General features: G+C 67.5%; 109 protein-coding genes, 3 tRNA genes and 1 pseudogene (2 of these 113 cut by a window edge). 52 read left to right on the top strand and 61 right to left on the bottom strand.

The genetic code is table 11. The annotated features are described in order from the left end of the window. Positions 1 to 662 carry the end of a PAS domain-containing sensor histidine kinase gene (locus tag G578_RS28735; RefSeq protein WP_028795769.1) on the top strand. 994 nt of this gene lie to the left of the window's left edge, so only the last 662 of its 1656 coding nucleotides appear in the window; the start codon falls outside the window, past its left edge; it ends in the stop codon at positions 660 to 662. A 9-nt stretch (positions 663 to 671) separates the two neighbouring features. Here the strand turns inward: G578_RS28735 and G578_RS0120145 are convergent, their stop codons facing one another. Genes G578_RS0120145 through G578_RS0120130 form a run of 4 tightly spaced genes read right to left on the bottom strand, consistent with a single transcriptional unit; the run spans position 672 to position 4294 of the window. Further along, positions 672 to 1868, bottom strand: coding sequence for a mandelate racemase/muconate lactonizing enzyme family protein (locus G578_RS0120145; RefSeq protein WP_028795768.1), 1197 nt, complete (start codon positions 1866 to 1868; stop codon positions 672 to 674). A gap of 12 nt (positions 1869 to 1880) precedes the next feature. Beyond that, positions 1881 to 2294, bottom strand: a complete 414-nt coding sequence (locus G578_RS0120140; protein ID WP_028795767.1) for a VOC family protein — start codon at positions 2292 to 2294, stop codon at positions 1881 to 1883. A gap of 57 nt (positions 2295 to 2351) precedes the next feature. Further along, positions 2352 to 3197, bottom strand: a complete 846-nt coding sequence (locus G578_RS28730; protein ID WP_084619051.1) for a CAP domain-containing protein — start codon at positions 3195 to 3197, stop codon at positions 2352 to 2354. Between the two features lie 41 nt (positions 3198 to 3238). Then, positions 3239 to 4294, bottom strand: a complete 1056-nt coding sequence (locus G578_RS0120130; protein ID WP_028795766.1) for an SDR family oxidoreductase — start codon at positions 4292 to 4294, stop codon at positions 3239 to 3241. Positions 4295 to 4460: 166 nt separating this feature from the next. Between G578_RS0120130 and G578_RS0120125 the strand changes: the two genes are divergently transcribed. Continuing rightward, the gene (locus G578_RS0120125) at positions 4461 to 5171 is read left to right on the top strand and encodes a hypothetical protein (RefSeq protein ID WP_028795765.1); all 711 of its coding nucleotides are present in this window, start codon (positions 4461 to 4463) and stop codon (positions 5169 to 5171) included. Positions 5172 to 5258: 87 nt separating this feature from the next. On the opposite strand, the gene G578_RS0120120 is transcribed toward G578_RS0120125, so the two are convergent. From G578_RS0120120 to mtaB, 4 genes are read right to left on the bottom strand one after another with little or no spacing between them, the layout of a single operon-like run. Then, the gene (locus G578_RS0120120; RefSeq protein WP_028795764.1) at positions 5259 to 5789 is read right to left on the bottom strand and encodes a hypothetical protein; all 531 of its coding nucleotides are present in this window, start codon (positions 5787 to 5789) and stop codon (positions 5259 to 5261) included. A gap of 41 nt (positions 5790 to 5830) precedes the next feature. Then, positions 5831 to 6421, bottom strand: a complete 591-nt coding sequence (gene greB / locus G578_RS0120115) for a transcription elongation factor GreB (RefSeq protein ID WP_028795763.1) — start codon at positions 6419 to 6421, stop codon at positions 5831 to 5833. Positions 6422 to 6471: 50 nt separating this feature from the next. After that, entirely contained in the window at positions 6472 to 7428 is a 957-nt protein-coding gene (ftsY, locus tag G578_RS0120110) for a signal recognition particle-docking protein FtsY (RefSeq protein ID WP_028795762.1), read from the bottom strand. Positions 7429 to 7438: 10 nt separating this feature from the next. Further along, positions 7439 to 8734 carry a tRNA (N(6)-L-threonylcarbamoyladenosine(37)-C(2))-methylthiotransferase MtaB gene (gene mtaB / locus G578_RS0120105; RefSeq protein WP_028795761.1) on the bottom strand — a complete coding sequence of 432 codons (1296 nt, stop codon included), beginning with the start codon at positions 8732 to 8734 and terminating at the stop codon, positions 7439 to 7441. A gap of 127 nt (positions 8735 to 8861) precedes the next feature. On the opposite strand from mtaB, the gene G578_RS0120100 reads away from it, so the two are divergent. Next, positions 8862 to 9935 carry a tartrate dehydrogenase gene (locus G578_RS0120100; RefSeq protein ID WP_028795760.1) on the top strand — a complete coding sequence of 358 codons (1074 nt, stop codon included), beginning with the start codon at positions 8862 to 8864 and terminating at the stop codon, positions 9933 to 9935. A 153-nt stretch (positions 9936 to 10088) separates the two neighbouring features. Here the strand turns inward: G578_RS0120100 and G578_RS28725 are convergent, their stop codons facing one another. Next, on the bottom strand, positions 10089 to 10622 hold the full coding sequence (locus G578_RS28725; RefSeq protein WP_051245054.1) for a 2'-5' RNA ligase family protein: 534 nt from the start codon (positions 10620 to 10622) through the stop codon (positions 10089 to 10091). Positions 10623 to 10632: 10 nt separating this feature from the next. Then, entirely contained in the window at positions 10633 to 11475 is an 843-nt protein-coding gene (gene dapF / locus G578_RS0120090) for a diaminopimelate epimerase (protein ID WP_028795759.1), read from the bottom strand. Positions 11476 to 11575: 100 nt separating this feature from the next. Between dapF and G578_RS0120085 the strand changes: the two genes are divergently transcribed. The 3 genes from G578_RS0120085 to G578_RS0120075 all read left to right on the top strand — a co-directional run bounded on the left by G578_RS0120085 (position 11576) and on the right by G578_RS0120075 (position 14706). Further along, entirely contained in the window at positions 11576 to 12643 is a 1068-nt protein-coding gene (locus G578_RS0120085; protein ID WP_038015208.1) for a malate/lactate/ureidoglycolate dehydrogenase, read from the top strand. A 98-nt stretch (positions 12644 to 12741) separates the two neighbouring features. Continuing rightward, positions 12742 to 13851 (top strand): bifunctional DNA-binding transcriptional regulator/O6-methylguanine-DNA methyltransferase Ada, encoded by a 1110-nt coding sequence (gene ada / locus G578_RS0120080; RefSeq protein ID WP_211228966.1) that lies wholly within the window; start codon positions 12742 to 12744, stop codon positions 13849 to 13851. Between the two features lie 426 nt (positions 13852 to 14277). Continuing rightward, positions 14278 to 14706 (top strand): carboxymuconolactone decarboxylase family protein, encoded by a 429-nt coding sequence (locus tag G578_RS0120075; RefSeq protein WP_028795756.1) that lies wholly within the window; start codon positions 14278 to 14280, stop codon positions 14704 to 14706. 75 nt (positions 14707 to 14781) lie between these two features. Here G578_RS0120075 and G578_RS0120070 read toward each other — a convergent pair whose 3' ends face one another. From G578_RS0120070 to G578_RS28720, 3 genes are all read right to left on the bottom strand, one after another. Next, positions 14782 to 15633, bottom strand: coding sequence for a nitroreductase family protein (locus tag G578_RS0120070; protein WP_028795755.1), 852 nt, complete (start codon positions 15631 to 15633; stop codon positions 14782 to 14784). A 72-nt stretch (positions 15634 to 15705) separates the two neighbouring features. After that, positions 15706 to 17376, bottom strand: a complete 1671-nt coding sequence (locus tag G578_RS0120065) for a Rieske (2Fe-2S) protein (RefSeq protein WP_028795754.1) — start codon at positions 17374 to 17376, stop codon at positions 15706 to 15708. Between the two features lie 78 nt (positions 17377 to 17454). Next, positions 17455 to 17793 (bottom strand): hypothetical protein, encoded by a 339-nt coding sequence (locus G578_RS28720; protein ID WP_051245052.1) that lies wholly within the window; start codon positions 17791 to 17793, stop codon positions 17455 to 17457. Positions 17794 to 17964: 171 nt separating this feature from the next. Here G578_RS28720 and G578_RS0120055 point away from each other — a divergent pair. Both G578_RS0120055 and G578_RS0120050 read left to right on the top strand, forming a co-directional pair. Then, positions 17965 to 18054, top strand: a tRNA-Ser gene (locus G578_RS0120055). A gap of 115 nt (positions 18055 to 18169) precedes the next feature. Next, a complete protein-coding gene (locus G578_RS0120050; RefSeq protein WP_156907401.1) occupies positions 18170 to 18466 on the top strand; it encodes a hypothetical protein in 297 nt (98 codons plus the stop codon). A gap of 42 nt (positions 18467 to 18508) precedes the next feature. On the opposite strand, the gene G578_RS0120045 is transcribed toward G578_RS0120050, so the two are convergent. Genes G578_RS0120045 through G578_RS0120030 form a run of 4 tightly spaced genes read right to left on the bottom strand, consistent with a single transcriptional unit; the run spans position 18509 to position 22077 of the window. After that, entirely contained in the window at positions 18509 to 19231 is a 723-nt protein-coding gene (locus G578_RS0120045) for a GntR family transcriptional regulator (RefSeq protein ID WP_028795752.1), read from the bottom strand. Positions 19232 to 19270: 39 nt separating this feature from the next. Further along, positions 19271 to 20551 carry a TRAP transporter large permease gene (locus G578_RS0120040; protein ID WP_028795751.1) on the bottom strand — a complete coding sequence of 427 codons (1281 nt, stop codon included), beginning with the start codon at positions 20549 to 20551 and terminating at the stop codon, positions 19271 to 19273. After that, the gene (locus tag G578_RS0120035; protein ID WP_028795750.1) at positions 20545 to 21015 is read right to left on the bottom strand and encodes a TRAP transporter small permease; all 471 of its coding nucleotides are present in this window, start codon (positions 21013 to 21015) and stop codon (positions 20545 to 20547) included. Before G578_RS0120035 ends, G578_RS0120040 begins: the two co-directional genes overlap by 7 nt. 51 nt (positions 21016 to 21066) lie before the next feature. Beyond that, positions 21067 to 22077 (bottom strand): C4-dicarboxylate TRAP transporter substrate-binding protein, encoded by a 1011-nt coding sequence (locus G578_RS0120030; RefSeq protein WP_245565655.1) that lies wholly within the window; start codon positions 22075 to 22077, stop codon positions 21067 to 21069. Positions 22078 to 22226: 149 nt separating this feature from the next. Here G578_RS0120030 and G578_RS0120025 point away from each other — a divergent pair, with 149 nt between their 5' ends. The 7 genes from G578_RS0120025 to G578_RS0119995 all read left to right on the top strand — a co-directional run bounded on the left by G578_RS0120025 (position 22227) and on the right by G578_RS0119995 (position 29165). Then, positions 22227 to 23231: an aldo/keto reductase gene (locus tag G578_RS0120025; protein ID WP_084619050.1), complete on the top strand. Its 1005-nt coding sequence runs from the start codon at positions 22227 to 22229 to the stop codon at positions 23229 to 23231. Further along, positions 23231 to 23902 carry a DUF6064 family protein gene (locus G578_RS0120020; RefSeq protein WP_028795747.1) on the top strand — a complete coding sequence of 224 codons (672 nt, stop codon included), beginning with the start codon at positions 23231 to 23233 and terminating at the stop codon, positions 23900 to 23902. The genes G578_RS0120025 and G578_RS0120020 overlap by 1 nt, the downstream gene beginning before the upstream one ends. A gap of 129 nt (positions 23903 to 24031) precedes the next feature. After that, complete coding sequence (locus G578_RS0120015) at positions 24032 to 24805, top strand: DeoR/GlpR family DNA-binding transcription regulator (protein ID WP_211228965.1); 774 nt, start codon at positions 24032 to 24034, stop codon at positions 24803 to 24805. Then, entirely contained in the window at positions 24802 to 25908 is a 1107-nt protein-coding gene (locus tag G578_RS27320; RefSeq protein WP_156907400.1) for an ABC transporter ATP-binding protein, read from the top strand. Before G578_RS0120015 ends, G578_RS27320 begins: the two co-directional genes overlap by 4 nt. Positions 25909 to 25982: 74 nt before the next feature. After that, on the top strand, positions 25983 to 27269 hold the full coding sequence (locus G578_RS0120005) for an ABC transporter substrate-binding protein (protein WP_245565654.1): 1287 nt from the start codon (positions 25983 to 25985) through the stop codon (positions 27267 to 27269). 193 nt (positions 27270 to 27462) lie between these two features. Then, positions 27463 to 28353: a carbohydrate ABC transporter permease gene (locus tag G578_RS0120000; RefSeq protein ID WP_038015206.1), complete on the top strand. Its 891-nt coding sequence runs from the start codon at positions 27463 to 27465 to the stop codon at positions 28351 to 28353. After that, the gene (locus G578_RS0119995) at positions 28350 to 29165 is read left to right on the top strand and encodes a carbohydrate ABC transporter permease (protein WP_028795743.1); all 816 of its coding nucleotides are present in this window, start codon (positions 28350 to 28352) and stop codon (positions 29163 to 29165) included. Before G578_RS0120000 ends, G578_RS0119995 begins: the two co-directional genes overlap by 4 nt. Positions 29166 to 29171: 6 nt before the next feature. Here the strand turns inward: G578_RS0119995 and G578_RS0119990 are convergent, their stop codons facing one another. From G578_RS0119990 to G578_RS0119965, 6 genes are all read right to left on the bottom strand, one after another. Beyond that, a complete protein-coding gene (locus G578_RS0119990) occupies positions 29172 to 29957 on the bottom strand; it encodes an ABC transporter ATP-binding protein (protein WP_028795742.1) in 786 nt (261 codons plus the stop codon). Beyond that, a complete protein-coding gene (locus tag G578_RS0119985; RefSeq protein ID WP_028795741.1) occupies positions 29954 to 30991 on the bottom strand; it encodes a FecCD family ABC transporter permease in 1038 nt (345 codons plus the stop codon). The genes G578_RS0119990 and G578_RS0119985 overlap by 4 nt, the downstream gene beginning before the upstream one ends. 4 nt (positions 30992 to 30995) lie before the next feature. Beyond that, positions 30996 to 32126: an ABC transporter substrate-binding protein gene (locus G578_RS0119980; RefSeq protein ID WP_028795740.1), complete on the bottom strand. Its 1131-nt coding sequence runs from the start codon at positions 32124 to 32126 to the stop codon at positions 30996 to 30998. Then, on the bottom strand, positions 32127 to 34382 hold the full coding sequence (locus G578_RS27315) for a TonB-dependent receptor (RefSeq protein WP_169400888.1): 2256 nt from the start codon (positions 34380 to 34382) through the stop codon (positions 32127 to 32129). A gap of 157 nt (positions 34383 to 34539) precedes the next feature. Next, positions 34540 to 35490 carry a FecR family protein gene (locus G578_RS0119970; RefSeq protein WP_169400887.1) on the bottom strand — a complete coding sequence of 317 codons (951 nt, stop codon included), beginning with the start codon at positions 35488 to 35490 and terminating at the stop codon, positions 34540 to 34542. A gap of 101 nt (positions 35491 to 35591) precedes the next feature. Continuing rightward, a complete protein-coding gene (locus tag G578_RS0119965) occupies positions 35592 to 36107 on the bottom strand; it encodes a sigma-70 family RNA polymerase sigma factor (RefSeq protein ID WP_051245049.1) in 516 nt (171 codons plus the stop codon). 180 nt (positions 36108 to 36287) lie between these two features. On the opposite strand from G578_RS0119965, the gene G578_RS0119960 reads away from it, so the two are divergent. Next, positions 36288 to 36593, top strand: coding sequence for a DUF2218 domain-containing protein (locus tag G578_RS0119960; protein WP_028795737.1), 306 nt, complete (start codon positions 36288 to 36290; stop codon positions 36591 to 36593). 121 nt (positions 36594 to 36714) lie between these two features. On the opposite strand, the gene G578_RS27310 is transcribed toward G578_RS0119960, so the two are convergent. The 4 genes from G578_RS27310 to G578_RS0119940 form a co-directional block, all read right to left on the bottom strand. Further along, entirely contained in the window at positions 36715 to 38220 is a 1506-nt protein-coding gene (locus tag G578_RS27310; protein ID WP_038015205.1) for a tripartite tricarboxylate transporter permease, read from the bottom strand. A gap of 1 nt (position 38221) precedes the next feature. Continuing rightward, positions 38222 to 38713, bottom strand: coding sequence for a tripartite tricarboxylate transporter TctB family protein (locus tag G578_RS0119950; protein WP_028795736.1), 492 nt, complete (start codon positions 38711 to 38713; stop codon positions 38222 to 38224). 168 nt (positions 38714 to 38881) lie between these two features. Further along, complete coding sequence (locus tag G578_RS0119945) at positions 38882 to 39874, bottom strand: Bug family tripartite tricarboxylate transporter substrate binding protein (RefSeq protein WP_084619074.1); 993 nt, start codon at positions 39872 to 39874, stop codon at positions 38882 to 38884. Between the two features lie 279 nt (positions 39875 to 40153). Further along, positions 40154 to 40229 (bottom strand) — tRNA-Ala (locus G578_RS0119940). Positions 40230 to 40461: 232 nt separating this feature from the next. Between G578_RS0119940 and G578_RS0119935 the strand changes: the two genes are divergently transcribed. Beyond that, positions 40462 to 40746: a YggT family protein gene (locus tag G578_RS0119935; protein ID WP_028795734.1), complete on the top strand. Its 285-nt coding sequence runs from the start codon at positions 40462 to 40464 to the stop codon at positions 40744 to 40746. A gap of 48 nt (positions 40747 to 40794) precedes the next feature. Continuing rightward, complete coding sequence (locus tag G578_RS0119930; RefSeq protein ID WP_028795733.1) at positions 40795 to 41127, top strand: DUF167 domain-containing protein; 333 nt, start codon at positions 40795 to 40797, stop codon at positions 41125 to 41127. Positions 41128 to 41134: 7 nt separating this feature from the next. Here G578_RS0119930 and cobB read toward each other — a convergent pair whose 3' ends face one another. The 3 genes from cobB to G578_RS0119915 are packed head-to-tail and all read right to left on the bottom strand — an operon-like array spanning position 41135 to position 43590. Continuing rightward, entirely contained in the window at positions 41135 to 41872 is a 738-nt protein-coding gene (gene cobB / locus G578_RS0119925) for a Sir2 family NAD+-dependent deacetylase (protein ID WP_038015204.1), read from the bottom strand. Between the two features lie 33 nt (positions 41873 to 41905). Further along, positions 41906 to 42529, bottom strand: a complete 624-nt coding sequence (thpR, locus tag G578_RS27305) for an RNA 2',3'-cyclic phosphodiesterase (RefSeq protein WP_051245048.1) — start codon at positions 42527 to 42529, stop codon at positions 41906 to 41908. A gap of 17 nt (positions 42530 to 42546) precedes the next feature. Then, a complete protein-coding gene (locus tag G578_RS0119915) occupies positions 42547 to 43590 on the bottom strand; it encodes an NADP(H)-dependent aldo-keto reductase (protein WP_028795731.1) in 1044 nt (347 codons plus the stop codon). A 320-nt stretch (positions 43591 to 43910) separates the two neighbouring features. Here G578_RS0119915 and G578_RS0119905 point away from each other — a divergent pair, with 320 nt between their 5' ends. Then, positions 43911 to 45053: a 3-deoxy-7-phosphoheptulonate synthase gene (locus G578_RS0119905; protein WP_281169188.1), complete on the top strand. Its 1143-nt coding sequence runs from the start codon at positions 43911 to 43913 to the stop codon at positions 45051 to 45053. Positions 45054 to 45223: 170 nt separating this feature from the next. On the opposite strand, the gene G578_RS0119900 is transcribed toward G578_RS0119905, so the two are convergent. Further along, complete coding sequence (locus tag G578_RS0119900; protein ID WP_342664902.1) at positions 45224 to 45802, bottom strand: arylesterase; 579 nt, start codon at positions 45800 to 45802, stop codon at positions 45224 to 45226. Between the two features lie 139 nt (positions 45803 to 45941). Here G578_RS0119900 and G578_RS0119895 point away from each other — a divergent pair, with 139 nt between their 5' ends. From G578_RS0119895 to G578_RS0119870, 6 genes are all read left to right on the top strand, one after another. After that, positions 45942 to 46661 (top strand): ABC transporter ATP-binding protein, encoded by a 720-nt coding sequence (locus tag G578_RS0119895; RefSeq protein ID WP_028795728.1) that lies wholly within the window; start codon positions 45942 to 45944, stop codon positions 46659 to 46661. 4 nt (positions 46662 to 46665) lie between these two features. Further along, the gene (locus G578_RS0119890) at positions 46666 to 49191 is read left to right on the top strand and encodes an ABC transporter permease (RefSeq protein WP_028795727.1); all 2526 of its coding nucleotides are present in this window, start codon (positions 46666 to 46668) and stop codon (positions 49189 to 49191) included. Between the two features lie 173 nt (positions 49192 to 49364). Further along, positions 49365 to 51353: a PAS domain-containing sensor histidine kinase gene (locus tag G578_RS28715; RefSeq protein WP_051245047.1), complete on the top strand. Its 1989-nt coding sequence runs from the start codon at positions 49365 to 49367 to the stop codon at positions 51351 to 51353. A 179-nt stretch (positions 51354 to 51532) separates the two neighbouring features. After that, positions 51533 to 53380, top strand: coding sequence for a sensor histidine kinase (locus tag G578_RS28710; RefSeq protein ID WP_051245046.1), 1848 nt, complete (start codon positions 51533 to 51535; stop codon positions 53378 to 53380). Positions 53381 to 53515: 135 nt separating this feature from the next. Beyond that, a complete protein-coding gene (locus tag G578_RS0119875; RefSeq protein ID WP_028795726.1) occupies positions 53516 to 54736 on the top strand; it encodes an argininosuccinate synthase in 1221 nt (406 codons plus the stop codon). Between the two features lie 21 nt (positions 54737 to 54757). Further along, positions 54758 to 55519, top strand: a complete 762-nt coding sequence (locus G578_RS0119870; protein WP_028795725.1) for an SDR family oxidoreductase — start codon at positions 54758 to 54760, stop codon at positions 55517 to 55519. Positions 55520 to 55677: 158 nt separating this feature from the next. Here the strand turns inward: G578_RS0119870 and G578_RS0119865 are convergent, their stop codons facing one another. The 3 genes from G578_RS0119865 to G578_RS0119855 all read right to left on the bottom strand — a co-directional run bounded on the left by G578_RS0119865 (position 55678) and on the right by G578_RS0119855 (position 58731). Further along, a complete protein-coding gene (locus G578_RS0119865) occupies positions 55678 to 56847 on the bottom strand; it encodes an NADH:flavin oxidoreductase/NADH oxidase (protein ID WP_028795724.1) in 1170 nt (389 codons plus the stop codon). A gap of 37 nt (positions 56848 to 56884) precedes the next feature. Further along, positions 56885 to 57958, bottom strand: coding sequence for a dipeptidase (locus G578_RS0119860; RefSeq protein ID WP_028795723.1), 1074 nt, complete (start codon positions 57956 to 57958; stop codon positions 56885 to 56887). Positions 57959 to 58035: 77 nt separating this feature from the next. Next, positions 58036 to 58731, bottom strand: coding sequence for an NnrU family protein (locus tag G578_RS0119855; protein ID WP_028795722.1), 696 nt, complete (start codon positions 58729 to 58731; stop codon positions 58036 to 58038). Positions 58732 to 58770: 39 nt separating this feature from the next. Between G578_RS0119855 and G578_RS0119850 the strand changes: the two genes are divergently transcribed. The 4 genes from G578_RS0119850 to G578_RS0119835 all read left to right on the top strand — a co-directional run bounded on the left by G578_RS0119850 (position 58771) and on the right by G578_RS0119835 (position 61625). Further along, a complete protein-coding gene (locus G578_RS0119850; RefSeq protein WP_038015203.1) occupies positions 58771 to 59058 on the top strand; it encodes a DUF3253 domain-containing protein in 288 nt (95 codons plus the stop codon). 160 nt (positions 59059 to 59218) lie between these two features. Further along, positions 59219 to 60445 (top strand): APC family permease, encoded by a 1227-nt coding sequence (locus G578_RS0119845; protein ID WP_028795720.1) that lies wholly within the window; start codon positions 59219 to 59221, stop codon positions 60443 to 60445. Between the two features lie 66 nt (positions 60446 to 60511). After that, positions 60512 to 61204, top strand: a complete 693-nt coding sequence (locus tag G578_RS0119840; protein WP_028795719.1) for an ArsR/SmtB family transcription factor — start codon at positions 60512 to 60514, stop codon at positions 61202 to 61204. Beyond that, positions 61188 to 61625 (top strand): YqfO family protein, encoded by a 438-nt coding sequence (locus G578_RS0119835; RefSeq protein WP_038015202.1) that lies wholly within the window; start codon positions 61188 to 61190, stop codon positions 61623 to 61625. Before G578_RS0119840 ends, G578_RS0119835 begins: the two co-directional genes overlap by 17 nt. Before the next feature lie 13 nt (positions 61626 to 61638). Here G578_RS0119835 and G578_RS28705 read toward each other — a convergent pair whose 3' ends face one another. From G578_RS28705 to G578_RS0119805, 6 genes are all read right to left on the bottom strand, one after another. After that, positions 61639 to 63180 carry a sensor histidine kinase gene (locus G578_RS28705; RefSeq protein WP_028795717.1) on the bottom strand — a complete coding sequence of 514 codons (1542 nt, stop codon included), beginning with the start codon at positions 63178 to 63180 and terminating at the stop codon, positions 61639 to 61641. 185 nt (positions 63181 to 63365) lie between these two features. Next, positions 63366 to 64532, bottom strand: a complete 1167-nt coding sequence (locus tag G578_RS0119825; RefSeq protein ID WP_028795716.1) for an acyl-CoA dehydrogenase family protein — start codon at positions 64530 to 64532, stop codon at positions 63366 to 63368. A gap of 1 nt (position 64533) precedes the next feature. After that, on the bottom strand, positions 64534 to 65007 hold the full coding sequence (locus tag G578_RS0119820; protein ID WP_028795715.1) for a MaoC family dehydratase: 474 nt from the start codon (positions 65005 to 65007) through the stop codon (positions 64534 to 64536). Then, the gene (locus G578_RS27285) at positions 65004 to 66428 is read right to left on the bottom strand and encodes an MmgE/PrpD family protein (protein ID WP_038015201.1); all 1425 of its coding nucleotides are present in this window, start codon (positions 66426 to 66428) and stop codon (positions 65004 to 65006) included. Before G578_RS27285 ends, G578_RS0119820 begins: the two co-directional genes overlap by 4 nt. 82 nt (positions 66429 to 66510) lie before the next feature. Further along, a complete protein-coding gene (locus G578_RS27280; RefSeq protein WP_051245045.1) occupies positions 66511 to 67542 on the bottom strand; it encodes an AbrB family transcriptional regulator in 1032 nt (343 codons plus the stop codon). Positions 67543 to 67584: 42 nt separating this feature from the next. Next, on the bottom strand, positions 67585 to 68361 hold the full coding sequence (locus tag G578_RS0119805) for an SDR family oxidoreductase (protein ID WP_028795714.1): 777 nt from the start codon (positions 68359 to 68361) through the stop codon (positions 67585 to 67587). Positions 68362 to 68477: 116 nt separating this feature from the next. On the opposite strand from G578_RS0119805, the gene G578_RS0119800 reads away from it, so the two are divergent. The 11 genes from G578_RS0119800 to G578_RS0119750 all read left to right on the top strand — a co-directional run bounded on the left by G578_RS0119800 (position 68478) and on the right by G578_RS0119750 (position 80397). Continuing rightward, the gene (locus G578_RS0119800; RefSeq protein ID WP_038015200.1) at positions 68478 to 69527 is read left to right on the top strand and encodes a TauD/TfdA family dioxygenase; all 1050 of its coding nucleotides are present in this window, start codon (positions 68478 to 68480) and stop codon (positions 69525 to 69527) included. 341 nt (positions 69528 to 69868) lie between these two features. Beyond that, entirely contained in the window at positions 69869 to 70873 is a 1005-nt protein-coding gene (locus G578_RS0119795) for a hypothetical protein (RefSeq protein WP_156907398.1), read from the top strand. Then, positions 70839 to 71456 (top strand): nucleotidyltransferase family protein, encoded by a 618-nt coding sequence (locus G578_RS0119790; RefSeq protein ID WP_211228963.1) that lies wholly within the window; start codon positions 70839 to 70841, stop codon positions 71454 to 71456. The genes G578_RS0119795 and G578_RS0119790 overlap by 35 nt, the downstream gene beginning before the upstream one ends. 176 nt (positions 71457 to 71632) lie before the next feature. Then, positions 71633 to 72184 carry a F0F1 ATP synthase subunit delta gene (locus tag G578_RS0119785; protein ID WP_028795710.1) on the top strand — a complete coding sequence of 184 codons (552 nt, stop codon included), beginning with the start codon at positions 71633 to 71635 and terminating at the stop codon, positions 72182 to 72184. Further along, complete coding sequence (atpA, locus tag G578_RS0119780) at positions 72184 to 73719, top strand: F0F1 ATP synthase subunit alpha (RefSeq protein WP_028795709.1); 1536 nt, start codon at positions 72184 to 72186, stop codon at positions 73717 to 73719. Before G578_RS0119785 ends, atpA begins: the two co-directional genes overlap by 1 nt. A gap of 47 nt (positions 73720 to 73766) precedes the next feature. After that, positions 73767 to 74648 (top strand): F0F1 ATP synthase subunit gamma, encoded by an 882-nt coding sequence (locus tag G578_RS0119775; RefSeq protein ID WP_028795708.1) that lies wholly within the window; start codon positions 73767 to 73769, stop codon positions 74646 to 74648. A 45-nt stretch (positions 74649 to 74693) separates the two neighbouring features. Then, positions 74694 to 76118 carry a F0F1 ATP synthase subunit beta gene (gene atpD / locus G578_RS0119770; RefSeq protein WP_028795707.1) on the top strand — a complete coding sequence of 475 codons (1425 nt, stop codon included), beginning with the start codon at positions 74694 to 74696 and terminating at the stop codon, positions 76116 to 76118. Positions 76119 to 76172: 54 nt separating this feature from the next. Then, a complete protein-coding gene (locus G578_RS0119765; protein ID WP_028795706.1) occupies positions 76173 to 76580 on the top strand; it encodes a F0F1 ATP synthase subunit epsilon in 408 nt (135 codons plus the stop codon). 109 nt (positions 76581 to 76689) lie between these two features. Continuing rightward, positions 76690 to 79845 carry an intermembrane phospholipid transport protein YdbH family protein gene (locus G578_RS0119760; RefSeq protein ID WP_156907397.1) on the top strand — a complete coding sequence of 1052 codons (3156 nt, stop codon included), beginning with the start codon at positions 76690 to 76692 and terminating at the stop codon, positions 79843 to 79845. Further along, on the top strand, positions 79778 to 80041 hold the full coding sequence (locus G578_RS0119755; RefSeq protein WP_084619045.1) for a YnbE family lipoprotein: 264 nt from the start codon (positions 79778 to 79780) through the stop codon (positions 80039 to 80041). Before G578_RS0119760 ends, G578_RS0119755 begins: the two co-directional genes overlap by 68 nt. Then, the gene (locus G578_RS0119750) at positions 80038 to 80397 is read left to right on the top strand and encodes a YdbL family probable chaperone protein (RefSeq protein WP_028795703.1); all 360 of its coding nucleotides are present in this window, start codon (positions 80038 to 80040) and stop codon (positions 80395 to 80397) included. Before G578_RS0119755 ends, G578_RS0119750 begins: the two co-directional genes overlap by 4 nt. Before the next feature lie 26 nt (positions 80398 to 80423). Here G578_RS0119750 and G578_RS0119745 read toward each other — a convergent pair whose 3' ends face one another. The 15 genes from G578_RS0119745 to rplU all read right to left on the bottom strand — a co-directional run bounded on the left by G578_RS0119745 (position 80424) and on the right by rplU (position 94795). After that, positions 80424 to 81644: a hypothetical protein gene (locus G578_RS0119745; RefSeq protein ID WP_028795702.1), complete on the bottom strand. Its 1221-nt coding sequence runs from the start codon at positions 81642 to 81644 to the stop codon at positions 80424 to 80426. Positions 81645 to 81772: 128 nt separating this feature from the next. Next, entirely contained in the window at positions 81773 to 82264 is a 492-nt protein-coding gene (locus G578_RS0119740; RefSeq protein ID WP_038015199.1) for an RNA pyrophosphohydrolase, read from the bottom strand. 11 nt (positions 82265 to 82275) lie between these two features. Next, positions 82276 to 83604 (bottom strand): divergent polysaccharide deacetylase family protein, encoded by a 1329-nt coding sequence (locus G578_RS28700; protein ID WP_051245043.1) that lies wholly within the window; start codon positions 83602 to 83604, stop codon positions 82276 to 82278. Continuing rightward, positions 83601 to 84998 carry a S41 family peptidase gene (locus G578_RS0119730; RefSeq protein WP_084619044.1) on the bottom strand — a complete coding sequence of 466 codons (1398 nt, stop codon included), beginning with the start codon at positions 84996 to 84998 and terminating at the stop codon, positions 83601 to 83603. The genes G578_RS28700 and G578_RS0119730 overlap by 4 nt, the downstream gene beginning before the upstream one ends. Positions 84999 to 85003: 5 nt before the next feature. Next, positions 85004 to 86317 (bottom strand): murein hydrolase activator EnvC family protein, encoded by a 1314-nt coding sequence (locus G578_RS0119725; RefSeq protein WP_028795700.1) that lies wholly within the window; start codon positions 86315 to 86317, stop codon positions 85004 to 85006. 8 nt (positions 86318 to 86325) lie between these two features. Beyond that, positions 86326 to 87885, bottom strand: coding sequence for a 2,3-bisphosphoglycerate-independent phosphoglycerate mutase (gpmI, locus tag G578_RS0119720; protein WP_028795699.1), 1560 nt, complete (start codon positions 87883 to 87885; stop codon positions 86326 to 86328). Between the two features lie 63 nt (positions 87886 to 87948). After that, positions 87949 to 88545, bottom strand: a complete 597-nt coding sequence (locus tag G578_RS0119715) for a LysE family translocator (protein WP_028795698.1) — start codon at positions 88543 to 88545, stop codon at positions 87949 to 87951. A 129-nt stretch (positions 88546 to 88674) separates the two neighbouring features. Beyond that, positions 88675 to 89133: a 23S rRNA (pseudouridine(1915)-N(3))-methyltransferase RlmH gene (rlmH, locus tag G578_RS0119710; protein ID WP_028795697.1), complete on the bottom strand. Its 459-nt coding sequence runs from the start codon at positions 89131 to 89133 to the stop codon at positions 88675 to 88677. Positions 89134 to 89185: 52 nt separating this feature from the next. Continuing rightward, positions 89186 to 89662: a ribosome silencing factor gene (gene rsfS / locus G578_RS27270; protein ID WP_084619043.1), complete on the bottom strand. Its 477-nt coding sequence runs from the start codon at positions 89660 to 89662 to the stop codon at positions 89186 to 89188. Between the two features lie 39 nt (positions 89663 to 89701). Beyond that, positions 89702 to 90433 (bottom strand): nicotinate-nucleotide adenylyltransferase, encoded by a 732-nt coding sequence (locus tag G578_RS0119700; RefSeq protein WP_028795696.1) that lies wholly within the window; start codon positions 90431 to 90433, stop codon positions 89702 to 89704. 27 nt (positions 90434 to 90460) lie between these two features. Continuing rightward, entirely contained in the window at positions 90461 to 91768 is a 1308-nt protein-coding gene (locus G578_RS0119695; RefSeq protein ID WP_051245042.1) for a glutamate-5-semialdehyde dehydrogenase, read from the bottom strand. Beyond that, positions 91765 to 93024 carry a glutamate 5-kinase gene (proB, locus tag G578_RS27265; RefSeq protein WP_084619042.1) on the bottom strand — a complete coding sequence of 420 codons (1260 nt, stop codon included), beginning with the start codon at positions 93022 to 93024 and terminating at the stop codon, positions 91765 to 91767. Before proB ends, G578_RS0119695 begins: the two co-directional genes overlap by 4 nt. After that, positions 93012 to 94067 carry a GTPase ObgE gene (gene obgE, locus G578_RS0119685; RefSeq protein WP_028795694.1) on the bottom strand — a complete coding sequence of 352 codons (1056 nt, stop codon included), beginning with the start codon at positions 94065 to 94067 and terminating at the stop codon, positions 93012 to 93014. Before obgE ends, proB begins: the two co-directional genes overlap by 13 nt. A gap of 120 nt (positions 94068 to 94187) precedes the next feature. After that, positions 94188 to 94454, bottom strand: coding sequence for a 50S ribosomal protein L27 (gene rpmA / locus G578_RS0119680; protein WP_028795693.1), 267 nt, complete (start codon positions 94452 to 94454; stop codon positions 94188 to 94190). 23 nt (positions 94455 to 94477) lie between these two features. Beyond that, entirely contained in the window at positions 94478 to 94795 is a 318-nt protein-coding gene (rplU, locus tag G578_RS0119675; RefSeq protein WP_028795692.1) for a 50S ribosomal protein L21, read from the bottom strand. A 255-nt stretch (positions 94796 to 95050) separates the two neighbouring features. Between rplU and G578_RS0119670 the strand changes: the two genes are divergently transcribed. Further along, positions 95051 to 95140 (top strand) — tRNA-Ser (locus G578_RS0119670). Positions 95141 to 95481: 341 nt separating this feature from the next. Here the strand turns inward: G578_RS0119670 and G578_RS0119665 are convergent. Further along, complete coding sequence (locus tag G578_RS0119665) at positions 95482 to 96375, bottom strand: LysR family transcriptional regulator (protein WP_028795691.1); 894 nt, start codon at positions 96373 to 96375, stop codon at positions 95482 to 95484. Positions 96376 to 96477: 102 nt separating this feature from the next. Between G578_RS0119665 and G578_RS0119660 the strand changes: the two genes are divergently transcribed. Next, complete coding sequence (locus tag G578_RS0119660; RefSeq protein WP_028795690.1) at positions 96478 to 97341, top strand: SDR family oxidoreductase; 864 nt, start codon at positions 96478 to 96480, stop codon at positions 97339 to 97341. A gap of 29 nt (positions 97342 to 97370) precedes the next feature. Here G578_RS0119660 and G578_RS27260 read toward each other — a convergent pair whose 3' ends face one another. Continuing rightward, on the bottom strand, positions 97371 to 98738 hold the full coding sequence (locus G578_RS27260; protein ID WP_051245041.1) for a sensor histidine kinase: 1368 nt from the start codon (positions 98736 to 98738) through the stop codon (positions 97371 to 97373). A 32-nt stretch (positions 98739 to 98770) separates the two neighbouring features. Continuing rightward, on the bottom strand, positions 98771 to 99496 hold the full coding sequence (locus G578_RS0119650) for a response regulator (RefSeq protein ID WP_028795689.1): 726 nt from the start codon (positions 99494 to 99496) through the stop codon (positions 98771 to 98773). Positions 99497 to 100064: 568 nt separating this feature from the next. Between G578_RS0119650 and G578_RS0119645 the strand changes: the two genes are divergently transcribed. The 4 genes from G578_RS0119645 to G578_RS27255 all read left to right on the top strand — a co-directional run bounded on the left by G578_RS0119645 (position 100065) and on the right by G578_RS27255 (position 104021). Next, positions 100065 to 100889 (top strand): MipA/OmpV family protein, encoded by an 825-nt coding sequence (locus tag G578_RS0119645; RefSeq protein WP_028795688.1) that lies wholly within the window; start codon positions 100065 to 100067, stop codon positions 100887 to 100889. A 193-nt stretch (positions 100890 to 101082) separates the two neighbouring features. Further along, positions 101083 to 102225: an amidohydrolase family protein gene (locus G578_RS0119640; RefSeq protein ID WP_038015197.1), complete on the top strand. Its 1143-nt coding sequence runs from the start codon at positions 101083 to 101085 to the stop codon at positions 102223 to 102225. A 126-nt stretch (positions 102226 to 102351) separates the two neighbouring features. Continuing rightward, on the top strand, positions 102352 to 103032 hold the full coding sequence (locus tag G578_RS0119635; RefSeq protein ID WP_028795686.1) for a winged helix-turn-helix domain-containing protein: 681 nt from the start codon (positions 102352 to 102354) through the stop codon (positions 103030 to 103032). A 77-nt stretch (positions 103033 to 103109) separates the two neighbouring features. Then, a complete protein-coding gene (locus G578_RS27255; RefSeq protein ID WP_245565653.1) occupies positions 103110 to 104021 on the top strand; it encodes a sensor histidine kinase in 912 nt (303 codons plus the stop codon). 271 nt (positions 104022 to 104292) lie between these two features. Here G578_RS27255 and G578_RS30415 read toward each other — a convergent pair. From G578_RS30415 to G578_RS0119620, 3 genes and pseudogenes are all read right to left on the bottom strand, one after another. After that, positions 104293 to 104988: pseudogene (locus tag G578_RS30415) on the bottom strand (O-antigen ligase family protein); the annotation flags it as partial. 300 nt (positions 104989 to 105288) lie between these two features. Then, positions 105289 to 106809 (bottom strand): glycosyltransferase, encoded by a 1521-nt coding sequence (locus tag G578_RS27250; RefSeq protein WP_084619040.1) that lies wholly within the window; start codon positions 106807 to 106809, stop codon positions 105289 to 105291. A 674-nt stretch (positions 106810 to 107483) separates the two neighbouring features. Next, positions 107484 to 108182: a Crp/Fnr family transcriptional regulator gene (locus tag G578_RS0119620; protein ID WP_028795685.1), complete on the bottom strand. Its 699-nt coding sequence runs from the start codon at positions 108180 to 108182 to the stop codon at positions 107484 to 107486. Between the two features lie 158 nt (positions 108183 to 108340). Here G578_RS0119620 and G578_RS0119615 point away from each other — a divergent pair, with 158 nt between their 5' ends. The 6 genes in view from G578_RS0119615 to G578_RS0119590 are tightly spaced (at most 21 nt apart) and all read left to right on the top strand, a layout consistent with a single transcriptional unit that may run on beyond the window. Beyond that, entirely contained in the window at positions 108341 to 108529 is a 189-nt protein-coding gene (locus tag G578_RS0119615) for a periplasmic nitrate reductase, NapE protein (protein ID WP_028795684.1), read from the top strand. Continuing rightward, positions 108526 to 109074 (top strand): ferredoxin-type protein NapF, encoded by a 549-nt coding sequence (gene napF, locus G578_RS0119610; RefSeq protein ID WP_084619039.1) that lies wholly within the window; start codon positions 108526 to 108528, stop codon positions 109072 to 109074. The genes G578_RS0119615 and napF overlap by 4 nt, the downstream gene beginning before the upstream one ends. Beyond that, entirely contained in the window at positions 109071 to 109385 is a 315-nt protein-coding gene (locus G578_RS27245; RefSeq protein WP_051245038.1) for a chaperone NapD, read from the top strand. Before napF ends, G578_RS27245 begins: the two co-directional genes overlap by 4 nt. Then, on the top strand, positions 109372 to 111876 hold the full coding sequence (napA, locus tag G578_RS0119600) for a nitrate reductase catalytic subunit NapA (protein ID WP_028795682.1): 2505 nt from the start codon (positions 109372 to 109374) through the stop codon (positions 111874 to 111876). Before G578_RS27245 ends, napA begins: the two co-directional genes overlap by 14 nt. 21 nt (positions 111877 to 111897) lie before the next feature. Next, positions 111898 to 112365: a nitrate reductase cytochrome c-type subunit gene (locus G578_RS0119595; RefSeq protein ID WP_028795681.1), complete on the top strand. Its 468-nt coding sequence runs from the start codon at positions 111898 to 111900 to the stop codon at positions 112363 to 112365. A gap of 10 nt (positions 112366 to 112375) precedes the next feature. Further along, a protein-coding gene (locus tag G578_RS0119590) for a NapC/NirT family cytochrome c (protein WP_028795680.1) crosses the window boundary here: on the top strand, positions 112376 to 112444 show its start. Its footprint extends 531 nt past the window's final position; the window shows 69 of its 600 coding nt (coding positions 1-69); it begins with the start codon at positions 112376 to 112378; its stop codon lies beyond the right edge, outside the window.

Below are 112444 nucleotides of genomic sequence, written 5' to 3'. Positions count from 1 at the left end.
GGAACCGGGTGCTCGGCGACGCCATGGACACCTACATGCGCTATGCCGAGCACATCAACGAATCTGGGACCCACCTGCTGGCGCTGATCAACGACCTGCTCGACGTCTCGCGCATCGAGGCCGGGCGTCTGGAACTGGAGGAAAGCGGCTTCGGCATCAGTGAGCTGATGAACGAGTGCGCCCGGATGCTGCGGGTCCGCGCCGACGACAAGGATGTGGATCTTGCCGTCGAGGGCGGCGATCCGGCCGACGGCCTGCATGCGGACCGGCGGGCGGTGAAGCAGATCATCGTCAACCTGGTGTCCAACGCCATCAAGTTCACGCCGGCCGGCGGCAAGGTCCGGATGCGAGCGGTGATGGACGACCGGTCGCGGATCCAGATCATCATCGCCGACACCGGCATCGGCATCCCCGCCGACCGGCACGACGTCGTGTTCCGTCCCTTCGAACAGCTCGAGAACGCCCATTCCCGGCGCCATGACGGCACCGGTCTCGGCCTCTACATCACCCGCAACCTGGCCGAGGCCCATAAGGGCGCGATCCATCTGGAAAGCGTCGTCGGCGAAGGCACCACGGTGACGGTCACCTTTCCGACGGAGCGCACGATCGACCTGCCGAAGGATCCGCCGCTGTCCCTGGTCCGCGGACCGGAGACGAGCTGAGCCGGCGCGTCAAAGGGTGCTGCGGCGGACCTGCGCATCGGGGCGCTTCGTGATGTCGGGCAACAGTTCCAGGCCGAGCCCCGGTCCCTGCGGCGCCCGGATCCGGCCCTGTTCCACCGGCGGAAGTTGGGTCACAAGTTCGCCGTACCAGCCGTAATAGAACGCCCGCACCATCTCCTGGATGAAGCAGTTGCGGGCATGCAGCGCCAGGTGCGTCGAGGCGGTCAGCGCCACCGGGCCGGTGCAGTCGTGGAACGCCACCGGCACGTGCCAGGCGTCGCACAGGGTGGAAATCTTGCGCCCCTCGGTCAGCCCGCCGCACCAGGTCAGATCGGCGATGATCACGCTCAGGGCGTCGAGTTCCACCAGATAGCGGAAGTCCGCCTTGCCGCCCCGGGTCTCGCCGACGGCGATGGGGGATGTGGTGGCGCGGGCGACCTCGCCGAGCGAGCCGAGGTGGTCCATGAACACCGGATCCTCGACCCAGGTCGGCTCGATCTCCTCCAGCGCCCGGGCGATCTTCACCGCGCTGGGCCGGTTCCACATGGAGTGCAGCTCGCACATGATGTCCATGCGGTCGCCGACGGCGGCGCGGATCTTCTCGAACGGCTCCAGGCCCTTCTTCAGGTCGGATGCTGAGATGTAGTGGCCCTGGCTGGCCTCGGCGGCGTAGTCGAACGGCCAGATCTTCATGGCGTCGATGCCCATCTCCAGCAGGGAGTGGGCGAGCTCGTCGGCGTTGTTCAGGAAGGCGTCCAGGTCCTCATACGGACCCTCGGCGCCGCCGATGCCGAAATTCTTGGTGCCCTGGACCGGCCTCTGGCGGACGTACTGATACCCGGCGCAGGTGTTGTACACCCGGATGTCGTCGCGGCTGGAACCGCCGAGAAGCTGGTGGATCGGCTGGCCCGAGGCCTTGCCCCAGAGGTCCCAAAGCGCGATGTCCACGGCGGAGCGGCCACGCTGTTCCGCGCTGGCCCCGGAGAAGCCGACATAGCCGATCATATTGGCGTGGTGCCGCTCGATCTGCAGCGGATCCTGGCCCAGCAGGTAGGGGGCGATGATGGCGTGGACATGCGCCTCGGCGGACTGGGCGCCGTAGAAGGTCTCGCCCAGGCCCTTGAGGCCTTCATCGGTTTCGACATGAACCCAGAGCAGGTTCGGGAATTCATCCAGACGGATGGTCTCGATGCCGGTGACCTTCACGGTTTTCCTCCCTCATGCCGACACGCCGGTCAGCTCCACCCCGTTGCCGTCGGGGTCTTTCATGTAGATCGACGGCCCGTCGCCACGGGCGCCGAAACGCACCTTGGTTTCCTCGGGGCTTACGCCCTTGGAGACGAGGTAATCGCGGATCTCGGCTTCGTCGAAACTCGCCAGCTTGATCGCCACGTGATCGACATTGGGCGCGCCGTCCGGAGCCGGGCCGCCCGCCTGTCCCAGGGTGCCGTTGATGTCCACCAGGTCGATCATCGAGCCGCCGGCATCCAGGTGCCACAGGCCGAGCGGCGCGTTGTGCTTGGCAACCTTCAGGCCGAGCACGTCGCGGTAGAAGCCGAGCATCGCGTCGATGTCGCGGGCACGCAGCACCACATGGTCGAGACCGGCGAGGGCGAGGGGGCTATCGGTCATGGGAACCTCCCGAATTGGAGCTTGAGGCTACGACTGCGGCGACGGCCTGTCACGCCGTCACCTTCGGCCGAACACCGCGACCCAGAGATGGGGCAGCACCAGGGCACCCTTGGCGATCGGCCCATAGCGATAGGCGATGCCGACCTCGTCGAACTCGATGCCGTAGAGGGTCTTGGCGTGACCCGGGCTGGAGTCCCAGGCCTCCACCGCGAGCTGTGCCGAGCCCTGTCCGGCGGCGGTGTTCTCGGCCGCCCAGGTAAAGTCGTAGCCTACCGCCTTGACCCGGTCGATCAGGTCGGGACCGCCGGGGCTGCCATGGCCGATATAGCTGTTGGCGGCCATGTCCTCGGCCTGCATCTCGGCGGCGCGCATGAGCTTGTCGTTGATGCGCACCGGATCGATTCCCTTGCGGGCGCGGGCGGCGTTGATCTGACGCAGCAGCTCGGCCACCGCGTCGGTCACCGGCGCCGGCGTGTCCTGGGCGACGATGATCGACCACGCCTCCGCCGTCAGGCCGCCATCGGCGAGGCGAAACATCTTCTCGTGGAAACCCACGCCGATCTTCACCGGACCGGGCCACTGCAGCACATCGGCCATCGACTGGGTGCGCAGCACAGCCTTGGCGAGGTTCCAGTGCTCCGGCAGGTTGCTGACGGCGACGGCGCTGAACACCGGCGTCTGCACTCCGGCGCGCTGCAGCCAGATCCCGGCATCTGTGCCGTCGGGCGCATGGACGCCGACATAGCCGCGTTCCACCATGTCGCCGACATGGGCCTCCGCCGCCTGCATGAGGGCGGGCGCTTCGACGAGCGCAGGCAGGCCCCGGCTCTGCCGATCCTGGTTCAGCGCACCGATCAGCTCCGCCCGCGCATCGGCATGGGCCGGCAGGGCCGCCATCGTCATCAGCAGGACGACGAGGGCGGCGCAAAGCGACCGCGGGCCGTTCAGGGAACGACCTTCATGTCGCGGAACTCCTGGAAGATCCGCAGGAACATCTCGTCGGTGCGCAGGCAGTCGTGGAAGCCGTGCAGGCGCAGCTTGAGGGTGTCGGTCATCACGTCCCAGTCCGTGCCGAACACATAGTCGGCGAAGGGCCAGGCGGCGACGTCCTTGTAGGGGATCTTCTGAAGCCCGTATTTCTCGACGATGCTGTCCCACAGCGGTCCCTTGTCGGCCATGAAATCGGTCAGGGAGATGGTTTGCAGGTCTCCGACCTCCATGTCAAAGAACCGCGCGAACTGGCCCCACACGTTCTTCCAGCGGAAGAAGTCGCCGTTGGTGATGTTGAAGGTGTTGTTCGCCGCGTTCGGGTCGGTGCCGCACCAGACCATGGCGTTGGCCAGATGCTGGTTGTCGCAGACCTGATAGACCGCCTCGTAGGCGCCCGGCTTGCCCGGGAAGCGCAGCGGCAGGCCCAGCTCCTTGGAGATCGTGGCGTAGACCGCGATGCAGGTGGTGATGTTCATCGGGTTGCCCAGCGCGAAGCCGCAGACGGTCTGCGGGCGAAGCGCCGTCCAGGTCCATTTCTTGCCCTTCTGGGCGGCGCGCAGCCACATCTCCTGATCGTAGTAGAAGTTCGGCAGCATGTGCGGCGGGTCGTCCTCGCGGGCCGGCGTCTTGAACGGACCCAGATGCGAGCCGTACCACTTGTTCCCTTCGATCAGGTGGACGTGTTCGAGCCCTGCCGAGGCCTTCTCGATCGGTTCCACCGCGTTGACCAGCATGGCGAGGTTCGGCGCCGAATGCTCGGCCCAGGTCGGCCGGGCCTGGAAGGCGCAGTAGAAGATATGGGTGACGTCGGACAGGCCGCCGAGCTTGGCCTCGGCATCGGCCCGGTCGAGCAGGTCGACGGAGATGTAGGTGGCCGGGCTGTCGAAATCCGGCGACCGGCGGGACAGGCCGACGATCTCCCAGCCACCGCGCCGCCCGAGATCCTCGATCAGCTTGCGGCCGATCACGCCGAGCGCGCCGACCACCACCGCCTTTTTTCTGTCCGCCATTACCCACTCCCTGAAAATGCTTTTCTGATTGGCCGGCATGGTGGCCGTGCCGGGCGAGCAGGGTCAATCCATCCAGTTCGACGTCACAGTAATCCGTGGAGCGGGCCTGTGAATCGTGAGACGATCCGCGCCTCCGCCCTCCCGAAGGCTGCGTGACGCCCTGACGATGCTGAAGTTCGTCCTGTTGATTCTGCTGCTCCTGACCCCCCAGAATTCGATCCTGGCGGCGGCAGGAGCCAAGAGCGGGCAGGATGCGATGCGGGCGACCCTGAAGGAAATCATCGTCGAACTGTCGGACAATCAGGTCACCGACACGCGCTACTCCGACGCGTTACGGGCTGAGATCAAGCGCCAGCGCGACTTCATCGTTCCGACCCTGACGGCGGCGGGACCGCTCAAGAGCCTTACCTTCCTGGACTCGACCCAGCCGGCGCCGGATCGGCAGGTGGACCGGTTCCTGGCAGAACATGAGAAGACCAGTTTCGAGTGGACCATTTCCCAGGACGAGGAGGGGGTGGTCACGCTCCTCGTCCTGGCGCCTCCCCATGCTCCGGCGACGCCGGAAGAGAAGCGGACCGCCTTGGCGGGCGCGACCCTGACCGAGCTGATCGGCGAGCTGCGGGACGGCAGGATCGCCGAGACCCGGTATTCCAAGCCGCTGATCAAGGAGATGAAAAACCAGCGAGATTTCATCATCCCGACCCTGGCGGCGGCCGGCCCGCTCAAGACCCTGAAATTCCTCAACTCGACCCGCTCGGAGGCAGAGCAGCCGATCCACCAGTTCCTGGCGGAGCACGAGGCCGCCAAATTCATGTGGACCGTCTCGGTCAACGCCAAGGGCGTGGTCACCCTGCTGATCATGCAGCCGGGGAACTGAGTACGCACGCTGGGGTTTGTCTGGGTGGTCGCCAGTGCCGCTTCGACCGCCTCAGGTCGATGGTCCGGCCCCTAGAGGATCTGGCCCCTAAAACGCGATCTCGATGGTCCGGGGCTGCGGGGCCGCTTCGAGCGGCCAATAGAGATTCCAGGCCAGATCGTTGATCAGATAGAAGGACAGATCCGCCACCGCGCTGACCGCGGTAAACCCGGCTGCCGCCACCGGATCGGCGGTGAACAGCAACCCGAGACCATAGTTCTTCGCCGAGCTCACAACCCGGTAGCTCGCCGTCCGGAACGGGAGTGTCCAGCCGCCGAACGGTTGCGGATTGCCGAAGCCGAGGTCCCAGACCGTCTCGTGGGTGTAGTACGCCGCTGTCGATAGCGCCGCGTTGGTGAGGATGAAAGCCGGCGCGGCCGCCGCGGTCCCCCCGAGCAGCGTGCTGTAGAGGACGATGTCGAACCCGTTCGCCATCACTTCGTAGGTGAGGGTCTTGTAGAGGTTTCGCTCCCAGACCTCGGATCGGCCGGCATCGATCGCGGCACGGTCCTGCGCAATCCCCTCGGAGATGCTCGACAGCCAGATCCCCGCCGCCAGGGCCAGAGTTGCCGCCAGCATGCCGAGGCGCCTCCGTCGCAGGCATGGCATCGTCATCGGGCTCAGTCCGCGATGTAGCGGATCGCCACGACCTCGATCTCCTTCGGCCCCTGGGGGGTGTGCACGGTGACGGCGTCGCCGGTCTCCGCCTTCATCAGCGCCTTGGCGATCGGCGAGATCCAGCTCACGGCCCCGGCCTCGGTATTGGCCTCGTCGACGCCGACGATGCGGATCGTGTGCTCGCTCTCGCTGCCGTCGTCATGCAGTTCGGCATATGTCACGGTGGCGCCGAAGAACACCTTGTCCAGATGGGTCTGCAGGGCCGTGTCCACCGGCTCGGCGGTGTCGATCCGCTTGGAGAGGTAGCGCATCCGGCGGTCGATCTCACGCAGGCGCTTCTTGCCGTAGATGTAGTCGCCGTTCTCCGAGCGGTCGCCGTTGCCGGCGGCCCAGGAGACGACCTCGACCACCTTCGGCCGCTCCACGCTGCGCAGGTGCTTCAGCTCCGCCCGCAGCGCTTCCAGGCCCTTCGGGGTGATGAGGTTGCGGCCCATCTGCGCGTCGAGCGCGTCCTCGGCGTCGTCATGGACCTCGTCGGTCTCGTCCCAGCCGTCGAGTCCGCCGTCGTCTTCTTTCACGAATGCCTTGTTCATGGGGACAGTCTAGCGAGAGACCGGCCCCGAGGACAGGGCCGTGGCGGCTACTACTCGATCCCCATCAGGGAATTGGCGAAGGCCCGGGCCTCGAACGGGCGCAGGTCGTCGGCGCCCTCGCCGACACCGACCGCGTGCACCGGCAGGCCCACGCTCTGCGCCAGGGCGACGACCACGCCGCCGCGGGCGGAACCGTCGAGCTTGGTCACCACCAGACCGGTGATGTCGACCATCTCCTTGAACGCCTTCACCTGGGCATGGGCGTTCTGGCCGACCGTGCCGTCCAGCACCAGCACTGTGGCGTGGGGGGCGGCGGGGTCCTGCTTCTTGATGACCCGGACCACCTTGGCCAGCTCGTCCATGAGCTGGGTCTTGTTCTGCAGCCGGCCGGCGGTGTCGATCATCAGCACGTCGCTGCCGGCCGCCTTGGCCGCGGCCAGGGCATCGAAGGCCAGGGCGGCGGCATCGGAGCCGTGCGGCTTCTCGATCACCGGCACCTTGGCCCGCTCGCCCCAGACCTTGAGCTGTTCGATCGCGGCGGCCCGGAAGGTATCGCCGGCGGCGAGCATCACCGACTTACCCTCGCGGGACCACTGATGCGCCAGCTTGCCGATGGTGGTGGTCTTGCCGGAGCCGTTGACCCCGACCATCAGCAGGACGAAAGGCTTGTGGCCGGTGGGGTCCAGCGGCTTGGCGACAGGGGCCAGGATCTCCGCGATATCCTGCGCGAAGGCGGCGCGGACCTCGTCGCCGGTCACCTCCTTGTCGAACTTCTCGCGCGCCAGGTTGGCGGTCAGCTTCATCGCCGTCTCGACCCCGAGATCGGCGGTGATCAGCAGCTCCTCCAACTCCTCCAGGGTCGCGTCGTCGAGCTTGCGCTTGGTGAACAGCCCGCCGATGCCTTCCACGAGCCGCTTGGACGACTTCGACAGCCCCTTGCGCAGGCGGGCGAACCAGCCCTTTTTCGGCGCGCCGGTGTCGTCGGTCTCGGTATCCGTGTCGGTCATGCTGCCATGCTCATGCGGCGGCGCGGGCACGGCGCTCGCCGGTCAGTGTGGTGCCGTCGCGCCCGGTGAGGGTCACCTCGACGATCTCGCCCGCCGACGCACCGCCGACGACGCGGATCTCGGCGAAGCTCTCGCCATGGCCCAGGCCGTCGCGCTCGACCAGCACCCGGTCGGTGGTGCCGATACGGGTGTCGAGCCAGCGCGAGAGGTTTTCCACACCGATGGCCCGCAGCTCGGCGGCGCGGGCCTTGCGAGCGTCGCCGTGCACTTGCGGCATGCGCGCGGCCGGCGTGCCGGGACGCGGCGAATAGGGGAATATGTGCAGGTACTGCAGGCCGAGATTGCGGATCAACGCGGCGGTGTTCGCGTGCATTTCGTCGGTCTCGGTCGGGAAGCCGGCGATCACGTCGGCACCGAAGGCCATGTCCGGGCGCAGGGCGCGGGCGCGCTCGACCACGCGGATCGCGTCGTCGCGCAGGTGGCGGCGCTTCATGCGCTTCAGCACCATGTCGTCGCCGGCCTGCAGGCTGAGATGCAGGTGCGGCATGAACCGGGGCTCGCTCTCCAGCAGCCGCCAGATGTCGTCGTCCAGCTCCACCGGATCGACCGAGGACAGGCGCAGGCGCGGCAGCTCCGGCACCAGGGCGAGCAGGCGGCGCACCATCTGCCCCAGCGACGGCTTGCCCGGAAGGTCGCTTCCATAGGAGGTGATGTCGACCCCGCTCAGCACCATCTCGCGGTAGCCGGACGCGACCAGGGTGCGGACCTGCTCGACGATCACGCCCATGGGCACCGAGCGGCTGTTGCCGCGGCCGAACGGGATCACGCAGAAGGTGCAGCGGTGGTCGCAGCCCTGCTGGACCTGGACGATGGCCCGCTCGCGCCCTTGCGCCTCGGTGACCAGATGGGCGGCGGTCTCGCGCACGCTCATGATGTCGTTGACCAGGATCTTTGGCGCGTCGTCGGTGGCGGGCGCGTTCCAGGTCTCCGGCCGTAGCTTCTCCTCGTTGCCGACCACCCGGGCGACACCGGGAATGGCGGCGTAGCGGTCCGGGTCGATCTGGGCGGCACAGCCGGTGACGACCACGTTGGCGGTCGGGTTCTCGCGGATCAGCCGACGGATCGCCTGGCGCGACTGGCGCTCGGCCTCCGAGGTGACGGCGCAGGTATTGACCACGATGGTGTCGCCGGCACCGGACGCCGCCAGGTGCCCCTGGATCAGGTCGGACTCGTGCGCGTTCAGCCGGCAGCCGAAGGTCTCGACCCGGTGAGAGGGAGCTGTCTTGGTGTCAGCCGTGTGCGCCATAGGGCGGTAGATGCCTGCATGGGGGACGGAATGCAAGACTCCGGGGTAGATCCGGCAATTGTGAACCGGTCGCTCCGTCCCCTACATTGGCCGGATAATCAAAACGACCAAGCGTCAGGGAGCCCCCATGAAGACCTACAAGATCGCGGCCATTCCGGCCGACGGCATCGGCCCGGAAGTGATCGCCGCCGGCCTGCAGGCGCTGGAAGCGCTGGAGCGGCGCGACGGGTCGTTCAAGCTGGAGGTCGAGCATTTCGACTGGGGCTCGGACTACTACAAGAAGCACGGCGTGATGATGCCGGAGGACGGCCGCGACCAGCTCAAGCCGTTCGACGCGATCTTCTTCGGCGCGGTCGGCGCGCCGGACGTGCCGGACCACATCACCCTGTGGGGCCTGCGTCTGCCGATCTGCCAGGGCTTCGACCAGTACGCCAACGTGCGGCCGACCAAGATCCTGCCGGGCATCACCTCGCCGCTCGCCGGCGTCGGGCCGGGCGATCTGGACTGGGTGATCGTGCGCGAGAACTCCGAAGGCGAATATGCCGGCAATGGCGGGCGCACCCATCGCGGCATGCCCGAGGAGGTCGGCACCGAGGTGGCGATCTTCACCCGCGTCGGTGTGACCCGGATCATGCGTTATGCCTTCAAGCTGGCCCAGTCGCGGCCGCGCAAGCTGCTGACGGTGGTGACCAAGTCGAACGCCCAGCGCTTCGGCATGGTGATGTGGGACGAGATCGCCGCCGAGGTGGCGCAGGAGTTCCCGGACGTTACCTGGGACAAGATGCTGGTCGATGCCATGACCGTGCGCATGACCCTGAAGCCGAAGAGCCTGGACACCATCGTCGCCACCAACCTGCACGCCGACATCCTGTCCGATCTGGCCGGCGCGCTGGCCGGCAGCCTGGGCGTGGCGCCGACCGCGAATATCGATCCGGAGCGGCGCTACCCCTCCATGTTCGAGCCGATCCACGGCTCCGCCTTCGACATCACCGGCAAGGGCATCGCCAACCCGGTCGCCACCTTCTGGACGGCGGCGCAGATGCTGGAGCACCTGGGCGAGGCGAAGGCGGCGGCCCGATTGATGGAGGCGGTGGAGAAGGTGACGGCGGAGGGGATCATCACCCCGGATATCGGCGGCATGGCGACGACTCAGCAGGTGACCGACGCGGTCTGCGAGGCAATCCGGATGTCGAATATCTGACATTGGGAGGCCGCGTCCCCGACCGTCATCCTGACGAAAGTCAGGAACAATGCTCGGACGGCGCGACGCTGGGCTGCAGGAACTGATCCGACGCCGGCAACTTGGTCTTGAAACGAGTTCAGGACGACGGGGAGGGGCTGAAAGAAGGAGCCGCTATCCCCGCAGCGCCACGTCGGCCAGACGCCTCGGGGGCTCGCCCTCGCTCAGGCGGAACAGTTCCACCGTATCCAGGCGAGCGTGGATCTCGATGTCCTGGGCGTTCAGATCGTCGACCAGGGCCTTGGCGAGCTTCGCCTCGCCGAACCGGCCGAGCGTGATGTGCGGCACATAGGGCAGGTCGAGCCGCAGCACGTCGGAGAACGGACCGCTGTACAGGTAATCGTGCAGCCGGATCAGCGCGCCGTTGCCGGCATCGGGCACCAGGTAGACGTAGGTCTCGTCCGAATAGCGGTCTAGCCAGGGCATGGTCGCGCGGAAGCTGAGGTCGATCGGCGCGGTCTCGGCGGCGACGGTCGCCAGGTGGCTGGTGGCGGTGGTCGGGTCGGTGGCGTCGGTCGGGAAGATCAGGGTGACATGAGCACCGAGGCCGTCCTGGAAGATCGCGCCCCGGTGCCGCCCGCGCAGCGCATCCATCCAGGCCCGGTCGGCGGCCGCCATGGCAGGGCGGCCGAGCACCACGAGGCTCATCGCGCCCTCCTCAGGATCCGAGTGCGGAAAGGTCGAGGGTGCCGGAGAAGCTGGTCGCCACCGGTCCCGTCATCTCCACATGCCCGTCGGCGCGCCACGTAATGTCCAGCACGCCGCCGTCCAGCACCACGCTGGCCGAGCGGCCGGGGATCATCCCGCGCCGGGCGGCCGCGACCACCGTGGCGCAGGCGCCCGAGCCGCAGGCCTGGGTGATGCCGGCGCCGCGCTCCCACACCCGCATGCGCAGGCGGTCGCGCGCAAGCACGCTGACGAACTCGATATTGGCGCGTTCCGGGAAGATCGGGTTGGTCTCGATCGGCGGGCCGATGCGGGCGAGATCGAGCGCCTCGACGTCCTCCACGAAGAACACCGCGTGCGGGTTGCCCATGTTGACCATGGTCGCCGGGCCGTAGGCCTCGGCACCCGGCACGGTGACCTCCCGCGTGTCGGTCTCCACGGCGATCGGGATCTCGGTCCAGGCGAGGTTGGCCTTGCCCATATCGACGGTTACCCGGCCGTCGGCCGAACGCTTGCAGATCAGCCCGCCGACCACGGTCTCCAGCACGATCTCCTCGGCCCCGGCTTCGTCCATCAGCAGGGAGGCGACGCAGCGGGTGCCGTTGCCGCAGGCCTGGGCCTGGGAGCCGTCCGGGTTGTGGATCGCCATATAGGCCAGCCCGCCGTTCTTCGGCGGCAGGATGGTGAGGAACTGGTCGTAACCCACCCCGCGGCGACGGTCGCCCACGGCGCGGTACTGCGCCTCGCTCAGGGTGGCGTCGGCCGTGCGTCCGTCGACGACGACGAAGTCGTTGCCGAGGCCGTGCATCTTCAGGAAGGGCAAATTCGTGCTCATGACGCCTCATATAGAGACGGTGTAGGCTCGGCCGCAAGCGTACCTTGAACAGCCATCCAACATCGTCCAGCCAATCAAACAAAGAACACGAGGGAGTGAGATGCCGATCACCATCGGACACGAGCGCCTGACCGATATCGTCAGCGCCATGATGCAGGGGGCGAAGAGCTCCCCCGAGGAAGCCCGCGCCATCGCCGAGAACCTGGTGACGGCCAACCTGATGGGCCATGACAGCCACGGCGTCGGCCTCGCCCCGCGCTACATGAAGCACGCGGTCGCCGGCACCATGAACCCGGGTGCGCGCCCCTCGGTCGTGACCGACAACGGCGCCTATCTGCTGCTGGACGGCAACATGGGCTACGGCCAGACCGTCTGCCGCGAGGCGATGGAGATGGCGATCGAGCGGGCGAAGAAGACCGGCGTCTGCATCATGGGCCTGCGCCGCACCCACCACATGGGCCGGATCGGCGCCTGGGGCGAGATGGCGGCCAGGGCCGGGCTGATCTCGATCCACTACGTCAACACGACCGGCCACCGGCCCTACGTGTCGCCCTGGGGCGGCTACGAGGCGAAGTATTCGACCAACCCGTACTGTACGGCGATCCCCGCGACCGACGACCATCCGATGATCGTGCTCGACATGGCGACCTCGCGGGTCGCCCAGGGCAAGGTGCGCGTCGCCTATTACGCCGGCAAGAAGACCCCGGCCGACGCGCTGGTCGGCCCGGACGGCAAGCCGACCGACGATCCGACCGTGATCTTCGAGGAGCCGTTCGGCGCCATGCTCTCGTTCGGCCAGCACAAGGGCTACGGCCTCGCCATGATCTGCGAGATCCTGGCGGCCGGCCTGACCGGGGGCGGCACCGCGCGCGAGGAGCTGATGAGCCAGAACACGATCTGCAACAACATGCTGACGATCGTCATGGACCCGAAGGGCTTCGGCGCCGACATCCCGTTCAAGTCGGAGATCGACCAGCTCGTCGGCCATGTCTCCACCGCCAAGGTCGCGGTCGGCCACGACAAGATCCGCTTCCCCGGCGATCCGGAGCGCGAGACCTCGGCCGAGCGCACCGCCAACGGCATTCCGATCGACGACAACACATGGGCCGAGATGACCGAGGCCGGGGTCGAGGCCGGGATGGACAAGGCCGACTTCGCGGTGAACTGACGGTCCATCGATTGTTGGGATCGTCTCCGCAAGAAGCGGATGGAGGCGCCTCGGCCGCCGGTTCAGGGTAGGATCACTGCAAGCGATGGAGATCCGCGATGACCGTCCAGATGACCGCGACCACGGCACAGGCCCGTAACCCGATGGACGACGACGACCGCTACCGGGTCGTCGTCGCCCGCGACAAATCCTTCGACGGCGCCTTCATCGTGGCGGTGCGCACGACCGGCGTGTACTGCCGGCCCTACTGCCCGTCGCGCACGCCGAAGCGCGAGAACGTCTCGTTCTTCCAGACGCCGGAGCAGGCGCGCACCGCCGGCTATCGGGCCTGCCGCCGCTGCAAGCCGGACGAGTCCGCCGCCCCGGATCCGCGCCTGGACGCGGTGCGGGCCGCCTGTCGGGCGATCGAGAGTGCCGAGGACGAATGCCCGAGCCTGGAGGCGCTAGGTGCCGCGGCGGGTCTGAGCCCGTTCCACCTGCAGCGCAGCTTCAAGGCGGTGATGGGCATCAGCCCGCGCCAGTACTGGGACGCGCGCCGGCTCGGCAAGCTGAAACAGAACCTGAAGTCGGGAGAGGGCGTGGCCATGGCGCTGTACGGCGCCGGCTACGGCTCCTCCAGCCGGCTCTACGAGAAGGCGGGGGCGCAGTTGGGCATGACACCGGCTAGCTACGGCAAGGGCGGCGAGGGGGCGGTGATCGCCTATGCCTTCGCCGATACGGCGCTGGGACGGGTGATCGTCGGGGCGACCAAGACCGGAATCTGCTTCGTCGGTATCGGCGACAGCGACGAGTCGCTGGTCGGCGAACTACGCGGCGATTTTCCTAATGCGACACTTGCCGCCGATCCGGGCGGGCTGGGCGAGAGCCTGGGCGAGGTCGCCGGCATGCTGGAGGGGCGCGAGCCCCATGCCGATCTGCCGCTCGACATCCGTGGTACCGCCTTCCAGCGCCAGGTCTGGCAGGCGCTCACCGACATCCCCATGGGCGAGACCCGAACTTATGCGGACCTGGCGGCGGCCATCGGCAAGCCCAAGGCGATCCGGGCGGTCGGCAGCGCCTGCGCCAACAACCCGGTCTCGCTGATCGTGCCCTGCCACCGGGCGATCGGCACCGACGGTACCCTGCGCGGCTACCGCTGGGGGCTGGAGCGAAAACGAAAGCTCATCGACACGGAGGTCCGGGCGGCGGACCGGGCGGCGGAGAAATAGGCGCGCGGGCGCCGGCTCGGTCATCCTCCCCGTCTTCCCGCATCTTCCCGCACTCTTTCCGTCTTCCCGGCCTCGCGCCGGGACCGAGGGTGACGCTTGCCGGAGCGTTGCGGAATAATGCCCGGATGCTCCAGCGGTTCTTCTCCTGGATCCCGGCGCAAGGCCGGGAAGACGAAAAGGGCCCCCTGTTACCCGCCGACCTCTGGACCGCCTCCTCTCCTCTCTCTCTGTTTTCCCGTCGCGGATTAAATCCGGGATTGCACCAGGATCCAGGGTGACGCCTGCCGGGGCATTGCGGAATAATCGCCGGACGCTCCAGCGGCCCCCTTCCCTCGGTCCCGGCGCAATCCCGGATTTTATCCGGGACGGGAAGACGAAAAGAGGGAGCGAGCGGAAACCGCGAAACCCCAAGGGAAGGAACCGCCCATGTCCACCGAACCCGCCACCGTCGTCATGGTCGAATACGAGAACGCCTCGGACGAGGTCCGCGCGGTGTTCGACGACATCATGGCGACCAAGGGCATCGGCTTCGTGCCGAATGCCTGGAAGGTCTTCGCCTCCCATCCGCCGACCCTGAAGCGGCTGTGGTACGGGCTGAAGGAGGTGATGGCGCTGGGCGCGCTCGACCCGAAATTCAAGGAGATGATCGCCGTGGCGGTCTCCGTCACCAACGGCTGCGACTACTGCACCCGGAGCCATACGGGCGCCGCCCGTAAGCTCGGCATGTCCGACGCGGAGTATGGCGAACTGCTGGCCGTGGTCGGCATGTTCAACCAGACCAATGCTTTAGCGGAGGCGTACAAGATCCCGGTGGACGACGTGTTCCTACGCCCCTGGTCGGATCAGGACGGCTGAGGCGGCAACTCTCTATCACCCACGCCCGTCATCCCGAAACGAGTTCGGGATGACGGGGAGGGGGAACACTTCCCCTCAATCCAGATTGAACTTTTTCGACCTCAGGAACGCCGACAGGTTCTTGCGCTGGGGCACGGCGTATTGCCGGGCCTTGTCGTCGGACCAGCCGTAGAAGTCCGGCGCGCCGAACTCCTCGACCATCCGGTACTTCTCCTTGGGCGTGGAGAACTTCGCGTCGCGCCGCCGGTCGTAGGCGTCGATCTCCGCCAGCACGTCGCCGTCGTCGTAGCGGTCGGAATGCACGGTCACGCTCGGCGGCAGGCGCAGGCTGACCCAGCCCTCGCGCTCCGGGAAGCCCAGCCCCATGCCGACGAACGGAAACACGTAGTCCGGCAGTCCCAGGACCTCCGACGCCGCCTCGATCTTGTTGCGGATCACGCTGATCGGGCAGCAGCCGAGCCCGAGTGCTTCGGCGGCGCGGATGAAGGTCGCCATGACGATGGCGGCGTCTCCCGCGCAGTTCAGGAACGCGTCCAGGTGGTCGTTGGGATAGGGCGTGCCCTTGGCCTCGGCGATCTTGTGGATGCGCCGGTTGTCGCCGCAGAACACAAGCAGGCATGGGGCGGCGGTGACCCAGGGGTCGTTGATCTGCTCGTTCAGCGCCCGGCGGATCTCCGGATCCTTGACCACGATCACCGAGCATTGCTGCAGGTCGGACTTGGCGGGCGCGGAGAAGGCACCGGCGAGCGCGATGCGCAGCAGCTCGTCGGGAACCGGCTGGTCCGTGTAGCGGCGGTGGCTGCGGTGGTTCAGGATCGCGGCGATCTCGCCCTCGGCCGGCATGTCGCGCCCGTCCTCGGTCGGCAGGCCGAACCGGTCCTCGATCAGATCGCTGATCGTTTTCCCTGCGGTCTTGTTCTCGGTCATGCGGCCCCCGGCGTGCTGGTGAGGGGCGCATCATGGCCGAGGGAACGCACCCCCGGCCACTCCCTATCTGCCCTATTCGCTCTTCACCGTCTCGCGCGCCTGATAGGCGACCCGGCGGGTCAGCTTGCGCTTGAAGGGCTCGTTGAGGAACCGGTTCAGCGCGGCGGCCAGGTCCGGGACCCAGGACGCGTGCGGGGCGGCCTCGATCTCCTCGCGCACCGCGCAGGTCATCTTCACGAGGTGGGCGGATACGATGAATTCCGGGTTGCCGTGATCGATCACCGCGCGGGCACAGTCCTCGACGAAAGCCCGGGGGGCTGTGACACGCCAGCGCTCCACCGGATAGGCCGGGTCGACATAGCCGGCGTTGCGGCCCAGGAAACAGGCGGTTTGCAGCAGCACGTCGGGAGCGAGGGCCGGGTGCCGGGCCATGATCCGCCGCCCGGCATTGGCGAAGGTGATGGCATGGCTGAAGTCGAGCCGGCCGACATTGCGGCTGATCGGCTGTTCCGCCCGGGTGGCGTAGACCGGATCGGCATGGAGCAGCTGCCATGCCGCCGCAGCCATCACCGCGTCGTAGCAGCGCTGCGGATCGGCGCTGCCGTCCGATACCCGCGCCAGCGCCTTGGCGACCGACACGCGGCACAGGTCGGCCGGCTTCACCGGGCTGCGGCCGCGCCCGGTCCAGCCGTCGCGCGCCGGGCGGTAGGCCTTGAATTCCGGGATCAGGTCCTCGCGCCGGCCATAGATCAGGGCGCGGACCAGCAGCAGCGCCAGCGGCTCCGCCACCGACCCGCCATCGGCGTGCTCCGGCATGTCGTTGGCCCCGTCCAGCCGCCGCACCGCCTCGCGGGTCTTCTCCACATAGATCACCGAATGGCCGAAATCCTGGTAGTGCGCCAGGGCCGCCCGGCACAGGCCACGGTCGATCCGCGACCAGCCGCCCGCCGCCAGCCCGCCGCGCGCCAGCCGGATCGCCCGGCCCTCGTCCTCCGCCTCCACGGCGGCGACGAAGGCCTCCTCGTCCCAGGCCTCGGCGCCGTCGGCATAGGGATAGGAATCCTCGCGCAGGCTGTCGTCGACCAGATGGGCGACGATCTCGGTGACGCAGACCAGCCGGTCGACCGGATCGTCCTGTTCGTCGGCCAGGGCCAGCCAGTCGGCCAGCGCCGCATGGGCGTGGGTCATGCCCCACCGGAAGCGGTCATGGGTCCAGCGGATCGCCGCCCGCACCCCCAGGCGCGGATCGACCCCCGCCGCCTCGATCCGGGCGAGGTCGCGGGCGATGCGGTCGTCGCTCGGATCGCGGAACCCGTCGCGCAGGCCGGCCAGCGCCCGCGAGATCCGCTGCGAGGCGGGCGGGTCGGCGATGTCGATCCAGACGGTGCCGTCCCTGATCTCGCTGGGGAAGACCCGCACCGCGTCGCCGCCGCCGATCACCGCCCCGGTCGCCAGGTCGAATTTCCAGTTATGCCAGTTGCAGGTCAGCGTGCAGGGCGCGTCCCCGGTGCTCTCGGACAGCGTGCTCTCGGACAGCGTGCCCTCGGACAGCGGATAGCCCTGGTGCGGGCAGCGGTTGGCGATGGCGCGCACGCCGCCGGCCGTGTCGAACAGCGCGATCTGCCGGCCCTCCCGCTTCACCAGGGCGCGCCCCTTGCGCTGCAGATCGGCCAGCGGCAGGGCCTCGACCCAGATCGGCGCGGGGGCGGTTTCGGTCGGGCGGTCGTCAAAGGCAACGGACATGCGGGCCTCCTCCTTACGGCGACCCTTTCTGACAGGGCCGTTCCAGGATGATCGCGCTGTCGGTTTATTAAAGCAAGTCTAATCTTGTTTAAAATACTCGCCCGAGCGCGACCGGCTGGCGGGGCGCCCCGGTTTACGGCCGCCGAGGAAGAACAGCACGGCGAGCCCGCCGGTGACCGCGAAGGCCGGCCAGGTCAGGACCGTCGAGATCACCGGGTGCCACAGGAACTGGCTGACATGGCGCGAGATTCCGGCCTCGGCGAGCTGCAGGGAGGTCGGGTGCAGGGTGAACCAAACGAACCCGGTGGAGAGCGGCTGGAAGAGGCCCTGGTCGACCAGCTGGTAGAGGTCCCGGGTCAGGAAGGCTGCGGCGAGGGCGGCGAACAGCCAGCCGAGACAGCGCAGGAGGGTACGCATGAAGTCACCTGTGGTTTGGTGCCGCGGCCATCCGCAGTAGTCATTCGCAGTTCCGGGGGCCGCGCCTGCGCCGGGAACCCGGATCTTAACCCCTTACGGCATCAGGCGAAAGAACACCTGCATGAGGGCGTTGCAAAGCGGCGCAAGCTCTATTACGTTCCCGCCTCCTCAGGAGGGGTGGCCGAGTGGTTGAAGGCGCACGCCTGGAAAGTGTGTAGGGGCGAAAGTCTCTCGCGGGTTCGAATCCCGCTCCCTCCGCCATCATTTCCCAAATTTCTGATTTCAGAGCGAGCGCCCCGGTCGGACGCTCGGGGTTGAACGCGGGTTTCGCGTTTGCTAGCCCACCGGCATGCCGCTCTCCGCCACAGTGTTCTCGGTGTTGGCAGGGCTCTCGCTGCTCAGCGTCCTGATCGGCCGGCCGTGGACCACAATCGTCGCCCGCCGGCAGGCGCCCCGGGACGCCTGGGGGCATCCGCTGTTCAAGGAGACCAACACGGTCCTCACGCTGCTGTGGGCGCTGATCTTCGCGGCCACCGGGTTCTGTGCGTGGGCGACCGACGAAGGCCTGTTGTTCGTCGCGATGGCGCTGGGCAACACCGGCCTCGGCATGGCGTCGCCCTGGATCGGCAAGCGCTACGCCGCGTGGCGGGCGCCGTCCTACGGTGCGGAGTGACGAACGCGCTTCCACCGCCCGGTATGGCACCCCGCCCGGCCCTCAGCAGAACAGCTCGGCATGCTCCTCCACGATCTGCGGCATCCGCCGCAGGGAGCCGGAGAGGTGCTCGCGCATGGTGCGCACCGACAGGTCGCCGTCGCCGGTCTCGATCGCGTCCACCACAGCGCGATGGGCGTCCAGCACCGACGCCGTCTTGCCCGGGCTGGGCAGGTCCAGGGTCCGCAGGCGGGCCAGGTGCCCGCAGCGGGCCTGGATGTGCTGGTGCAGGCTCGACTGGTTCACGCTGGCGAACAGGGCCGCATGGAACGCATCGTCGAGCTGCTTGAACAGGTCGACCTGGTCCATGTCCTCGACCAGCGCCTCCTGCATCTTCAGGAAGCCGCGGGCCTTCTTCAGGGCGTCCGCGTCGCGCGCTTCGGCGAGCCGGCGGACCACCTCGCATTCGACGGCGGTACGCAGGAAATGCTCCTCGCGCACCCGGGCGGTGTCGATCCGCGTCACCATCGTGCGCGACTGCGGGTAGGAGATCACCAGACCGTCCTGCTCCAGGCGCAGGATCGCCTCGCGCACCGGCGACTGGCTGACGGTGAACCGATCGGCCAGCTCGCTGCGCACCAGGATGGTGTCCGGCGGCAGGTCCAGGGCGATGATCCGTTCGCGGATCTCGCCATATACCCGTGCCGAGGTCGTCAGGCGGGGCCCGCCCCGCATCGCGTCCTCGGAGGTGACGCTGCCGGCGATCGAGAAGGGATTCTTCGTCATCGTCGTGATCCTGGGCACCATGCCAAACGGTTGCGTCCTCTACATGAGTTGATTGGGAAGCCAAACGGTCAGACCGGAAAAAGCCACGAGCAGCGCGAAGAACAGCAGCATGGCGGCGAAGAAGGGCAAGGCCGCCCGGGTGAACGCGCCGGTCTTGCAGTCGAGAATGCCGCAGACCGTGAACATGATAACCCCGACCGGCGGCGTGAGACCCCCGAAATTGATCAGCGAGACGATCAGCACGCCCATATGCACCGGGTCGTATCCGGCCTCGATCAGCACCGGCATGACTATGGGGGTGACCAGCAGGATGTTCGCCGCCCCTTCCAGGAACATGCCGCTGACCACCAGCAGCCCCATGACCAGCAGCAGGATCAACAACGGATCGGCGGTCAGGGTGGTGACGAAGCCGGCGATGTCCTGGGGCGCCCGCTCGATGGTCATGGCATAGCCGAGCACACCCGCCGTCATGATCAGCAGCATGATCATGCCGAGGTCCGAGACCGTCTCCCGCGCCGCCTCAAGTAGTTTCGCCAGGGTCAGCTCGCGATAGACCCCGAAGCCGATGATCAGGGCGTAGAACACCAGGAACACGCCGGCCTCGGTGGCGGTGAAGATCCCGAAGCGGAAGCCGACCACCAGGACCACCGGGAACATCAGCGCCCAGATGCTTTCCAGAAAGCCGGCGCCGATCTCCCGCGCGGCGGGGATCCGCGGCAGGTCGGGCACGTAGCCCCGGCGCTTGGCCACCAGCCAGGTGGTGGCCATCAGCACCGCGGTCAGCACCACGCCGGGGACGACCCCGCCGAGGAACAGGCGGCCGATCGACACCTCGTTGATGTAGCCGAACAGGATCAGCCCGATGCTGGGCGGGATGGTGGCGGTGATGATCGAGCCGAAGGCCAGGATCGCGGCGGTGGAGGCCTTCGAATAGCCCTGCTTGAGCATGCTCGGGCCGAGCAGCCGCGCCTCCATGGAGGCGTCCGCCACCGCCGAGCCGGACACGCCGCCCATCATCAGGCTCAGCATGATCGAGACCTGGGCGAGGCCGCCGGCCATCCAGCCGGTCAGCAGCCGGGAGAACCGGACCAGCCGGTCGGTGATCCCGGTGGCGTTCATCAGGTTGCCGGCCAGGATGAAGAACGGCACGGCGAGCAGCGGGAAGCTCTGGGTCGCGGTCACCATCTTCTGGATCGCCACCGTCGGCGGCATGGTGCCGGTCAGGACGAAGACCGGGACGGACGCCAGGGCCAGGGCGAAGGCGACGGGAATCCCGCCGATCAGAAACACCGCGAACAGCGCGGCCACCAGCATCAGCATCTGTCGGTCTTTCCCGGAGGGGCCGTGTTACGCAGGTGGGCGACGAACTGCGCTACCGAGGTGCGCAGCAGCAGGAGCAGGCCGACCACCATGGAGGCGTGGATCAGCGACCCGTTCATCTGGGTGGCACCGATCAGCCGGGGGTGCATCAGCACCATGTTCCGCCAGGCGTAGATCCAGAGGAACACGAGCAGGGCGATGACAATCAGCAGGTTGACCGCCTCCAGCGCGTGTCGGCCGCGCGGGCCGAGGCTGTCGGGCAGCAACGACATGCAGAAATGCCGGCGCTGCTGCATCGCCAGGTCGGCGGCGAGCATGCACAGCCAGACGAACAGCAATTGGGCGACCTCGACCGACCAGATGATCGGGCTGCCCATGCTCCGGGCGACGGCGGCGATGCCGACGAGGATCACGATCCCCGTCAGCAGCGCCACGGCGCAGGCGGATTCCAGGTTACGCAACATTCAAGGCTCTCCGCTCCCGGGACTCTGCCTGTGCCGACATGAGGGCCCGGGTCAGCGGCCGAGGATGCCGTCGACGATCGCCTTTTCCTTCTCCAGCTTGAGCATGGCGTAGACCGGCTCCACCGCCGTCTTGAACGGCGCCAGATCGACCTCGCTGACGGTGATGCCGGCGGCGGCCACGTCCTTCATCGCCTTCTCGCCCAGCTCGATGGTCAGGCCGGAGGCGTAGCGGCCGTTCTCCACCGCCAGATCGCGGACGATCTTCTGATGCTCCGGCGAGATCTGATTCCAGGTCTCCGCTCCCACCACAAGCGCGGTGACGAGCTGGATATGGCCGGTCTTGGTGACGTGCTTGATGACCTCGTAGAGCTTCGCCCCCCAGATCGCGGTCGGCTGGGCTTCCGCGGCGTCGAGGGTGCCGAGCTGCAGGGCGGAGTAGACCTCGCCCCAGGCCATCGGCGTCGGCTCGGCTCCCATGGCGCGGATCGTCTCGATCCAGACCGGGGCGCCGATGGTGCGCATCTTCAACCCGTTCAGGTCCGTCGGACCGGAGACCGGAACCTGGGTCAGCGCGTGGCGGGCGCCCTGGTACCAGTTGGAGGCCAGCATCACGAGCCCGGCCTTCTCCGCCAACTCGTCGCCCCAGCCCAGATAGTCTTTCGACAGGGCGAACTTGTCGGCCTGATCGTAGGTGTCGAACAGGAACGGGGCGGACATGATCGCCAGGGACGGCACGAAGCTGGACAGGCGGGCGACGTCGGTCACCGTGCCCACATTGGCACCGGCCCGCGCCTGGTCGAGCATCTCGGTCGTGTCGCCAAGCTGGGAGTTGTGGAAGACGTCGATGACGACCTCCCCGCCGGTGGCGGCCTCCACGTCCTTCTTGAACTTCTCAAGCCCCTGACCCATCGGGTCGCCGGGGGCCAGCACGGTGCCGATGCGCAGCACCGTCTCGGCCTGGGCCGTTGCGGAAAATCCACCCACGGCCGTACCGATCGCCAGCCCGATCGCCAGCATTTTCATGGCGGGAAGCAGGCGCACTCGTCTTGTCGCGTTTCTCATGACGTTCCTCCAAACATGGCGCTGCGGCCATTTGTTATTTTTTTAACACTAAAATATTAGTTAGGGTCGATCGGAAGAGTCAATCGGGGTTCTACCGATGGTTACGGCCCCCGCTTGTCCCGCCGGGATCGCGGGCCAAGTAATGCGGCATGACCGATGCGAAACGGATCCACACCCGAACCGGCCGCCGCCGATTTCTGGCCGCCGGTGCTACCGCCCTGACCCTGTCCGGCCTGTTCCGCGCGGGCCTCGGGATCGGCGCTGGCCCGGCTGCTGCCCAGACCGGCGCACAGACCGGCGCACAGACCGGCGCCCCGACCGCCGGCCCCGTCCTGCGGCGCACGATCCCGTCGACCGGCGACACGCTGCCCGCCGTCGGGCTCGGCAGCTGGATCACCTTCAATGTGGGCGACGACCCGGTGCTGCGGGCCGACTGCGCGGAGGTGATGGCGGCCTTCCTCGACGCGGGCGGTTCGGTCATCGACTCCTCGCCGATGTACGGCTCGTCCCAGGCGGTGATCGGCGCCGGGCTGGCGCGGCTCGGGCGGCGGGACGCGGCGTTCTCCGCCGACAAGGTCTGGACCGGCGATTCCGATGCGGGGCGCGCCCAGATCGAGCGGTCGCGCGAGAACTGGCGCGTGCCCCGGTTCGATCTGGTCCAGGTCCACAATCTGGTGGAGTGGGAGGCGCATCTAGACACCCTGGCGGCCATGAAGGCGGCGGGGGAGGTGCGCTACGTCGGGATCACCACCTCCCACGGCCGGCGCCACGGCGATTTCGAGGCGATCATGCGCTCCCAGGATCTCGATTTCGTGCAGCTCACCTACAACCCGGTCGACCGGGAGGCGGAGGACCGTCTGTTGCCCCTGGCCCGCGAGCGCGGGATGGCGGTGCTGGTGAACCGGCCGTTCCGGCGCGACGCGCTGACCCGGCGGCTGGAGGGCGAGCCGCTGCCCGGCTGGGCGTCCGAGCTCGGTGCCGAGACCTGGGCGCAGCTCGTGCTGAAGTTCATCCTGTCGCACCCGGCGGCGACGATCCCGATCCCGGCCACCACGAAGCCCGAGCACGCTCGCGAAAACGTGCTGGCGGCCACCGGACCGCTGCCGGATGACGCGCTGCGCGAACGACTGGCCCGGCACATCCAAGACATCTGATGAAAACCTGGCTGACCTACAGCCCGCAGGATTTCCTGCTGTTCTCCGAGCGGGTCTACTGGCGGCTCTTCGAGCTGCACAACGCGGAACTCTGGCCGGCGCAGATCCCGGCGGTTCTGGCCGGGCTCGCCGTGCCGGCGCTTCTGGTCTGGCGCCCTTGGTGGGCGGGCCGTGCTATCGCCGGCATCCTCGGCGTGGCCTGGGCGGTCGCGGGTCTGGCCTTCCTGCCGCGCTATGCGACCGTCAACTGGATGGCCGGCGACCTGATCCCGATGTTCCTCGGCCAGGCGGTCCTGATCGCGGTGCTCGGCTTCGCCGCCAGGGCGCTGGTGCCATCGCCGGGCGGGGCGCGCCGATGGATCGGGGTAGCGCTCTGCCTCTACGGCCTGGCGGCGCCCCTGGCCGCCGCCCTTTATCTGGGGCGGGGGATGGCGGGTGCGGAGATCTTCGCCCTGACGCCGGATCCGACGGCGATCGTCACCCTCGGCGCCGTTCTCGCGGCGGAGCGGCGGTGGCCGGCCATGATCGTCGGCATCGTCGCGGCGCTGTGGTGCGTGGCGAGCTGGGCCACGCTGGCCACGCTGGGCACCCTCCAGGCCTGGCTCTTCGTGCCGGTCGCCTTGGCGCTCCTTGCCGCTGCCGCGGTCTCCCGGCTGCGTCGGAGCGGCTGACCGGGGTCGTCGCGCGCCATGTTCGAATGAATGTTCATTTGAGCGTCACACAAAGATGACGTGGCTGTCACACCCCGCGGATAGGTCAGAGCCCTGATCGATCGACGGGGGCGCCGCGTGACGACGCATGTGACATCCGAACGCCAGGCGGAAATCTCCGAACTGGTCCGGCAGAACGGGTTCCAGTCCGTCGCCGACCTCGCCCTGTATTTCGGCGTCACCACGCAGACCATCCGCCGCGACATCAACGAGTTGAGCGATGTGGGTGTGCTGCGCCGCCGGCACGGCGGCGTCGAGTTGCCGCTGCCGACCGAGAATATCGGCTTCGAGGAGCGCCAGACCCTCAACTTCGCCGCCAAGGAGCAGATCGCCCGGGTCGTGGAGGCCCATATTCCGGACGGGGCCAGCATCGCCATCAGCATCGGTACCACGCCGGCGCTGACCGTGCGGCATCTGGCGAGCCGGCGCGGCCTGACGATCGTGACCAACAACCTGGTCGCCGCCGTGAACGCCTGCGCGCTGCCGGCGGTCGAGGTGCACGTGCCGGGCGGCGCGGTCCGCCCCGGATCGCGCGATATTCTCGGCGCCGATGCCGAGGCGTTCTTCGAGGGCTTCAAGGTCGATATCGGCCTGTACGGCGTCGGCGGCGTCGATGCCAACGGCGAGCTGCTGGACTTCAACCGCCACGAGGTCCAGGTGCGCGAGACCATCCGGCGCAACGCGCGGCGCTCCTACCTGGTGCTGGATGCCACCAAGTTCGGCCGCGCCGCCCATGTGCGCGGCGGCTGGATCAGCGATGCCGATGTCGTGTTCTGTGACCGCGAACCGCCGGCCGCCATCCGCTCGCTGATCGCCGTCGCCGGCCACGACTTCGTTCTCTGCGCCGAGGGAGCGGGGTTGTGAGCGTCGCCATCGAAACGCGCGACCTGCGCAAGGCCTGGGGCGCCGCCGTCGCTGTCGACGGCATCAGCTTCACCGCCCCGGCCGGCGAGTTCACCGTGCTGCTCGGCCCGTCCGGCTGCGGCAAGTCGACGACGCTGCGGCTGATCGCCGGGCTGGAGGAGGCCACGGACGGCGCGGTGCTGATCGACGGCGCCGACGTCACCCGACGGCCGCCGAACGACCGCCAGATCTCCATGGTGTTCCAGTCCTACGCCCTGTTCCCGCATCTGAACGTGGCCGAGAACATCCTGTTCGGCCTGAAAGTCCGCCGGGTGCCCGCCGCGGAGCGGGCCGAACGGCTGGCCCGGGTTGCCGGATTGCTCGGCCTGGAGCGTCTGCTGGACCGGCGGCCGAGCCAGATCTCCGGCGGCCAGCAGCAGCGGGTGGCGCTGGGCCGGGCGATCATCGCCGAGAAGCCGATCTGCCTGATGGACGAGCCGCTCTCCAACCTGGACGCCAAGCTGCGCCACGAGATGCGGGTCGAGCTCAAGGCCCTGCAGCGCAAGCTCGGCATCACCATGGTCTACGTCACCCACGACCAAGTGGAAGCCATCGCCATGGCCGACCGGATCATCGTGCTGAACGGCGGCCGGATCGAGCAGAACGCGGATCCCCGAACCCTGTACGACAAGCCGGCCAGCACCTTCGTCGCCCGCTTCATCGGCACGCCGCCGATGAACATCCTGGATCTGGCGCCGGGTGACGGCGGCTGGTGCATCGCCGGGGACAGGACGGCGATCGCGCCGCCACACGCCGCTCTCCCGGACCGGGTGCAGCTCGGCGTGCGGCCGGAGGACATCGCGCTCGCCGATGCCGGCGGCGTGCCGGCCACGGTCGAGCAGGTCGAGTATCTCGGCGCCGATCTTCTGGTCGACTGCCGCATCGCCGGCCAGCCGCTCGTCGCCCGCGTGGCGACCCGTCACCCGGTCTCGGCCGGCGAGCGGGTCAACCTCGTCTGGCCGGCGGAGCATCAGCACCTGTTCGACGCCGCCACCGGCGCCCGGATCGAGGCGGCTCCCGGTTTCCCGAATCCAACCGTCACTTCCCGGTCCGCCGGGCCGTGACCCCAAGAGGGCCGCGCCGGACCGGCGAAGGCCCCCGAACACGACCAGACACCCGTAGTGAGGAGTGGACAGACATGACCCTGATGAAGACGATGACGACGACCCTGGGGGCGGCCGCGCTCCTGGCGTCGACGGCGACCACCGCGCTGGCGGTCGACCTGCAGTTCTTCTTCCCCGTGGCCGTCGGCGGCAAGGCGGCCGACACCATCCAGGCCCTGACCGACGAGTACGCCGCGGCCAATCCTGACGTGAAGATCGACGCGGTCTATGCCGGCAGCTACCAGGACACCATCACCAAGACCCTGACCGCCGTGCGCGGCGGCACCCCGCCGCAGCTCTCGGTGATCCTGTCGGTCGACATGTTCACCCTGATCGAGGAGGACGCGATCATCCCGTTCGACGGGCTGGCGAAGAGCGACGCCGACAAGGCCTGGCTGACCTCGTTCTATCCGGCGTTCATGGACAACTCCATGACCGGCGGCAAGACCTACGGCATCCCGTTCCAGCGCTCCACCCCGGTGCTGTACTGGAACAAGGAGGCGTTCAAGGAAGCCGGCCTCGACCCCGAGACGCCGCCGGCGACCTGGGAAGAGCAGATCGCGTTCGGCAAGAAGCTGACCAAGCGCGACGCCAACGGCAACGTCACCCAGTGGGGCATGCGGATTCCGAGCTCCGGCTTCCCGTACTGGCTGTTCCAGGGCCTGACCACCCAGAACGACGTGATCCTGGCCAACGATGCCGGCAACAAGACCAACTTCGACGATCCGAAGGTCGTGGAAGCCCTGCAGTACCTGGTCGACCTGTCGGCCAAGCATGAGGTCATGCAGCCGGGCATCATCGAGTGGGGCAGCACGCCGAAGGCCTTCTTCGAAGGTCAGACCGCGATGATGTGGACCACGACCGGCAACCTGACCAACGTCCGCGACAACGCGCCGTTCGACTTCGGCGTCGGCATGCTGCCGGCCAACAAGCGCCGGGGTGCGCCGACCGGCGGCGGCAATTTCTACATCTTCAAGGACTCCACCGACGAGCAGAAGGCGGCGTCCTTCGAGTTCATCAAGTGGATCACCGCGCCGGAGCAGGCCGCCAAATGGACGATCGCGACCGGGTACGTCGCGCCGCGTCCGGACGCCTGGGAGACCCCGGCGATGAAGCAGTATGTCGCCGACTTCCCGCCGGCGCTCGTCGCCCGCGACCAGCTCGAATATGCGGTGGCCGAGCTGTCGACCTACCAGAACCAGCGCATCACCACGATCCTGAACGACGCGCTGGAGGCGGCGATCACCGGCCAGAAGGCCCCGGCCGCCGCCCTCGAGGAGGCCCAGGCCGAGGCCGACCGCATCCTGGCGGACTACCGCTAAGCCGACCTGCCGGACGGCCCCCGGACTTGTCCCGGGGGCCGTTTCGGCTTTGAGGACACGACGCGATGACCCTTCTCCTCTCCCCCCGTCATCCTGACGCAGGTCAGGATCAACGCACGGACGCCCGCCGTCGCCGGAGCGCGGATCCTGACCTGCGTCAGGATGACGGCAAGGGTTGTGGAGAAACACACCCATGACCCGCTCCTCCCTCACCCTGCGGCGCGAGTGGATCCATGGCTGGCTGCTACTGACGCCGGCGCTGGTGCTGTTGTTCGCCTTCACCCATCTGCCGGCGGTCACCACGATCTGGGACAGCTTCTTCTCCACCCCCCGGGGCCGGCGCGAGGCGAAATTCGTCGGGCTGCGCAACTACGAGACCCTGCTGGCCGACGACACGTTCTGGCAGGTGCTGTCGAACAGCCTGTGGTACGCGGCGGTGACCATCCCCGTCTCCGTGGGACTGGCGCTGCTCATGGCGTTGTGGGTCGACGGCAGGCTGTCCGGCCGGGGCTTCGTGCGGCTGGCCTATTTCGCTCCGACCGTGCTGCCGCTGATCGCCGTCGCCAATATCTGGATGTTCTTCTACACGCCGGGCTTCGGTCTGATCGACCAGATCCGCGGCGCTTTCGGCCTGCCGGAGGTCAACTGGCTCGGTAACCCGGACCTGGCTCTGGGGTCGGTCATGGTGGTGGCGATCTGGAAGGAGGCCGGCTTCTTCATGATCTTCTACCTCGCCGCCCTGCAGTCGATCCCGCCTCAGCTGCGCGAGGCCGCCGCCATCGAGGGGGCGAGCCGGTGGACGTTCTTCCGTCGGGTCACCTTCCCGCTGCTGATGCCGACCACGCTGTTCGTTTCGGTCAACGCGGTGATCAACTCCTTCCGCATGGTCGACCACGTCTTCGTCATGACCGAGGGCGGGCCGGACAACGCCAGCTCGCTGCTGCTGTTCTACATCTACGAGACCGCCTTCAAGTACTGGGACACGGCCTATGCCTCCACGCTGACGGTGGTGCTGCTGGTGCTGCTGTCGGCCCTGGCGCTTGGCCAGTTCTTCCTTCTCGACAAGCGGGTGCACTACCGATGAGCCGGACCGCCCTCGACCGCTGGCTGAACACCACCGGCGCCTGGGCGCTGGCTCTGCTCTGGTTCCTGCCGCTGATCTTCGCCGTGTGGACGGCGGTGCATCCGGGCGAGTTCGCCACACGGTTCGCGCCGCTCGCGCCGCTGACGGGGGAGAACTTCGTCAACGCCTGGAACGCCGCACCCTTCGCCCGCTACTTCCTGAACAGCTTCCTGCTGGTCACCTTCATCCTGATCGGCCAGTTCGTGCTCTGCACTCTGGCCGCCTACGCCTTCGCCCGCTTCACCTTCCCTGGCAGCGGGGTGCTGTTCGCGCTGGTGCTGCTGCAGCTTCTGGTGATGCCCGACATCCTGATCGTGGAGAACTACGCGACCATGCGGATGCTCGGGCTGATCGACACCATCGCCGCGATCGGCCTGCCCTATATCGCGTCGGGTTTCGGCATCTTCCTGCTGCGCCAGACCTTCAAGACCGTGCCGAAGGAACTGGACGAGGCGGCGCGGGTCGAAGGCGCTGGCCCGCTGACGGTGCTGTGGAGGGTCTATATCCCGCTGGCGAAGCCGACCTATCTCGCCTACGGCCTGGTCTCGGTCAGCCACCACTGGAACAACTTCCTGTGGCCGCTGATCGTCACCAACTCGGTGGAAACCAGACCGGTGACGGTCGGCCTGTCGGTCTTCGCCTCGGTCGATCAGGGCATCGACTGGTCGATCATCAACGCCGCGACGCTGATGACCTCGGGCCCGCTGCTGATCGCCTTCATGCTGTTCCAGCGACAGTTCGTGCAGAGCTTCATGCGCGCCGGCATCCGCTGACGCCCGTCACTCAGGCGGATGCGCGACCCGGAGCACGCGGACGTCCGGGCGCCCCGCGGCATCGGTGGTGATCTCGCTGTCGACCGAATACACGGCGGCCAGGTTCTCTCGGGTCAGGACCTCGCCGGCGGTTCCCGCCGCGACCAGGCGGCCCCGGTGGATCAACGCCAGACGGTCGCAGTAGCGGGCGGCGATGTCGAGGTCGTGGACGGCGACCACACCGACCCCGCCGCGGGTCGCCAGCCGGTCGCGCACGATGTCCATCAACGACAGCCGCCAGTAAAGGTCCAGCGCCGAGGTCGGCTCGTCCAGCAGCAGCGCGTCGGGGTCGCGGACCATCGCCAGGGCGAAGCCGACGAGCTGGCGCTTGCCGCCCGACAGGGTCGCCAGCGGCGCCATGGCCAGGGCCTCCAGTCCGAGCGCGGCGAATAGCCCGTCGATCCGCGCGCCGAGCGCCCGGTCGGACAGGCCGAGATCGAGGGTGCGCGCCGTGCTCCACACCAACTCCACCGGCCGCAGCGCGCTGAGCGAGGGCGGCGCCTGGGGCATGGCGGCAACCGCGCGGTACCAGTCGGCGTGGCCGTAGTCCTGGATCGCCCGGCCGTCGAGCGCGATGCGGCCGGTCGCGGGATGCTCGCGCGACAGCGCGCGCAGCAGGGTCGACTTGCCGCTGGCATTGGGACCGAGCAGGCCGAGAAGCTGGCCGTCCTCCACCGTCGGGATCGTCACGTCGTGGATCACCCGGTGGCGGCCATAGGCGATCGACACCCCCTCCAGGCTCAGCCGGGTCATCGCATCCTCCGCTGTACCGCCAGCAGGGTCAGGAACACCGGCACGCCGATCACCGCGGTCAGGATGCCGACCGGCACGATCGCCCCCGGCAGCACCGACTTGGACAGGAAGGAGGCGGCCGACAGCATCAGCGCGCCACAGATCGCCGCCCCGGGCACCAGGGCCCGGTGGTCCTCGCCGAGCAGCAGCCGGGCGATATGCGGGCCGACCAGACCGACGAAGCCGATCGAGCCGACGAAGCACACCGCGAAAGCGGCCAGCACGGAGGTCCGCAGCACCACCCGGACCCGCAGCCGCGCCACGTCGAGCCCGGCGCTGCGGGCATAGGCCTCTCCACCCCGCAGCATGGTCATCCACCACACATGGCGCAGGCTGAACGGCGCGATCACGAGCAGGCAGGCGGTGACGATGGCCACCTCCCACCAGCCGGCCCGGGTCAGGTTGCCGATGGTCCAGAACACGATCTGCTGCAGGGCGTCGGCATCGGCGACGTAGTGCAGGGCCGAGGTCAGCGCGTTGCACAGGAACACCAGGGCGATGCCGAACAGCACCACGGTCTCGCGCGCCGCCCCGCCGAAGCGCACGACGGCCAGGATCACCGCGCCGGCGCCCAGGGCGAAGACCAGGGCGAGGGCCGGCAGGGTCGCGGTCTGCGGGATCAGCGGCATGGCAGGGCTCAGCACGATGGCGACGCTGGCGCCCAGCACCGCGGCGGAGGAGACCCCCAGGGTGAACGGGCTGGCCAGCGGGTTGTCCAGGATCGTCTGGGTCTCCACCCCGGCGAGCCCCAGCGCGGCGCCGACGACGACGGCGATCAGCGCGTCCGGCAGCCGCACCTGCCACAGGATCACCCGGTGGCGGATGTCCAGGCTCTCCGGGTCGACGAGGCCGCCCAGGATGTCGGCGATGCCGAGCCCGGCCGGGCCGGCCGAGAGGTCGAGCAGCAGGCTGACCAGCAGTCCGGCCGACAGCAGGGCCAGCGCGATGTAGCGCCGGCGGGTCAGCCCGGCATAGGCGTCCAGCGTCGAGGCCATGCGCTCAGTCCCGGCTCGCCGTGGCGAAATAGGTGCCGTCCAGCTCGAAGGGAAGGAAGTCGTCGAAGATGCGTTCCAGCGTCTGTTGTGGATCGGTATCGGCGAACAGGTCGGGATGCAGCCAGCCGGCCAGCGCCTCGAGCACCACGACGTTGAAGGGCGAGTTGTAGAAATTGTGCCAGAACACATGCGCCCGGCCGGTCCGCACGGCGGTCAGAGGGGCGAATTCCGGGGCCGCCAGGTAGCGGCGCAGGCTGTCGCGGGCGGCGTCCGGCGACATGCCCGGTCCCAGGGCCACCGGCGGGTCGCCGCGCGCGTCTTCCTCGGCCGTGCCCGAGGCCGTGCCGATCCAGACATCCGGGTCCTCGACGATCAGGAACTCGGCGGTGTGCTGTGTCGTCGGTCCCGGGGCGGCGGCGTCGGCGATGTTGATACCGCCCGCCTGGGCGACGAAGGGACCGAGCATGCCGTCGGCCATGCCCCAGCAGCACTCGCGGCGTCCGGGATGCACCTGCATGAAGACGGTCGGGCGTGTCGTGGCGGCCGCGACGCGGTCGAGCACCGCCCGGCGCCGCTCGCGGTAGAAATCGGAATAGGCCGCCGCCCGGTCCTCGGCCCCCAGCACCCGGCCGATCAGCGCGACGGAGGGGATCGTGTTGTTGAGCGGGTCCATACGGAAATCGATGAACAGCACGGCGATGCCGGCGGCTTCCAACTGGGCGATCAGCTCGGCGTTCTCCGCCCCCGGCCCGTGATCGCCGATGCCGAAGATCGCCACTTCGGGTTTCAGGTCGATGATGCGTTCGACCGAGACGCTGTCGGCGCTCCTGTGTCCGAACAGCGGGATGTCGCGGGCTTCGGGGAAACGCGCATAGAGCTGCGCCTCCAGCCCCGGCTGGGTCCAGCCCAGGGTGGTCATCATCCCGACCACGCCCGCGACCGGCGCCTCGGGACGCAAAAGCGCGAGGAGCGGAATGTACCGCCCCTCGCTGATCACGAACCGCTCGACCGGCCGCTCGATGCTGACCGTCCGGCCGACGATGTCGGTGACCTCGACGGTCTCCGCCATCGCCGGCGCGGCCAGCACACAGAGGGCCGCCGCCAGCGACCGCAAGGATTTGAGGGCTGCGACCACCTAGAACCGCACCTTGGCGCTGAGCAGGAAGGACCGGCCCGGCTCGTTGAGCACCTCGACGCCCGGGTATTCCTGGCCGTAGGTGGCGCGGTCGGCATAGGTCTCGTCGAAGATGTTCTTCACCGTCGCCCGCACCGTGATGAACTGGTGGCTCTCCGGCGTGTAGGAGACGAAGGCGTTCGCCACCTCGTAGGCCGGATAGGGCGAGCCCGGGGAGGAGGAGTAGATGTCGGTGCTGTCCTCCTCGAAGAACACCTGGGCGTCGGCGCCGATGGTCACGCCGGTGGACGGCAGGGTGTAGGCCGCCTCGGCCGACAGGACCTGGCCGATCGTGGTGCCGATATACTGGTACTCGGAGCTGCCGGAGTTGCCGTTGATCTCGGTGTCGATGTCGGCGTAGCTGACCCGCACGAACCCGTCCATCCACTCGTAGCCGGCGCCGATCTCGAAGCCGACGGATTCCAGGTCGCTGTAGACGTCCGGGCCGCCGCGGTATTCCTCGTCGCGGATGTCGTCGATGGTGGTGTTGAACACCTTACCGTAGACGGTGAAGCCCGCCAGGCTGGGGTCGATGCCGTCGCCCCGGAATTCCAGGCCGGCGAAGACGTTGTTGGCGGTCGACGGCTCAAGGCCGCCGCCCGGATAGGCCCAGTCGGGATTGACGATGAACGGCTCGGCCAGCTCCACGCCGCCGAAGACGTGGGAGGCGCCGGCGCTCGCCGTCAGAAAGGGCAGCAGGTCGTACTCGCCGGAGATGTTGCCCGACAGGCCGCTGTTCTCGGACTCCGACCCGTCGAGCCCCTCGAAGCGGTGGTGGTCGCCGCGCCCGCCGAAGGACAGGCGTAACCGGTCGGTCGGCTCCAGCCGGGCCTGGGCGAAGACGCCGACATTCCGCGACTCCTCAGTCAGGTTCATCCAGTCCGACCCGTAGTCGGGAAAATTGCCCTCGCTGGTGTCGGAATAGAAGTCGGCGCCGACATCCACCGTGCCGAGCGCGAATTCGGACGTGTTGGCCAGGGTGCCGTTCAGGCTCTCGTAGGTGCCGAAATTGTCGTTGCCGGTCTCCAGCGTATCCAGATGGGTGGTGCTGAAGGCGATCCGTGCATAGGGGTTGAACAGCCCTTCCGGCGTGGCGTTCTCGAACGAGGCGACCAGGTTCTCGCGCTTGATCCGGTAGTTCCGCGTCGCCGCCGTCGGACGGCCGCTGTCGGTGGAGATGAAGTTGGCGCGGTACGGCCGGTCGCCGTCATCCTCCACGTTCTCGTAGGAGAGTTCGGCCCGGTAGCCGCTGCCGTGCTGATAGGCGAGCTTGCCGAGGCCGCTGACGAAGTCGGTCTCCGACCCGGTCACCTGGGTGCCGTCGCCGTCCTCGAATTCGTCGCCGCGCGCCAGCTTGAAATAACCGAGCGCCTCGAAGCCGGAGTTGCGGCCGAACAGGGTCAGGTCGTTGGAGAGGGTGCCGCCGTTGGTGTTGTATTCGGTGCTGGCCGTGCCGCCGAAATTGTCGCCCGGCTGCAGCAGGTCGGCGACGTCCTTGGTCTCGTAGGCGATGGAGCCGCCGAGCGCGCCCGGTCCGGCATCGGCGGGTGCGACGCCCGGATTGACCCGCACCGCCTTCAGCAGGTCGGGGTCGATCAGCGTCGTGGTGTTGTGGTGGAACAGCTTGTTCTTCTGCCGCGACCCGTCGATCGTCACGGCCAGATTGGTCTCCTCAACGCCGTTCACATAGACCTTCTGGGAGACCGGCAGGGAGCTGCCGACCTGAACGCTCGGCGTGCTCCGGAAGACGTCCTGCAGGTCCTGCGGGTCGAGCCGCTCCAGGGTCTCCGTGCCGATCGAGACGCCGGTGGGACGGGCCGACGAGCCCGCACCGCCGCTGCCCGCCACCAGGATCGGGTCGAGGGTCACCGCCGAGGAACTGCCGGCGGCCGGGTCGAGGATCACCGCCCCGCCGTCGCCGAGCTCGTAGGCCAGGCCCGTGCCCGCCAGCAGGGCGCTCAGCGCTTCGCGCGGGGGCATGGAGCCCGCCAGCGCATTGGAGGTCTTGCCGCGTACCAGATCGCCATGGGCGGAAACCTGCATGCCGGCCTGCTGGCCGAACAAGGTAAGGGCGTCGGACAGGCTCTGCGCCGGAATGTCGAAGCGACGCTCCGCGCCGGCCTGGGCCACCGTCTGGATCCGGTTCTGGCCGTCCGCCAGCGCCGGCGTATCCGCCATCGCCGTACACGCCGCCAGGACCAGGGCTCCGCCCCGCACCCAGTGCCTCCGCGTTGCCGGTACAAACCTCGTCATCTTTCCCCCCGTCCCTCCGCCTCGCGCGGAAACGAAATCAAATGCAATTGCGACTTAGTCGCATGACTGCACTGAAGACGAACGGGAGAACCGGGCGTTCAAATTTTTTTCGTCGCTGCCGTCAGTCGCCGTCGAGCACCAGGATCCAGGGCGAGATCCGATAGAGCGCCGCGCCCTGGGAGGCGGCGAGCAGCGCGAGTGCCGCCGCCGGGTCGGACACGTCGAAGATGCCGCTCACCGGCTGTCCGGCCAGCCCGTCGCCGCGCAGGATGATGATGCCGTCGAAGTAGCGGCGGATCTCCGCCACCAGGTCGGCAACGGGCCGCTCGCGCGCCGTCACCAGCCTGTCGGCCCACAGTCCGATCTGACCGGGGATCACCGTGCCGCGCTGGACCGACCCGGCGGCCGAGACGCGGACCGCGTCGCCCGCCTGCAGCCGGGCGGGCTCGGCCGCCGCGGCGGTGGCCACGTCCACAACACCCTCGCGGACGGCGACCGCGTCGCCCGATGCGATGCGGCGCACCTCGAAGGCGGTGCCGATCGCCGTGGCGGTGGCCTGGGCCGCCGAAACCGAGAAGGGACGCGCCGGATCCGGCGCGACGTCGAAGACGGCGATGCCGTCCAGCAACTCCACCCGCCGTCCCTCCGACCCGAAATTGACGGCGATGGCGGTCTGCGGGGCCAGCCGTACCACGCTGCCATCGGCCAACTCGACGCGGCGGATCTCTGCTGTGCCGGAGGTGAAATCGGCCTGGAGCGACTGCAGCAGGGACGGCAGAGCCACCAATGCCAGGCAGGCCGCCATGGCGGCCCCGACGCAGGCGGCGACCCAGCCGCGTCTGCCCCGTCGGGACGGCAGGGGCGTCACCTCTGCCGGCCGACCCGTCTCCACGCTGGCACCGGCGTCGAGGGCGCGATACGCCCGCACGACCGCCTTCCACTGACCGGGGTTGTCCGGATCGGCGGCGAGCCAGTCGGCGAAGCGGGCGCGCAGAACGGGATCGTCCGGATCGTCCGTCAGCGCCACCAGCCAGTCGGCCGCCATCCATGCCTCGTGTCCGTCAGCCGTCACGCGTTCCTCGACCGTTGCGCCGGCCGGTCGGGCAGGAGGCCCGACCTTGGCGTCATGCTCCTTAGACGTTCGGCGGCCGCCGGCGTTCAATCTCCGCTCGGTCATCGCCGGTCCAGCCTTGCCCGGCAATGCTCCAGCGCCTGCGCGATCAGCCCGTGGGCCGTGCCGACGGAGACGCCGAGGTCCCGGGCGACCTGCTTAACCGTCAGCTCGTTGAAACGGTGCAGCTCCAGCGCCCGGCGCATCCGCTCGGGCAGCTCGGCCATCGCCTCCTGCAGGCGGCGCAGCTCCTGGCGGGAGAGGGCGGCGGCTTCCGGCGTCGGTCCGGCATCGCGCAATCCGTCCAGATCGCCCAGCGCGTCGGCCAGCAGCAGGTCGCGCCGGCGGTCCCGCTCGGCCCCGCGCTTGGTGTCGAGACAGAGGTTGCGGACGGTGCGGTAGAGATAGGCCAGCGGCTCGTCGATCACCGTGGTGTCGGCGGAGGCGGCGAAGCGGATGAAGGCCTCCTGCACGACCTCCTCCGCCCGCCCGACATCGCCCAGGATCCGCCCGGCATAGCCGACCAGTTCGCCGCGATGATCGGCGTACAGCGCCGCAAAGCCTGTGGTCCTGATCACCCAGAGCGTTCCTGCAGTCTCTCCGGCGACCCTCGGGTCCCTCGCCGCACTCGGCGCGTGCCGCCGAGGCCGGGCCTAACCTAAGAGCTATTGCGAGTTATTCGCAATAGGCATTACAAGGATCGACGAAACGGTGTGCGCCCCCGCGCCCCCGACCGGGATTCAGAAAAGGTATGGACCGTGGAAACATCGACCGCGCTGGTTCGAACGGACAAGGCGAGCCGCTATCTGGTGCAGCTCTGCAAGCATTTCGGCCACAAGGTGCCGGTCGAATGGACCGAGACCGACGGCGTCGTCCGGTTCGAGCCCGGCACCTGCCGGATGGCCGCCTCGCAGGACGGACTGACGCTGGCCTGCGAAAGCGAGACGCCCGAGGCTATCGCCGTGGTCCAGGACGTGATCGCCAGCCACCTTCAGAGGTTCGCCTGGAAGGAGGAACTCAGCGTTTCCTGGGCCGGGGGCACCGGGGGCACGGCGTCCCGCTGATCTCCCCGCTAGAGCAAGTCACGATCAGATGGAAACATCTGATCGTGTGAATTTGCTCTATTCTTAATGCGTTAGAGGACGATTCACGGGTCAGATCGATTCGATCTGACCCGATCGTGCTCTATCCGCGCGGTCTGAGCCGCGCGCGGAGCATCGGCCACAGCGGCGTCTGCGACAGCAGCATGGTCAGGAACCCGACGGTGAGAACGAGCGAGATCGGATGGGACACGAAGTCCCACAGGAAGACGCCGACATCCTGGCGCGCGCCGATCATCGCCCGGCGGTAGTTCGCGTCCATCATCGGCCCCAGGATCACGCCGAGGATCACCGGCCCGACCTGGAAGCCGTAGGTCTTCATGAAATAGCCGACCACGCCGAACAGCAGCATCCAGTAGATGTCGACCGGGTTGTTCTGGATCGCGTAGGTGCCGACCGCCGACAGCACGATGATCAGCGGGATCAGTACCGCCTTGGGGCATTCGACGATCTTGGTGAACACCCGGATGCCGGTCAGTCCGAAGATCAGCAGGAAGATGTTCGCCAGGGTCAGGCTGCCGACGGTGAACCAGAACAGGTGCGGGGTTTCGACCAGCAGCAGCGGCCCGGGCTTCAGCCCGTGGATGAACAGGGCGCCGATGATCACCGCCGTCACCGCGTCGCCGGGGATGCCGAGCGTGAGCATCGGGATGAAGGCGCCGCCGACCGCCGCGTTGTTCGCCGCTTCCGGGGCCACCAGTCCCTCCTTGGCGCCCTCGCCGAACGGCCGTTCGGGGTTCTTGGTCGAGCGCTTGGCATGGTCGTAGGCGAGCAGGGCGGCGATGTCGCCGCCGGTCCCGGGCAGGGCGCCGATGATCGTGCCGACCCCGGACGCGCGCATCGCCAGCCCGAAATACCGCCGCACGTCGGACAGGCGCGGGATGACCCGGTCGATCTTCTGCCGGATCGCCGGCATGCCTAGCGTGTGGAGCTGGACCAGCGCCTCGGCCACGCCGAAGAACCCGATCATGGCGGCGACATAGGGAATGCCGCCCATCAGGGTGATCGTGCCGAAGGTGAAACGTCCCTCCGCCGTCATCGGGTCGAGCCCGACCATGCCGATCAGCACGCCGAGCGCGCCGGCGAAGGCACCCTTGGCGAAGCTCTCGCCCGACAGGGTGCCGACCAGCAGGATGCCGATCATGCCGAGCAGCAGGTAGTCGCGGGACTGGAACATCAGCGCGAAGTCGGAGATCACCGGCGCGAAGATCGCCAGCGCCAGGATGCCGACGAAGCCGCCGAACACCGACATGACCGTGGTAAGGCCGATCGCCTCCCCCGCCTCGCCGCGCTTCGCCAGTGGATAGCCGTCCAGGGCGGTGGCGATCGCGCTCGGGGCGCCGGGGATGTTCAGCAGAATGGCGGTGCGCGACCCGCCATAGACGCCGCCGATGAAGATCCCGGCGATCAGGGCAAGCGCCTCGTCCACCGGCCATTTGAAGGTGAAGGAGATCAGGATCGAGGTCGCCATGGTGACCGAGAGACCCGGGATGGCGCCGACATAGATTCCCGCCAGTGTGCCGGAGGCGGTCAGGAACAGCAGCCAGGGATCGAGCCAGACGGTGGAGAAATTGGCCAGCGCGTCCATCATCTCACACCAGCCCCCGCATCAGGCTGCCCTCGGGCAGCACGACCTGGAACACGATCCGGAAAATGACGTAGACGGCGGCCAGCGCCCCCGCCGACAGCACCACAGTGACCAGCACGTGGCGCCGCCACAGGTACTGGAACGCCGCCAGCAGGAAGAGGGCGGAGCTGACGATGAAACCGAGCATCGGCAGCAGCAGCAGGTAGGCCAGCACGAGGCCGATCAGCACCATGTGGCGGATCGGCAGGATGTCGACAAAGAACCGCCGCGTGACGGCCTGCGTGTCCGCATCGGGACGCCGGCGCGCGGTGTCGGACAGGATGAACAGCGCGGCCACGATCATCGTCCCCGTCGCCAGCATCGGGAACACGCCAGGTTCGGTCAGCCCGTCGAATCCGGAGATCTCGTAGGCCTGCCAGAAGGCCGCCAGGCTGAACAGCAGGACGGCCACGGCGAACACGAGCTCGCCGGGCCTGCGGGCAGGCGTGGACTGCATGGGCGTGTCCCCCGTCGCGGCGAAGGGCCGCCGGCCCGCGCATCCCGCAGGCCGGCGCTGGAGCAAATCACGAACAGATGGGAACATCTGATCGTGTGAATTTGCTCTATCTTTAATAGGTTAGAGGGTGATCGATTTGATCTGAATCGATCGCCCTCTAGGCGGATGTTACGGACGCGGAATGCCGAGCGTCTCGGGGCTGACCTTGGCCGCACCGGTGTCCTGCAGCACCCAGGCGGTGACCTGCTGCCACTTCGTCAGGAAGGCGATCGCCTCCTCGCCGGAGATGTCCATGATCACGTTGCCTTTGTTGGCCATCAGGGTCTTGAAGTTCTCGCTCTGCGCCGCGGTGTGGAAGGCGGCTTCCAGCTTGGCCTTCACGTCGTCCGGCGTGTCCTTCTTGACGAAGACGCCATAGAACGGCCCCCAGGGCAGGAACTTGGCCATGTCCGGCAGGGCGTCCGTGATCGGCGGGACATTCGGCAGGGTGTCGACCGGGCCGGTGTCGACCACCGCCAGGGCGCGCATCTTGCCGGCCTTCACCTGCTCGGCGGCGGCCGAGATACCCGACGGCATGAAGTCGACCTCGCCGCCCAGCATGGCGGTCAGGCCCGGACCCTCGCCGTCGAACGGGATCGCGGTCACGTCGAAATCGGTGGCGTTCTTGACGATCGCGCCGACCGTGCTCGGCAGGCCGCCCGGCCCGGTCGAGCCCATCTTCACCGCGCCCGGATTGGCTTTGATGTCGGCCAGCAGGTCCTGCATCGTCCGGTACTTGGACTCGGCCGGCACCACGATGACCGCCACGCCGCGGCCCAGGATGTTGATCGGATAGAAGTGCGAGTAGTCCAGCGGCGAGACGTCCATCACCGGATGGAGCTGCGGGTTCTCGGCCCCGTACAGGAAGGTGTAGCCGTCGGCCGGGGCCGCGTTGACATAGGCGGTGGAGATCGCGCCGGCTCCGCCGGACTTGTTCAGCACCACGATCGGCTTGCCGAGCGCCTCTTCCGCCGCCGGATTGACGGCCCGCGCGACGGTGTCGGTCGCTCCGCCGGCGCCCCACATGACCACGCCCAGCAGCTCGCGCTCCGGAAAATTCTGGGCCGACGCGGCGGCGCTGAACATAAGCAGGGCGGCGCCCGCCCCAAGCAGACTCTTCATCATGTTTCTCTCCCTCGGCGGCCACGCCGCGCATTTTTCTTCCGATGCCGCACGGGGCACCGGCGTGCCTGCGTTCGCTTGCAGGCCGACGCGCCTATGTAGAAAGAGCGTGACGCCGCGGTCAATGGACATGAAAGGCCAAATCCCGAGAAACCATACCGTTTTGGGACGAAGGCCCCCGGTACCGTTCGCCTCTCCGCCACACGGGATCGGGGCGTATTGCGCCGCGGCGCGCGATCGATGCCGTTCGAAGAGGGGCGCTGGAATCTAAGGAGATTTTGGTGGAGCCGAGGAGGATCGAACTCCCGACCTTCGCATTGCGAACGCGACGCTCTCCCAGCTGAGCTACGGCCCCACCGATCTGGGACGGAGGGCCAAGCCCCCCGGTGCAGAGTGCGCGGAACATATAAACTTCCCTCGCACAGTTCAAGGACGAGATTGCACCCCGCCCCGGGCGCGTTTCGTCGGGTCCGTGCGCCCGGTTTCCCGGCCGTTCGCCGCAGCGGATCGCCTTCCGCCGCCAGCGGCCTTGTTCCGGGGCGGTCGCGTCGCTACCTTCGGTGCCGGAACAACAGCGGTTTGCGGCAATGAACTCGATAATCTGGCTGATCGGCGCGGTCGTCCACTATCTGACGATCGCGTTGTTCGTCTACATCGTGATCGATCTTCTGGTGAAGTTCGGCGTGCTGAACGCCTACAATCAGGTCGTCCAGGTGGTGATGAACTTCCTGTCCCGGGTCTTCGAGCCGATGCTGCGGCCGATCCGCAGCATCCTGCCCGATCTCGGCGGCATCGACATCTCGCCGGTGATCCTGGTGCTGCTGCTGCAGTTCGCCGTGCGGCTGCTGAACGAGGTCGCCCGCGGGCTCTGACCGTCCGGCCGCCATCCGTAATCGGGGCCGCCTGGGCCATGAGCAGTGATGAGCAGTGCGCCTTCCCCCCTGTCGCCGTTCTCGCCGCAGGCGGACCGCCTGCATCTGCGCGTGCGGGTGACGCCGAAGGCCTCGGCCGAGCGTATCGGCGCCGTGGTGGCGGATGAGACCGGGGAGGGATGGCTGCAGGTCGCGGTGACCGCCGTGCCCGAGGGCGGCAAGGCCAACAAGGCGGTGATCGCCCTGCTGGCCAAGCGCTGGAAACTGCCGAAATCGACGCTTGAGGTGGTGCGCGGAAGCACCGACCGGCGCAAGGTGGTGGCGATCGCCGATCCCGATCCGGACGCCCTTCAGGCCCGGCTCGCGGCGCTGATCGCCTGATCCCGCCTCACCCCGCCAGCGCCAGCAGCTCCTCCACATAGGCCGGGACGATCTCGGTGGCCGGTCCGTGCCGCGCCTCGGCGAAGGCGGTGACGCCGGAGGAGGGCTCCAGGTTCAGCTCCACCGTATGGGCGCCGGCCACCATCCGCGCCTCCTGCACGAACCCGGCGGCCGGATAGACGTTGCCCGACGTGCCGATGGAGATGAACAGCGCGCAACGCGCCAGGGCGGCGAAGATCCGCTCCATCTCGTAGGGCATCTCGCCGAACCACACCACATCGGGGCGCAGGCCGCCGGCGCTGCCGCAGCGCGCGCAGATCGCCTCGTCCGACAGGTCCTCGCGCCACGGGCTGCTGGCGTCGCAGATCTCGCACAGCGCCTTCAGCATCTCGCCATGCATGTGGATCAGGTTGGTGGAGCCGGCGCGCTCGTGCAGGTCGTCGATGTTCTGGGTGACCAGCAGAACCGGACCGGACCAGGCCTGCTCCAGGCGGGCGAGCGCGGCATGGGCGGCGTTGGGCTGGACGTTCGGGTTCAGCAGGCTCTGGCGCCGGGCGTTGTAGAAGCCCTGCACCGTGACCGGATCGCGGGCGAAGGCCTCGGGTGTGGCGACGTCCTCGATGCGGACCTTAGACCAGATGCCGTCGGCATCGCGGAAGGTCTCGAGCCCGGACTCCTTGGAAATCCCGGCCCCCGTCAGGATGACGATGGGCGCGTCGGGCGTGAGGGTCGCGGGAAGCGGCACGGGGATCTCCGGAAATTGTCGATTCGCCGCACCCTAACAGGCTTCGCCGTGATCGTCCGAGTCCCCGTCTTCATCCTGCGGATATCCGCTCCAGCCGGTGCTGTCCTCGTCCGGCAGCCGGTCCAGCGGAAATCTGTGCTGCGGCTCGTAGCGCGCGCCGTCCGGCTGCCGGCGGCTCCTGTACAGGGTCACCGCGTCCACGGTGAAGGGCGGGATCTGCGGCGGCGGCGCGGTCTCCAGCCAGCGGCCCACCCGCTCCGCCTCGATGCTCTTCGGGAACCGGGCGAGGGTGACATGCGGGGTGAAGCGGCGCGGGTCGGGGGCGACGCCGCAGCCGCGCACCAGGCTCTCCACCCGCCGCTGCAGGGACACCAGCTCCGGCGTCGGCTCGGCGGCGACATAGAGCACCGCCGGCTTGCCCTTGCGCTCGAAATGGCCGTAACCGAGCGGGGTCACCGTGACCGCCGGGGCATCGATCAGGTCCAGCGCCTCGACCAGCTCGCCCTCGGTCGCCGGGTCCACCTCGCCGATGAAGCGCAGGGTGAGGTGGAAGTCGTCGATGTCGTGCCAGCGGGCCTCCGGCAGGCCCACCTGCAGGTCGCCGAGCGCGTCCTTGACGGTCTCGGGAAGATCCAGGGCGACGAACAGGCGGGTCATGGCCGGGATATGGGGCCTTACGGGCCCGGGTTGGAGATGCGGCGCTGAACGTCGTCGATCGCCTCCAGCACGGGAGGGGACAGGGTGACGTCGAGGCTGGCGATGTTGGCTTCCAACTGCTCCAGCCGGGTGGCGCCGATGATGTTCGACGTGGTGAAGCGGCGGGTGTTGACGAAGGCCAGGGCCATCTGCGCCGGGTCGAGGCCGTTGTCCCTGGCGATCTGGATGTATTCGGCGTTGGCGGCCTGGGCGGCGTCGTTGGTGTAGCGGCCGAAGTTGTCCGGGAACAGGGTCATGCGCGCGCCTTCCGGACGCGCGCCGCCCTGGTACTTGCCGGTCAGCCACCCGGCTGCCAGCGGGGAGTAGGCGAGCAGGCCGATATCCTCGCGGATCGCCACCTCGGCGCAGCCGACTTCGAAGGCGCGGTTCAGCAGGCTGTAGGGGTTCTGCACGGAGGCGACCCGGGGCAGGCCGTGCGCCTCGGCGATGCGGGCGAAGGTCATCATGCCCCAGGGCGTCTCGTTGGACAGGCCGATATGGCGGATCTTGCCGGCCTTCACCAGGGTGTCGAGGGTGAAGAGCTGCTCGGCGATCGGGGTTGGGGTCTCGTCGTCGTCATGGACGTAGCCGAGCTTGCCGAAGGAGTTCACGGAGCGCTCCGGCCAGTGGAGCTGGTAGAGGTCGATGTAGTCGGTTCGCAGCCGCGTCAGGCTGTCGTCGACCGCCCGGGTGAGGTTCTGGGCGTCGAATTTGGGCGACCCGTCGCGCACATGCTTGAAGCGGTCGCCCGGGCCGACGGCCTTGGTCGCCAGGATCACCTTGTCCCGGTTCTTGCGGGCGGCGAACCAGGTGCCGATGATCTCCTCGGTGCGGCCGTAGGTCTCCGGCTTCGGCGGCACCGAGTACATCTCGGCGGTGTCGAAGAAATTGATCCCGCGCTCCAGCGCCAGATCCATCTGCGCATGGCCCTCGGCCTCGGTGTTCTGTTGGCCGTAGGTCATGGTGCCGAGACAGATCAGGCTGACGTCCAGGCCGGTCCGGCCGAGCGGGCGGTACTGCATGCGGGTTCCTCTCGGGAGGGGCATCGGAAGGTTTCGGCCCGGTTGATAACCGTCCGGGGCCGGTCCGACAATATTCGGCGCGACGGCGAACCGGACGACGAAACAGGATGACAGGGCGCGCACCCGAGATTACGCTTCGCGCCATGACCCACGCGTTCGCCGGCTTCTGGTTTTACTTTTATGGCTATCCGCAGCCGGCGGAGGCAGGGGTGCGCGCGACCTAGAACACACCAAGCGCAGCAATCATCCCGCAAGCCGCCGGCCCTCTCCGGCGGCTTTTTTGATGTCGTCGGCCGGGCCTCCACCTGGAGGACGTCACCGTGAACATCGCACCCATAAAGACCCAGACCGAAACCGATCCCCGCGTCTCCGACGTGCCGGATGCCGATCCGCTTGCCCTCGACCCGTTGAGCCGTTCCGACGACCTGCGCATCGCGTCGATCACCCCGCTCAGCACCCCGGAAGCGGTGATCGCCGAGCATCCGCGCGAGCCGGAGATCATCCGCCGGGTGCAGACGGCCCGCGCCGCCATCGCCGACATCCTGCACGGCCGCGACGACCGGCTGGTGGTGGTGATCGGGCCCTGCTCCGTGCACGACCCCAAGGCGGCGCTGGACTACGCCGCCCGGCTCGCGGTGCAGCGCCGGCGTCACCGCGACACGCTGGAGATCGTGATGCGGGTCTATTTCGAGAAGCCGCGGACCACGGTCGGCTGGAAGGGGATGATCAACGACCCGCATCTGGACGGCAGCTTCGCCGTGGAAACCGGCCTACGCCGGGCGCGCGACCTGCTGCAGCGGATCAACGAGATGGGCCTGCCGGCGGGCTGCGAGTTCCTGGATACGACCACGCCGCAGTATTTCGCGGATCTCGTCTCCTGGGGCGCGATCGGCGCGCGGACGACCGAGAGCCAGATCCACCGCGAGCTGGCCTCGGGCCTGTCCTGCCCGATCGGGTTCAAGAACGGCACCGACGGCAGCGTGACGGTGGCCCTGGATGCGGTGCAGGCGGCCTCCCAGCCGCACCATTTCCTGGCGGTGACCAAGGAGGGCCGGGCGGCGATCGCGGAGACGGCGGGCAATCCGGACTGCCACGTCATCCTGCGCGGCGGGCGGTCGGGCACGAATTTCGACGCGGCGAGCGTGTCGGCGGTCTGTGCGAAGGCCGAGGCGGCGGGGGTGCGGCCGCAGGTGATGATCGACGCCAGCCACGCCAACAGCGCCAAGAAGCCGGAGAACCAGCCGACGGTGATCGACGCCGTCGCCGCCCAGATCGCCGGTGGCGAGCATCGGATCACCGGCGTGATGGTGGAGAGCTTCCTGGAGGCGGGCCGTCAGGACCAGATCCCGGGCGAGCCGCTGGTCTATGGCCGTAGCATCACCGACGGCTGCATCGACTGGCAGAGCAGCCTGGGCGTGCTCGACCGCCTCGCCGACGCGGTGGACGCCCGGCGGCGGGGGTGAGGGGGGCTCTCCCCCATCCCCATTCTCTTACACACTCCCCGGCCCCGTGCCGGGGCCCACGGATCCTCCGCTCCTGAGGGTCCGAGAGGGGCGGGACCGGTGAAGCGGGTTGACGGGTTTGCCCCGGAACATATCCGGGAAGTGCGTTTATGTGCGGGAGGGGCAGCGCCTCACTCCGCCTTCGCCCGCGCCACCAGCCTCTCCGCATAGGGCAGGATGCGCTCGACGATGATGTCCACCCCCGCCCGGTTGGGGTGGATGCCGTCGGCCTGGTTCAGCGAGAGATCGCCGGCCACCCCGTCCAGGAAGAACGGGTAGAAGATCACCTCATGCTCCGCCGACAGGTCCTCGAAGACCCGGGAGAAATCGGCGCCGTATTCCTTGCCCATGTTCGGCGGCGCCAGCATGCCGGCGAACAGCACCGGGATGTCTTTCTCGCCCAGCGCGGTCAGGATGGCGTCGAGGTTACGGCGGGTATCCTGCGTCGGTATGCCGCGCAGCCCGTCATTCGCGCCGAGCTCGACGATCGCGGCGTCCGGCGCCTCGGACAGCGACCAGGCCAGACGGGACGCACCGCCCGCCGTGGTGTCGCCCGACACACCCGCGTTGATGACCGTTACGTCGTGACCCGCCTCGCGCAGGGCCGCCTCCAGCCGGGTCGGGAAGGAATCCTCGTCGGGCAGTCCGTAGCCGGCCATCAGCGAGTCGCCGAAGCCCAGGATCCGGATGGGCTCGGCCTGAACCGGCAAGGCGAAAGCGGCGATCAGCGCCAGTACGGCGAGGGTCAGGCGCGCGCCCGCATTGATCCGCCTGCCGATAGGACCATATCGGACCCTTGGGGATGGCGTCGGTGCGCCGGTCCTGTGACCAGTCTGGGATAGCGACACGATGACCTCATTGTCCGGTGACCCGATCGTCCGCCTCAAGGGCGTGACCTTGAACCTGAGAAGTGGAGCGGGCGAGGTCAATGTCCTGCGCGGAATAGACCTTAATGTGGCGGCCGGGGAAACCATCGGCATCGTCGGCCCCTCGGGGGCGGGCAAGTCGACCCTGATGATGGTCACCGCCGGGTTGGAGAACCCGAGTTCCGGCAGCGTGCAGGTCGCCGGAACCGAACTGGTCGGCCTGGACGAGGACACGCTCGCCCGGTTCCGGCGCGACAATGTCGGCATCGTCTTCCAGGCCTTCCGGCTGGTGCCGACCATGACCGCCCTGGAGAACGTGGCCGTGCCGCTGGAGCTGGCCGGACGCGGCGATGCCTTCGAGGCCGCCGCCGAGGCGCTGGCCCGGGTCGGCCTGTCGCACCGGGTCGAGCACTATCCCGAGCAGCTTTCCGGCGGCGAGCAGCAGCGCGTCGCCATCGCCCGCGCCATGGTCGCCAAGCCGCGCCTGCTGCTGGCCGACGAGCCGACCGGCAACCTGGACGGCGCCACCGGCGATCAGATCATCGACCTGCTGTTCGCCATGGCCCGCGACGACGGCACCACCCTGATGCTGATCACCCACGACATGGACCTGGCCGACCGCTGCGCCCGCACGGTGAAGGTCGCCGACGGCAAGGTGGTGGAAGACACCGCCGACGGACGTACTGATCAGGCGGCGGAGTAGGGCCATGCGCACCGGTCCGCTCGCCCTGCGCCTCGCCCGACGCGAGCTGCGCACCGGCCTGAAAGGGTTCCGCATCTTCCTGGCCTGCCTCGCCCTCGGGGTCGCGGCGATCGCCGCCGTGGGGTCCGTGTCCTCGGCCATGATGTCGGGGCTGGAGGGCGACGCGCGCCGCATCCTGGGCGGCGACGTGGCGCTGCGCATCGTGCACCGGCCGGCCGAGCCGGAGGCGCTGTCCTATCTGAGGGAGTCCGGCGAGGTCTCGACGGTGGTGTCGATGCGCGCGATGGCCCGATCCGAGGCCGGCGGCGACAACTCCCTGGTCGAACTCAAGGCGGTGGACGATCTTTATCCCCTGGTCGGAATCCTTGCCCTGGACCGGGACGTCACCCTGGAACAGGCCCTGGAACCGCGCGGCGGCGTCTACGGCGCGGTCGCCGATGCCAGCCTGGCCGAGCGCCTCAACATCGCCGTCGGCGACCGGCTGCGCCTGGGCGAGGCGACGCTGGAGCTGCGCGCGCTGATCACCGCGGAGCCGGACCGGCTGGTGAACTTCGCCAGCTTCGGCCCCCGGCTGATGATCTCCGACGCCGCCGTGGCCGAGACCGGGCTGGTGCAGGTCGGCTCCATGGTGCGCCACTACTACCGGATCGTCCTGCCGACGAGCACCGACCGCAATGCCTGGCTCGCGGACCTGGAGCAGCGCTTCCCCGATGCCGGCTGGCGGGTCAGCTCGCTGGAGAACGCCACTCCGGGCTACGACAATTTCGTCAACCGGGTGACCCTGTTCCTCACCCTGGTGGGCATGACCGCGCTGCTGGTGGGCGGCGTCGGCGTCGCCATGGCGGTGCGCAGCTATCTCGACGGCAAGACCGAGACGGTGGCGACCCTGAAATGCCTCGGCGCGCCGAGCCGGCTGGTGTTCCGCACCTACCTGATCGTGGTCTGCATGCTGGCGGCCGTCGGCACGGCGATCGGCCTTGTAGTCGGGGCCCTGGGACCGCTGGCGGTCGCCAAGCTGGCCGCCCCGCTGCTGCCGTTCGACGTGCCTGTCGCGATCTATCCGGTCCCGCTGGCCCTGGCGGCCCTGTTCGGGATGCTGACGGCGGTCGCCTTTTCCCTGTGGTCGCTGGGCCGGGCCTGCGACGTGAAGGCGGCCCAGCTCTTCCGCTCCGCCATCTCGCCGCTCGGCGGGCGGCCGCGCCTGCCGTATCTGATCGGTCTGGCGCTGGCGATCGGCACCCTGGTGGCCCTGGCGATCGCCACCGCCACCGATCCGTGGCTGGCCACCTGGTTCATCCTCGGCTCCATCGGGGCGATCGCCCTGTTCCTGGCGGCGTCCTGGGTGATCATGACCGTCGCGCGCAAGGCCGGCCGACCCCGCGATCCCGAACTGCGCATGGCGCTGGCCAATCTGTACCGGCCGGGCGCGCCGACCCCCGGCGTGGTGCTGGCGCTGGGCCTCGGGCTGACGGTGCTGGTCACGATCGCGCTGATCCAGGCGAATCTGTCGCGCCAGGTCGATGAGCGCATCCCGGAGGTGGCGCCGGCCTATTTCTTCATCGACATCCAGCCGCACCAGGAGGCCCGGTTCCTGGAGATCCTGCGCGGCATCGACGGGGTCGGCGAGATCCAGACCACGCCGATGGTCCGCGGCCGCATCACCAAGATCAACGGCGTGCCGGCGGACGAGGTGACGATCGACCCGGACGTGTCCTGGGTGCTGCGCGGCGATCGCGGGCTGACCTACTCGGCCACGCCGCCGGAGAATTCCGAGGTGGTGGCGGGGAGCTGGTGGCCGGCCGATTATGCCGGCCCGCCGCTGGTGTCCTTCGACGTCAACATCGCCAAGGGCATGGGGATCGGCATCGGCGACAGCATCACCCTCAATATCGTCGGCCGGCCGATCACCGTGGAGGTCGGCAATCTGCGCAAGATCGACTGGGGCTCGCTCGGCATGAACTTCACCTTCGTGTTCGCGCCGGGCACGCTGGAGGCCGCCCCCCATTCGGTGATCGCCACCGTGCATGTCGACGATCCGGCCCTGGAGGCGGAGGTCCAGCGGGCGGTGACCGACGCGCTGCCCAACGTCACCGCGATCCGGGTCAAGGACGCCCTGGACGGCGCCAGCCGGATCCTGACGGCGGTGTCGGTCGCGGTGCGGGCGACGGCGGCGGTCACCCTCGTCGCCGGTACCCTGGTCCTCGCCGGCGCCATCGCGGCCGGTCACGCGCGCCGGGTGCGCGATGCGGTGATCCTGAAGGTGCTGGGCGCGACCCGCCGGCGGATCGTGAAGACCTACCTGCTGGAATACGGCCTGCTCGGTCTGGCGACCGCGGCCATCGCCTCGCTGGTCGGGTCGCTCGCCGCGGCGGCGGTCGTGGTGGAGGTGATGCGGGGCGACTTCGTCCTGCCGCCCGGCGTGCTCGCCCTGACCGCGCTGCTGGCGATGGGGATCACGGTGTCCTTCGGCTTCGTGGGGACCTGGCGGGCGCTCGGCCAGCGGCCGGCGCCGATGCTTCGCAACGAATAAGAGAGGGTCGCGCCTGGGCCCACGGCGAAATCGGGCGTCGTAGCCGGATCTTTAACCGGTTCTTAGCTTTCCCGGCGGCACTCTTCCCTCGACCACAGGATGGGCAGATCCGTAACGGTAGGCTGTGAAACGTGAGATCACCGTCTCGACAAGGTGACGACTGGGGAATTTCCATGGTTCAAGCGGTGATCGATCCGCTTGAGCACGCCGTGATCATTCTGTCGGCTTCGCAACGGCATCTGACCTGCGTGGCCGCCAACGGCGCGGCCCGGTTGCTGCTGGCCCCCGACGGACCGGATCCTGTCGGACGCGCGATCGACGGCCTGCTGTCCGGCGACAACAGGACAGCCCTCTCCCACACCCTTGACGTCCTGAGCGACGGCACCGTCCGCTCGGCGGGAATCGCCCTCCAGGGGCCCGACCGCCAGGTCTCGATCGCCACCGTCAGGATCGTCCCCATCGGCGACTATGTCGCGTGGTACCTGTGGCCTCCCTCCGCCGAGCCGGTCGCCGCCGAGCCTCCCTCCGCCGAGCCGCCCTCCGCCACGCGGCAGACCGCCGTTGCCGAAGCACGATTCCGTACCTGGCTCGATCACGGTGACGACCTGGTGGCGGTTTACGACCCGCAGGACCGGCTCGTCGCCGCCAACGACAAGTGGCTCGATGTCCTGGGCATCGACGCGCTGAGCGATGTTGTCGGGCAGAGCGCCTGGGAGATCGTTCGGGGGCGTTCCGAGAAGGTGGACTACGCCGCCACGGGCTTTCCGAGCAAGGAGGCCTGGATCGAATACTGGTTCGCCCATCGTCAGAACGACACGCTCGACGGCGTGGTCGTCCATCTGAACAACGGACGGGTGCTGCTGTCCCGGTTCCACAGCACAGAGGCCGGCGAGCGGATCTTCGCCGCCCGCGACATCACCGAGGCCGAACGCACCCGGCGGCGGATCGGCGAGGCCTTCGAGGCGATCGGCCAGGCCTTCGCCCTGTTCGATGCCAACCAGCGGCTGACGGTCTGGAACAGCCGGCTGGCCGACCTGGCCTCGGGCCTGGCGCTCACCGCGGGCATGCCCTATGCGGCGGTGATGCGGGCCATCGCCCAGGCAAGCGTCACCATGAAATCCCGCAGCGGCAATTCGCTGAAGGCCGACGATCTGATCTCGCGGCACCCGTCGGTCGGACAGCGGTTCGAGTTCGAGCTGGTGGCGGAGACGGGCCGGACCCTGCGGGTGCACGAGGACGTGACGCACGAGTTGGGGCGGGTGCTGATCGGTCACGACATCACCGCGCTCAAAGGCCATCAACTCGCCCTGGAATACCGGGTCGAGGATCTGGGGCGGGCCCGCAAGGAAGCGGAACATCACGCCGCGCGCGCGACCGCCATGGCCGAGCTTCTGCATACCGAGAAGGAGCGCGCGGAGTCCGCCAACCGCAGCAAGTCCCAGTTCCTCGCCAATATGAGCCACGAGCTGCGCACGCCGCTGAACGCGATCATCGGGTTCTCGGAGATCCTGAAGAACGAGACCTTCGGCCCGGTCGGCCACGAGCGGTACCGGGGCTATGCCGACGACATTCACGCCAGCGGCCACCACCTCCTCAGCCTGATCAACGACGTGCTCGACATGGCCAAGATCGAGGCCGGCAAGTTCGAGCCCGTGCTGACCACCAATGCCGTCGACGACCTGATCCACGAGGTCCGCCGCATGATCAAGGGACGGGTCGCCGAGGCCGGCCTGATCCTGGTGATCGACATGCCGCCGATCGGCATCTACTGCGACTTCGACCGGCGGGCGATCAAGCAGGTGCTGATCAACCTGCTGGCCAATGCCATCCGCTTCACCGATGCCGGCGGCGAGATCACGATCCGCGTGCGCAGCGACGACGGCGGCTTCACCATGCAGGTCCAGGACACCGGGTCGGGCATTCCGCCGGAACACGTGGACCGGTTGCTGCAACCCTTCGAACAGATGTCCGACATGACCCGGCGCGGCCAGGAGGGGACGGGGCTCGGTCTGTCCCTGTCGAAGGCGCTGGTCGAGGCCCATGGCGGCACGCTGTCCATCGACAGCGAGGTCGGGCGGGGGACGGCGGTCACCCTGTGGCTGCCTCCGGCGCCACGATCCGGCGAGTGGAACAAGACTTCAGAGAATTTTAACCGCATGTGACGAAAATGCGCATCAGGCGCGTGTGCGCCGCAGGTGGATTTACAATGTCGGTTCAGTTGGCGGTTGCCGAAAATCCAACGGAAGATCTGCTCAACGCGCTGAGTCCCGCGTCGGATACACTCGACTCCGCCTTCCTCGGCGCGATGCTGCTGTCTCCCCTTCGTGGGGACGACCGGTCATTGTGCGATCTCCTTTGCGCCGACGTGACGCCGGGCGCCCTGTCGCTCCTGGCCCTGGACAAGGAGTCCCTGCTGGGCGCCAGCATGGCGCGGCGCCTGGTGGGCTGGATCGGCCGCGACCCGCTGCGTCTTGCCGATGCGGTGATGCGCGATGGCCGGCCGGTCGACTGCGCCTTCGATGCCACCGCGGCCAGAACCCGGCAGCCCATCCGCGCCCGCTTCGCGCGGCACCGGCTCGGCGTTCTGGTGACGTGGAGCGATGCGGTCTCGCAGACCGAAACCTCCTCCCGCCTGAAGGACGCGGAGCGCCGGGCGGAAGCGGCGGAGGCCCGCCTCGTCGACAGCTTCATCGTCAGCCCGGATCCGTTCGCCCTGTTCGACAGGGACGACAAGCTCATTCTCTGCAACGAGGCCTGGATCGAGGTCTTCGGGCTGCAGGAGATCGATTCCGTGATCGGCCGCGGGTTCGATGACCTGATGGACGCCGCCGGCCGGAGCGAGTCCACGCCGTTGCGCCGCGACTACGCCCGCTGGCGCCGCGAGACCCGGATCTCGGAGCAGGACGACACCTATGAGATCGAGCTCCCCGACGGGCGGAGCTTCCACATGCGCGAACGCCGCACCCGTGAAGGAGGCCAGGTCAGCATCGGCTCGGAGGTGACCGAGATCATCCGGCAGCGCGAGGTGCTCCATCGGGCCCTGGAATCGATCAACATCCGGGTCGCCATCTTCGATCCCGACGACCGGCTGGTCGTCTGGAACCAGGCTTATGCGCAGCTGATCGGCGAGGACCTGCTGCAGCAAGGCATCACCTTCGAGGCCTGCGCGCGAAGTGTTGCCACCAAGACCGACGTCGTCACGACCTTCGACGGGCGCGAGGTCGATATCGACGAGCAGCTGGAGCTGCACCGACAGAAGCGCGAGGAACTGCTGTTCGAGCGCTGGCACGACAGCGGCGCCGTCACCCTGATCAGCGAGACCCGGACGCCGGACGGCTGGATCATCATCGCCGGCACCACGATCACCGAGCTGAAGGCCAAGGAGGCCGTGCTGCGCGCCCGGGTGGCCGAGCTGGACAGCGCGCGCGCCGACGCGGAGCGGCACGCCGCCGATCTGGCCGTGGTCACCGAGCAGCTCACCCTGGAGAAGGAGCGGGCCGAGGCGGCGAACCGGACCAAGTCCCGGTTCCTCGCCAACATGAGCCACGAGTTGCGGACCCCCCTGAACGCCATCCTCGGCTTCTCGGAGATCCTCAAGCTGCAGGCATTCGGCCCCTTGGGGGCGGATCGCTACCGGGAATATGCCGAGGACATCCATTCGAGCGGCGGGCACCTGCTCAGCCTGATCAACGACATCCTCGACATGTCCAAGGTCGAGGCCGGCAAGTACAGCCTCGTCATCGAGGAGGTGTCCGTCGGCGACGTGATCGACCGGGCGGTTCGCATGATGCGCGGCCGGGCGACCGAGGGCGATCTGCAGCTGAACGTCATCCCGGTCGACCCGGCCCTGACTCTGCGGATCGATCCCCGGGCGATCAAGCAGGTGCTGATCAACCTGCTGGCCAACGCCATCAAATTCACGCCGGCCGGCGGCCATGTGGAGCTCAGCACCGCCGAGGAGGCGGACGCGGTGGCCATCATCGTGCGGGACACCGGCATCGGGATCGATCCCAAGGAGATTCCCCGCCTCATGCGGCCGTTCGAGCAGGACCGGGCCACCGGCGGCCAGGGCACCGGCCTCGGCCTGCCGCTGAGCAGCGCGCTGGTCGGGCTGCATGGCGGTCGGATGACGGTGGACAGCCTGCCCGGGGCCGGCACCAGCGTGACGATCCGCCTGCCGCGCGACTGACCGCGCGACCGACCGCACGACGTCAGGTCCCGCCGCCCTCTTGCCGAGTCCCGGCCGCCCCCTTACAACGCCGCGCAGGAATGTCGTGCGTCGCCTTGGTGGCGCCGCACGCCGAAAGGGAGCCTTGATCAAGCGATGTCCGATACCGAGTCCGTGAAGAAAGTCGTCCTCGCCTATTCCGGTGGCCTGGACACCTCCATCATCCTGCGCTGGCTCCAGGACACCTACCGATGCGAGGTCGTGACGTTCACCGCCGATCTCGGCCAGGGCGAGGAGCTCGAGCCGGCCCGCGAGAAAGCCAAGCTCATGGGCGTGAAGGAGATCTTCATCGAGGACGTGCGCGAGGAGTTCGTGCGCGACTTCGTCTTCCCGATGTTCCGGGCCAATACCGTCTACGAGGGCACCTACCTGCTCGGTACCTCGATCGCCCGTCCGCTGATCGCCAAGCGGCAGATCGAGATCGCCCAGCAGACCGGCGCCGACGCCGTCTGCCATGGCGCCACCGGCAAGGGCAACGACCAGGTCCGCTTCGAGCTGAGCTATTACGCGCTGCAGCCCGACATCAAGATCATCGCCCCGTGGCGCGAATGGAACCTGACCTCGCGCACCGCGCTGATCGACTACGCCGAGAAGCACCAGATCCCGGTGCCGAAGGACAAGCGCGGCGAGGCGCCGTTCTCCGTCGACGCCAACATGCTGCACGTCTCCTCCGAGGGGAAGGTGCTGGAGGATCCGGCGGTCCAGGCGGCCGACTATATCTGGTCGAACACCATCGCGCCGGAAGAGGCGCCCGATAAGCCGACGTTCGTGGAGATCGGCTTCGAGAAGGGCGACCCCGTCTCCATCGACGGCCAGAAGCTGAGCCCGGCCACCATCCTGACCAAGCTGAACGAGCTCGGCCGCGCCAATGGTATCGGTCGCCTCGATCTGGTGGAGAACCGCTTCGTCGGCATGAAGAATCGCGGCCTCTACGAGACCCCGGGCGGCACCATCATGCTGGTCGCCCACCGGGCCATGGAGAGCCTGACGCTGGACCGTGAGATGGGGCATCTGAAGGACGAGCTGATGCCGCGCTACGCCAAGCTCATCTACAACGGCTTCTGGTTCGCGCCGGAGCGCGAGATGCTGCAGGCCGCCATCGACTTCAGCCAGCAGGCGGTCACCGGCACGGTCACGATGAAGCTCTACAAGGGCAACGCCATGGTCGTCGCCCGCAAGGCCGAGAAGAGCCTGTTCTCCGCCGACTGGGTGACCTTCGAGGAGAGCGCGGTCGCCGACTACGACCACAAGGACGCCCAGGGCTTCATCAAGCTGAACGCCCTGCGCCTGCGTCTGAAGAAGATGCTCCAGGGCTAAGAAGGTAGGGCTGAGGCCGTCATGGCCGACAGGGTCGCGCTCGTCACCGCCGGTGCCCAGGGCATCGGCCGGGCGATCGTGCTGGCCCTGTCCGCCGCCGGCTGGCGGGTCGCGGCGATCGACATCGACGCCGAGGCCCTGGCCGAACTGCCTGACGACGTCCTGACCGTCGCCGGCGATGTCGGCGACGAGGCAGTGGTTGCCGACGCCATTGCCCGCACGGTCGACCGCTTCGGTCGGCTCGACGCCATCGTCAATAATGCCGGCATCAACGCCAACGGCCCGGTCGAGACCCTCGACCTGGATGCCGTGCGCAAGGTGTTGGACGTGAGCCTGGTCAGCATTCTGGCCACTGCCAAGCATGGTGCCACCCATCTACGGGCATCCGGAGGCGGGGCGATCGTCAACATCGCCTCCTCCCGCGCCCTGATGAGCGAGCCGGACACCGAGGCCTATTCCGCCGCCAAGGGCGGGGTCGTGGCGGTCACCCACGCGCTGGCGATGTCGCTCGGCACCCGGGAGTACCGGGACGGCCCAGCGATCCGGGTCAACGCGATCTCCCCCGGCTGGATCGAGACCCGGCCGTGGCAGAAGGCCTCGCAGCGCAGTGCGGCCGAGCACAGCGCCGAGGACCGCGAGCAGCATCCGGTCGGCCGGGTCGGACGGCCGGAGGACATCGCCGACGCGGTGCTCTACCTGCTCGACGACAAAGCGGGCTTCATCACCGGCCAGAACCTGGTGATCGACGGCGGCATGACGAAGAAGATGATCTACGCGGAGTAGGGCGGCCCTCTTTGCGATTTCCCAATCCCGTCATCCCGGCGGACTCCGGACCTGATCCGGAGACCGGCCGGGACCCCGGGGGGTCGTGCGGCCGGGTCCCGGCCCGGGCCCGGGATCGTCCGGGATGACGGTTGTTGGGTGAAAGGCTGCGCCGCCCCCTACCGCTTCCCGCCGCTGGCCGCGATCTCGCTGCGGCGGACCATGGCCCAGCCGTATTGCGTCTCCCACAGCGCGCAGTCCGGATCCGCGCCGAGCGCTTCGGCGGCGTGGACCGCCCAGAACGGGTTGTACATCAGCTCGCGGCCGATCCCGATCAGGTCGGCGCGGCCCTGCTGCAGGATCTCCTCGGCCTGATGCGGATCGGTGATCACGCCCACGGCCATGGTCTTCACCCCGGCCTCGGCCCGCAGGCGTTCGGCGAAGGGCACCTGGAAGCCCGGCCCGCGCGGTGCCCGATCCAGCGGCTTGCCGGCATAGTCGGCGCGGTAGGCCGGCGGTCCGGCAATGCCGCCCGACGAGCAGTCGACCACATCCACGCCCCGCGCACCGAGCTCCGTCGCCAGCGCCACGGAATCCTCGATCGACCAACCTTCCTGCGGACCGTCGATTGCCGAGATGCGGCAGAACAGCGGGAGCTCGTCCGGCCACACCGCGCGCACGGCTTCTGCCACCTCCAGCAGGAAGCGCATCCGCCCGGCCCGGTCGCCGCCATAGGAATCGTTGCGTTGATTGGTCAGCGGCGACAGAAAACTGTGCAGCAGATACCCGTGGGCGGCGTGGATTTCCGCCACCTTGAAGCCGGCCGCCAGCGACCGCCGGGCCGACGCGGCGAAGGCGTCGACCAGGTCGCCGATCTCCGAGGTGGAGAGCGGATGCGGCGTCGGCCAGTCCTCGCCCACCGGCAGGGCGGAGGGTCCGACGGTCTGCCACGGCTCGGCATCGCTCGGCGACTTGGGGCCGAGCGGCTTGCCGCCGGTCCAGGGCTCCGCCACCGAGGCCTTGCGGCCGGCATGGGCGAGCTGCACCGCCGGGATCATGCCGGTGCCGGAGATGAAAGTCGCGATCGGTGCATAGGCCTCGGCCTGGGCGTCGGTCCACAGCCCGCAGCAGCCATGGGTGATCCGCCCCTCGGGCCGCACGGCCGTCGCCTCGGTGAAGACCAGGCCGGTGCCGCCGCGCGCGAACGCGCTCAGATGTGAGAAGTGCCAGTCGTTCGCCAGCCCGTCCCGCGCCGAATACATGCACAGCGGCGACAGCACCACCCGGTTGGGCAGGGTGATGCCGCGGATCGTCAGCGGCTGGAACAGGAGTTGGGTCTCGGTCGCCATGGGGTCTCCCTTTCGGTCGGTACGGTGGCGCCCGGTCTCAGCCGCCCCAGGTCTTCTCCAGCACCCGGACCCAGTTGCCCCAGCACAGCTTCTCCATCAGCGCGTCGTCCACGCCGTGATCGCGCATCGCCTGGCGCATGACCGGCAGGCCGGCAACGTCGCCGATATCGCCCGGGATTGTCGCCCCGTCGAAATCCGATCCGAAGCCGACCCGGTCCTCGCCCACATGCTCGATCAGGTGGTCGAAATGGCGCATCATCACGTCGAGCCCGGTCTGGGCGTTCATCTGTCCGTCTTCGCGCAGGAAACAGGTGGCGAAGTTGACGCCGACCATGCCGTCGCTCTCGCGGATCGCGGCGAGCTGCCTGTCGGTCAGGTTGCGGGTGCTGGCACTGAGCGCGTGGGCGTTGGAATGGGTGGCGACCAGCGGCGCGTCGCTGAGCTTCGCCACGTCCCAGAACCCGGCCTCGTTCAGGTGCGACAGGTCGACCATCACCCCCATCTCGTTGCAGCGCCGGATCAGCTCCTTGCCGAGATCGGTGAGGCCCGGGCCGGTATCGGGATTGCCGGGGAAGCGGAACGGCACCCCGTGGGCGAAGGCGGTCGGCCGGCTCCATACCGGGCCGATCGAGCGCAGGCCCGCCTGGTACAGCAGTTCCAGCGAGCGGAACTCCGGATCGATGGTCTCGGCCCCCTCGATATGGAGGATGGCGGCGACCGACCCGCGCTCCAGCGCGCCCCGGATGTCGGCGGCGGTGCGGCAGACGGTGAAGGCGCCCTCGCTCTCCTTCTCGATCTGGAACAGCAGTCCCATCATCTCCAGGGCGATGGGCTGGGCGTAGCCGATGTCGAGCTCGGCCGGCAGCGGCAGGTCGTAGCTGTCGCCCTGCATGGAGTCGGTGAAGTTGTCGACGTTCGGGTCCTTCGGCGAGGGCACGAACACGGCGAAGAAGCCGCCGCCGAACCCGCCCTTCTGCATGCGCGGCAGATCGAGATGGCCCCGGTTGTCCCCCTGGACGAACTGGGTCGCCGCGTCGGCCGCGTCCTTGCGGTGCAGGCGGAGCAGGACGTCGTTATGGCCGTCGAAGATCGGAGGGGTGGTGGAGGGCATGACGTGCCGCCTGTACCGGTGAGAAAGGTCCCGAGACTAGCAGCAGGACAGCGCGTCTGACGAGGCGGGTTCTGGCCTTATCCCGGATGCGGCCAGACCCCGGCGTAATAGGGGTGCGCGCCGTAGAGCAGGACCCAGACCAGCACGCCCAGGCCCAGCCGCCACCAGCCGATGCCGGCCAGGTCGAGGCTGGTGCGGCCCTGGATCACCGCCAGGAACGGGATGACCGAGGTGGTCATCGCCACCGGACCCCAGGCGCTGTCCACCTTGCGCCGGAGCTTGGCGTCGAGCGCCGGCATGCCGGCGAAGGACAGCACCGCCACGGCGCCGAACAGCAGGATCGAAGCGAGATCCCCGTTGGTCGCCAGATGCCCGAGCGACCACAGGCCCGTACCCCACAGGAACGGATGCCGGGTGATGGTGAGAATGCCCTTGAGGGTCGTCGGCTCGGCCATCATCGCCTCGCCGCCGACCGAGGTCGGGCTGCGGGTGGTGATGCCGGCGACCAGCAGGATGCAGGCGAGCGGCACCAGGATGTTGGGGATCCACTTGGTCGCCGCAGATGGCAGCCAGACCTCGACATACGGGGCGTCGCGGAACGCCAGGATCAGCCAGACCAGGGCGCCCAGCATGACCAGCGAATACAGGCCGCGGAACTTCTCCTCGCCGATCGCCTCGACCGCCCGGTCCCGGATCGGTGCCGAGGACAGGGCGAAATGCCCTCCGGCGAACGCCAGCGCGCCGATGATGACCGCGTCGATCGTGCCCAGCATTCTTCTGGTCCTTCCCGCCTGTCGGACTATGCTGGCTATATGGCAAGTGAACCGACCGAAGCAACTGTCGAGCGCCTGGAGGCGCTGATCCTGGAACGGTGCGCCGCGAGCGGACCGGGCAAATCCATCAGCCCGGACGAGGTGGCGCGCGCCGCCGGCGGCGATCCGAACGAGACTCCGACCTGGCGGCCGCTCCTGCGCTCCGTGCGGGCTGCGGCGGCGTCCCTGCAGGACCGCGGCGCGATTCAGGTGCTGCGCAAGGGCAAGCCCGTGGACATCCGATCCGCCAAGGGCGTCATCCGCCTGACCCTGCCGGATCCGGCCTGACCGGACCCCGCCTGACGCGGTCCAGCACGGGTGGCCGGACCGCGATCGTCCGCCCATGCTCGACGAACGCCCATGGATTACGAGCGCCACACCGGCGGTCCGACGCGACGGCCTTGATCTGGCGCAAGGCGCGGGCGCGGAAACCGCGTAAGCTGCCGGCATGATCGCCGAGCCCGAACTCGCCCGCCGCCTGGGACCCGGACTGCTGACGCTTTACGGTGTCGGCACGACCATCGGTGCGGGAATCTATGTGCTGATCGGCGAGGTCGCGGCCCGGGCGGGGGCCTGGACCCCGTACAGCTTCCTGCTCGCGGCGCTGCTGGCGGGCGTGACCGCCCTGTCCTTCACCGAGCTGTCGGCCCGCATGCCGAAAAGCGCCGGCGAGGCGCTTTATGTGCGCGAAGCCTTCGCTTCGGAGCGGCTCTCCCTGCTGGTCGGCCTGATGGTCGCCGCCGCCGGGATGATCTCCGCGGCCAGCGTGGTGGTCGGCGGCGTCGGCTATCTGCGCACCCTGATCGCGGTGCCGGAAGCGGTGGCGATCGTCGTTCTCTGCGCGACCCTCGGCGGGCTCGCGGTCTGGGGTATCGCGGAATCGACACTGGCCGCCGCCGTTCTCACCCTGGTGGAGATCGGCGGCCTGGTGCTGGTGGTCGCCACCGGCGTGGCGGTCGGTGGGGCAGGGGGGTTGCCGGTTGCCGAGATTCTGGCGCCGACGGCGCCGTTCCCGCTGGTCGGCGTCTTCGCCGGGGCGGTTCTCGCCTTCTATGCCTTCATCGGCTTCGAGGACATCGTCAACGTCGCCGAGGAGGTGAAGGCGCCGGCGCGCACCATGCCGATCGCCATCGTCGCCACCCTGGTCATCGCCGGCGGTCTGTATCTGGCGGTTTCGGTGACGGCGTTGGCGGTGCTGCCCCTGGTGGACCTCGCCGGATCCGAGGCGCCGCTGGCGCTGGTCTATGCCGCCGGAGGCGGGGACGCCCGGATCCTCGGCGCGATCGCCGTGCTGGCGACGGTGAACGGGGTGCTGGTGCAGATGGTCATGGCGTCGCGGGTCCTGTTCGGCCTGTCGCGCCAGGGTTCGCTGCCGGTCTTCCTGGGACGGGTGAATCCGATCACCCACACGCCGGTGATCGCCACGGTGCTGGTGGTCGGCGTGATCGTGACGCTTGCCCTGATCTTTCCCATCGCCACCCTGGCCGGCACGACCTCGCTGGTGACGCTGGCGGTCTTCGCGCTCTGCAACCTGGCGCTCTGGCGGCTGAAGCGGCGCGGCCCGACCCCGCCGGAGGCACCGGATCTGCCGATCTGGCTGCCCCTGGCCGGGGCGGTGGTCAGCCTCGCTGTGCTCGCCGCGGAGATCGGCCGCCGGATCTCCGTCCTGCTTTAGGAACGCTTCGGGCATTCGTGAAGCGTTCCGGATTGCCCTACCTGCCCGGCGCGTCATGATCGGCCCATGACCCTGTCCGCGAAATTCGAGCTGATCGGCGCCGCGCTGGCCAATGAGGGCCGGGCCCGGATGCTCTGCGTGCTGATGGACGGCCGCGCCTTCACCAACAAGGAACTGGCCCTGGCCGCCGGGATGGCGGAGCCGACGGCGACCGCCCATCTGCGCCGCCTGGCCGATGCCGGGCTGACCGTGTCGATGCGATCGGGCCGCTCGATCTATCACCGTCTCGCGTCGGCCGAGGCGGCCGACCTGCTGGAGCGTCTCGGCGGGCTGACCCCGGAACCCTATCTGCACCGCGCCCGGCGCAGCCCCGGCAATGCCGACCTGCTCGGCGCGCGAAGCTGCTACAGCCATATTGCCGGGCGTCTTGGTGTGCTGCTGCTGGACGCCCTGATCGTCCAGGGGGTGATCGCCCTGGATGGTGACAGCGTCGCCCTCGCGCGACCGGCGTTCTTCGAGGAGCTCGGCCTTCGGCCACGAAAGGGCTGGGACGCCGCCCGCCTGTGCCTGGACTGGACCGAGCGCCGGCCGCATCTGTCCGGCTCGCTTGGGGCCGACCTGATGGCGCACGCGCTCGAGCGGGACTGGCTCCGCCGCGGCGCGCCGCGCGTGCTGACCGTAACCGACGCAGGCCACGCCGCCTTCACCCGCCATTTCGGCATCGCGCCGCAGGAGATCGATCATGTTCCTAGTCCGTGAGACCCCGCGCTTCACGACGGAAGCCGGCCACACGCTCACCGTGGAGGTTCCCGAAGAGCGGGCCGACGCGGTGGTGGCGGCGATCCTGGAGGTGGTGCCGCTCAATTGGGGCGACTACGAGCGGGTCGCCTTTCGCAGCGCATCCGGTAGCCAGCAGTTCCGCTCCCTGGGGAGCGGCCGCAACGCCGCGACGGCCGACACCACGCGGGTCCCGTGCCAGCGGATCACCTGCTTCCTGCCCAATTCGATCGACCTGACCGCGGTGCTTGAGGCGGTCTACAGCGTCCACCCCTACGAGGAGCCGGTGGTGCTGGTCGCCCCGGCCCTGCGCAGCCTGCATGTGCGCGGTCAGGACGAGGACAATCCGAACCGGTTCTGGAACCGCCCCGTCGCGGACTGGGTGCCGGAGGCGCATCGCTGAGCGCGGGTCCCGGTCAGTCGCCGGCCGGATACGGTCTGTACGGCCGCTCGACCGAGGGCACTCGGACAAGCGCCCGGGTGCCCTTCCCGGGCGCGCTCCACAGGGTCAGGGCGCCGTCCTGCAGCTCGATCAGGCGCCGGGCCAGCGGCAGGCCGAGGCCGAACCCGTCCGGCGCCACCGTCGGATCCGACTGCGCCCGGGCGAACGGCTCCATCAGCATGGACAGGTCGCGCATGTCGAAGCCGATCCCGTCATCCTCGACGACGATCTCCACGTCGTCCTGGTCGGGTTGCGCGAAGGCGATGTGGACATGGCCGCCGTCGCGTCCGTACTTCACCGCGTTGTCGACCAGATTGATCAGCGCCTGGCGCAGCAACCGCTCGTCGATGCGGGCGCAAACCGGGAAATCGGGACGGGCGACGGTGATGTGCTGATGCCGGTCGTGGCTTTTGGTGCGCATCATCGCCGCCACGCCGCCGACGACCCGGCCGATATCGACGATGTCCCGGTTGACGCTGATCGTGTCGGTCTCGATCCGCGACAGGTCGAGCAGGTCGGTCACCAACTCGAGCAGGTGTTCGCCGGACGCCTTGATGTCGCCGGCGTATTCCTTGCGCTTGGCCGGCGTTATCCCGAGGCTGTCGGCCGAGTCCAGCAGTTGCGCGTAGCCGATGATGGCGTTCAGCGGCGTGCGCAGTTCGTGGCTCATCTGCGCCAGGAACCGGGTCTTGGCGTCGTTGGCGAGCCGCAGCTCCTCCTCCGCGCGGCTGCGTTCCGCCAGCGAGAAGGCCATGTGCTGGATCGACCGGATCGTCCGCTCGATATGGCGGACCATCGGGCGGAAGATGAAGATGACCTCCAGTACCAGCAGAATCAGGGTCGCCACCCACATCAGGGTCTTGGTCAGCACCAGCTGCTCGAGATGGGCCTCGCCCTCGCGCTGGATGATCTGGGCGACGCGGTCCAGCCGGCGGGGAAGATCGGTATGGGCGATGTCGAAGATCGCCGCCTGGGTCGCGTCGATCCCCTCGGCCGCCCCCGGCGGAAGCGCGATCAGGGTGCGCAGCAGCCCGATATAGCGGGTGAGCAGCGGATCGACCGGCTGGGGGCCGTCGAAATAGGCGGCGCCGAGGGCAGGCGACATCTCGCCCTGGGGCATCGGCTCCACCGTCCCGGGCAGGCAGTCCGCGCCTTCGGCCGCCGTTGCCTGCAGCGCCTCGGCATTCCGGCTCAGCATGATCCGGTGCGCGCGCTCCAGCAGATCCGTGCAGGCCGAAATCTCGGCGATGAGGCCGGACCGTTCGGCCGGCGTCGCGGCGGGCAGGGACGCCGTCAGGAAAGCGGTCTTCTGGGTCAGCATGCGCTGGCGTCCGGCGACATTGATCTCGGCGGCAAGCTGGTCCTGGGTCGAGACCATGAAGATGGTGGTGAGCCAGATCACCGTGGCGATCAGGCCGACCAGCGTCAGGCCGATCGCATAGGCGACCGTCGGTGCGCGTTTGGACCACGCGATCGGTCCCGGATCTGCGCCCTGTGCACCTGAGGCTTCGATCATTCCGCCTCGCCCCGTTCGATCGTCACGCCGGTCGGCGGCGGCCGAGTTCGGTCATCTGACGCCGAGCATCGAATACTCTGAACCTATTGATTGCAGGCATTGCAGAAAAACTACAATGAAAATCAAATTTTCGAAAATTCGATAGCCGCCCCTCCTGCGGGACGGCGCACCTATGCGGAGGCGGTCTAAGCGGGAGAGCGCGCGACCAACTGCTTGGCGATGATGATCCGCTGCAGCTCGTTGGTCCCTTCGCCGATCGCCAGCAGGGGAGCGTCGCGGTAATAGCGCTCGATGTTGAATTCCTTGGAATAGCCGTAGGCGCCGTGCAGGCGCATCGCCTCCAGGGAGTTGTGAACGGCGGCCTCGGTGGCGAACAGCTTGGCCATGCCGGCCTCCAGGTCGCAGCGCTCGCCCCGGTCATAGGCCTTGGCGGCCTGCTCGACCAGGAGGCGGGCGGCCTCGGCCTGGGTCGCCATGTCGGCCAGCTTGAACTGGATCGCCTGGTGGTCGGCGATCGGCTTGCCGAAGGTCTTGCGCTGCTGGGCGTAGCGCACGCTCTCTTCCAGACAGGCGCGGGCGATGCCGACGCCGCGGGCGGCGACGTTGATCCGGCCGAGCTCCAGCCCGCCGAGGATCTGCTGCAGCCCCCGGCCCTCCTCGCCGCCGATCAGGTTGTCGGCCGGCACGAAACAGTCGTCATAGACCAGCTCGCCGGAATCGATGCCCTTGTAGCCGAGCTTCTCCAGCTTGGAGACGGAGACCCCCTCGCCCTTCTCGATCAGCATCAGGGACATGCCCTTGTGCCGCGGTTCGGCCTGGGGATCGGTCTTCACCAGCACGGCCAGCAGGTGGCCCTGCACCGAGTTGGAGATCCAGGTCTTGGTGCCGTTGACCCGGTAGCCGTTGCCGTCCTTACGGGCGGTGGTGCGGATGCCCTGAAGGTCGGTGCCGGCATCCGGTTCGGTCAGGGCGATGCCGCCGCGCAGTTCGCCGCTGGCGAACTTGGGCAGCCACTTGCGCTTCTGCTCCTCTGTGCCGGCGCGCTCGACCGCCTGGGCCATGATCAGGTGGCTGTTGAAGATGCCGGAGACCGACATCCAGACCGCCGACACCCGCTCCACGATCTTCGAGTAGGTCGCCGCCGAGAGGCCGAGGCCGCCGTATTCCTCGCCTATGGTGGCGCCGAACAGGCCCAGATCCTTCATCTTCTCCACGATCTTGGCCGGCCATTCGTCGCGGGCCTCCAGGTCGTGGGCGACCGGGCGCACGTCGCGCTCCAGGAAGCGGTCGACCGCGTCGAGAATCAGGGCTTCCTGTTCGTCCAGGGCCGCCTGGTCTTCCGCCACCGCCATCTCACCCCTCCCGCGGGCGTTTCGGCACCAGGATGGTGCGTTCGTAGGTCATGACCACGGTGTCGTCCTGCTTGCGGCCGGTGGTGGCGAAGCGGACGATGCCCTGGTGCGGGCGGGATTTGGATTCCCGCTTCTCCAGGATTTCGGAGCTGGCATAGAGCGTGTCGCCGACGAAGACCGGGGCCGGCATCTTGATGTCGGTCCAGCCCAGATTGGCGATCGCCCGCTGCGAGGTGTCTCGCACCGTCATGCCGGTCACGATCGACAGGGTCAGGCAGGAATTCACCAGCAGCCGGCCGAACTCCGTCCCGGCGGCGTATTCCGCATCGAAATGCGCCGGATGGGTGTTCATGGTCAGCAGGGTGAACCAGGTGTTATCGGCCTCGTTGATGGTCCGGCCCGGCCAGTGCTCGTAGACGTCGCCGACGGCGAAGTCGTCGTAGTACCGGCCGTCGCCGTCCCTGGCTCCGCTCATTCCTCACCCGCCGCGCGCAGAGGCTGCGGCGCCGGACGCGACAGGTCGAGCACCCCGGCGATGGCGGTCTGACGGTCCAGGCTCAGGATGGCCTCGGCCAGGGCGGCCGCCCGCTCCGGCGCCAGGCAGGGGTCGACCAGCGCATCGAACTTCGCTCTATGTTCGTCCTCGCTCGGCCAGTTGTCCGGCTCGCCCTTGGGCACCTCCACGAAGGTCTCGAAGCTGCCGCGGGTGGTCTCGATGGTCGCCGATCCGGCCATGTTCACCGGGAAGGCGGCATCGCAGCGGGCGTCGAGCTCGCAGGAAACCTTGTTGGTCAGGTCCAGGGTGGTCTTGTCGGTCAGATGGGTCTTGTAGTCGTCCCAGCCGAACCCGCCCAGGCGCAGGGCGGCGGCGGCGAGGAACGGCATGGAGAACTGGCCGTCCACTACAGTGACCGGCTTGCGCTTCATCTCGATCGGGCCGCCGATGATGGTCATGCCGTTGGCCGGCAGGCCGATGCGGATGGCGGTGACCTCCTCCGCCTTGATGTCGTTGGCGGCCCGCAGTTCCATCACCGCATCCATCGGCGCGTGGCTGTAGCGGCAGGAGGGGTAGGGTTTCACCGCGACGTTCAGGGTCTCCCACACGCTGCCCAGCCCGGCGGCGGCCTTGGCCGGCGTGGCGTTCGGGGCATAGAGGGCGAGGAAGCCGCGCTTGCCGTCGATCCCATGCGCCGGCGCCTTGAAGTCCTCGGCGGCAAGGCGGGCGGCGACCACACCGCTCTGCGCCGCCCAGCCGACCTGGAACAGCTTGCTCCACGAGCCTTCGGCCAGGAACTCCAGCGATCCGGCGGATTGGCTGAGCGCGATGCCGAAGCTGGCGGCGATGCGCTCGCCGGAGAGGCCGAGACAGCGCCCGGCGGCGGCCGCCGCGCCGAACACGCCGCAGGTGGCGGTCGGGTGGTAGCCGCGGTTGTAGTGGTCGATCGGGTTGAGGGCGAGCGACAGACGGATCTGCACCTCGTAGCCGGCGATGATGGCGGCCAGCACCGTCGCGCCGTCGCAGCCCGACATCTCGGCGGCGGCGAAGGCGGCCGGCACGATCGGTGCCGACGGGTGGATCGAGCCGCCGGCATGGGTGTCGTCGAAATCGAGGCTGTGGGCCAGCGCGCCGTTCAGCCAGGCCGCCCCCGGCGGGGTCCAGCCGTCTCGGCTGCCGATCACCCGGGAGGATCCGTTGGCGTAGCCGAGCGCCCGGGCGGCGGCGATCAGGGACGGGGTGGAGGGCGCCTCGTGCTGGGCGCGCACGGCGATGCCCATGGTGTCGAGAATCAGCGTCTTGGCCCGGGATGCCACGTCCTCGGGAATGTCGGAAAGCGTCAGACCGGCGGCAAAATCGCCAAGCGCGCGGGTGACGTCGAGGCTGTCCTGAACGGTCATCGTCTCCTCCCATGGAGCGGCATTTGTTTGTTGGGAGGAAGCGTAGGAGCCGGCACCGGGCCCGTCAAACCGCTAACTTGCGCTAGGCCCGTGGCAGGAACACCCGCTTGTAGACCTGCCCGGTGAAGCCGATCACCAGGAAGATCCGCACCACGTGGAAGGCGACGACGATGGGCACGCCCAGGTGCAGGATCTTGGCGGTGATACTCATCTCGGCCATGCCGCCGGGGGAGATCGCCAGGGCCATGGTTACCGGCGGCAGACCGACCAACAGGCCGATGACGATGCCCGTCGCCACGTTGAGCCCGACCAGGATCACCGTCGACAGGAAGGCCGGGGCCAGGAACCGCCGCAGGGCGAGGACCCGGTCGCGCTGGTAGCGCAGGCCCAGCGTGGCGCCCATCACCACCTGGGCGAAGTTGACCAGTTCCGTCGGCACGCCGGACAGCACGTTGCCCGAGATCGACACGGCCAGGGCCACGAGCATGGGGCCGAGGAACCAGGCATTGGCGATCTTGCGCCGGCCGCCGAGCCAGCCCAGCGCCGCGCATCCCGCCAGCAGCACGGCGAGCCCGAGGGGCTGAAACGGTAGGACGAGCAGCTCGAACGGGTCGGAGCCGGTCAGGCCGAGAAGGGTGACGATCGGCGGGATCGTGATGACCACCAGCAGGATGCGCAGGGACTGGGCGAGCGAGACCGAGGCGGTGTCGCCCTTATGCTGTTCGGCCAGCACCGACATCTCCACCACCCCGCCGGGCACGCTGGAGAAGAAGGCGGTCGCCGGATCGGTGCCGGACGTCCGCAGCAGGGCGAGGCCGGCCAGGACGCCGTATCCGATGGACAGGAAGGCGGCGCCGATCATCACCGGCAGGAAGCCGGCGACATAGGCGGCGACCTGCGGGGTGAAGGTCAGGCCGATGGCGCAGCCGAGCAGCACCTGCCCGACCTGGCGCCCGCCCGGCGGCATCGCCAGCCTGAAGCCGCACAGGCCGACCGCCGCCACCACCGCCAGGCTGCCCAACAGCCAGGCGAGCGGCACCCCCAGGCGCGAGAACGCGTACCCGCCGAGGCCGCCCAGGGCGAGGGTGAGCAACCAGAGTCCAGCGTGGCGCATTCGGAGACCTTCAGATTGAGAGCCGGGCGGGTGCGGGCTCGCTCAGAGGGCGCGGGTGGCGCCCCCGTCCATGTCGATCACGCTACCTTGCAGAAGGTTGCCGGCCTCCGACACCGCGAAAACGGCGAGGTTGGCGATATCCTCCGGTTTGCCGAGCCGCATCACCCGCCAGTTCGCCTCCATCTTCGCCAGGGCGGCGGCCTCGTCGATGCCCTCCTCGCGCATGATGAACTCGACCCGCTGACGGATGCGCGGGGTGAGCACCGGGCCCGGATGGATGGCGTTGACCCGCACCCCGTCCTGCACGCCGCGGTCGGCCATGGCCTTGGTGAAATTGGTCAGCGCGGAGTTGACCGACCCGCCGATGGCGAAGTTCTTCTCCGACACCCGGGCGCCGACGCCGATGACGTTGAGGATGCAGCCCTTGGTCTTTATCAGATGCGGCCAGGCGGCCCGGGTCATGCGCACGGCCCCGTAATACTTGAGGGCGAATCCGTCCTCGAAATCGGCATCGGTCAGATCGAAGAAGTCGCCGTATTTCGTCGCGCCGGCGCTGTGGGCGAGGATGTCCAGCTTGCCGAACGCCGTGACCGCGGCGTCCACCACCTCGGCCGCGGTGCCGGGCTGCTTCAGGTCCCCGGCGAAGGTCTCCGCCCGGCCACCGGCGGCCCGGATTCCGGAAGCGACGGCATCGAGCTTCTCCTGGCTGCGGGCGGTGATCAGCACCTCCGCGCCCGCCTTCGCATAGGCTTCGGCGATGGCGGCGCCGATGCCCTGGCTGGCGCCGGTGACGATGGCGGACTTTCCATCCAGCCTCATGACATTCCTCCCCTGTGATGATTTAATCGCAACAATAAGCGCCGTCAGAGCTGCATTGCTACCCGTCATGGGGGATCCGTTCCCGTCGGGGGAGCGAGCCTTAAGGAGAGGAAATCATGGCTACCCCAGCGCCCGCCATCGCGATGCCCGACGGTCCCGTGGACGATCCGGCGGTCTGGCTGGCCGAGGATCTGGAGCGCGACGAGCGCTGGATCCACCGCCTGTCCGACGGCGAGATTGCCGAGCTGGACCGGGCCGTGGAGGCGGTGCTCGCCAAGGGCCTGACCGCGCAGCGGTTCATCCGCGACGACTTTCCGCTGACCGCTCTGGCCGACACCATCGCCGGCTGGGCGCATGAGATCGACAACGGGCGCGGCTTCGTGCTGATCCGGGGGCTGGATGCCAAGCGCTACGACGAGGACGCGCTGCTGGCGCTGTACTGGGGCATCGGCGTGCATCTCGGTCTTCCCGTGGCGCAGAACGCCGACGGCCACCTGCTCGGCCATGTCCGTGACCAGGGCCGGGACTACCAGGCCAAGAACGTGCGCGGCTACACCACCAGCGCCCAGCTCAAGGCCCATTGCGACGCCGCCGACATGGTCGGCCTGCTGTGCCGCCATCCGGCCAAGTCCGGCGGCGAGAGCCTGATCGCCTCGTCCCTGGCGGTGTACAACCACATCGCCAAGGAACATCCGGAGTACCTGCCCTACCTGATGGAAGGTTTCCATTTCGACCTGCGCGGCGAGGGCGCGACCGACAATCCGGACGAGACCACCTTCCACAAGGTGCCGGTGTTCTCCTGGTTCGAGGGTCGGATGTCCTGCCGCTTCAACGAGAAGACCATCGTCGACGGCATGCGCAAGGCCGGCCAGCCGCTCGAAGGCAAGGCGCTGGAGGCGGTGAAGGCGGTGGGCGAACTCGCGATGAGCAAGCCGTTCCGCTACGACATGGTGTTCCAGCAGGGCGACATTCAGTTCCTGTCGAACCACACGGTCCTGCACGCCCGCAACGCCTTCGAGGACTGGCCGGAGGAGGAGCGCCGGCGCGACCTGTGGCGGCTCTGGCTGAACCTGCGCGACGGCCGCCCACTCGACCGCAACTTCGCCGACCGGATGAATACCGGCCCGCGCGGCGGCGTGCGGGTGCGCGCCCAAGCGGCGGAATAAGCCGTCCGAGGATGTCCGGCCGGGCGATTCGGCCGAACATCCTTTGCCGGCACCGACAATCGCGTCGGGTCGTGCAGCCCTGGCAGCGTGGGGATTTTCTATACCCGCCCTTGTGTCCGCGTTTCCCTGGTAAGCTCGCCTCCGACCGAGGCTTCCGAGTGACTGGGCTAAGTGTCCGGGCCGAGTAGCTGGAGGGACAATCCATGGATATCGCGTCGTACAGGCTCTCAGAATCCCTCGGGTATCAGTCCGTCCGCTGCCTGCGCCACATCGCCATCCACGGCACGGGCTCGAAAATGATCGGGCACGCCTTCCCGTACCGGCTGAACTCCGTCGACGAGTTGATCGTGCTGCTGGATCACATGCATGAGAACCGGTTCGATGCCTTCGTCTCCGAGCTCGGCGGTCTGAGCGACGAAGCGATGGGCGATCTGGTCGCCGCGCTGGTCGAGTACGCGGAGTTCTTCCTGGCCAATTTCGCGCCCAGTGAGGTTCCGATGCCGTTGTCGGGCATGATTTCGCAATATGCGATCGCCCGAAAGCTGAGAGGTATCCCGTCGCGTGGCGACATCCTGGAAATCGGTCCCGGAACCGGCCTGATTTCATTCTTCCTGTCCAAGGACAGCTCCATTCGGCGCTACGATTCCGTCGAGGTCATGGAGTCGTTTTATCTGATGCAGAATTTCGTCAACCGGCATGTCTACGGCTCGGGTTTCAGGGACCAGGCGCAGCTCGATGCCAGCCGGCCGGGGTTCGGCGGCATTGCCTACGACCGGATGCGCGACGTTGCCGGCGGCATTCTCGACAACGACGAGCCGCCCCAGTTCTTGTCTGTGAGCCGGAAGATCCGGGCCGAGCATTTCCCCTGGTGGCAGCTGGAGGCGGTCGCCGAACGCCGCTACGACGTCGTCATGTCCAATGCCAATCTGACCGAGATGAACATCACCGCCCTGAAATACTACGCGGCCCTGGCCGCGACGGTGCTCAAGCCGGATGGCGTGTTCTGGGCGCAGTGCCTCGGCGGCGGAGAGATACCGCCGGCGAAGGCGCTGACGACGGTGATCGGCGCGGGCTTCGCGCCGCTGGCCATGATCCCCACCCAGCTCGATGCCACCGGTTCGGCGGCGGCACCTTTGCCGAACGGCAAGCAGATGGCGCTCTTCAACGCAGTCTTCCTGCCGCGCGGACACCCCAGGTTCGAAGAGGCCGCACGAAACTCGCAGTCCTTCCCGCTGATGGACCCGACCGACGAACTGACCCGCGGCATGTTCGGGCTCGACGACCCGAAGGCGCCTTGGCGGACGCGCGAGGATGTTCTCTCCGCCGTGGCCGAGCGGCTGGCATGAGGCGATGATCCCGCCTGAGCGGTTCATCGCCGATGCCCTGGCCAATCCGGTCAACGGCGCGCTCCTCGACCGGCTGCCGGATCTGGGCATCGACCAGCCCTGGCTGGTGGCGGGGTGTCTGTACCAGGCGGTGTGGAACTGCCTGGCCGGGCGGCCGCCGGCGGAGAACGTCAAGGACTACGACGTGTTCTACTGGGACGAGGACACGAGCTGGGAGGCCGAGGACGCGGTGATCCGGCGCGGGACGGCCCTGCTGGCCGATCTCGGCGTCGAGGTGGAGTTCAAGAACCAGAAGCGGGTGCCGCTGTGGTACCCGCACCGGTTCGGGGCCGAGTATCCGCCCGTGGCGCGGGCGCGCGACGGCATCGATCGGTTTCAGGTGCTGTGTACCTGTGTCGGCCTGACGCCCGGGCGGGAGCTTTATGCGCCCTATGGGTTGGAGGATCTGTACGCCGGCCGGCTGGCGGCCAATCCGGCCACGCCGACGCCCGGCCGGGCGCTCGAAAAGATGGAAAGCTACCGGGACCGCTGGCCCTGGCTGACGATTGCGCAAAGGGTGGGCGCTGGCGCGGGGCCGCGCTGAGGCCGTTTTCCGGTGCCTCACCGTCTTGCACCCCCCATACCCCTGTGCTAGAGAGCCTTCGCGCTGGCGAGAGTCATCTTCGCCGGCCGAATATTGTGTTCGATCGGCGCGTCGAGAACTCAGAAATTTCAACGAGTTCGGGCGGGTCGTCAAACGGGACGAAGGGGCGCTTCCAGGTGGCTTCGCAATCAAAAGGCCTCGCCGCTCGCTACGCTTTGGCGTTGTACGAGCTGGCTGACGACCAGAAGGCGTTGGACGACGTCGCGGGGGACCTGACCTCCCTGCGTCAGCTGCTCGCCGAGAGCGAGGAGTTCGTTCGGCTGATCCGCTCGCCGGTTCTGTCGCGCGCCGACCAGACCAAGGGAGTGGCGGCGCTCTGCGACAAGTTCGGCGCCAATCCGCTGACCGCCAAGTTCCTGGGCGTGCTGGCGTCCAACCGCCGGTTGTTCGCGCTGCCGGGCATCATCACCGCCTATCTCGAGGAGCTGGCCCGCCGCCGTGGCGAGGTCGCCGCCGAAGTTGCTTCCGCCGTCGCCCTGTCCGAGGACGAGGTTCAGGCGGTTACCGACGCCCTGCGCAAGGTCGTCGGCCAGAAGGTCTCCGTTAATCTGACCGTCGATCCCTCGCTGATCGGTGGTCTGATCGTGCGCGTGGGCTCGCGCATGATCGATAGTTCGCTTCGCACCAAGCTGCAGCGCCTGCAGTTCGCCATGAAAGGGGTTGGCTGATGGAAATCCGCGCCGCCGAGATCTCCTCTATCCTGAAAGATCAGATCGCAAACTTCGGTGCTGAGGCCGAGGTCGCGGAAGTCGGTCAGGTCCTGTCCGTCGGTGACGGTATCGCCCGCGTCTACGGCCTCGACCAGGTCCAGGCCGGTGAGATGGTCGAGTTCCCGAACGGTATTCGGGGCATGGCGCTGAACCTCGAGTCCGACAATGTCGGTATCGTGATTTTCGGCGACGACCGCGACATCAAGGAAGGCGACACGGTCAAGCGGACCGGCGCCATCGTGGACGTGCCGGTCGGCCGGGGTCTGCTCGGCCGCGTGGTCGACGGTCTCGGCAACCCGATCGACGGCAAGGGTCCGCTGGAAAACGTCGAGCGCAAGCGCGTCGAGGTCAAGGCGCCGGGCATCATGCCGCGCAAGTCGGTGCACGAGCCGATGCAGACCGGCCTGAAGGCGATCGACAGCCTGATCCCGGTCGGCCGCGGCCAGCGCGAGCTGATCATCGGTGACCGCCAGACCGGCAAGACCGCCATCGCCATCGACACCTTCATCAATCAGAAGGTCGTCAACGACGCCGCCGGCGACGACGAGAGCAAGAAGCTCTTCTGCGTCTACGTCGCGATCGGCCAGAAGCGCTCCACGGTCGCCCAGATCGTGAAGACGCTCGAGGATTACGGCGCGATGGAATACTCCATCGTCGTCGCCGCGACCGCGTCGGAGCCGGCCCCGCTGCAGTTCCTGGCCCCGTATGCCGGCTGCGCCATGGGCGAGTATTTCCGCGACAACGGCATGCACGCCGTGATCGTGTATGACGATCTGTCCAAGCAGGCCGTCGCCTATCGCCAGATGTCGCTGCTGCTGCGCCGCCCGCCGGGCCGCGAGGCTTATCCGGGCGACGTGTTCTACCTGCACTCCCGTCTGCTGGAGCGTGCGGCGAAGCTGAACGACGCCAACGGCGCCGGCTCGCTGACCGCCCTGCCGGTCATCGAGACCCAGGCCGGTGACGTGTCGGCCTACATCCCGACCAACGTGATTTCGATCACCGACGGGCAGATCTTCCTGGAGACCGAGCTGTTCTATAAGGGCATCCGTCCGGCGGTGAACGTCGGTCTGTCGGTGTCGCGCGTCGGCTCCGCCGCCCAGATCAAGGCGATGAAGCAGGTCGCCGGCTCGATCAAGCTGGAGTTGGCCCAGTATCGCGAGATGGCCGCGTTCGCGCAGTTCGCCTCCGACCTGGACGCCTCCACCCAGCGCCTTCTGGCCCGCGGATCGCGCCTGACCGAGCTGCTCAAGCAGGCTCAGTTCAGCCCGATGCCGGTCGAGGAGCAGGTCGTGTCGATCTTCGCCGGCGTGAAGGGACACCTGGACAAGATCGCGATCGCCGAGATCGGCCGCTTCGAGCAGTCGCTCCTGTCGGAGATCAAGAGCAAGGAGCCGGGGATCCTGGAGACGATCCGCACCGAGAAGGCCCTGTCCGACGATACCTCGGCCAAGCTCTCCTCGTTCATGGAGAACTTCGCCAAGACCTTCGCGTAAGCGAGGGATCGGTCGGCCACGCGATCCAACGATAAGCGGACGGGACGATGCCCAATCTCAAGGACCTGAAAGTCCGGATCAATAGCGTCAAGTCGACGCAAAAGATCACTTCGGCGATGAAGATGGTCGCGGCGGCGAAGCTGAAGCGTGCCCAGGAGGCCGCCGAGGCCGCGCGTCCCTATGCCGTTCGCATGGACCGGATGATCGCAGCTCTGGGGGCCAATGTCTCCGGCGGCGACGGCCCGAAGCTGCTGACCGGCACCGGGCGCGACGACGTTCACCTGATCGTCGTCGCCACCGCGGACCGTGGTCTGTGCGGCGGTTTCAACTCGACGATCGTGCGCGCCGCGCGCCGCAAGATCGACAAGCTGCTCGCCGAAGGTAAGACGGTCAAGGTCATGACCGTCGGCCGCAAGGGCCGCGATCAGCTGCGCCGCGTCCATGGCGACAAGATCATCTCCTCCAAGGAGAACCTTGCCCGCACCGTGGTCGGGTTCACCGTGGCCGACGAGATCGGCCGCGAGTTGATCCGTCGCTTCGAGGACGGCGAATTCGATGTCGCCACGATGTTCTTCAACCGCTTCAAGTCGGCGATGACCCAGGTCGTCACCGAGCAGCAGCTCATTCCGGCGAACCTGCCGGAGGGCGAGCAAGAGGACACCGGCGAACTGAAGGCGCTGTACGAGTTCGAGCCGGACGAGGAGTCGATCCTGGCGGCTCTCCTGCCGCGCAACGTGGCGACCCAGATCTTCACCGGCCTGCTGGAGAATGCCGCCAGCGAGCACGGCGCGCGGATGACGGCCATGGATAGCGCCACCCGCAACGCCGGCGACATGATCAACAAGCTGACGCTGACCTACAACCGGACGCGTCAGGCCTACATCACTAAAGAACTGATCGAGATCATTTCGGGCGCCGAGGCGCTCTAAGGGCCCTAGAGCCCGCGCCCGCCGCCCAACCGAGGAGCTGAGAGCATGGCGAACAACGCAACCGGCAAAATTCAGCAGGTCATCGGCGCCGTCGTCGACGTGCAGTTCGAAGGCGACCTGCCCGCGATTCTGAACGCCCTGCACACCAAGAACGGCGATAGCACGCTGGTTCTCGAGGTGGCGCAGCACTTGGGCGAGAACACCGTGCGCACGATCGCCATGGACGCGACCGAAGGTTTGGTCCGCGGCTCGCCGGTGACGGATACCGGTGCCCCGATCACCGTGCCGGTCGGCCCGGAGACCCTGGGTCGTATCCTGAACGTCATCGGCGATCCGGTGGACGAGCGCCCGGCGGTCGAGTCGAAGATGCGCTACCCGATCCACCGTCCGGCCCCGGAATACATCGACCAGTCGACCGAAGCCGAGATCCTGGTCACGGGCATCAAGGTCATCGACCTGCTCGCCCCGTACGCCAAGGGCGGTAAGATCGGCCTGTTCGGCGGCGCCGGCGTGGGCAAGACCGTGCTCATCATGGAGCTGATCAACAACGTCGCCAAGGCGCACGGCGGTTATTCCGTGTTCGCCGGCGTGGGCGAGCGTACCCGCGAGGGCAACGACCTCTACCACGAGATGGTCGAGTCCGGCGTTATCGTCGAGGACGGCCCTGGCTCCAAGGCCGCGCTGGTCTACGGCCAGATGAACGAGCCGCCGGGTGCCCGTGCGCGCGTCGGCCTGACCGGTCTGACCCTGGCCGAGTACTTCCGCGACGAGGAAGGCCAGGACGTGCTGTTCTTCGTGGACAACATCTTCCGCTTCACCCAGGCGGGTTCCGAGGTGTCGGCCCTGCTCGGCCGTATCCCCTCCGCGGTGGGCTATCAGCCGACCCTGTCCACGGACATGGGCCAGCTGCAGGAGCGCATCACCACCACCAAGAAGGGCTCGATCACCTCGGTCCAGGCGATTTACGTGCCGGCCGACGATCTGACCGACCCGGCGCCTGCCACGTCGTTCTCGCACCTCGACGCCACCACGGTGTTGAACCGCTCGATCGCCGAGCTGGGCATCTACCCGGCCGTCGATCCGCTCGACTCCACCTCGCGCATGCTCGATCCGCGGATCATCGGCGACGAGCACTACAACGTCGCCCGCCGGGTGCAGGAAGTGCTGCAGCAGTACAAGTCGCTGCAGGACATCATCGCCATTCTCGGCATGGACGAGCTGTCCGAAGAGGACAAGCTGGTCGTGGCCCGCGCCCGCAAGATCCAGCGCTTCCTCAGCCAGCCGTTCCACGTGGCCGAGGTCTTCACCGGCTCGCCGGGCAAGCTGGTCAGCCTTGAAGACACCATCAAGGGCTTCAAGGAGATCGTCGAAGGCGAGCATGACGGCCTGCCGGAATCGGCGTTCTACATGGTCGGCGGCATGGACGAGGCCATCGCGAAGGCCAAGAAGATGGCGGCCGAGGCGGCCTGATCGCCGCCTGAGTTGGGTAAGGCGGCCTGACGGCCGGCAACAAAGAGGGATCCCATGGCGGAGACCACGCAGTTCGAACTCGTCTCCCCGGAGCGGCTGGTTCTCAGCCGTGCCGTCGAGATGGTCGTCGTGCCGGGCACCGAGGGTTATTTCGGTGTCCTGCCGCGCCACGCGCCGATGATCTCGACGCTGGATGCAGGCATCATCGACATCTACGAAGGCGGCTCGGTGGTCGAGCGCATCTTCGTCGCCGGCGGTTTCGCCGAGGTGACCGAGGAGCGATGCACCGTCCTGGCGGAGAACGCCGTGCCGTTGGACGAGATCGATCCGGCCAAGGTCGACAAGGACATCGCCGATACCCGCGATGTGCTGAAGGACGTCTCCGATACCGGCGAGCGCGAGCGGCTCGAGGCGCGGGTCGTCACCCTGGAGGCGATGGCCCGGGCGAAACGCGCCGCCTGACAGGCGTTTACAGCTAATTTCTTCGATGAAGGGTCGTCCGTTGGACGGCCCTTTGTCGTATTGTCATACTTGACCGGTGATTCGCGGGGAAACCCCGGGAGGTATGACGGTGCGGTGGCTCGCCAGAATTCTGCTGGTCGTGCTCCTGATCCTTGTGATCGGGCTGCCCGTGGCGTGGCTGACCCGCGATACCTGGGCGCCCGGGGCCGCCAAATGGGCGGTCAACCACTGGGCCACGGGCCGCGGCGCCGACGCCCCGGTGATCAGCGACCTCGGTTTCAGGATCGACTCGCTGTCCGCCGACCGGATGGCGTTCAAATCGGTTGAGGTCAACGGCCCCGATGGTTTCGCGGCGGACGAAGTCCTGGTGAGCTATGACTGGCGCGACCTGCTGCGGGGGGAGGTGCGCGCCATCGCCCTCGACCGCCCCCATCTTGTTCTGACCGTCGGGGAGGACGGAAGCGTCACCCTCGGCCCGCTGGAACCTCTGCGTGCCCTCGGTGAGGGCGACGGCGGGGAAGGCGGGCCCCCGCTCCCGGTGGTGCGGTTCTCGGACGCGGTCATCGATGTCCGTGGGGCGGCGCAGGGCCGCCTGTCGGCCAGCGGAACCCTGGGCGAGAGCGACGGCGCAATCGGCCTCGCCGCCGACGGGGCCGGCGCGGTGGAGGGGGATGCCTGGCGGGCCGACGGGGCCGGGCGCTTCCAGGTCTCGCTGGGCGACGACCACACCCGCCTGAACGCCACCCTGACCGATGCCAGGGTCCGCCACGGCGATCTCTCCGCCGCCGGCCTGCGGGGGACAGCCTCGGTAGAGATCGACGAGCGCGGCGAGATTGAGGCCATTGCCGATCTGCGCGCCGACAGCGCGGAGGCCTCCGGTGTGGCGGTGGCGGTGCCGTCCGCCCATCTGCGCATGGACCCGCTCGGCCTTTCCGCGGTCTTCCGTCTGGGCGACCGGGAGAGGCCCGACCTGCGCCTGGCCGTGGCCGCCGATCCGGTGGACGGCGACCGCCGGCACGTGGCGGTGGACCTGAACGCCGAACTGGCGACCGTCGACCGGCTGGTCGCCGCCGCCCTGCGGCAGCCGCCGCGCGGCGCCGAGGGCCAGGTGTCGGGCACCCTCCGCGGTGCGGTGCCGGCGGCGCTGAGCGGCGCCGAGCAGGCTTGGGCGGGGACCGTCGCTTCCGGGAGCATCGACCTGACCGCCAGAGCGCCCGACGGCGCGGCCGAGGGCCGGTTCGGCGTGGCCATCGCCGCCGGGACCCTGGCCCTGGAGACCCTGGACCGGGCCAGCCTCTCTCTGGCGCCCGGCCTCTTGCCCGGGGCACTGGTCGAGGTCCTGGGCGCCGGGCCGGTGACCGCGACGCTCGGCCAGGAGGACAAGGCGTTCCGCCTGACCATCCGCGACCCCTTTCACGCGCCGGAAATCGCCCTGGGCGGGCCGATCGCGGCCGAGGTGGAGGGCGGCGCCTCCGCATCCTTCGACGGCGATGCCGGACTGCTGCTGGCCGAAGCCGGACCGAGGCTGACCGCGGCCACCGGCACGATGACCCTGGCCGGGCTTTCCAGCGGCGACCTGCGTCTGCGGACGGCGAGCCTGGTGCTCGATCGGCTCAGCGGGGATGCCGAGGCGATGTCCGGCAAGGGCCTTCTGATCGCCCACCTCGATGCCGGCGACGTCCGCGACATGCGGGTCGCCCTGCCCCTGCGGGTGGTGCATGACGGGAACGGCACCGCCGGGTTCCTCGACCGCCAGGGGTCGGTGACGCTCTCCCGGATTCCGAAGGTCGGCGGCGTGGCGCTGGAAGGTCCGCTCACCGTGCGGGTGCGCGCCGGCGAGCGGCCGGTCCTGCGCTACGGCTTCGAGGACCCCGGGGCGCTCCGGCTGGATCTGCCCCTGGTGGTGCCGGCGGTGACCGCCGCCGTGGATGGCGGCATGCCTCTGCGCATCGACCTCGGCGCCACGGTCGGGATGGTGAAGGCCCGGATCGTCGGCGCGCGGGGCGGGGCCGTGGTGCGGGTCTCCACCGAGGCGATCGATATCGCGCCGGCCGACGAGACCGAGGCCGCGCCGGACGGCATCGCCCTGGCGGGCGTGGCTCTGGAACTGCAGGCCTCCACCCACGGGGACGGCGTGCTGCTGGACCGGATCGTGGTGTCCGCCGACCGGATGACCGACCGGGCCAAGGCGGTGCGCTTCTCGCCGCTGCGGGCCGAGGCCATGGCGACGCGCACCGCGAACGGAGACCTGGCCTTCACCGCCAGTTTCGGCGGCGCGAACGGCGCCTTCGTGCTCGATGCCAAGGGCGTCCACAATCTCGCCAAGGGCACCGGCCGGGCCGACATCACCCTCTATCCCCTGGTCTTCGTGCCGGGCGGTCTGCAGCCGGTCGACCTGTCGCCGGCGGCGGCGGCGATCCTGCGCAACGCGTCCGGCAAGGTCGCCCTGGACGGCACGATCGAATGGCCGGGCCGGGGGGTGCCGCCGGACGATCCGCTGACCCTGACTCTGGAAGACCTCGCCTTCACCGGCTCGCTCGGTACGGTCAGCGGCCTGTCCGGTGCGGTCGGCCTGTCCTCGATCGACCCGCTGACCACCCTGGACGGCCAGGTGCTGACCGCGACCGGCATCGATGTGGGGGTGCCCATCGCCGATCCGACCGTGACCTTCCATATCGACCCCGAACTGAACCTGGTGCTGGAGCAGGTGCAGGCGCGCTTCGCCGACGGATCGGTTCATACCCGCGACGTGACCATCCCGCTGACCTCGAACGAGCCGGTGTCGATGGTGCTCGACGTGGACTCGGTGGACGCCGCCAGGCTGGCGGAAGTGACGGAGCTGGAGGGGCTCACGGCGTCGGGCACCCTGACCGGGCGTCTGCCGCTTGTCTGGGATTTCGAGCAGGGCCTGTCGGTGCGAAACGCAGAATTGTCCGCGACCAATCCCGGGGGAACTGTGAAGTACCGACCGGAATCGCCGCCAGCCGCGTTGCAGGATGCAGGAGAGGAGGTTAGCCTCCTGATGCGGGCCGTTCGCAATCTCGTCTACGAGAAGTTCGATCTCGAGGTGAACGGACGGCCCGGCGAACCGTTTGATATCAAACTGCGGGTGCGCGGTGCCAATCCGGATCTGTTCGACGGCTACCCCGTCGCCCTCAACGTAACGCTTACGGGTCGCCTGGATGAGATGTTCCTCAATGCAAGACGTACACTCGGTCTCTCGGACGTCCTCCGCCGCAAGCTCGAAGCGCGCACCGGCGGTTAGGGCGCTGCTGGCGGCGGCCCTTCTGGGGACGCTGGCGGCCGCCTGCACCCCGACGGTGAGGGTCGAGCCGCCGACGGAGCCCATCACCATCAACCTGAACATCAAGATCGAGCAGGAAGTCCGCATCCGGGTGGAGAAGGATCTTGAGGATCTGTTTTCCACCGAAAGCGACCTGTTCGGGGGGAAGAAGCAATGACCGGTCTGCAGCGCGTGATCAGCCGGCGTCTGGTGTTGGGCGCGCTTGTCGGGGCTTTCGTCACGGTCGCCATGCCGCGCCTCGGCTACGCGCTTGATCTCGCCACGGCGAAGGCCAACGGCTGGGTCGGCGAACGGCGCGACGGCTATCTGGGCGTGATCGACGGTGCCCCGGCCGAGGCCCGGACCCTGGTCGACACCATCAATGCGGAGCGGCGCGAGGCCTATAACGGCGTGGCCGCCTCCAACAGCGTGCCGCTGAACCAGGTGGAGGCTCTGGCCGGTCAGAAGCTGATCGACCGCGCCGTACCCGGCACCTACATCATGGATGCCGCCGGGCGCTGGATCCGCAAGTAGGGGGGCGGGACGGCGCAGACCCGTCCCTATTCCTCGTCTTCCGCCTCGCCGGCCAGGCGCTTGTTCGCCCGCTCGACCCGGGCCTTGAGCTCGTAGTCGGGCCGGTCGTTCTCCCAGTTGTGCATCTGCTGCACCATCTTCAGGCCGGCGGTCTCGAACTTCGTCGTCTTGGTCAGGATGCTGTGTTCGGGGTTGAGCTCACGGATCGGGATGCGCGGCGCGTAGCCGGCGATCCGGGTGATCGCCCGCTCCATCGCCCGGTCGCCGCCGATCGCCTCGCGGCCGCGATAGGCCTCGCGCCAGAGCTGGATCATGTCGGCCCAGCCGTCGAGCCCATAGCCGATGTCGCGCCGCAGGACCTCGAGCCGGTCGATGGCGCCCTTGTTGTGGTCGAACATGTCGGCCAGCGATCCCAGCATCTCGTTCAGGTTGCCCAGACGCTCGTTGATATAGCCGATGCACTCGTCCGCCGCGGTCAGGATGATGGCCACCTGCGGCAGCAGCTCCTCGCGGACCTGGGACTGATAGTCGTCGATCTCCTGGCGGAACTGGATGAGATCGGTGTGCTGGAGATAGAGGAACCCGTTCTCCTTGGGCTCGCCCGGCGCGGTGACGTTGCCGAAGGGGGTCAGCATGCCGACCAGCGGGTCCAGGTAGCTCTTCACGTCCGCCACGGTCGAGTTCGTGCGCTCGGCGGCGAAGATCATGACCCGCTCGATCAGCAGGTCGAGGTCGATCTTCGAGCGCCCGGACTGACCGCCCATGAGCCCCATGAGGGTCTTGGTATTGGTGCGCATCATCAGCGGGTCGCCTCGTTCGATCCCGCATTCGCGGGTGAGCTCGGCAATGAAGGACAGGCGGACCATCGCCTTGTCCTCGTCGTCCCTGGCCACGATCCGGCGCGCTTCCGCTACGGCATCGTCGTCGATGCCGTGCTCGGCATCGCAGCGCAGGCAGACCTCGCGCATCCTGATCGGGTCGAGGTCGCGGATGTTCTTGGTATGCGCAACGGACTCGATAATGGCGAGGTCGCGCGGATTGAGCGCCCCCAGCGTGCCGATCTGCTCCCACGGCAGCACGAGCAGCTCTCCGCGGCGCGTTCCCGAGTAATTCGGGATCACGGCTTCCAACTGGCGCACAGGCCCGTGGAAATACTCGCGAACGCGGGTATGGGCGAGGTCTCGGTTGTGAAACGTGACGGTCGTGCCCCGACGCTCGAAAGTCTGAGGTTTGTTCTCCGCGCGCATCCCCTCTCCTCCGGCGCAGCAGCGCCGGACACCTCAACTCCATTTGGTCACAAGAGCATGAGGGTCTTAAGGAAGATTTTACGCGCTCTCGAAAAATTCACAAACAATGCGTGCGGCGGAAAAAGATTTCAGCGGTCGGGTGTTGCCGTCGCCGCTGCGATCGCCGGTCCCAACTCGGCCACCACCGCCTCGTAGGTCGCGCGTTTGAACGGTACGATCAGCTCCACCACCACGCCGAGATCGACCCATTTCCAGTCATCGAACTCCGGGTGTTCGGTCTGCAGGTCGATATCGGTCGCCGTGCCGGTGAACCGGCAGGCGAGCCACTTCTGCGTCTGGCCGCGCCAGGACTCGCGGATCTTGCCCGGCAGATCGGCCGGAAACTCGTAGGTGACCCAGCCGGCGGTCTCGGCCACCACCTCGACCGAACTGGTGCCGATCTCCTCCTCCAGCTCGCGCAGGCCGGCCTGGCGCGGCGTCTCGCCCTCGTCGATTCCGCCCTGGGGCATCTGCCAGGCGTCGGCGATGCCGATACGCTTGCCGACGAAGACCTGACCCGTATCGTTGAACAGGACGATGCCGACACAGGGCCGGAGGGGAAGCGCGCTACGGTCGGTCATGGGATATCGGCTCAGCGTAAACGTTGGCGGTCGGCGATGGCGGAGACCGGGGCGAGGATGAGGCCCTTGCGTTCCAGCGTGCCGGCCCAGCGCTGGATGCGGTCGATGGATACCGGCAGGGACCGGGCGATGCCGATGGCGACGCGCTGTTCCTGGGCGACCGTCTCCAGATCGGCCAGCGCCCGGTCGATCGAGGAGATCGACGGCGTGGCATCCAGGAAGCGGTTGTTGAAGGCCCGCGGGAGCTGGATCGAGGACGCGAGCTCGGTGGCGATGCTGCGCGACGAGCCCCGGCTGTCGACGATCATGAGCCCGCGCTCCTTCAGCCCTTCCAGGACCGGCATCATGGCGTCTTCCACGGTGGTGAACTGCGACCCCATCCAGGTCGTCACGCCGACATAGCCGGGGGCCCGGCCCAGCACCCATTCCAGTCGGTTCAGGTTGTCGGCCGTCGACAGGCTGGTCAGCAGGGTGGACGGGCCGGGGTCGTCGCGCGGAAAGTCGAGAGGCTCCAGCGGCAGGTCGATGAAGACCTCGTGCCCGGCCGATCGGGCGGCCTCCAGCCAGGCTTCGAGATCCTCGGCATAGGGCGAGAAGCTGAGGGTGACCGCGCCGGGCAGGAGCTGGATCGCGGCGTCGGTCTCGCGCTGGCTGAGCCCGAGATTGGTCACCAGCACGGCGACCCAGGGACGGGTATCGTCCACATTGAACGGTCGGGCATAGGTCGACCAGGGCTGCCGGCCGTCCACCGCGATGATCGGCAGCCGGCCCTCGTCGCGGACCTCCATCAGGGCCGGGTCGACCGGGGTCAGGGTGACGCCGTCGGCGGGAGCGCCATCGGCGACCGCGCTCGGGCCCTCGCCCTCGCCGTCCTTGGCCGGCGACCCGTCACCGCCGCTCTCCTTGTCGGCAGATTCCTGGCCGTTGTCGACGCCCGCCGCCGCTCCATCCGCTTCGGCCTTGGACCGGGGCGCTGCGGCGGAGCTGTTGGGTTCCGGCTCCTCGCCCTCGTCGAGGATGTCGACGGTGAGCTGCGGACGCTGGATCTCGCGCAGGGACTCGGTGTGCTCGGCATTGACCATGAGCCACCCGACCAGGCCGCCGGCGCCGCCGATCACGGCGACGGCGAGCAGGGTGGTCAGCGCCGCCGAGGCAACACGTTTCCAGCGCCCCTTCTTGCGAGGAGCGGGCTCTTCGTCCAGACCGCGTTCCAGATCGTCGGGCGGCGGGCCACCCGACTCCGCCTCATCCAGCGGATCGTCCGGATCTCCGCCCCCCCGCCGCTTCTTGAACAGCTGGGGGAGGCGGGGCAGACGGATATTCGGCTTAGGTAGCCTCAATTCACCACGCGGTTCTGGAACAGATGGAAGCCGCGCAGCAGATCGACCGCGCGGGCGAGCTGGTAGTCCTCAAGCGGATCCTCGTTCTCCGCCGATGCGGCCTCACCCGGCGTGGGCACCTCGGCCGGCGGCTGGGCGGCCGGGGCGTCGCTCTCGTCGGGATTGACCAGGGCACCGCGCAGATCGGCCTCGCGACGCCGGCGGCCCTCCTCGATCTTCTCGATCTTGGCGAGCTCGACCTTGATGTCCGGCTCGATGCCCTTGGCCTGGATCGAGCGGCCCGACGGGGTGTAGTAGCGCGCCGTGGTCAGGCGCATGGCCGCGTTGCCCTGCAGCGGCAGGATGGTCTGCACCGACCCCTTGCCGAAGGACTGGGTGCCGAGAACGATCGCCCGGCGGTGATCCTGCAGCGCGCCGGCGACGATCTCGGAGGCCGAGGCGGAGCCGCCGTTGATCAGCACGACCACCGGCTTGCCATCGGTGATGTCGCCCGGCGTGGCGTTGACCCGGCTGGCGTTCGCCTCTTCCCGGCCACGGGTCGAGACGATCTCGCCGCGCTCCAGGAAGGCGTCGGTGACGGAGATCGCCTGGTCGAGCAAGCCGCCCGGATTGTTGCGCAGGTCGATGACGAAGCCGTGCAGCCTGTCGCCGAGCTCTTCCTTGATCTCGGAGACGGACTCCTGAAGGCCCACCGTCGTCTGTTCGTTGAAGGTGGTGATGCGGATATAGCCGATATCCTGGATCACCCGGTTGCGCACCGACTTGATGGTGATGATCGCCCGGGTGATCTCGACGTCGAACGGCTCTTCCTCGGCGCGGCGGATGGTCAGCGTGATCGGCGTGCCGACCTTGCCGCGCATCTTCTCCACCGCGTCGGACAGGGTCAGGCCGAGCACCGCCTCGCCGTCGAGATGGGTGATGTAGTCGCCGGGCTGCAGCCCGACCTCCGACGCCGGGGTGTCGTCGATCGGCGAGACCACCTTCACGAAGCCGTTCTCCATGGTGACCTCGATGCCGAGGCCGCCGAACTCGCCCTTGGTCTGCACCCGCATGTCCTGGAAGCTCTTCGCGCTGAGATAGCTCGAATGCGGGTCGAGGGAGGTGAGCATGCCGTTGATGGCCGCCTCCACGAGCTTCTCGTCGCTGACCTCTTCCACGTACTGGGCGCGGACCTTCTCGAACACGTCGCCGAGCAGGCTGAGCTGACGGTAGGTGTCGGTCGAGTTGGTCTGGCTCTGGCCGCCGCCCGTGGCGCCGAGCAGGACGCCGCCGCCAACGGCGAACGCCAGTGCCGCGGACACCGCGACACGGCGGATCGCCCGGCTGCGTGCCTTATCAGGGCGGGTCGGGGCGCCAGAATCGGCGGCGGTGTCATCAAGACGGGAATTGTTCATCCGACTCATCCTTTGGCCTTTTCGGTAAGTCCCGCAAACCACGGTAACGGGTCGATCGGGTCACCATTGTGGCGAAGTTCCAGATACAGCTCGGGTGCGGCGTCTCCGGCCGCCGCCATCGCACCCACCGGCTCGCCGGCGAGCACATGGCTCCCGACACTCAAATCGACCCGTGCGAGCCCGGCAAGAAGGGTATGATATCCGTCGCCGTGTTCAATGATCAAAATCCGACCGAATCCTTCGAACGGCCCAGCATACAACACGATTCCGTCATGCGGGGCGATCGCGAGCGCGCCGGGACGCGTGCGCAGCAGCAGCCCCTGTCTGGTCAGGTCGCCCGACTTGCCCTTGCCGAACCGCTGGACGACCGTGCCGGCGACCGGGGCGAAGAGATGGCCCCGGGCGCTTGTCAGCGGCGGTCCGGGGGGCAGCGCGGCGGTCCGGACCGGGTCCGCCGCCGGCGCGTCGGTGGCTGCGGGGGCCGGCGGTTCGCCGCCGTCCACCTCGGGCGGCGACGGACGCGACGGCCGCAGCTTCGGCGTCACCAGGGCCGCCAGCTTGCGCTGTTCCTCCGCCTCGGCGGCCTCGCGCTTCTCCAGGCTGTCGATCAACTCGCGCAGGGAGCGGGCCGACTGGCTGAGCGCCCGGATCTCTTCCGCCGCGTTGCTCGCCCGGTTGCGCGTGCCGGCCAGCAGTTCCGCCTTCTCCGCCGCCAGGGCGGCGAGCTGGGCGCGCTCGGCGTCCAGCTCCTGGGCGGCCAGGGTCAGCCGGTCGCGCTGGGCTCGGATATCGGCTTCCAGCGTCGCCAGCGTGTCGAGCTCGCGGCGCAGCGCCCTGGCATTCCCGTTGAGACGCGGGATCGCGGATTCCAGCAGGATGCCGGTATGGACGGTGTCCAGGGGCGCGCGGCCCACCAGCAGCAGGGTCTCCGGCGGATGGCGGGCGAGCCGCTGCAGCGCGCCGGTGAGATGGGAGAGCTCCTGGCGGCGCTCGAGCAGGCGGCTGCGCTTGTCCTTGACCTCCTGGCGCAGGGTGTCGAGGGTCTGTTCGGCGTCGAACATGTCGGTCTCGGTGCGCTGCGCCCGGGTGGCCGCCACGGCCATGCGCTCGCGCAGCCGGTCGATCTCGCCGGCCAGCGCGCCGGCCAGCCGGTCCAGCTTGGTGCCCGCCTTGCGCTCGCCCTCCAGCGCCTTCTCGATGCGCCGGAGCTCCGCGGTGGGGTCCTTCGGCGCCGGATCCTCCGCGGTCTGAGCCCGCGCGTTTCCGCCCACCGCCGCGGCGAGCATCGCCAGAACCAGGACGGGGGCGAGGGAACGCACCGCGGCGCTTACTCCGCCGCCCGGCGGTCGCGCACCAGCATGCAGTCGCCGGTCATCGCCGCCGGCGGCTTCATGCCCATGAGCGAGAGCAGGGTGGGCGCGACATCGGCCAGCTTGCCGGTCTTCAGGGAGGTGACGTCCTCCGGCGCGCCGACCAGGATCGTCGGGACCAGGTTGGTCGTATGGGCGGTGTGCGGGCCGCCGGTCTCCGGGTCGAGCATGACCTCGCAATTGCCGTGGTCGGCGGTCAGGAACATCGCGCCGCCGGCCCTCAGCACCGCCTCGGCGACCCGGCCGACGCAGGTATCGACCGTCTCCACCGCCTTGATCGCCGCCTCCAGGCTGCCGGTATGGCCGACCATGTCCGGGTTGGCGAAATTGGCGACGATCAGGTCGTAGGTGCCGCCGTCGATGGCCGCGACCAGCTTGTCGCAGAGTTCCGGCGCGGACATTTCCGGCTGCAGGTCGTAGGTCTTCACCTTGGGCGAGGGCACCATGATCCGGTCCTCGCCGTCGAACACCGCCTCGCGGCCGCCGTTCAGGAAGAAGGTGACGTGCGGATACTTCTCGGTTTCGGCGATGCGGAGCTGAGTCTTGCCGGCCTTGGCGACGACCTCGCCGATCGGCTCGCTCAGATCCTCCGGCGGGAAGATCGTGACCATCTTCGGCGCCAGCACCGACGAGTATTCGACCATGCCCGCGACGATGCCGGGCTTCGGGGTCCGGGCGCGCGCGAACCCCTCGAAGTCGTCGTCCACGAACGGGGCCAGGATCTCGCGCGCCCGGTCGGCGCGGAAGTTCGCCATGACGATGGCGTCCCCGTCCTGCACCGGCGCGCCGCCGGCGATCACGGTCGGGGTGACGAACTCGTCGGTCTCGTCGCGGGCATAGGCAGCGTCCACCGCGGCGACCGCGTCGTCGGCGCTGTGCTCGGCCTCGGCCAGGCAGACCGCCTTCCAGGCCTGCTCCACCCGCTCCCAGCGCTTGTCCCGGTCCATGGCGAAGAACCGGCCGCTGACCGACGCGATGGTCGCCGCACCGTCCAGGTCCTCGATGAAGGCGCGGAGCTGGTCGGCGGCACTCTTCGGCGCGCAGTCTCGGCCGTCGGTGAAGACATGGACCACGACCCGGGCGCCGCCGGCGGCCAGGACCTTGGCCAGGGCGGCCACGTGGCGCTGGTGGCTGTGCACCCCGCCGGTGGAGACCAGGCCCATCAGGTGGCAGGTGCCGCCGCTCTGCTTCAGGGTGTCGAGCACCTGGGCGATGGCCGGCTGTCTGGCCAGGCTGCCGTCGGCGATGGCGGCGTTGATCTTCGGCAGCTCCTGCATGACGACCCGGCCGGCGCCGAGATTCATATGGCCGACCTCGGAATTGCCCATCTGGCCGTCCGGCAGCCCGACGAACTCGCCCGACGCGTTCATCAGCCCGCCCGGCCAGCGGGCGGCGAGCGCGTCCACATTCGGCGTGTGCGCCAGGGCGACGGCGTTGTCGGTACGGTCGGTGCGGTGGCCCCAGCCGTCCATGATGCACAGGACGACTGGGCGGGGGGTATCGGATGTCTTGCTCATGGGACGGTTATATATCCTTCCCGGGGGCAAGGTCACGGGCTGCGCGCGTACTCGTTTGGCGGATCAGAACACGGCGGCCGCTACGGAGAGCACCAGCAGCACGGCGAAGACGACGTTGACCGCCCGACCGAGAACCGGATGGCTGAGCCAGCGGGCGAACAGCGAGCCGAAGGCGAGCCAGGTCAGGTTCACCAGCACGATCACCGGTGCAAGGGCGGCGATCTTGGCGACGGCGTCGAACACCGGGTCGCCAGGCACAACCGCGTGGGTGGAATAGACCGCACCGATGGCGGCGAAGGCCTTCGGATTGGCGATGGCCAGCAGGTAGCCGCCGACGAAGCCTGCCGGGCGGGCGCCCGGATCCCGGTTGAGGCCGCCGACCGGGGCGGTGGCGATCTTCCAGGCGAGATAGAGGATGTAGGCGGCGGCAAGCGCGGTGACGACGGGCACCGCGCCGGGTACCACGAAGATCAGCCCGGCGACCCCGGTGGCGATCAGCAGCAGCACCGTGGCCGTGCCCAGGCAGATGCCGGCGACATAGGGCAGGCTTGCCCGCAGGCCGAACGCGGTGCCCATGGCGGCGGAACTGAGCGTGGCGGGGCCGGGGCTGCCCATCAGCGGCAGGGCGGCAAGCCAGAGGGGGATGAGGGCGTCGAGCATGGCGCTACATGAGCGCGGACCGGGGCGTCGGTCTTGGACGTTTGTGCGCGCTCCGCATTCTATGTCACGTCGTCATCCCTGGGGCGCCGGGATGACGGAAAAACGATCGAGGCCGGGTGGAGGGGAGAGCTACGCCCGATGATACGGATGCCCGGCCAGAATGCGCTCCGACCGGTAGATCTGTTCCACCAGCATCACCCGGGCGAGCATGTGGGGCCAAGTCTGAGGGCCGAAAGCGAGCACCAGGTCGGCGCGCTCGCGGATGCTCTGGTCCAGCCCGTCGGCGCCGCCGATGACGAAGCAGATCTCGCCGCGCCCCTGGTCGCGCCAGGCGCCGATCCGGCCCGCCAGATCCTCGCTGGAGAGCCCCCTGCCGCGTTCGTCCATCGCCACCAGCACCGCACCGTCGGGAATGCGGGCGGCGATCAGGGCAGCTTCCTCTGCCTTGAGGACGTCGCCCTCAAGGCGCTTCTTGGCTTCGACCTCCTGGATCGCCAGCGACCAGGGGAGGCGGTCGCCGTAATCCCGGCACAACGCCTCCATCGGGCCGCGTTTCATGCGGCCCACCGCCACGATCGTGATCTTCACGCGTCCTCCTGTCCGGGCCTTGGATCCGGGTCTACCCGGGGCCCGGCGCTAGTCAGGCATGCGCGAAGGTCGGCTCGGCCCCGATATCCGCGCCGGACTCGCCGCCGATGCGGACGGTGCGGCTCGGCGGCGGGGTGGCGCCCCACATCTTCTCCAGCCCGTAGAACTCCCGGACCTCGGGGCGGAACAGGTGGACGATGACGTCGCCCCCGTCGATCAGCACCCAGTCGCCGCGGGACTGTCCTTCCACGGTGACGCCGTCGACGCCCTGATCCTTGAGTTTTCTGCAGATGTGGTCGGCCATGGCCGAAACCTGCCGCGATGAGCGGCCCGTGGCGATGATCATGTAATCGCCAATGGCGGACTTTCCGGCCAGATCAATGGCCACAATGTCCTCGGCCTTGTCGTCGTCCAGTGAGGTCATCACCAGCTTCTTCAGGCCGTCCCCCAGATTGGGAGCAAGTGTGTCGAGTATGGTCGCACTCCTTTCGTCAGCGAAAGCGGACCCCGGCGTGCCCCGGCGGTCCATGGTTGCTCTGGTAGTTCCGATTATCGGACTGGGTGCTTTCTAGCCGGACCCTCCACCCTTGCGTTGCGCCCGTATCCGGGTCGCCGACGCGGCATGGTGGCGGGTGTGCAGAAACACCCAGGCCGGAGGCCGCCGATCCGCCAGTCCCCGGGCGTTCCTTTCGGGCACCCGGACCCTCGCGAACCGTTTGGCGGCTCGGCTCGCCAAAGCCCTTAAAGAATAGGTAGGCCGGTCGAAAACCGCAATGACGGCTGTGTGACAGATCAGCAGCCACCGTTCCCAGCGATGGAAACTGGCCAGATTGTCCGCCCCCATGATCCAGACGAACGACATGTAGGGGCAGCGCCGGCGCAGGGCGACGAGCGTGTCGGCGGTGTAATGGGTGCCGAGATGCAGCTCGAAGTCCTTCACCTTGATCCGCGGGTGGCGCGCGACGGCCCTGGCGGAGGCCAGGCGCTCGGCGAAGGGGGCCATGTCGTCGCGCGGCTTCAGCGGATTCTGCGGGCTGACCAGCCACCAGACCTCGTCCAGGCCGAGCCGCTTCATGGCCGTCTCGGCCACATGGCGGTGGCCGTCATGGGCCGGATTGAAGGAGCCGCCCATCAGCCCGACCTTGAGTCGCCGCCGGTCGGCGCCGGCGCGGGGCAGGGCCGCCGCCTCGCTCGCCGGCATCCGCAGGGCGTGCGGCCGCACCCGGGCGAACAGGGCGGACCCTGCATCGGGGGGGAGCCGGTCCCTGTGCGGTCCGCGAATCGGGGTGAAGAGGGTCATCGGCGGTATCGGGTCAGGGCCGGGCCATCATGGCCGGGTCTGGCCGGTTCCGCGCACCAGATACTTGAAGCTGGTCAGCTGTTCCGCGCCGACCGGGCCGCGGGCGTGCATCCGGCCGGTGGAGATGCCGATCTCCGCGCCGAAACCGAACTCGCCGCCATCGGCGAACTGGGTGGAGGCGTTATGCAGGACGATGGCGCTGTCGACCTCGGACAGGAACCGCTCCGCGGCGGCGGGGTCCTCGGTGACGATGCTGTCGGTATGGTGCGAGCCGTGGCGGTTGATGTGCTCGATCGCCCCGGCCACGCCGTCGACCACGGCGACGGACAGGATGGCGTCGAGATACTCCGTGTCCCAGTCCGCCTCGCTCGCCGGATCCATGCCGGCCGCGATGGCCCGCGCCGCCGCGTCGCCGCGCAGGATACAGCCGGCCGCCCGCAGCGCCTCGGCCACCGGCGGCAGCAGTTCGGCGGCGACGGCTCGGTCGACCAGCAGGGTCTCGGCCGCCCCGCAGACCGAGGTGCGCCGCATCTTGGCGTTGACCGCGATGGCGACGGCCTTGTCCCGGTCGGCGCCGGCGTCGAGATAGACGTGGCACAGCCCGTCCAGATGGGCGAAGACCGGCACCCGGCTCTCGTTCTGCACCCGCTCGATCAGCGAGCGGCCGCCGCGCGGCACGATCACGTCGACATATTGCGGCATGGTCAGCAGCTTGCCGACGGCGGCCCGGTCGGTGGTCGGCACCGACTGGATCGCGTCCTCCGGCAGGCCGGCCTCGCGCAGCCCCTTATGCAGGGCGGCGACGATGGCGGTGGAGGAGTGGTAGCTCTCCGAGCCGCCGCGCAGGATCGCCGCGTTCCCGGCCTTCAGGCACAGGCTGCCGGCATCGGCGGTCACGTTCGGGCGGCTCTCGTAGATGATGCCGATCACGCCCAGCGGCACCCGGCGGCGCTCGAATTTCAGGCCGTTCGGTCGTTCCCACGCGGCCATGGTCGCCCCCACGGGATCGGGCAGCCCGGCCACGACCTCCAGGCCGGCGGCGATGCCTTCCAGCCGACCCGCATCCAGCAGCAGCCGGTCGACCAGGGAGTCCCGCAGGCCCTTATCGCGGGCGGCGGCGATGTCCTTGGCGTTGGCGGCGAGGATCGCCGGCGTGTCGGCGCGCAGCGCGGCGGCGGCGGCATGCAGCGCCTTGTCCTTCTGCTCGGAGGAGGCCAGGGCCAGCACCGCCGCGGCGGCGCGGGCGCGGCGACCGATCTCCAGCATCATCGCGTCGATATCGGTCTGTGCCGCGGGCGCGCGGGAAAGTCCGGGCTTATCGTCGACAAGGCTCATCGGGGCGTGTCCTCCTCGGCGGCGCGGCCGTCGGCCAGCACCAGATCGTCTCTGTGGACGATTTCGTCCCGGCCACGGTAGCCGAGCGCCGTCTCGATTTCACGGGATTTGAGCCCGGCGATCAGCCGCGCATCGTCCGACGCATAGGCGACCAGCCCGCGTCCCCGGATCACCCGGTCCGGCCCGTGCAGGGTGACGAGGTCGCCGCGCTCGAAGGTGCCGACCACCTCGGACACCCCGGCGGGCAGCAGGCTCTTGCCCGCGTTCAGCGCCCGGATGGCGCCGGCGTCGACGATAAGCTGGCCGCGCGGGGCGAGCGAGCTGGCGATCCAGCGCTTGCGGGCGGTCAGCGGCGAGGCGCCGGCATGAAACCAGGTGCAGCGGCCGCCCCCCTGATCCGGGCCGGCGTCGATGCGGCGGATCGGGTGGGTCTCGCGGCCGTTGGCGATGACCATGCGGCAGCCGGCCGCCCCGGCGATCTTGGCGGCGGCCAGCTTGGTCACCATCCCGCCCGAGGCATAGCCGCTGCCGGCGGCCCCGGCCATCGCCTCGATCTCCGCGGTCACGCCTTCCACGTCGGAGATGTGGCGGGCGTCGGGATTGCGACGCGGGTCGGCGGTGTACAGGCCGTCGATATCGGACAGCAGGACCAGGGTGTCGGCGCTGGCCATCTGGGCGACCCGGGCGCCGAGCCGGTCGTTGTCGCCGAACCGGATTTCTGCCGTCGCGACCGTGTCGTTCTCGTTGATCACCGGCACAGCACCCAGGGCCAGCAGGGTATTGATGGTGGCGCGGGCGTTCAGGTGGCGGCGGCGCTGTTCGGTGTCGTCGGGCGACAGCAGGATCTGCGCCACGGTCAGGTGGTGGCGGGCCAGGGCCTCCTGATAGGCATGGGCCAGCAGGATCTGGCCGGTGGCGGCGGCGGCCTGCTTCTCCTCCAGCTTCGGGCGGACCTGGTCGATGCCGAGATGCCGTCGGCCCAGCGCGATGGCGCCGGAAGAGACGACCAGCACCTCGACCCCGGCCCGGCGCAACTCGGCGATGTCGTCGGCCAGTGCGTCCAGCCAGGCCCGGCGGACCGACCCGGTCTCCTCGTCGACCAGCAGGGCCGAGCCGATCTTGATGACCAGCCGGCGGGACTCGTCGATGCGGTGGGGCGCGCTGCCCTCCGCGCCGCTATCTGCGCCGCCCCTCGCACCGTTGCCCGGGCCCTTGGCAGCAGCCTGGGTGCCGGTCTTGGCGGTCAGGGTGTCCATACGGGCTCCCCTTCCTCCCGCTCGGCGTCCTCCTCTTCGGCCTGACGCGCGTCGGTGGCGGCATGGATGTGGTCGTTGAGGCGGCCCAGCGCCTGGCGCACGTTCAGGCCGGAGGCGGCGGACAGGGCCATGGGCCGCTGGCCGGTCTCTTCCTCGAACAGGTCCTGCAGGGCTTCCACATCCTCCTCGGTCATGGCGTCGACCTTGCTCAGCGCCAGCACCTCGGGCTTGGTCTCCAGCGCGCCGCCATAGGCCTCCAACTCGCCGCGCACGGTCTCCCAGGCGGCCATGGGGTCTTCGCCGGTGGCGTCGACCAGATGGAGCAGGGCGCCGCAGCGCTCGATATGGCCGAGGAATCGGTCGCCGAGCCCGGCGCCCTCATGGGCGCCCTCGATCAGGCCGGGGATGTCGGCCAGCACGAATTCCTCGTCGCCGATGCTGACCACGCCGAGGCCCGGATGCAGAGTGGTGAAGGGATAGTCGGCGACCTTCGGCTTGGCGGCGGTGACGGCCGACAGGAAGGTGGACTTGCCGGCGTTGGGCAGGCCGACCAGCCCGGCATCGGCGATCAGCTTGAGCCGCAGCCAGATCCACATCTCCTGGCCGGGCCAGCCCGGCGTGGTCTTGCGCGGCGCCCGGTTGGTGGAGGACTTGAAGCGGGCGTTGCCGAAGCCGCCGTCGCCGCCATTGGCCAGGGTCACGCGCTGGCCGACCTCGGTCATGTCGGCGAGCAGGGTCTCGTAGTCCTCGTCCCAGATCTGGGTGCCCAGCGGCACACGCAGCACGATGTCCTTGCCGCCGGGGCCGCTCATGTCGCGGCCCATGCCGGGGCGGCCGTTCTCGGCCTTGAAATGCTGCTGGTAGCGGAAATCGATCAGCGTGTTCAGCGCGGCCACGCATTCGACAATCACGTCGCCGCCGCGCCCGCCGTCGCCGCCGTTCGGTCCGCCGAACTCGATGAAGGCTTCCCGGCGGAAGCTCAGACAGCCGTTGCCGCCGCTGCCGCTGCGGATGAAGACCTTGGCCTGATCGAGGAACTTCACGTCACGTCCTCCGCGAACCCCCGCGGGGCAGACATCCTGACAGACATCCTGCGCGCGGGTACGAAAAAAGGGAACGGCGAACCGTTCCCTTCGATGCCGCTCCCGGTTGTCGGGGCGGCTTTACTCGGCCGGCGCCTCGGCTGCGGCGACGCCGATATAGGTGCGGCCGCGCGTCTCGCGGAACTCCACCTTGCCCTCGACCTTGGCGAAGATCGTGTGATCCTTGCCCATGCCGACATTGGCGCCCGGGTGGAACTTGGTGCCGCGCTGGCGGACCAGGATGTTGCCCGGAATGACGGACTCGCCGCCGAACTTCTTCACGCCCAGGCGGCGACCTTCGGAGTCGCGGCCGTTACGGGAGCTACCACCTGCCTTTTTATGGGCCATGGATCTACTCTCCTCTAGCTCGGTTAGGCGCCGGCACTGATGCCGGTCACGCGCAGAACGGTGAGGTTCTGGCGATGACCGCGCGTGCGGCGATGGTTCTTGCGGCGCTTCTTCTTGAAGATCGTGATCTTCGGACCCTTACGCTGGTCCAGCACCTCGAAGGCAACGGAAGCACCGGCCACCAGGGGGGCGCCGACGGTCAGATTGGCGTCGTCGCCGACCATCAGAACCTGGTCGATCTCGACCGTGGCACCCGCCTCGGCGTCGAGCTTCTCGACCTTGATCACGTCCCCGGAGGCGACCTTGTACTGCTTGCCGCCGGTTTTAACGACTGCGAACATCGGCTCGATCCTGGCAAAACTAGTGGGCGCGCCGCCTGTCGGCACGCAACGGAGCGCGCACTATACGTATGGCGCTTTGCATGTCAACACGAACTCGGCCGACTGTCGCCGGCCGGGCAATCGGCCGGCTCGGAGCGTGGTGTTTCCGGGGACGAGACTAGCCCGAGCCTCCCGGCTGCGAAAGACGTGCATCATGCGCTTGCATCGTGGTGCGGCTTTGACTAGGTTCCCGGCCTGCTCCTGAACGAGCCTTATGGAGAGGTGCCGGAGTGGTTGAACGGGGCGGTCTCGAAAACCGCTGTGGGCGCAAGCTCACCGAGGGTTCGAATCCCTCTCTCTCCGCCAATTCCCATTGAAATTACAATATTTGTTTCCTCTATGGGGGCTGATTCCCACAAGAGCTCCCCAATAGATCTGCCCCTCGTCTCTAATTCGAGTCGGTTAGCTCGAATGGCACTGGCCGACCGATAGTGTTGAAAAGGTCAGCGCGACGCCCGGAGTGTCGATCTTCCAGAATCTATTTTTCAATGCGGCAGAGCCTCATGAAGCATTGACGCACTCACGCCAACTGTCCTGCTGGAATGCTACGCGTCGAATGTGCCTTCGGGCTTCTTCGACCGACCCTTCTCGGGCATTCGGCATGCTTCTGATCAAGCGGCCAAGCGCTCGCCGTCAACCGGTCACGGTCACCTTACGACATATCGAGCAAGCTCGTCGGGGGTCCCGTTCGGAAACGCCACTCGCAAATGGTCTAGAAAGGCAGAGACGCGGGCACTTAGCAGCCGGCGGCTGGGATAAAGTACCCAGAGCGCGATCTCGGGGCCCTCCAACTCGCCCCAGTCGACCAAAGTCCCTGCAGCCAGATCATGACTTACAAGTGAGATCGGCAACTGGGCGGCCCCGACCCCCATCCGAACGGCATCGCGGACCATGAGGAGCGACGAGAGGCTCAGACACGGGCGAACCGCGAGGGGGGATTTCCCGGTCGCCGTGCTCACAGTCCAGGTTTCGCTCATTTCGGCTTTCCCGCGCACAACGGCCGGAATGGGAGACCCGTCAGCCGACGGTCGGACGTCTGGGCTCGCCACCACCACTAACCGATCGCGTAGGAACACCCGACCGACGAGGCTCTCGTCGCGGTCCGGGTTCACCCGGATCACCAGGTCGTAGGCTTCCTCCACCATGTCGACGGCCCGGTCCTCCGTCGTGACTTCAAGCCTGACTTCAGGATGCATCAACGCGAAATCCGCAGCCAGTTTTCCCATGGCGGTCTGAGAGAAGAGCAGGGGTGCGCTGATCCGCAACCGTCCGCGTGGAATAGTCCCGCCCGACGATATCGCCAAAGTCGTCTCTTCGAGGTCGGTGAGCAATGCGGCCGTCCGCTCAAAGAGGGCGCGCCCTTCCTCGGTCAGCTTCAGGGCGCGGCCGCCGCGTTCGAACAGGCGCAGGTTCAGACTGGCCTCTAGCTCCGCAACCCGTCTGGAAAGCGTCGCCTTTGGACGGCCGCTGGCACGGGCTGCCCGGCCGACCCCTTCATGCCTGGCGACGAGGTTGAAGTCGGCGAGAGCGAGAAGATCCATCTGTTCCACCTGTGAGACGAAGTGTCCAAATACGACGCCTATTGGAATGAAATAGGATCAGTGATCTTGCAAGCGTTCTTAAACGCGAAACCGGAGTTTCCCATGACCATTCTCGTTACCGGCGCGACCGGCAATGTCGGACGAAACGTCGTCACCCAGCTTGTGAGCCGCGGCGCAGACGTGCGTGCACTGGTCCGCGATCCCGTAAAGGCCGACTTCCCGACTGGTGTGGAGATTGTCCAGGGCGACTTTCTCGACGTCGACGCCCTGCGGCAGGCCTATTCCGGCGTCTCTACCCTGTTCCTGCTGAATGCCGTGGTCGCCGATGAATACACCCAGGCGCTGATCGCTCTCAATCTCGCCCGCGAGGCCGGAATCGAGCGCATCGTCTACCTGTCGGTGATCCACAGCGACACCTACGTGAACGTGCCGCATTTCGCCGGCAAGTTCGGGGTCGAGCGTATGATCGAGGCGATGGAGATCCATGCCACCATCCTGCGCCCCGCTTACTACATCGACAACGATGTCACGATCAAAGACGTCGTGGTCGGCCACGGTGTCTATCCGATGCCGATCGGCACCAAGGGGTTGGCGATGGTCGACACCCGCGATGTGGGTGAGATTGCGGCGATCGAGCTGATCCGCCGGGAGCGGTCCGCCACGCCCCTGCCGATCACCCGCATCAATCTGGTGGGCCCCGATACGCTGACCGGTCCCGATGTCGCTGCGATCTGGAGCGAGGTGCTCGGCCGCCCGATCACGTATCCAGGCGACGATACCGACGCTTTCGAGCAGAACCTGCGGCTGTTCATGCCGAGCTGGATGGCGCTCGACATGCGCGTCATGGCCGAGCGCTTCCTGACCGCTGGCATGGTCCCCGAAGCCGGCGACGTGGCGCGCCTGACGTCGATGCTCGGCCGTCCCCTGCGCTCCTATCGCGACTTCGCCGCGCAGGTCGCGGGCTGATCTCCCCAATCCAGGGGCTTTGTCGTGATCTACTCGACCGCCGCCGTGCCGGTGAACCCGGAAAGGGTGACCTGGCCCGGCAACCAGATCCTCATTTTCAACCCGTTATGCACGTTGGTCGCTCGTATTGTCCCCCCGTGCTTATGGACGATTGTCCGTGCTATCGAGAGTCCCAGGCCGACATTCCCGGTCTCCGTGTTTCGGCCTTCGCTGACCCGGAAGAATGGCTCGAATATATCGTCCAGCATCTCATCCGGTACTTTAGGTCCTTCGTCGACGATCTCAATAGCAACACCATCGTCTTCTGACTCGACGCTTAATTCGACTTTGCTTCCGTAGTTGACGGCATTTTCGAGCACATTTCGAATTGCGCGTCGCAATGCGACCGGACGGCAGAGGTATCTGTGGGCCCGCAGATTTGTCGAAAAAGCGACCCCCGGGAACTCTCTAGCGAGATTCGACAGGGTCTCGACCAGATTGACGGTTTCACTTTTCTCTTCCTGGACTTCGCGTTTAGCAAAAACCAGACAATCTTCGACCATCGAGCCCATGTCCTGAAGCGTCTGGATCATCTCGGACTTCAGCTCTTGATCCTTGATGAATTCCGCTCTCAAGCGTAGGGACGTGATGGGTGTCCGAAGATCGTGGCTGACGGCCGCCAGCATTTTCGTTCGGTCTTCGACAAATCGGCTAATGCTTTCCTGCATGGTGTTGAACGCGATCGTCGTGGATCTGAGCTCGTCAGGCCCCTCCACCTCGACATAGCCGACGGCCTCACCTTGGCCAAAGCGTTCGGCGGCCAAAGACAATTTCCGCAACGGCGCCGTGATGCGTTTGACGATGATCGCAACGATCAACAAGATTCCAACGAGCGAAAGGATAGCGGACAGAATGACCGGTAGAAGAATCACCAATTCATCGACCGGCGACAAAACTCGGGCGTTGAGCCACTCCTTCTCGTTCAATTGTATCGAGACGTAATCAATCGGACAGGCGCCTCCTTGATTGGATTGCTTCTCGGCAATAAGGCAGTCCTCGATTCTCTCCGCGAACCAGAACTCCCAGATACTCAAGGACGACACCGTATTATCAGTGGCGAATATAGGCCTTCCGGACAGAATTTCCGGGACATGTGCAACACTGTCATGCGGAATGTCGAACCGGTTCTGAGTAAGCGGTAGATCGTCAACGTGGAAATGAATATCTGGATCGCTTGTAGCCCGTAAGAGTTTCTCGCGTTCTGACCCCGATGTCGTACGCCCGATTTCATAGGCCGTCGCGACTTCCTCGATGACCATTCTGACCTGTTGTTCCTGAATACCTTCATCCGTCTTGATATAGAAAACGACGAGGATGATGGTTTGAGATAACAGGACAGCCCCGATGATAAGAATCATCAGTTGTCCTGCAATCGTTCTGTGAATCTTTCTCATCGGCGGGCTACATCCAAAGTGAACATGTAGCCACCACCCCAAACGGTTTTAATGATTTCTGGAGTTTTGGCATCCGCTTCAATTTTTTTGCGAAGCCTGCTGACCTGATTGTCGATGGACCGGTCGAATACATTGGCGGCGCGACTGCTGACCATATCGAGCAACTGATCGCGGGAGAGAACCATCTTCGGATGGTCGAGAAAGGTCATTAAGAGCCTGAACTCTACCGTACTAAGCGCCGTTTCCTGGCCGCCGCTCTCCTTCCTGAGGACCTGCCGGTCCACGTCGAGCACCCAGGTCCCGAAACCGATCTGGCCCGCCTCGATGCCCGAATACTGCCTAGGGAGGCTATTTACGCGTCGCAGCACGCCTTTGATCCGCGCCAAGAGCTCCCGTGGATTGAATGGTTTGGTCAAGTAATCGTCCGCGCCGATCTCCAGTCCAACAATTCGGTCGGTCTCGCTCGCGACCGCGGTCAGCAGAATGACCGGTATGTCGCGTGTCTCCCGTATACGCCGGCAGATTTCCAACCCGCCTTCGCCAGGCATCAGAATGTCGAGAACGATCAAGTCGATCGACGCGGCCTTAACGACGGTATCCATTTCTGCGCCATTGGCGGCCATCGAAACTCGGAACCCGTTCTCGCCGAGATACTTCGCCAAGGGCTCCCGGATATTCTTGTGGTCGTCGACGACCAAGATGTGAGGATTCTTCGGCGGCATTGCGTTCAGAATCTCCAATCACCTCAATGCGTCGAGCTATGGACATTCGGATAATCAATTTGGCCGCGTCTCAAAAGCAGGAATATGTATAAAAGTATGCCACGGCGTTTACTTGGCACGCTTTTTTACAATTTCGCCAAGCCTGACCCATCATCCAGGCGCTCCGCCGCTAGAACGCGGGCATGAAGCCTAGGGCAGATCGTGCGGTGACGGGATCACCTCGTGATCGCGTCAAAGGGTCTGAATCTGCTCTATCTTATTGTTTTAGAGACAAATTCACCGACCATATTGAGTCATAAAATGAGGCGATATGGTCGGATTCGGCTCCAGGTCGGCGTCCTGACCGTCGCGGAACGCGTGCCGTCGGCACCTCGTTCGACCGGCAGCGGGGACTATCGGTGGAGTGCAGAACGCTGCCGCGACGTGCCTCTGAGGGCGCTCGAAGCGTAGACTCGCTGTCACACTTTTTTACAACTTTACGGCCTTTCTGGCATACGCGTGTGAAATGTCGCCCCCAGACTGCCCAGCATCGAGACATAAACGTCAAAGCTGAACGAGGGGCTAGGACATGAACTACATGGTTTGTCGCAAGGGCGTCGCAGCGGGATTGCTGATGGCGATCGTTGCACTCCCCGGGATCGCGTCTGCCGCGGACGACTGGGAGTTCGTGATCGGTGGCGGCTTGGGATATGGATCCAAGTACGAGGGCTCCGATGAAATGGAGGCCATGTTCCTTCCGGTGGCGGGCATTACGTGGAAGGACACCGTGTACCTTTCGACGGAAGATGGATTGGGCGCCGTCGTTTACGACAACAACAACTTTACCGTGAATGTCGGCTTCAACTACGACTGGGGTCGCGACGAAAGCGACAGTTCCGACCTGAACGGACTGGGTGACGTCGATGGCGCGGCAACGGCAAACCTGAGCCTGGAATATGACATCGGCCCCGTGACCCCGTTCATCGAACTGACCCGACATCTCGGCGGTACCAACGGACTGGAAGCGTCCTTCGGTGTCGATACCATGATCCCCCTGAGTGCCTTGACGGGCCAGGGCTCCGGGTCGGGTGCGATGGGATCTGACGACGAGGGCGCGAATGGACCGGCGTTCCTGGCCGGACTGTCCTCGACATGGTCGGACGACAAATACATGAAGAACTACTTCGGCGTTAACTCGACGCAGTCGGCACGCTCCGGCCTACAGCAGTACACGGCTAAGTCCGGCCTCAAGTCAGTCACCGCGGAACTCGGGTTCCTGTATCCGGTCAACGAGAACTGGGAGGTCATGACCATGATCGAATACAGCCGATTGATCGGTGACGCGGCCGATAGCCCGATCAGCAAGGACGATGGTGTTGTCTTCGGCGGGCTGACCGTTTCCTACAAATTCTGAGCGGTCTTCGTGGGTCACCAGTTGACCCAATGATCCCTCACCGACCAGCAGCGACGCACGCCTCTTTGCGCAAGCATCAGCGGCAAAGGCTCGGTGCTGCGCTGACCCCTAGGTCTATGGATCCAATCGAAATTCTTGAGCAGCGAAAGCTGCGCCCAAACCGCACAGCACAAACACCGGAGCGGATACCGATATGAAGCCGATCTTAAAGTCCCTAGAGCAACTGTTGATGGGGCGCCGCGACTTTCTAGGTGGCACGGCTGCACTTGGTGTCGGTGCGGGATTGTCCGCACCCGCCATCGTCTCCCGCGCCGCCGCAGCGGAGCCGTCGGTCATCTCGTTGCGAGACCTGGACCTGCCCTTTATCGCCACGGAAGAGACCTATACCACCGACGAACTGATCGCGCTGAACGCGATCAACGACGATCACGTAGAGTACCTCAAGGAAACGGGTCTCGCCGAAATCGGCCCTGGCCGCATCGGCGCAATGGACGACGCCGGAATCAACGTTCAAATCCTCTCCGCACATACGCCGGGCGTGCAGAATCTCCCCGGCCAGGAAGGCATCGATTTCGCGTATCGTCTCAACAAGATGATTGCCGATGGCCCGATGGCCACCTATCCGGGGCGCTTCCAGGCCTACGCGACCTTGCCGCTGCAGGATCCCGAGGCATCAGCGGACGAACTGGAACGCGCCGTTCGGGAAGATGGCTTTGTGGGAGCCATGACCAATGGATTCATCGGCAAGAGATTCCTGGACCATCCCGATTTCGAGCCGGTTCTGGCGCGGGCCGAGGCACTCGGGGTGCCGATATACCTGCATCCGGGCTTCCCGCCTGATGAAGTCTTCGACATCTACTACCGCATTACGCGGCCGGAATATAACAAAGAGTATCAGGACTACATCTTCAGCGGTTCAGGATATGGATGGCACCAGGAAGTCATTACGCAATGCCTTCGGCTGATCATGACTGGAGCGTTCGACAGATTCCCCAAACTGCAGATGATTATCGGCCACATGGGCGAGGGCCTTCCATTCTTCTACGAACGTATCGTGGGGGATATGGGCGACGTGACCGAAGGCGCGCTGAACAAGCCTCTCGGGCAATACTTCAATGACAATTTCTGGTACACAACCAGCGCATTCTTCCAAGACGAACTGCTTCATCTTCTGCTGAGGTACATCAGCGTGGATCGAGTGATGTTTGGCACGGATTACCCGTTTGCGGACATGAAGCAAGGAACCAATTGGTTTCGGGCGGTGGACCTGCCCCGTGAGGCCAAGGAAAAAATCGCGTTCCGAAATGCCGAAAAGCTGTTCGGCATAAAGCTCTGACTTATCGGCCTCGGCAGGCGCTCGCTCTCGGTGCGGGACCGCGCCGGATTGACGGCGTCGCGCAGCCGGGAGACGAGGCGGCCGAGGCCCCTCCGCCGAGCCGTGCTGTCTGAATCGAGGCTGACCATGAGATCTCTGCTCATCGAAGATGACGCGAAATCCGGCGCCTATATCGCCTCAAGCCTGCGCGAGATCGGGCACGTCGTCGACCATCTGGAGAACGGTCGCGACGGCCTTCTCCAGGCGACCGTGGGCGATTACGACGTTCTGATCGTCGACCGGATGCTCCCCGAGCTGGACGGCCTCGCGCTGGTCCGCACTCTGCGCGGCGCCAGGATTCTGACGCCGATACTCTTTTTAACCGCGATGGATGGCGTCAACGACAGAGTCGAAGGCTTGAATGCCGGAGCAGATGATTATCTCGCCAAACCGTTCTCGTTCGCCGAGCTCTCCGCCCGTATCAGCGCTCTAGCGCGACGTCCGTGCTTGCGCGAGGAGGTCAGCGTTCTGACGGTCGGGGATCTTCAGATGGACCTCATTCGCCGGATCGTCAGCCGGGCGGGTCAGCCAATCGATCTGCAACGTCGCGAGTTCGTCCTGCTGGAGCACCTCATGCGCACCGCCGGTCGGGTCCAGACGAGGACGATGCTGCTGGAGGCCGTCTGGGACATTCAATTCGATCCGCAGACCAATGTGGTCGAGAGTCATGTCAGCCGCCTGCGAAGCAAGATCGACAGGCCGTACGGCACGGAGATGATCCGAACGGTGCGCGGCGCAGGCTATGTCTTGCAGCCGGGCGGGCGCTGATGACTGGGAAAGGCCCGGCCCAAGCCTTGCAACGGCTACTGATGTGGTCCGGCCTGGGGTGGGTCGGCGCACCCGTCATGCGTCTGTTCCTGACCGCCAACGCGCCCACCCCCCGACTCACCGGGCCCGCGACATCTACGGCCCTAGCGGTTGCCGGCACTATCTGGTTCTCGTCCCGAACGGAAAGGCGAATTGTTGCTATCGGCAAGGGGCTGGATGCCGTGGCGGCGGGAGATCTGCGACGAAGACTGCCGGTTGGATCCGCAAGCGATGACCTCGATCGGGTCGCGCAGGCCGTCAACAGGATGCTCGACCAACTTGCCGAAACGATGGAAGGTCTGCGTCAGGTCTCGGCTGATATCGCCCACGACCTTCGCACACCGCTGAGCCGGCTTCGGACCACGCTGGAGGGTATGGAAGGACCGGCCACCAAGGATGCTCTGGATCAGCTCGACTCCATCATCCGGGTCTTTCACTCCATACTACAGATTGCCCAGATTGAGGCCGGGTCGCCCCGTGGCCGCTTCGCTCCGATCGATCTCGCGGTCCTGTGCCGTACCGTGGAGGAACTCTACCAGCCGATCCTGGAAGACGAAGGGCGCCCGTTTAGCGTCGAGATCTGCGCGGCCGCAGCCACTTGGGTCGCCGGCGACCGCGATCTGCTGATGCAAATGATCGCGAACCTCCTCGATAACGCGGTCCGCCATACACCGCCCGAAACCGGTATCGCGATCCGTCTCGTGCATAAGCCGATCGGCCAACTCCTCCTGGAGGTAACGGACCGCGGGCCGGGCGTCCCGGAAGCGGAACGGGATAAGGTATTTCGCCGGTCGTATCGGTTGGAGCGGAGTCGCAACTCCGAAGGCAGCGGCCTTGGGTTGTGTCTCGTAGCGGCCGTCGTTTCTCTGCACCGCTCGACGATCCGCCTGTCCGACAATGACCCGGGATTGAAGGTGTCAATCGTTCTACCGGCGATCGATCCCGGATGAGCCCCGGCTCAGGGCCGTTGCCGGACGGAACGGGTTTCATGGACGTGGGGGGCCGATAGCCGGCGGCGAACCGGAAGAGCAGCGCGGTCGCGGCCAACGCGGCCCACCAGGAATCCGTCGTCACCTCGAAGTTCACCGCGGACACCACGAGCGCGCTGGCGAGCGCGGCGTGAGCGAACGGCTGGCTCTGCCTCGGCATCCGGGAAATCCGACGCACGATCAAGAGAACGAGGGTCAGTGCGATACAGACGGAAATCCCACCGCCATACACCCAGAGCTCGATCCACTGATTGTGCGGATAGATACCGGCTTCGGCCACCTGCGAGAAGCCGACCAGCTCCTCGGGGGTAACCGGGATCTGCTTCGCTGTGGAGAAACCCCAACCCGCCCAAGGCCGCTCCACTATCCGGGCACTCATGTAATCCCAGATTTCCAAACGGTGCAGCCAGGATCGCTCGAGACCACTGGTCGCCGAGGCAGCGTATGGGAACGTCCACCTGATAACTGCCGGTCCCATCCACGCCGCCATCGGCAGTCCGACCCAGAACGCCGTTGTGACCAGACGCGGTCGCCACAGGGTCACCAAGAGCACCAGTGTACCGGCGGCTAGCTGAAGCTTGCCTCCGGCACTCTGCGAGAGAAACGTCAGCACGACGAGGGGCAGCGCGGCCGCGACAGCGCCGGTCCAGCCCAAACGGTTGCGCACTGCGAGCAAGATCGGCCAGGCAAGCACAGCCAGATAGGCAATGCCCCGATTATAGTCGCTCGGAGCCCAATCCGCGGCACCAGGTGCGAGGATGGCAAGTAGTCGGTGTTCGGTCGCCAGATCCACGGCGGCCAGAGCGGAACCAGCCGGCAGTCCGATCGCTGCGACCAGAAGTGCGATACGGCGATGCGGCTCAGCGAACGTCCTGTCGTCGCACCCGAAGGCCAGCAGTCCCAGCGTTCCTGCTGAAATCAACGCCATCTGCATGATGCCGTCCAACGACGCTATGGGATCGATACTCCAAATCGTGCTCGCTGCGGACCAGATCAAGAATGCTGCGCAGAGCCAGGCGAGAGGAGGGTCGATGCGTACTGGAGGGTCGATTGAGCGGGGCTGCACCACGGCCAGCACCACTGCCAGCACGAAAATAATCGGCGCATAGGCGGCGCCGTTGATGAGGCCCAACGTCGGCAATAGGACACAAGCCAGTGCGACAGCAATGGCGGAGATATGGCGTCTTCCGGCTACGCCGTCGCGGAAAAGCATCTTGGCCGCGCCGTATCAGTCGGCCGGTGACGGATGGGGTCGCGCGAGGTTCTCGGTCCGGGCGCGGTATGGATTGTCCAGCAACGTCAGTACGCGGTCACAAATGGTCGCGTCCCACTTCGCCAAAGCCTCCCGGTCACCCTCGGCCAGCGTAGCGTCGAGCTGATCCGCATCCAGGATGAGGACCGATCGGCCGCATACTTGGCGGTCTACGAGCCGTCGCAATCCCGCGAGTTCAACCAGTGCCGCATCGCGCGCCAGCGATGTGTCCTGTCCTTCGTCATATGTCCAATACGCGATTGCGGCGAGCACCGCCGCCGAGATCCGCCGGGCATCCGCACCGGGCTCGCTCTTCAGCATTTCTGCAGTCACTGCCGAGATCAGACGAGCGTTGAGTTCCGACACATCGATCCGCACCTGTCCGCTGGTTGCCACCCGCCGATAAATGGCCAGGAGATTGCCCAGCACCCGCTCGCGTGAGAACTGCTGCACATACTTGCGGTATCCGGCGTCAACCAACCGCGCAACGAGATCACGGTCCTGCGACAGCCGGTTCACCGCCGATGCCAGCTCCGCAGGTCCGTCGAACGGTACAACCAGGGCGTCCTCTCCATCGACCACATATTGACGTGGGCCGTCCGCCGGCGTCGTGATCAAGGGGCGACGCATCGACCATGCCTCGGCGATGACGGTTCCGAACGGTTCGTACCGGCTCGGCAGAAGACAGATATCGCAGAGCTCCAGCAACGCGCGCCGATCGGTCCGCCAGCCGAGAAAGCGGACCCGATCCGACACGCCCAGAGTGGTCGCCAGGCGCTGATATCGGAGCATTTCCGGCCCCTCGCCGGCTAGCAGCAGGACTGCATCGGGAAGATGGCGAATGGCCTCGATCGCGGTGTCGATACCCTTCTTTTGATGCATCCTGGACAGCATCAGCAGGACCGTCGCAGCTGGTGCGATCGCCAAGTCGTCACGCAGTATGGGGGGGGCGTCGCGCAAGGTGCCGAAGGTGTGGCAGAGGTAGGTTCGTCCGTGACCATCGCAGGTCGCGCGGATGTGCCGGCAGATGTCCGGGGTCACTCCGATAAAGGCGTCGCAGTGCCCAAAATACTTTGCCGAATAGTATCCTCCCATCCATCCCACCACTGGGCACGGCATCTCGGCGGCACCGACACCGGACCTGGGCACGAAGGATGCCGCTCGCGCCATCCAGGCGTGGACGATGTCCGGACCCCAGTCCTCTGCCACCGATCGGACCCGGGCTTGACCGCCGAGATGCCGCGAGACCTGGGAGAACGACATCGTGACGGTCGGCAGACCCAACGCGGTCATCCGCTGCACGGTCAGGTCATGCGGCCTGCAGATGACCTTTTGCTCCACACCCAGTTCCGCCAGGGCCTCGATCGCGTCCAAGGCGAAAGTCTCCGCTCCGCCAGTGGAGGCTCCCGCGATCACATGCAACACGCGCAAGCCCGTCACATCTTGGGGGTGGCGATTGGAGCTGGCACGAGACCGTGCGGAACATCGGTAAGGCATCAAGGTGCTCCCCGCGGGCCCGACTGAGACAGGGGTCCGGCCATCCCAAGCGACTGGTGGAGATCGGGGAAAGAGGCCAGAGACACAGCATGGCCGGACCGCCGCACTGTCGGCGGCGAACCTCACGGTCGTATGGCTTCAGGATTACCGATTTGTATAGAGTCCCGGGGCGGAACCGGTGGCCTTGGTTGGTCACCTAAATGGCTCAACTCAGATCGCCCAATGGTGGCGGCGCTCCTGGGGCAGTAGGAATGGCGCCCTGAACGTCCGAGGCTCGTTCTGCCCAGAGTAGCTCCTCCTACGTCACGCAATGGTCGACCCAGATCGGGCTTAGAGTGCGATCCGCTCGGAGATTGTCGGTTTTGCGGTATATCTGAGCGGCTTACATGCGTCGGAACGTGTGGGTTCCGTAGGCTGAACTGTCGAGCCCGGCACTCTCCACCGAGGTATAAACGATCCGGGCATACTGCCGCTCTTCCAACGCGCAGGCCGATCTGCCGTCGACCCGATGCGGTCGTTCGACGTACCGGCTCCGTGCGACCCATATCGGACGTTGGAGGTCTATGAGCCGTTCATCCCTAAAAGTGGACGTTCAACGTAACGGTATGTTGGAACATACAATCGTTCAAAACACGAACATCGGTGCCCGGGTTAGCCGACGCATCCAGATACGACTAACCCGACGAGAGGCGTCCTAAAGTGCCCGAGCCCAGCGCATTCTCCAGGACCTTAGGATCGTCGATCGTGACCCGGTTGCGGTCGATCGAGATCCCATGGCAGCCGAGCTTCGCCAGATTTCGGGAGAGGCTCTCCGGCTGCATGCCAAGGCGCTGGGCGATCAGGCTCTTGTCGTAGGGAAGCTCGAAGGTCGAGCGCGCCTTCCGCCCGTCCGGGCAACATGTCAGCAGAAAGGCGGCGATCCGCTCAGTGGCGGTGCGGGTCTTCAGCTGCTCGACTTCGATGGTCAGGGCGCGCAAGTGCATGGCCAGGGACGCGATCATGCCCGTGGCCACCCGCGGAGAGGCGGCCAACAGACGCTCGAAGGCCGCGCGATCGATGGAGACCAGCCGCGCATCCTCCGCCACTTCGCCGCTGGCCGGAAACGCGCTGTCCAGGAACAGGGCCGCCTCGGCCAGGGTTTCTCCCGGCCCGAAGACCCGGATGACGACACGCTGACCCGTGTTGGTGTCGCGGAACAGGGTCACCCAGCCGCTGATGACGAGATACAGGCGGTCCATCGGCTCGCCCTCGTGGAACAGCGGGGTCCCCTTGGCCTGTGTCTGTTCCCGAACGATCGGAATCAGGGCGTCGATCTCGCGATCGGAAAGGCGGGAGAACAGTGTCGCGGCCCTGAGATCGTCGGCGGCAAGCATGAATGCAGCGCCCCGTGGCTCGGTGAGACCGCCAGGAAATCGATCCACTTGACCAAAGTCAAGGCGGGTGCGCTGCCGCAGGCGTAAGGTTTGCACCAACAAACGGCGTGCTGTCGCCGAAAGAACAAGAGCCACGCGACCAGGGAGGGCTCGGGTTGATGACCGACCTTGAGAGCAGTGTCGGGCGAGCGGAACCGCCGGCAACCCGCAACCGCGAGATCACGGCGTTTCTGGTGACCACCTTCCTCGTTTTTCCGGGGCTGGCCGTCGGGTTCGTCGGAGCCTACGGATTCGTTATCTGGATCTCGCAGATGATTCTCGGCCCACCGGGGCCGCCCGCGGGATGAGCCGCTCGAGGACATCGACGCCCACGCAGCCGGCCGGACCGGACCGGGCGCGGCGTGCCTTTCTGCGAGGCGCCTTCCTTGCGGGTGGAGCGGACGCGACGCCTGAGCCGCTGCGACCGCCCTGGACCGACGACGGACGTGTGCTCGACGCCTGCACCCGGTGTGGCGACTGTCTGCGCGCCTGTCCCGAAGGCATCGTGATTGCCGGCGACGGCGGCTTTCCCGAGGTCGATTTCGGCGCCGGATCCGGCACATGCACATTCTGCGGGGCCTGCGCCGGGGCCTGTCGGGCCGAGGTGTTCGAGCCCGCCCGCAACCCTGCCTGGACCGTAACAGCCGTTATTTCCGAGCAGCGCTGCCTCGCCGTCGCCGGGGTCCATTGCGAGACCTGCCGCGATGCCTGCGGAGAGGCGGCCGTGCGGTTCCGACCGCGGCTCGGCGGGCCGCCGCGCCCGGAACTGGAGCCGGACCGGTGCACCGGCTGCGGCGCCTGCGCTGGAACCTGCCCGGCGGACGCCATCACCCTGCAACCGGAGGCAGCATGAGCGCCGAATGCCACATCGCCAGCCTGCTGATCCAGTGCCGCCCGACGGCGCTGGAAGCGCTGGCCGCCACGATCGGGGCCGAGCCCGGGGTCGAGGTGCCGATCACGGATCCGACGGGCACCCTGATCGCCATGCTGGAGAGCCCCGATCAGGGGACGATCGCCGATCTGGCACACCGGTTCACCGGCCTCGCCGGCGTACTGAGCTGCAATCTGGTTTTCCACGGCATCGACGGGGAGGCGGGTCAGCCCGATCCGACCGCGCTTGCCGGGAACGGGAAGGCTGAGGGAGTGGACGATGAGCGAGCTTAAGACGAGCAGACGGGACGTTCTCAAGGCGCAGGCGCTTCTCGCCGCGACGGCGGCCGCGGGATTGCCGGCACCTGCCGCGGCCCAGAACCTGGTCACCGACCGGTCGCAGACGGATCTGAAATGGTCGAAGGCGCCCTGCCGGTTCTGCGGCACGGGCTGTTCGGTGATGGTCGCCACCAAGGAGAACCGGGTGGTGGCCACTCACGGCGACGCCAAGTCCGAGGTGAACCGCGGCCTGAACTGCGTGAAGGGCTATTTTCTGTCGAAGATCATGTATGGCCGCGACCGCCTGACCACACCCCTGCTGCGGATGCGGAACGGGGCGTTCGCCAAGGACGGCGCGTTCACGCCGGTGAGCTGGGACCAGGCCTTCGACATCATGGCGGAGAAGTTCAAGAAGGCGCTGTCCGAGAAGGGACCGACCGCCGTCGGCATGTTCGGCTCGGGCCAGTGGACCGTCTGGGAAGGCTACGCTGCGTCCAAGCTGTTCAAGGCCGGCTTCCGCTCGAACAACATCGACCCGAACGCCCGTCACTGCATGGCGTCGGCGGTCGGAGGCTTCATGCGCACCTTCGGCATGGACGAGCCGATGGGCTGCTACGACGACATCGAGGCGGCGGATGCCTTCTTCCTGTGGGGCTCGAACATGGCGGAGATGCACCCGATCCTGTGGACCCGGGTGACCGACCGCCGGCTCAGCGCGCCCCATGTGAAGGTCGGCGTCCTGTCGACCTTCGAGCACCGCTGCTTCGACCTCGCCGACATCGCGATGGTGTTCAAGCCGCACTCCGATCTGGTGCTGCTCAACTTCATCGCCAACCACATCATCCAGACCGGCCGCGTGAACCGGGATTTCGTGGACAAGCACACGATCTTCCGGCGCGGCAATACGGATATCGGCTACGGCCTGCGTCCGGAGCATCCGTTGGAAATGGCCGCCAAGAACGCCAACGCCGTCGGCGGCTCCACGGCCATGACTTTCGACGAATTCGCCGAGTTCGTCTCCGAATACACCCTGGACAAGGCACATGAGATGTCCGGAGTGCCGAAGGAACGGCTGCTGGAGATGGCCGAGCTCTACGCCGATCCGACGGTCAAGGTGACGTCTTTCTGGACCATGGGCTTCAACCAGCACACCCGCGGCGTCTGGGCCAACAACCTGATCTACAACATCCACCTGCTTACCGGAAAGATCGCCGAGCCCGGGAACAGCCCGTTCTCGCTGACCGGTCAACCGTCGGCCTGCGGCACCGCCCGCGAGGTCGGGACCTTTTCCCATCGCCTGCCGGCCGATCTGGTCGTCACCAATCCGGAGCACCGGGCGACAGCCGAGAAGATCTGGAAGCTGCCGGCCGGGACCATTCCGGACAAGCCGGGCTATCACGCGGTTCTGCAGAACCGGAAGCTCAAGGACGGCGCGCTCAACGCCTACTGGGTCCAGGTCAACAACAACATGCAGGCCGCGCCGAACATGATGGAGGAGACCCTCCCGGGTTACCGCAATCCGGAGAACTTCATCGTCGTGTCCGACGCCTATCCAACGGTCACCTGCGAGGCCGCCGACCTGATCCTGCCCACCGCCATGTGGGTGGAGAAGGAGGGGGCCTACGGTAATGCCGAGCGCCGCACCCAGTTCTGGCACCAGCTGGTCGACGCGCCCGGAGAGTCGCGCTCCGACCTTTGGCAGCTCGTCGAGTTTTCCAAGCGTTTCCGCGTGGACGAGGTCTGGCCGGAGGAACTGGTCTCCCAGATGCCCGAGTACCGGGACAAGACCCTCTACGACGTGCTCTTCGCCAACGGGCAGGTGGACCGGTACCCGCTGGAGGAGACCGCCGACGACTACGCCAACCGGGAGGCCGAGGCGTTCGGCTTCTACATCCAGAAGGGTCTGTTCGAGGAATATGCCGCGTTCGGACGTCATCACGGCCACGACCTGGCGCCGTTCGACGCCTATCACGCCGCGCGCGGCCTGCGCTGGCCCGTGGTGGACGGGCAGGAGACGCGGTGGCGCTACCGCGAAGGCCACGACCCCTATGTCACCGCCGGGGCGGGCGTGGAGTTCTACGGCCACAAGGACGGCCGGGCGCGGATCTTCGCTCTGCCGTACGAGCCGCCGGCGGAAAGCCCCGACGAGGAGTATCCATTCTGGCTGTCGACCGGCCGGGTGCTGGAGCACTGGCACTCCGGCTCGATGACCCAACGCGTGCCGGAACTCTACAAGGCGGTGCCGGACGCGGTCTGCTACATGCACCCGGAGGACGCCCGTTCCATGAACCTGCGCCGCGGCGACGAGATCGCGGTGATCTCCCGCCGCGGCCGCATGCGGACCCGGATCGAGACCCGCGGGCGCAACCGACCGCCGCAGGGGCTGGTCTTCGTGCCGTGGTTCGATGCCAGCCAGCTCATCAACAAGGTGACGCTCGACGCCACCGACCCGATCTCGAAGCAGACGGACTTCAAGAAGTGCGCCGTCCGCATCGAGAAGGTCTGACATAGGGATCGGGAGGGAACCATGCTGCGAATCCTGGCCGCCGCCGCCCTTATCCTCGCGGGGCTGACCTCGGTCGCCCTGACCCAGGAAACCCGGCCACCGGAGGTGGCGGGTCTGCGGGGTACCGCGCCACTGGCCGACAACAGCGACTCGCCCCGCATGCCCCGGGTCGAGGATGGCGCCATGCGCCGGGTGCGGAACTATCCCGAACAGCCGCCGACCATCCCGCATCACATCGACGGCTATCAGGTGGACCGCAACGCCAACCAGTGCCTGTCCTGCCATGCCCGCGCCCGCACCGGCGAAAGCGGCGCGCCCATGGTCAGCATCACCCATTTCATGGACCGGGAGGGCCAGTTCCTGGCGACGGTCTCGCCCCGGCGCTACTTCTGCAACCAGTGTCATGTCCCGCAGGTCGACGCCCGTCCGCCGGTCGAGAACGACTTCGTCGATATCGACTCGCTGATCAACCCCACCGGAAGACAGTAGGCGGCCGGTCATGCGCAAGATACTGACACTGCTGCGGACCTACTGGCGGACCCTCAGCCGCCCGGCGGTCCATCTCAGT

The sequence above is a fragment of the Thalassobaculum salexigens DSM 19539 genome (assembly GCF_000423805.1).
GTDB lineage: Bacteria > Pseudomonadota > Alphaproteobacteria > Thalassobaculales > Thalassobaculaceae > Thalassobaculum > Thalassobaculum litoreum.
Note: the sequence above shows the minus strand (reverse complement) of the source record. Positions and strands in the feature narration are given on the sequence as shown.

What these genes read in the sequence shown, in the direction of transcription:
- G578_RS0119660 (WP_028795690.1), top strand. Translation starts at nt 96,478, where the DNA reads ATGACCATTCTCGTTACCGGCGCGACCGGCAATGTCGGACGAAACGTC.
- G578_RS0120040 (WP_028795751.1), bottom strand. Translation starts at nt 20,551, where the DNA reads ATGCTGATGCTGGTGGCCGCGCTGTTCGCGGTGTTTCTGATCGGCGGG.
- G578_RS0119935 (WP_028795734.1), top strand. Translation starts at nt 40,462, where the DNA reads ATGAACTCGATAATCTGGCTGATCGGCGCGGTCGTCCACTATCTGACG.
- G578_RS0120005 (WP_245565654.1), top strand. Translation starts at nt 25,983, where the DNA reads ATGACCCTGATGAAGACGATGACGACGACCCTGGGGGCGGCCGCGCTC.
- G578_RS28715 (WP_051245047.1), top strand. Translation starts at nt 49,365, where the DNA reads ATGGTTCAAGCGGTGATCGATCCGCTTGAGCACGCCGTGATCATTCTG.
- rpmA (WP_028795693.1), bottom strand. Translation starts at nt 94,454, where the DNA reads ATGGCCCATAAAAAGGCAGGTGGTAGCTCCCGTAACGGCCGCGACTCC.
- G578_RS27285 (WP_038015201.1), bottom strand. Translation starts at nt 66,428, where the DNA reads ATGACCGTTCAGGACAGCCTCGACGTCACCCGCGCGCTTGGCGATTTT.
- G578_RS0119650 (WP_028795689.1), bottom strand. Translation starts at nt 99,496, where the DNA reads ATGCCGCCGAAGAATCCTCACATCTTGGTCGTCGACGACCACAAGAAT.
- G578_RS0120045 (WP_028795752.1), bottom strand. Translation starts at nt 19,231, where the DNA reads ATGACGAAGAATCCCTTCTCGATCGCCGGCAGCGTCACCTCCGAGGAC.
- G578_RS28720 (WP_051245052.1), bottom strand. Translation starts at nt 17,793, where the DNA reads ATGCGTACCCTCCTGCGCTGTCTCGGCTGGCTGTTCGCCGCCCTCGCC.
- G578_RS28730 (WP_084619051.1), bottom strand. Translation starts at nt 3,197, where the DNA reads ATGACGATGGCGGCCCTGCCGGCCCATGCCGATGCGCGGGCGGAGCTG.
- atpD (WP_028795707.1), top strand. Translation starts at nt 74,694, where the DNA reads ATGGCGAACAACGCAACCGGCAAAATTCAGCAGGTCATCGGCGCCGTC.
- G578_RS0120020 (WP_028795747.1), top strand. Translation starts at nt 23,231, where the DNA reads ATGAAAACCTGGCTGACCTACAGCCCGCAGGATTTCCTGCTGTTCTCC.
- G578_RS0119750 (WP_028795703.1), top strand. Translation starts at nt 80,038, where the DNA reads ATGACCGGTCTGCAGCGCGTGATCAGCCGGCGTCTGGTGTTGGGCGCG.
- G578_RS0119620 (WP_028795685.1), bottom strand. Translation starts at nt 108,182, where the DNA reads ATGCTTGCCGCCGACGATCTCAGGGCCGCGACACTGTTCTCCCGCCTT.
- G578_RS0119825 (WP_028795716.1), bottom strand. Translation starts at nt 64,532, where the DNA reads ATGGCGGTGGCGGAAGACCAGGCGGCCCTGGACGAACAGGAAGCCCTG.
- gpmI (WP_028795699.1), bottom strand. Translation starts at nt 87,885, where the DNA reads ATGAGCAAGACATCCGATACCCCCCGCCCAGTCGTCCTGTGCATCATG.
- G578_RS28705 (WP_028795717.1), bottom strand. Translation starts at nt 63,180, where the DNA reads ATGATCGAAGCCTCAGGTGCACAGGGCGCAGATCCGGGACCGATCGCG.
- G578_RS0119805 (WP_028795714.1), bottom strand. Translation starts at nt 68,361, where the DNA reads ATGAGGCTGGATGGAAAGTCCGCCATCGTCACCGGCGCCAGCCAGGGC.
- G578_RS0119995 (WP_028795743.1), top strand. Translation starts at nt 28,350, where the DNA reads ATGAGCCGGACCGCCCTCGACCGCTGGCTGAACACCACCGGCGCCTGG.
- G578_RS0120035 (WP_028795750.1), bottom strand. Translation starts at nt 21,015, where the DNA reads ATGTTGCGTAACCTGGAATCCGCCTGCGCCGTGGCGCTGCTGACGGGG.
- napA (WP_028795682.1), top strand. Translation starts at nt 109,372, where the DNA reads ATGAGCGAGCTTAAGACGAGCAGACGGGACGTTCTCAAGGCGCAGGCG.
- G578_RS0119845 (WP_028795720.1), top strand. Translation starts at nt 59,219, where the DNA reads ATGATCGCCGAGCCCGAACTCGCCCGCCGCCTGGGACCCGGACTGCTG.
- G578_RS0119715 (WP_028795698.1), bottom strand. Translation starts at nt 88,545, where the DNA reads ATGCTCGACGCCCTCATCCCCCTCTGGCTTGCCGCCCTGCCGCTGATG.
- G578_RS0119665 (WP_028795691.1), bottom strand. Translation starts at nt 96,375, where the DNA reads ATGGATCTTCTCGCTCTCGCCGACTTCAACCTCGTCGCCAGGCATGAA.
- G578_RS0119990 (WP_028795742.1), bottom strand. Translation starts at nt 29,957, where the DNA reads ATGACCCGGCTGAGCCTGGAGGGGGTGTCGATCGCCTATGGCCGCCAC.
- G578_RS0119800 (WP_038015200.1), top strand. Translation starts at nt 68,478, where the DNA reads ATGGCTACCCCAGCGCCCGCCATCGCGATGCCCGACGGTCCCGTGGAC.
- G578_RS27310 (WP_038015205.1), bottom strand. Translation starts at nt 38,220, where the DNA reads ATGATGGACGCGCTGGCCAATTTCTCCACCGTCTGGCTCGATCCCTGG.
- G578_RS0120025 (WP_084619050.1), top strand. Translation starts at nt 22,227, where the DNA reads ATGACCGATGCGAAACGGATCCACACCCGAACCGGCCGCCGCCGATTT.
- G578_RS0119945 (WP_084619074.1), bottom strand. Translation starts at nt 39,874, where the DNA reads ATGAAGAGTCTGCTTGGGGCGGGCGCCGCCCTGCTTATGTTCAGCGCC.
- G578_RS0120030 (WP_245565655.1), bottom strand. Translation starts at nt 22,077, where the DNA reads ATGAGAAACGCGACAAGACGAGTGCGCCTGCTTCCCGCCATGAAAATG.
- G578_RS0119895 (WP_028795728.1), top strand. Translation starts at nt 45,942, where the DNA reads ATGACCTCATTGTCCGGTGACCCGATCGTCCGCCTCAAGGGCGTGACC.
- G578_RS0119745 (WP_028795702.1), bottom strand. Translation starts at nt 81,644, where the DNA reads ATGCGCGCGGAGAACAAACCTCAGACTTTCGAGCGTCGGGGCACGACC.
- rplU (WP_028795692.1), bottom strand. Translation starts at nt 94,795, where the DNA reads ATGTTCGCAGTCGTTAAAACCGGCGGCAAGCAGTACAAGGTCGCCTCC.
- G578_RS0119640 (WP_038015197.1), top strand. Translation starts at nt 101,083, where the DNA reads ATGAAGCCGATCTTAAAGTCCCTAGAGCAACTGTTGATGGGGCGCCGC.
- G578_RS0119840 (WP_028795719.1), top strand. Translation starts at nt 60,512, where the DNA reads ATGACCCTGTCCGCGAAATTCGAGCTGATCGGCGCCGCGCTGGCCAAT.
- G578_RS0120070 (WP_028795755.1), bottom strand. Translation starts at nt 15,633, where the DNA reads ATGACCGAGAACAAGACCGCAGGGAAAACGATCAGCGATCTGATCGAG.
- napF (WP_084619039.1), top strand. Translation starts at nt 108,526, where the DNA reads ATGAGCCGCTCGAGGACATCGACGCCCACGCAGCCGGCCGGACCGGAC.
- G578_RS0120100 (WP_028795760.1), top strand. Translation starts at nt 8,862, where the DNA reads ATGAAGACCTACAAGATCGCGGCCATTCCGGCCGACGGCATCGGCCCG.
- proB (WP_084619042.1), bottom strand. Translation starts at nt 93,024, where the DNA reads ATGGACACCCTGACCGCCAAGACCGGCACCCAGGCTGCTGCCAAGGGC.
- mtaB (WP_028795761.1), bottom strand. Translation starts at nt 8,734, where the DNA reads ATGGCGCACACGGCTGACACCAAGACAGCTCCCTCTCACCGGGTCGAG.
- G578_RS0119695 (WP_051245042.1), bottom strand. Translation starts at nt 91,768, where the DNA reads ATGAGCCTTGTCGACGATAAGCCCGGACTTTCCCGCGCGCCCGCGGCA.
- G578_RS0119595 (WP_028795681.1), top strand. Translation starts at nt 111,898, where the DNA reads ATGCTGCGAATCCTGGCCGCCGCCGCCCTTATCCTCGCGGGGCTGACC.
- ftsY (WP_028795762.1), bottom strand. Translation starts at nt 7,428, where the DNA reads ATGACCGACACGGATACCGAGACCGACGACACCGGCGCGCCGAAAAAG.
- G578_RS0119850 (WP_038015203.1), top strand. Translation starts at nt 58,771, where the DNA reads ATGGCAAGTGAACCGACCGAAGCAACTGTCGAGCGCCTGGAGGCGCTG.
- G578_RS0120085 (WP_038015208.1), top strand. Translation starts at nt 11,576, where the DNA reads ATGCCGATCACCATCGGACACGAGCGCCTGACCGATATCGTCAGCGCC.
- rsfS (WP_084619043.1), bottom strand. Translation starts at nt 89,662, where the DNA reads ATGGACCGCCGGGGCACGCCGGGGTCCGCTTTCGCTGACGAAAGGAGT.
- G578_RS0119985 (WP_028795741.1), bottom strand. Translation starts at nt 30,991, where the DNA reads ATGGCCTCGACGCTGGACGCCTATGCCGGGCTGACCCGCCGGCGCTAC.
- G578_RS28725 (WP_051245054.1), bottom strand. Translation starts at nt 10,622, where the DNA reads ATGAGCCTCGTGGTGCTCGGCCGCCCTGCCATGGCGGCCGCCGACCGG.
- G578_RS27250 (WP_084619040.1), bottom strand. Translation starts at nt 106,809, where the DNA reads ATGCCTTACCGATGTTCCGCACGGTCTCGTGCCAGCTCCAATCGCCAC.
- G578_RS0119755 (WP_084619045.1), top strand. Translation starts at nt 79,778, where the DNA reads ATGCAAGACGTACACTCGGTCTCTCGGACGTCCTCCGCCGCAAGCTCG.
- G578_RS0120125 (WP_028795765.1), top strand. Translation starts at nt 4,461, where the DNA reads ATGCTGAAGTTCGTCCTGTTGATTCTGCTGCTCCTGACCCCCCAGAAT.
- G578_RS0119835 (WP_038015202.1), top strand. Translation starts at nt 61,188, where the DNA reads ATGTTCCTAGTCCGTGAGACCCCGCGCTTCACGACGGAAGCCGGCCAC.
- atpA (WP_028795709.1), top strand. Translation starts at nt 72,184, where the DNA reads ATGGAAATCCGCGCCGCCGAGATCTCCTCTATCCTGAAAGATCAGATC.
- G578_RS0119865 (WP_028795724.1), bottom strand. Translation starts at nt 56,847, where the DNA reads ATGGCGACCGAGACCCAACTCCTGTTCCAGCCGCTGACGATCCGCGGC.
- G578_RS0119890 (WP_028795727.1), top strand. Translation starts at nt 46,666, where the DNA reads ATGCGCACCGGTCCGCTCGCCCTGCGCCTCGCCCGACGCGAGCTGCGC.
- G578_RS0119860 (WP_028795723.1), bottom strand. Translation starts at nt 57,958, where the DNA reads ATGCCCTCCACCACCCCTCCGATCTTCGACGGCCATAACGACGTCCTG.
- G578_RS0119950 (WP_028795736.1), bottom strand. Translation starts at nt 38,713, where the DNA reads ATGCAGTCCACGCCTGCCCGCAGGCCCGGCGAGCTCGTGTTCGCCGTG.
- G578_RS0119820 (WP_028795715.1), bottom strand. Translation starts at nt 65,007, where the DNA reads ATGAGCGGAGCCAGGGACGGCGACGGCCGGTACTACGACGACTTCGCC.
- G578_RS27245 (WP_051245038.1), top strand. Translation starts at nt 109,071, where the DNA reads ATGAGCGCCGAATGCCACATCGCCAGCCTGCTGATCCAGTGCCGCCCG.
- greB (WP_028795763.1), bottom strand. Translation starts at nt 6,421, where the DNA reads ATGAACAAGGCATTCGTGAAAGAAGACGACGGCGGACTCGACGGCTGG.
- G578_RS0119790 (WP_211228963.1), top strand. Translation starts at nt 70,839, where the DNA reads ATGTTCTCTCCGCCGTGGCCGAGCGGCTGGCATGAGGCGATGATCCCG.
- G578_RS0120130 (WP_028795766.1), bottom strand. Translation starts at nt 4,294, where the DNA reads ATGGCGGACAGAAAAAAGGCGGTGGTGGTCGGCGCGCTCGGCGTGATC.
- G578_RS0119615 (WP_028795684.1), top strand. Translation starts at nt 108,341, where the DNA reads ATGACCGACCTTGAGAGCAGTGTCGGGCGAGCGGAACCGCCGGCAACC.
- G578_RS0119775 (WP_028795708.1), top strand. Translation starts at nt 73,767, where the DNA reads ATGCCCAATCTCAAGGACCTGAAAGTCCGGATCAATAGCGTCAAGTCG.
- G578_RS0119930 (WP_028795733.1), top strand. Translation starts at nt 40,795, where the DNA reads ATGAGCAGTGCGCCTTCCCCCCTGTCGCCGTTCTCGCCGCAGGCGGAC.
- G578_RS0120120 (WP_028795764.1), bottom strand. Translation starts at nt 5,789, where the DNA reads ATGCTGGCGGCAACTCTGGCCCTGGCGGCGGGGATCTGGCTGTCGAGC.
- G578_RS0119870 (WP_028795725.1), top strand. Translation starts at nt 54,758, where the DNA reads ATGGCCGACAGGGTCGCGCTCGTCACCGCCGGTGCCCAGGGCATCGGC.
- G578_RS27280 (WP_051245045.1), bottom strand. Translation starts at nt 67,542, where the DNA reads ATGCGCCACGCTGGACTCTGGTTGCTCACCCTCGCCCTGGGCGGCCTC.
- G578_RS0119700 (WP_028795696.1), bottom strand. Translation starts at nt 90,433, where the DNA reads ATGACCCTCTTCACCCCGATTCGCGGACCGCACAGGGACCGGCTCCCC.
- ada (WP_211228966.1), top strand. Translation starts at nt 12,742, where the DNA reads ATGACCGTCCAGATGACCGCGACCACGGCACAGGCCCGTAACCCGATG.
- G578_RS0119645 (WP_028795688.1), top strand. Translation starts at nt 100,065, where the DNA reads ATGAACTACATGGTTTGTCGCAAGGGCGTCGCAGCGGGATTGCTGATG.
- thpR (WP_051245048.1), bottom strand. Translation starts at nt 42,529, where the DNA reads ATGACCCGCCTGTTCGTCGCCCTGGATCTTCCCGAGACCGTCAAGGAC.
- G578_RS27260 (WP_051245041.1), bottom strand. Translation starts at nt 98,738, where the DNA reads ATGATTCTTATCATCGGGGCTGTCCTGTTATCTCAAACCATCATCCTC.
- G578_RS0119855 (WP_028795722.1), bottom strand. Translation starts at nt 58,731, where the DNA reads ATGCTGGGCACGATCGACGCGGTCATCATCGGCGCGCTGGCGTTCGCC.
- G578_RS0120000 (WP_038015206.1), top strand. Translation starts at nt 27,463, where the DNA reads ATGACCCGCTCCTCCCTCACCCTGCGGCGCGAGTGGATCCATGGCTGG.
- G578_RS0119730 (WP_084619044.1), bottom strand. Translation starts at nt 84,998, where the DNA reads ATGAACAATTCCCGTCTTGATGACACCGCCGCCGATTCTGGCGCCCCG.
- G578_RS0120140 (WP_028795767.1), bottom strand. Translation starts at nt 2,294, where the DNA reads ATGACCGATAGCCCCCTCGCCCTCGCCGGTCTCGACCATGTGGTGCTG.
- G578_RS0119915 (WP_028795731.1), bottom strand. Translation starts at nt 43,590, where the DNA reads ATGCAGTACCGCCCGCTCGGCCGGACCGGCCTGGACGTCAGCCTGATC.
- G578_RS0120075 (WP_028795756.1), top strand. Translation starts at nt 14,278, where the DNA reads ATGTCCACCGAACCCGCCACCGTCGTCATGGTCGAATACGAGAACGCC.
- G578_RS0120065 (WP_028795754.1), bottom strand. Translation starts at nt 17,376, where the DNA reads ATGTCCGTTGCCTTTGACGACCGCCCGACCGAAACCGCCCCCGCGCCG.
- G578_RS0119765 (WP_028795706.1), top strand. Translation starts at nt 76,173, where the DNA reads ATGGCGGAGACCACGCAGTTCGAACTCGTCTCCCCGGAGCGGCTGGTT.
- G578_RS0119635 (WP_028795686.1), top strand. Translation starts at nt 102,352, where the DNA reads ATGAGATCTCTGCTCATCGAAGATGACGCGAAATCCGGCGCCTATATC.
- G578_RS0119875 (WP_028795726.1), top strand. Translation starts at nt 53,516, where the DNA reads ATGTCCGATACCGAGTCCGTGAAGAAAGTCGTCCTCGCCTATTCCGGT.
- G578_RS27255 (WP_245565653.1), top strand. Translation starts at nt 103,110, where the DNA reads ATGCGTCTGTTCCTGACCGCCAACGCGCCCACCCCCCGACTCACCGGG.
- dapF (WP_028795759.1), bottom strand. Translation starts at nt 11,475, where the DNA reads ATGAGCACGAATTTGCCCTTCCTGAAGATGCACGGCCTCGGCAACGAC.
- G578_RS0119740 (WP_038015199.1), bottom strand. Translation starts at nt 82,264, where the DNA reads ATGACCGACCGTAGCGCGCTTCCCCTCCGGCCCTGTGTCGGCATCGTC.